The sequence below is a fragment of the Rhizobium mongolense USDA 1844 genome (assembly GCF_000419765.1).
GTDB lineage: Bacteria > Pseudomonadota > Alphaproteobacteria > Rhizobiales > Rhizobiaceae > Rhizobium > Rhizobium mongolense.
This window is the reverse complement of the sequence record NZ_ATTQ01000002.1, coordinates 226,024-337,375: the sequence shown is the minus strand read 5'-3', so window position 1 is coordinate 337,375 and position 111,352 is coordinate 226,024. Positions and strand designations below refer to the sequence as shown.

Below are 111,352 nucleotides of genomic sequence, written 5' to 3'. Positions count from 1 at the left end.
GCCTTCGACCGGATGACGGCCGCCGTCGTCGCTGAAGCCGAGGCGATCAAGGCCGGCGCCCGCGCGCTTGCCATCATCGACGTTGCTGCCGGCCTGGCACTTTTGGCGGAGGAACAGGCCTATTGCCGCCCGCTCGTCGATGCCTCGAAAATGTTTACAATCGAAGGCGGCCGCCATCCGGTTGTCGAACAGGCGCTGCGGCGTCAGTCCTCCGGTCCTTTCGTTGCCAATAATTGCGATCTCTCGCCTGTCGCGGACGGCAAAGATGGGGCGATCTGGCTGCTGACCGGTCCGAATATGGGCGGTAAGTCGACATTCCTGCGCCAGAACGCATTGATCGCTATCCTGGCGCAGATGGGCTCCTTCGTGCCCGCGACCTCCGCCCACATCGGCATCGTCGACCGCCTCTTCTCCCGCGTCGGCGCCTCCGACGACCTGGCGCGGGGCCGCTCGACCTTCATGGTCGAGATGGTCGAGACAGCCGCGATCCTCAACCAGGCGACCGACCGCTCTCTCGTCATCCTCGATGAGATCGGCCGCGGTACTGCGACCTTCGACGGCCTGTCGATTGCGTGGGCGGCCGTGGAACATCTGCATGAGGCAAATCGATGCCGCGGTCTCTTCGCCACGCATTTCCACGAACTGACGGTGCTGTCGGAAAAACTTGCGCGGCTATCGAACGCCACCATGCGCGTCAAGGAATGGGACGGCGACGTCATTTTCCTGCATGAAGTGGGACCGGGTGCGGCGGACCGCTCGTATGGCATCCAGGTGGCAAGGCTCGCCGGCCTGCCAGCCTCTGTCGTCGCGCGCGCCCGCGACGTGCTGACGCGGTTGGAAGATGCCGACCGCAAGAACCCGGCAAGTCAACTGATCGACGATCTGCCACTGTTCCAAGTCGCCGTGCGGCGCGAGGATGCCAATCGTGGGCCGTCCAAGATCGAGGAAGCGTTGAAGGGAATGAGCCTCGACGACATGACGCCGCGCGAGGCGCTCGAGGCACTTTACGGTCTCAAGAAGCAGCTGAAGTAGGAAGCGGTCATGTTCATGCGCAGCCTTATCCGTGAAACACAACGCCTCGCCGATATGTTCACCGTGCTCGAAGCGCTGCGTAACGCCGACGAGCGCGACAATCCGCGCAGCTGGAACTCGCCGGTCAGCCTGCTCGAAATCACTCAATCCTGCGCCATCATCTGCGACCTTGCGACGGCCATTGCCAACGCGGGCTACCGCGAATGCGACAGGCCGACGCTGGAGGAGATTGCCAGCGAGGCGCGCAAGGTCCTTTATTCGGTGAATATGCAAGGCGCGGCTTGAAGCTGTTCCTCTTCGCCTGCGCAAGTGGAAGGCAATCACCTTTTCGCCAAAATTAAGGGTTCTTGCAGTATGAAGACCCGTGTCAAACGCGGGGTAAAGAGGCTATAGCGCATGCACACGAAACGAGACGCGGTCGCACCGCGCGAACAGGAAGCCGCTCCGCGCATGGCGACGATGAGTGACATCGATTTCTCGGAAATTCTCGACACGGCCCTGTTGCAAAGGCTCTGCGACGCCGTTGCCGAAGCCAACAAGACCCGGCCGGACGTCATGCGCTCCGATCTGCTTGCCATGCTCAAAAAAGCAAGCAGCGACGGCCGCCAAAAGGCCCGCGAGCTTCTCTCTGCCGATGGCAGCGGGCTTAGCTGCGCCCGGCGCATCTCCTGGCTGCAGGACCAGATCATTACGGTACTCTACGAGTTCGTCAGCGCACATATGTTCCCGCAGCAGAAGGACAAATTCGCCGTGACTGCGGTCGGCGGCTACGGCCGCGATACGCTGGCGCCGGGCTCCGATATCGACCTGCTCTTCCTCTTTCAGCCAAGACCGGCAGAGGAGACGCACAAGGCTGTCGAGTTCATGCTCTATGTCCTTTGGGATATGGGCTTCAAGGTCGGCCACGCGACAAGGACCATCGAGGAGTGCATGGCGCTCTCCAGGTCCGACATGACGATCCGCACAGCGATCCTCGAGATGCGCTACATCTGCGGCCTGAAATCACTTGCAACGGAGCTTGAGACCCGCTTCGACAAGGAGATCGTGACCGGCACGGGACCGGAATTTATTGCCGCCAAACTTGCCGAACGCGATGAACGCCACCGCAAGGCAGGCGACACACGCTACCTCGTCGAACCCAACGTCAAGGAGGGCAAGGGCGGGCTGCGCGATCTGCACACGCTCTTCTGGATCTCGAAATACTACTATCACGTCCGCGACACGGCGGAACTCGTAGCGCTCGGCGTACTCTCCAAGCACGAGTACCGCGTGTTCGAGAAGGCCGACGATTTCCTCTGGGCGGTGCGCTGTCACATGCACTTTCTGACAGGCAAGGCGGAGGAACGGCTTTCTTTCGACATTCAGCGAGAGATTGCCGAAGCGCTCGGATATCATTCGCGCCCCGGCCTTTCGGCCGTCGAGCGTTTCATGAAGCACTACTTCCTGGTGGCAAAGGACGTCGGCGACCTGACGCGCATCCTCTGCGCGGCTCTCGAAGACCAGCAGGCAAAATCGACGCCGGGGCTCACCGGTGTGATCAGCCGTTTTGCCCATCGCAGCCGCAAGATCGCCGGCAGCACGGAATTCATGGAGGATCGCGGCCGCATCGCGCTCGCCAGCCCGGACGTGTTCAAGCACGATCCCGTCAGCATCATCCGCCTCTTCCACGTTGCCGATATCAATGGCCTCGAGTTCCATCCCGATGCCCTGAAGCGGGTCACGCGATCGCTCAACCTCATCGACAACAACTTGCGCGAAAACGACGAGGCGAACCGCCTCTTCATGTCGATCCTCACCTCCAAGGGCGACCCGGCGCTCATTTTGCGCCGGATGAACGAAGCAGGCGTACTTGGCCGCTTCATTCCGGAATTCGGCAAGATCGTCGCGATGATGCAGTTCAACATGTACCACCACTATACAGTGGATGAGCATCTGATCCGTACCGTCGACGTGCTCTCGGAAATCGACAAGGGCAAGGCCGACGACCTGCATCCGCTCGCCAACAAGCTGATGCCGGGGATCGAAGACCGGGAGGCGCTTTATGTCGCAGTCCTTCTCCACGACATCGCCAAGGGCCGCCAGGAAGACCATTCCATCGCCGGCGCCCGCGTCGCCCGCAAGCTCTGCTCCCGCTTCGGCCTGTCGCAGAAGCAGACGGAACTCGTCGTCTGGCTGATCGAGGAGCATCTGACGATGTCCATGGTTGCCCAGACCCGCGATCTCACCGACCGCAAGACGATCACCGACTTCGCCGATCGCGTTCAATCCCTCGATCGCCTGAAGATGCTGCTGGTCCTGACGATCTGCGACATCCGCGCCGTCGGCCCCGGCGTCTGGAACGGCTGGAAGGGCCAGCTGCTGAGGACGCTCTATTACGAGACCGAACTGCTGCTTGCCGGCGGCTTTTCGGAGGTGTCGCGCAAGGAGCGCGCCAATTCCGCGGCCGAAGCGCTGTTCAACGCGCTTTCCGATTGGAGCCAGAAGGATCGCAAGACCTACAGCAAACTGCACTACCAGCCTTACCTGCTTTCCGTGCCGCTGGAAGATCAAGTCCGTCACGCCGATTTCATCCGCCAGGCGGACAAGAACGGCCAGGCGCTCGCGACAACCGTGCGAACGGACAGTTTCCACGCGATCACCGAAATCACCGTGCTCTCGCCCGACCACCCGCGCCTGCTCGCCGTTATTGCCGGCGCATGTGCTGCAGCAGGAGCCAACATCGTCGATGCACAGATCTTCACGACGTCGGACGGACGCGCGCTGGATACGATCCATGTCAGCCGCGAATTCCAGGATGATGCTGACGAGCTTCGCCGCGCCGGCACGATCGGTCGCATGATCGAAGACGTACTGTCGGGCCGCAAGCGGCTGCCAGAAGTCATCGCTACGCGTACGAAGAACCGCAAGAGGAGCAAGGCCTTCGTCATTCCGCCGTCGGTCAACATCACCAACAACCTATCGAACAAGTTCACTGTCATCGAAGTCGAATGCCTTGACCGCACCGGCCTGCTTTCGGAAATCACCGCGATGCTTTCTGATCTTTCGCTCGACATCCAGTCAGCCCGCATCACCACCTTTGGCGAAAAAGTCATAGACACCTTCTATGTCACAGACCTCGTTGGCCAGAAAATCTCCAGCGACACCAAGCGGGCCAATATCACCGCCCGGCTGAAGGCGGTGATGGCCGGCGAAGAAGACGAGCTTCGCGAGCGCATGCCGTCCGGCATCATCGCGCCCGCCGCCTCCGCGCGGACATCGCAGCCGGGCGAAAAGAAAGCCGGGCCCCCCGCATGAGCCTCGTCAAGAAATTCGCCACCGTCGGCGGCGCAACCCTCGGCAGCCGTATCTTCGGCTTTGCCCGCGAGACGCTGATGGCGGCGGCCCTCGGCACCGGCTCCATGGCTGACGTCTTCTACGCGGCCTTCCGCTTTCCCAACCTCTTCCGCCGGCTGTTTGCCGAAGGCGCCTTCAACGCAGCCTTCGTGCCGCTTTTCGCCAAGGAGATCGAAGCGAACGGCACGGAAGGAGCCAAGCGGTTTTCCGAAGAGGTTTTCGGAGTGCTTTTTTCGGTGCTGCTGCTCATCACCATCGTGATGGAACTTTGCATGCCGCTGCTCGTACGCTTCATCATCGCGCCGGGCTTTGCCGACGATCCGGATAAGTTCTCGATCACCATCCGCATGGCGGCAGTGATGTTCCCCTATCTCATGTGCATGTCGCTGACGGCGATGATGAGCGGCATGCTGAATTCACTGCACCACTTCTTCGCCGCAGCGGTCGCGCCCATTTTCCTCAACGTCGTGATGATCGGTGCGCTCCTCTACGCGCTTTATTCTGGCGCCGAGCCGCTCGCGACCGCCTGGTATCTCTCCTGGGGCGTGCTGGCTGCTGGTGTCCTGCAGCTCGCCGTCGTCTATGTCGGCGTCCTCCACGCAGGCATGAGCATTGGCTTTCGCTTCCCGCGAATGACGCCGAACGTCAAGCGGCTGCTGGTCCTCGCAGTCCCCGCCGCTGTCACAGGCGGCATCACACAGATCAACCAGCTGATCGGCCAGGCGATCGCCTCGTCCCGCGATGGAGCGATCGCCGCCCTGCAATATGCCGATCGCATCTACCAGCTGCCGCTCGGCGTCGTTGGCGTTGCCGTCGGTGTCGTATTGTTGCCGGAGCTTGCCCGTGCACTGAAGGGTGGCAATCTGCGCGAAGCCGGGAACCTGCAGAACCGCTCGATCGAATTCGTGCTGTTCCTGACGATCCCCGCCGCCTTCGCTCTTTGGGTCCTCGCTGACGAGATCATCCGCGTGCTTTACGAGCGTGGCGCCTTCGATCAGGAGAACACAGCGCTTGTCGGCTCGATCCTTGCGATCTACGGCATCGGCCTGCCGGCCTTCGTACTCATCAAGGCGCTGCAGCCGGGCTTTTACGCCCGCGAGGATACCAAGACGCCGATGCGCTTTTCAGCCGTTGCTGTCGGCGTCAACTGCGCCACGGCTCTGACGCTTTTTCCGTATCTTGGCGCACCGGGCATCGCAGTGGCTGAAGCAACCGCCGGCTGGATCAGCACGGTTCTGCTTTTCGCCACGCTGCTTCGCCGCGGCCATCTCGCCTGGGAATGGGCGCTCGCCCGCCGGGCTGCTCTGCTCGTCGTTTCGGCATCCGTAATGAGCGGCGTCATCGTCTACCTGCAGCATCGCTGGGAACCCTGGCTCGCGTCCAGTGCCCATCTGGCGACCAAGGTCGGTACGCTCGGCCTTTTGATCGCCATTTCGATGATCGTCTATTTTGCGACCGCCTTTTTGATCGGCGGCGCCGACCTCGGCATGATCCGGCGAAACCTCAACCGGAAGCCTGCGCCCAAAGCCGAGGGCTGAACCACAGCGTTGGTTATCAGCAATGGCGCCAGCGTCGCTTCGGGCCGATATCGACGTGGACGATGCCGTTGCAGTAGCGCCCGATACCGCCGATACCCGGCGCCGTCTGTGCTGCCGCGACGATCGTCCGTTCCGATAAGCCCGGCACGCGGATGTCGGCTGCGTTGCAATGGCGATGCTGAGAATGCGCACGTCCCGAATGCCGGAGACCGGACGTGACCATCGGTCTTCGGCCGGTCTTGGCGGCGATATGCGCGAGAATGGATCTGAGTTTCGGCGGGAAGCAGCCGACTTTGACGCTGACGGTCTGAACCGTATAGGGCTGTGACGTGGTGTGTTTAAGAAGTCTTACTGGGGGTTTTTTAGCGTTCTGTGCGCCTGCCTCGGCGTAACAGGACAAAGCGAACAAGCCAGCAAGAACGAGTGATAAAATCGTATGCATGACGTCCCCTCCAGGTGGAGCGCGGCGGGCCTCCCGCCGGGCTCGGATTGGCGCCGAGAACGTTCATTCAAAAAATGGCCAATTTGTGAAATTTTATACTTATGTGAAAAGTGAATCATCCTCATATTGCTGGATTCTATATAAAAGTTATAACTCAAATTGAGTATAAAATACTCTCTACCTTTCGATGAAAAACAATGCCTTGCAACAAACTCGTATTAGAAGGGCTGTGAAACTGAAGAACGGCATCCATAATGCGAATTAGCGGCCTTTCAACACTGGAGATTGGGGCAATAAAAAGATGCCAATCCTTTCACACGGCGCTTGCACCTGCCCCCACGACGCCGCGACAGATTAAGAATCCCGGAAACTGGAGGCTTGCAGATGTCCCAATCCCTCTTCCTGGTCACTCTCCTCGTCGACGACTATGATCGTGCAAAAGCCTTCTATTGCGGAGCGCTTGGCTTCGACTGCCTGCAGGACGAAGTGCAGCCGGAAGGCAAGCGCTGGGTGGTGGTCAAACCGAAGGGAGGGGATGGAGCGGCGTTCCTCCTTGCCAAAGCAGTCAACGAGACACAGAAAGCGGCGATCGGAAATCAAACCGGCGGCCGCGTCGGGTTCTTTTTGAAGACCGATGATTTTGCGCGAGATCATGCCGCCATGCTGGCCAGGGGCGTGCGCTTTTTGGAACAGCCCCGGCATGAGGTTTACGGCACCGTGGCCGTATTTTCCGATCCTTACGGCAATACTTTCGACCTGATCCGGCATGCCGCACCAACCGCCTCTTGATTGCAGCACGGAGCGCGTGCATAAGCCGCCGCGTTAGCAACATGGGCGATTTTGCCCTGCGGGCCCTCCACCAGCCTAATCGAGGACAACGTGACCGAATTCAAAGAGCTCGTATTTTCTGGCGTTCAGCCGACCGGCAATCTCCATCTCGGCAACTATCTCGGCGCGATCCGCAAGTTCGTGGCGCTGCAGGAAGGCAACGACTGCATCTATTGCGTCGTCGACCTGCACTCCCTCACGGCGCAGCTCGTGCACGATGACCTGCCGGGCCAGATCCGCTCAATTGCCGCAGCCTTCATCGCCTCAGGCATCGATCCGGAAAAGCATATCGTCTTCAACCAGTCGGCCGTGCCGCAGCATGCCGAGCTCGCCTGGATCTTCAATTGCGTCGCCCGCATCGGCTGGATGAACCGCATGACGCAGTTCAAGGACAAGGCCGGCAAGGACCGCGAAAATGCTTCCCTCGGCCTGCTTGCCTATCCGAGCCTGATGGCGGCCGACATCCTCGTCTATCGCGGCACGCATGTTCCGGTCGGTGACGACCAGAAACAGCATCTTGAACTCGCCCGCGATATCGCGATGAAGTTCAACCTTGATTATCAGGACCACATTCGCCGTGCCGGCCGCGGCATCGACATTACCGTCGGCGACGAGCCGGTGCACGCCTATTTTCCGATGGTCGAACCGTTGATCGAAGGCCCTGCTCCGCGCGTGATGTCGCTGCGCGACGGCACGAAGAAGATGTCGAAATCCGATCCGTCCGATCTCTCGCGCATCAATCTTTTGGACGACGAGGAAGCCATCTCGAAGAAGATCCGCAAGGCGAAGACCGATCCGGACGGCTTGCCGAGCGAGGTCGAGGGCCTGAAGGGCCGCCCGGAAGCCGACAATCTCGTTGGCATCTATGCGGCTCTTGCCGACAAGACGAAGATCGAGGTGCTTGCCGAATTCGGCGGCCAGCAGTTCTCCGTCTTCAAGCCGGCGCTGGTCGATCTCGCCGTTCAGGTACTCTCGCCGATCACCGGCGAAATGCGCCGTCTGATGGACGATACGAGCCATATCGACGCAATCCTCCGCCACGGCGGCGAGCGTGCCCGGGCGCGCGCCGAAGCGACCATGAAGGATGTCCGTGACATCATCGGCTTCCTCTACTAGGCACGCCGCTGACGGCGAGCTCCCGTGCGATGACGGGGGCTTGCAAAATTCCCGGTTAGGGTGTCAGAGTCCGCGCCATGGTATCAAAGCGACTCTCACGGCTCGAAGGGCATCGCCGCAAATTCATGGCGGTGATCGATGGCACACCCGAATGTCAGAGCGCTGTGCATTATGCCGGCCGGCGCGCCAAGAATTCCAATGGCGGGCTGGTGCTTGTCTACGTGATTCCCGAAGGCGATTTTCAGCAATGGCTGGGCGTTGAGGAGATCATGCGGGCCGAAGCCCGTGAGGAGGCCGAGGCCACCGTCGCCAAATCGGCACAGGTGGTTCGCGAAACGATCGGCATCGAGCCGGAAGTCGTTATCCGCGAGGGAAGTGCGGTCGAGGAAATCAATGCGGTGATCGAAGAAGACCGCGACATCGCGATCCTGGTGCTGGCCGCAAGCTCCGCCAAGGAAGGTCCGGGACCGCTGGTGTCGTCCGTTGTAGGAAAAGCCGCAGCTTTCCCGATCCCTGTCACCGTGCTGCCTGACACGCTGACGAACGAAGAACTGGATGCGCTGGCGTAAGGCCCGATGCAGAATGCGGCTATTTCTGGAGTCTCTGTCTCTTGATTAGCGCCGCCAATCGGCTTATTTTCTTTTGAAGAATTCTAAAGACGGCCTGAGCGACGAGCTGGCCCGCATGGAGAGCGAAATGTTCATTCAGACCGAAGCCACACCGAATCCGGCCACACAGAAGTTCCTGCCGGGCAAGGTGGTGATGGAGACCGGCACCGCCGAGTTCCGCAGCGCCGAGGAAGCCCAGGCTTCGCCGCTTGCTGCGCGTCTTTTTGAAATCCCGGGCGTAACCGGTGTCTATTTCGGCTATGACTTCATTTCCGTTTCCAAGGAGAACCAGGAGTGGCAGCACCTGAAGCCCGCCATCCTTGGCTCCATCATGGAACACTTCATGTCCGGAAAGCCGGTCATGGGTGATGCCTCCGTGCTTTCGGAAGAGCTCGATGCCGGCGGTGAATTCTTCGATGAGGCCGACGAAACCATCGTGCTCACCATCAAGGAGCTACTTGAAACCCGCGTTCGCCCGGCGGTTGCCCAGGATGGCGGCGACATCACGTTCCGCGGCTTCAAGGATGGCAAGGTCTACCTTAACATGAAGGGCTCCTGCTCCGGCTGCCCCTCGTCCACGGCAACACTGAAGCATGGCGTCCAGAACCTGCTTCGTCACTTCGTTCCCGAAGTGCAGGAAGTCATCGCCGCCTGACGATTTGTCCAAAATTCGGCCGGCTCAGCATTGCACCGGCTGAATTTGTGGTAGGCTTTTATTCGGAAATTGATGGCATGATTGTTCTGGCGCTCGACACGGCTGGTGTAGATTGCGCTGCCGCTCTCTACGACAGCGGCAGGGATACGGTGCTGGGGGAGGCATCCGACCTGATCGGTAAGGGCCATGCAGAGCATTTGATGGGAATTGTCGACCGCGTGCTCAATCAGGCGGATATGAAACTCGCAATGGTCGAACGCATTGCCGTCACGATCGGTCCTGGCTCCTTTACCGGCATCCGCGTCGGTGTCGCCGCAGCTCGTGGCTTCGGCCTTGCGCTCAACATCCCCACTGTCGGCATCACGACGCTGGAGACTATGGCCGCCGCCCAGCGCGAAAAGACACCCGGCCGCCCCGTTCTTGCCGCCATGGACGCCAAGCGCGGTGAAATCTATCTCCAGAGTTTTTCCGCCGACGGCCCGGCGCTCGATGAACCTCGCGCAGTGACGATCGAGGCGGCGAAAACTATTGCGACGGCCTTTGCCGGCGAGATCACGGGCTCCGCCACGCCGCTGCTGAAGCCGAACGCGACGGGCGAACACGCCAATATGTTTCCAATTTCCATCGTGGCACGCCTTGGTGCAGCCGCCGATCCCGGTTCAGGAAAGCCGAAGCCTCTTTATCTGCGCGGACCCGACGCCAAACCGCAGGCCGGGTTCGCGATCGCGCGAGTGTGACCATGCTGGAATCCTATCTCACTCTGAAGCCCGAATTCGAGATCATCGCAATGGGCAGCGACGATTGCCGCGCGGTCGCTGCGCTGCATGGCGAACGCTTTGCCCGCCCCTGGGGTGACGGCGAATTCCACAGCCTGCTCAGCCAGGACAATGTCTTCGGCTTCGTGGCGCACCAGACCAACGCTTTCTTGAAAAAACCGCTGCCGGGCTTCGTGCTTGCGCGCCAGGTCGCAGGCGAAGCGGAAATCCTGTCGATCGCCGTACAGGCGAAGGTTGCCCGTGCCGGCCTCGGCTGGCGGCTGATGCAGGCTGCAATGCGTGAAGCCAAGCTGCGCGGGGGTGAGAGCATGTTCCTGGAAGTCGACGACGGCAATGCCGCCGCCCTCGGCCTCTACCACAAGCTCGGCTTCGAGAAAATCGGCGAGCGCCGCGGATACTACAAGGATGCGAACGGCGCCGTTTCCACGGCGCTTGTCATGAAGCGCGTTCTTCGCTAGTTCCGTTGAGAATTGGAATCTGGAATGAAGGCCGCCAATGACCGACGCAGCCAAGACCCTTGAGGAGCTTTGCACCGAGCGCGGCATGCGAATGACCGAACAGCGCCGCGTGATCGCCCGCATCCTGGAAGAGTCGGCAGATCACCCGGATGTCGAGGAACTTTATCGCCGTTCCGCGAAGGTCGACGCGAAGATTTCGATTTCCACCGTCTATCGGACCGTCAAGCTTTTTGAGGATGCCGGCATCATCGCCCGCCATGATTTCCGCGACGGCCGTTCGCGCTATGAAACGGTGCCGGAAGAACATCACGACCACCTGATAGACCTGAAGAACGGCGTGGTCATCGAATTCCGCTCGCCGGAGATTGAAGCGCTGCAGGAGCGCATTGCCCGTGAGCATGGCTTCCAGCTTGTCGATCATCGGCTGGAGCTTTACGGCATTCCACTGAAGAAAGACGAACGCTGAGCCGATGACCGCAGCCGCAAGGAGTTCGCGTTGATCGTCTGGCTGCGCATTGCCTACGCCACGGTCGTCGTCGCTGCCGCCAGCATGCTGCTGGTGCCCCTCCAGCTTCTCGGCCTCCATTTCGAATGGAAGCTTCGTCGCATTCTTCCGCGCCTATGGCACCGCGCAGCCTGCCACGCCCTCGGCATTCGCGTGAAGGTCCACGGCAAGCTTGAGGGGCGCCGCCCGCTGATGCTATGCGTTAATCATGCATCGTGGATGGATATCATGGTCATGTCCTCGGTCGCCGATGTCGCTTTCATCGCCAAGATAGAAGTGCGCGACTGGCCCATCTTCGGCCTGCTTGCCCGGCTGCAGAAAAGCGTCTTCATCGTCCGCGAAGAGAAGCGAAAGACTGGCAATCAGGCAAGCGAGATCGCATCCCGCATGGCGGACGGCGAGATCATCGTGCTCTTTCCCGAAGGCACGACCTCGGACGGCAATCGCCTTTTGGAAGTCAAATCCTCGCTCTTCGGAGCGGCCGCCATGGCTGTGCCGCACTCGCCGAACGGTTCCGTCTTCGTCCAGCCGGTTGCGATTGCCTATACAAAGGCGCACGGCGTTGCAATGGGCCGCTATCACCGCCCGCTGGCCGGCTGGCCAGGCGACGTGGAACTCGTGCCGCACCTGATTGACGTCGTGAAATGCGCAGCGCTCGATGCCGAAGTCTCCTTCGGCGAGGCGGTCGAATACCGTTCCGATTCGAACCGGAAGGATGTCAGCGCCACCATTGCACGGCGTATCCGTACAATGCTCAACAGCCGCCTGCGCGGCCGCGAAATCTCTTGAGGGAAGATTTCGATTTTCTAGCGGGCAAAAAACCACTAAATAGCCCGCCATGACCCAAGACAGCGCCCTTCTTTCGGCCCCGGAGACCGTCCCCAGCGAGGACCTTCGCGATGGCAGCAACAGCCGCAAGGTTTTCATCAAGACCTATGGCTGTCAGATGAACGTCTACGACTCGACGCGCATGAGCGATGCACTCGCCCGCGACGGTTACGAGCTGACGGAGAACATGGATGAGGCTGATCTCGTTCTCTTGAATACCTGTCATATCCGTGAAAAGGCGGCCGAAAAGGTTTATTCGGCGCTCGGTCGTTTGCGCGAGATGAAAAAGAAGAAAGCCGCCGACGGGCGCGAGATGATGATCGGCGTGACCGGCTGCGTTGCCCAGGCAGAAGGCGAAGAAATCCTCCGCCGGGCGCCTGCCGTCGATGTCGTCATCGGCCCGCAGACCTATCACCGCCTGCCGGACGCGCTGCGGCGCGCCAAGCAGGGCCATCGCGTCGTCGATACGGAATATGCACTGGAAGATAAATTCGAGCATCTGCCGATTGCCGAAAGCAAGAAGATCCGCTCGCGCGGCGTGACCTCGTTCCTGACGGTGCAGGAAGGCTGCGACAAGTTCTGTACCTTCTGCGTCGTACCTTACACGCGCGGTTCGGAGATCTCCCGGCCGGTCAGCCAGATTGTCGAGGAGGCGCAAAAACTCGTCGAAGGCGGAGTGCGCGAGATCACATTGCTCGGCCAGAACGTCAACGCGTGGCACGGCGCCGGGGTCAACGGCGAAGAATGGAGCCTTGGCGATCTACTCTATCGCCTCGCTGAAATTCCCGGGCTTGCGCGGCTTCGCTACACCACCAGCCATCCGCGCGACATGGACGACCGCCTGATCGAGGCGCATCGTGACCTGCGGGCGCTGATGCCCTACTTGCACCTGCCGGTGCAGGCGGGCTCGGACCGCATCCTGAAAGCCATGAACCGGCGCCATACGGCAGCCGAATACATGGCGCTGATCGCGCGCATCCGTGCAGCGCGCCCCGATATTGCGCTTTCGGGCGATTTCATCGTTGGTTTTCCTGGGGAGACAGACAAGGATTTTGAAGCTACACTGCGTCTGGTGGAGGAGGTTGGCTATGCGCAGGCTTTCTCCTTCAAATATTCGACGCGGCCGGGTACGCCCGGGGCGGAACTGAAGGACCAGGTGCCGGAAGAGATCAAGGCAGAACGGCTCGAGCGCCTGCAAGCGCTTCTCCTCAAGCAGACGCAGGGTTTCAACGAATCCTGCATCGGCAAGGAGATCGATTTGTTGCTTGAAAAGCCCGGCCGCATGCCAGGACAGCTTATCGGCCGTTCTCCCTGGCTTCAGTCGGTGAATGTTGATGCAAAAGCATCGCAAATCGGTGACATTATCAAAGTGCGAATCACCGGAACCGGAACGAACAGCCTGTTTGCCGAGTTTGCAGAGGCTGAGGTTTAACCTAGGGAGCTCGACCGCTTGAACGGACAAGAATTGGTTTCTTCTTCACCGCGCCACCCACGCATTGCGAGCGACGCCAATCACTTCGTCCTGACGTTCGAGAACAACCGGTTCGCCAGCGAGCTATTTGGCCAATTCGATCAGAACCTGAAGCTTCTCGAAGAGCGGCTGCATATCGATGCGCGTGCGCGCGGCAATTCCGTCGTTATCACCGGTGACGTCGTCGCCACCAACCAGGCCCGGCGCACGCTGGACTACCTCTATGAAAAGCTCCAGAAAGGCGGCAGCGTGGAACGATCCGACGTGGAAGGCGCTATCCGCATGGCGGTTGCCGCCGACGATCAGTTGAGCCTGCCGACCATGGAGAAAAAAGCCAAGCTGACCATGGCGCAGATTTCGACACGCAAGAAGACCATCGTTGCGCGCACGCCGACGCAGGATGCCTATATACGCGCGATGGAGCGCGCAGAACTTGTCTTCGGCGTCGGCCCGGCCGGCACGGGCAAGACCTATCTCGCCGTCGCGCACGCGGCCCAGATGCTGGAACGCGGCGCCGTCGAGAAGATCATCCTTTCGCGGCCAGCCGTCGAAGCCGGCGAGCGCCTTGGCTTCCTGCCGGGCGACATGAAGGAAAAGGTCGATCCTTATCTCCGGCCGCTCTATGATGCGCTCTACGACATGATCCCCGGAGACAAGGTTGAGCGCGCGATCACGGCCGGCGTCATTGAGATCGCGCCGCTCGCCTTCATGCGCGGACGCACCCTCTCGAACGCGGCCATCATCCTTGACGAAGCACAGAATACGACATCGATGCAGATGAAGATGTTCCTGACGCGTCTCGGCGAGAATTCGCGCATGATCATCACGGGCGACCCGAGCCAGATCGATTTGCCGCGCGGCGTGAAGTCCGGACTTGTCGAAGCACTGCATCTGCTCGACGGCGTGGAAGGAATCTCGACGATCCGCTTCAAGGATGTCGACGTCGTGCGCCATCCGCTGGTCGGACGGATCGTAAGGGCCTATGACGCCACCTATACGACGCGGCCGGAAGACGCCGGACCGCAGGTCTGATGGCCGAAATCGATATCCAGGTCAGCATCGAGGAGGGCGACTGGCCCTTCGAGAATGAACTTCAGGCCTTGGCCGAACGCGTGCTGGAAGCGGCAGCGAAGGTTCTCGAAAAAGATGAGCGGCAGAGGTTTCCCAAGACGGCGACGGAGCTTTCGCTTGTCTTCACGGATGACGAGGCCATCCGCGCCATCAACGCTAAATGGCGCAAGAAAGACAAGGCAACCAATGTCCTTTCCTTCCCTGCCTTTCCGATAGCGCCGGGACAGATGCCAGGTCCGATGCTTGGTGATATCATCATCGCCAGGGAGACCGTCGAACGGGAAGCGCGAGAGCTCGAAAAATCGTTCGAGGACCATCTGTCGCATCTGATGGTGCATGGTTTCTTGCATCTCTTCGGCTACGACCATATGAATAACGACGAAGCCGAAATTATGGAGGGGTTGGAGACTCGCATTTTGGCAGTACTCGGCCTATCTGACCCATACGAGGGTCAAGACCTTAAAATGGAACCATGAGCGACTTTACAACGAAACCGGCGGCGGAAACCAAGGACGCCGATCAATCCTCCTCCTCAGATGAGGCGGGCAGTAGTAGCAGGCATTCAGGACGATCATTCTGGGCGCGTGCCGCCCGCATTCTCCGGCCCCAGCAAGGTTCGCGCATCCGCGAAGATCTCGCCGACGCGCTTATGACGAACGATACTGGCGACGATGCCTTTTCGCCCGACGAGCGGGCGATGCTCCACAACATCCTGCGTTTCCGCGAAGTGCGTGTCGCCGACGTCATGGTCCCGCGCGCCGACATCGAGGCGGTCGACCAGAATATCACCATCGGCGAATTGATGATCCTGTTCGAGGAATCCGGACGCTCGCGCATGCCCGTATATGCCGATACGCTCGACGATCCGCGCGGCATGGTGCACATCCGCGACCTGCTTTCCTATGTCGCAAAGCAGGCACGCAACAAGCGCCGGGCAGGTTCCAAGACTGCCAAGCCGCTCGTCGAGATCGCTACAGAGAACATTCAAAAGCCGGTGCGCTCCGCAAAGCCGAATTTCGACCTCGCCCGCGTCGACCTGCAAAAGACGCTCGCCGAGGCCGGCATCATTCGTAAGATCCTCTTCGTGCCGCCGTCGATGCTGGCATCCGATCTGCTTCGCCGAATGCAGGTGAACCGCACGCAGATGGCGCTCGTCATCGATGAATATGGCGGTACCGACGGCCTCGCTTCACACGAGGACATCGTCGAGATGGTCGTCGGCGACATCGACGACGAGCATGACGACGAAGAAGTCATGTTCAAGCGCATTTCCGAAGACGTGTTTGTGGCCGATGCCCGCGTCGAACTGGAAGAGATTGCAGAGGCGATCGGCCCGGATTTCGACATCAGCGAGCAGGTGGACGAGGTCGATACGCTAGGCGGTCTCATCTTCTCCGCCCTCGGCCGCATTCCGGTTCGCGGAGAAGTGGTCCAGGCGCTGCCGGATTTCGAATTTCACATTCTCGAGGCCGATCCGCGCCGCATCAAGCGCGTGCGCATCACCCGCAAGCGTCAGGCCATCCGCCGCCGTGTCAAGGCGGATGGCGACAGTACGACCGGTGCTGAGGCAACAGACGACCGGACTGCCGAATCCACGTCGAACTGATTTTCGCATGGCACGACAAAGCGCCGCTTTTTTGAAAGACTGCGGACCGGGTTGATTCGCGGCTTGATTGGAGTGCGCATGGAGCGGCTTGCGGACAGGGTCATCCTGGCCTGGGGTTTCAAACGAGCATTGCTGGCTGTCCTGGCCGGTGCATTTGCCGTTCTGGCACTTCCGCCGATCGGCTTTTTTGCGGCGATGTTCCTCTCATTCACGCTCCTCGTCTGGCTGATCGATGGCGCAGCCGCCTCCCCCGAGGCAAGCGTCCTCGGCCGGCTGTGGCCTTCCTTCGCGATCGGGTGGTTCTTCGGCTTCGGCTATTTCGTCGCAGGCCTCTGGTGGCTTGGCCATGCGCTGATGATCGACTCGGAAGAATTTGCCTGGGCGCTGCCGCTCGCAATCCTCGGCCTGCCGGCAGTGCTGTCGATCTATTATGGCCTTGCGGCGGCTGTCGCCCGCATCTTCTGGTCGGACGGGATGGGCCGCATTGCAGCACTTGCCGCAAGCTTCGGCCTCTTCGAGTGGTTGCGCGGCGTCAGCTTCACGGGTTTTCCATGGAATGCGGTCGGCTACGGCATCATGCCGATGCCGCTGATGATGCAGTCCGCACACGTCGTCGGCACCACGGGCGTGACGGCGCTTGCCGTCTTCGTCTTCGCCGCGCCCGCTCTTCTTGGGACACGGCAGGGTGCGACGGCGGGTGTGGGGCTGGCCGCGCTGCTTTTTGCAGCTCATGTCGGCTACGGCGGTTATGTGCTTTATCTCGCGCCGGAAGCGCCCACGCTGCCGCAGGAGAAACGGCCAGTGGTCCGGCTCGTGCAGCCGATGATCGATCAGGCGGCCAAGCTCGACAGCAACGCCGACCGCTCGGCCATCTTCGAGATGCATTTGAAGCTCTCCGCCGAAGCGCCGCAAGACGGCGGAAAGAAGCCGGACATCATCGTCTGGCCGGAGACCTCGATCCCTTTCATCCTCACCGACAACCAGGATGCTCTTACCCGGATCGCCGATACCCTGGACGACAATCAGATTCTGATTGCAGGCGCCGTGCGCGCCGAAGAGATGGGGCCGGGAAACCCGGTGCGCTATTACAATTCGATCTACGCGTTCGATGGACGCGGCCAGATCGTCGCGGCTTCCGACAAGGTGCATCTCGTTCCATTCGGCGAATATGTGCCGTTCGAGAATATCCTCGACGATTTCGGCATCCGCAATATCGTCGAAATGCCGGGCGGCTTCTCTGCCGCGGCAACGCGCCATCTCCTGGAACTGCCGACGGGGCTGAAGCTCTATCCTCTGGTCTGTTACGAGATCATCTTCGCCGACGAGATGACCGGCGACATCGCCGATGCCGGCGCGATCTTGAACATCACGAACGACGCGTGGTTCGGCAATACGCCCGGTCCTTACCAGCACTTCCAGCAAGCGCGGGTGCGCGCCGTGGAGACCGGTTTGCCGCTGATTCGTGACGCCAACAACGGCATCTCGGCGATCGTGAATGCGCGCGGGCAGATTGTTGCAGGGCTCAGCCTCAATGAGAGAGGGTTCATGGACGCAACCCTTGAGGGATTCGGCAGCGCTTCCGGGAACTTGTTTTCACAGCAAGCTTACTTCTGGTTGACTGAAACGTTGTTGATTTTGATTGCGTCGATTTCCCGCTTTGGTTTTATTTTCAAGCCGAATTGACCGAAAACCCCTAAAATTGCATAGTGGTGGCGATCGGCGTTGTTAACGTATGCTTGATGATGGGGTTTGCGCCGCTTACAACGTGGCGTTACGGATGGGTCTGGGCACTGCCGGTTTAACCAGGTTGAAATTCTTTGCTAGGGCACGACCATGATTGAAAACAAGAAGAAGCCTAACCCGATCGACATACACGTTGGCAGCCGCATTCGGCTTCGCCGTACAATGCTTGGTATGAGCCAGGAGAAGCTAGGCGAGAGCCTCGGCATTACCTTCCAGCAGATCCAGAAATATGAAAAGGGCACGAACCGCGTCGGTGCGAGCCGCCTGCAGAACATCTCGAGTATTCTCAACGTCCCGGTTTCCTTTTTCTTCGAGGACGCCCCGGGCGATCACACCGGCGGATTGACCGGCATGGCAGAAGCGTCGAGCTCAAATTATGTCGTTGATTTCCTCTCTTCCTCGGAGGGACTTCAGCTCAACCGGGCGTTCGTGAAGATTTCCGACCCGAAGGTTCGCCGCAAGGTCGTGGAGCTTGTGAAGGCACTGGCCGCCGAGGCCGACACGGACTGAACGCTTTGATGCCTCCAGTTTTTTTAAAGGTGGTCGAAAGGCCACCTTTTTTGCGTTTTAAGGGCAAGTTTTATTATTTTGTGGTAGATATAAAGATATATTTATGTCCTTCTGTGCTTGTTTTTCGAACGTGAAATGAGTACCAACTAACGGCTTTTGTTCTTTGAGGGGAATCCCGAAATGCGCGCGAATTATCTTTTCACCAGTGAGTCAGTCGCCGAAGGTCACCCGGACAAGGTGTGTGACCGCATCTCGGACGAGATCGTGGATCTGGTCTATCGTGAAGCGGCCAAGACCGGCGTCAACCCCTGGGGCGTGCGCATTGCCTGTGAAACCCTGGCAACGACGAACCGCGTCGTGATCGCCGGTGAAGTCCGTCTGCCGCCAAGCCTGATGAAGAAGGGCAAGGACGGCAAGGACGTCATCAACCCGTCGAAATTCAAGGCTGCCGCCCGCCGCGCTATCAAGGACATCGGCTACGAGCAGGAAGGCTTCCACTGGAAGAAGGCGAAGATCGACGTGTTGCTGCACTCGCAGTCTGCCGATATCGCTCAGGGCGTCGACAACGCCGCCGACCAGCAAGGTGACGAAGGCGCCGGCGACCAGGGCATCATGTTCGGCTACGCCTGCAAGGAAACGCCGGACCTCATGCCGGCGCCGATCTACTATTCCCACAAGATCCTGCAGCTGCTTGCCGCAGCCCGCAAGAAGGGCGACGGCGATGTCGCCAAGCTCGGTCCGGACGCCAAGAGCCAGGTGACCGTGCGCTACATCGACGGCAAGCCGGCCGAGGTGACCTCGATCGTTTTGTCGACCCAGCATCTCGATGAGAGCTGGGATTCCAAAAAGGTTCGCGATGTCGTCGAGCCCTACATCCGCGAAGCGCTGGGCGATCTGCCGATCGCCAAGGATTGCAACTGGTACATCAACCCCACCGGCAAGTTCGTCATCGGCGGTCCGGACGGCGATGCTGGTCTCACCGGCCGCAAGATCATCGTCGATACCTACGGCGGTGCCGCTCCGCACGGCGGCGGTGCGTTTTCCGGCAAGGACACGACCAAGGTCGACCGCTCGGCGGCCTATGCTGCCCGCTATCTTGCGAAGAACGTCGTTGCCGCAGGCCTCGCCGACCGCTGCACGATCCAGCTTTCCTATGCGATCGGCGTTGCTCAGCCGCTGTCGATCTATGTCGACCTGCACGGCACCGGCAAGGGCGTGACGGAAGACCAAGTCGAGGCGGCGATCCGCAAGAACATGGATCTGTCGCCGACCGGCATCCGCCGTCACCTCGACCTCAACAAGCCGATCTACGCCAAGACCTCGGCCTACGGCCACTTCGGCCGGAAGGCTGGCCGTGACGGTTCCTTCTCTTGGGAGCGCACCGACCTCGTCAAGGCGCTGAAGGAAGCCGTGAAGCTCCGGGAAGCAGCATGACGGATATGGAGCGTCGGGGGCGCGCGACCGAGGCATTCTTCGGTCGCCGCAAGGGGAAGGCTCTCCGCGAACATCAGGCGGAAAGACTGAACACCCTGCTCCCGGCATTCCTCATCGACCTTTCGGCGGCTCCACCAGAGCCGCTGAAAAACCTCTTTCCGGTTCCGGCTGAACGGCTGCGCCTGGAAATCGGCTTCGGCGGCGGCGAACATCTGATCCACCGTGCGCTGGAAATGCCCTCGACCGGCTTCATCGGCGTCGAACCCTTCATCAATTCCATGCAGAAACTGCTGGCAAGCATCGAGACGAAGGGTGCAAAGAATATCCGCGTCTATGACGACGATGCAACGCAGCTGCTCGACTGGTTACCAAACGGCTGCCTGGATCACATTGATCTGCTCTATCCAGATCCCTGGCCGAAACGGAAGCATTGGAAACGGCGTTTCGTTTCCAAGACCAATCTCGACCGTTTCCATCGCGTGCTGAAGCCGGGCGGGTTCTTCTGCTTCGCCTCGGACATCGATACCTACGTGAATTGGACGCTGCTGAAGTGCCGCGATCACGGCGGCTTCGACTGGCTTGCGGAAAACGCTGCCGACTGGCTGACGCCCTATGAGGGCTGGCCGAGCACACGCTACGAGGCCAAGGCCCGGCGCGAGGGCAGATCCTCCGCCTATCTGACATTCAAAAGGGTCTAAGCCTGCATCTTTAGTGCAGGCTGACCGTCTTCAATTCGTCTTCAGCCGCCTTGAAGAAGGTGCTGGAGCGATTGTCCGTGAGCAGGATCGGCGTTCCGTCTGCGCCGAAGAGAGCCCAAAGGTCCACGCTCGGATCGATATCCGGTGCTTCGGGGAAGCACTTCGAAACCTCGTCGTTGCGCATTTTGCGGATATAGGCGACCTCGCCGTTGCCGATACCGGCAAGTTCGGACTTGGTCAGGTGAGAATTCGCTTCTTTCATCAACATTCCTGTACCTCCGGGAGAAGGGACCAACAGCCGAATGGGCCGTTGTCCTACTGTGAGACCGAAATGTTAATTTTCTTCACCATGCGCGCCGGTTCCGGACGAACGAGATCGACGGCAAGCAATCCGTTCTTGAGGCTGGCGCCCAGAACCTGCATGCCGTCTGCCAACACGAAGGTTCGCTGGAACTGGCGCGCAGCAATGCCGCGATAGAGATATTCATGTTCGCCATGCTCGACCTGGCGGCCGCGGATCAACAATTGATTCTCTTCCGTCGTCACGTCCAGCTCATCTTCGCTGAACCCGGCGACGGCGACCGTGATGCGCAGGCGCTCAGGCGCTCCTTGGCCGGGGGCGATACGTTCGATATTGTAGGGTGGGTAACCGTCGCTTGCCTTGGAAATGCGTTCAAGCGTCTTTTCCATGGCGTCGAAGCCCAGAAGCAGCGGGCTGGCGAAAGGTGTCATGCGGCTCATCTTTCAAAGTCCTTGATGCAAGCGACCTTCCCGGACCTAAGCGCAGCATCCGGACGCCGTTAATATGGGAAGTCTGTGCGTTTCGCGCAAGACATATGCGGCGCATCGCAGTCACATGAATTTAAGACGGTTGGACTGAGGCCGTTGCTTGACAAAGAGCATGGCGGCTCGCATCACATCGTCGACGCAGCGGCTGCGCCGATCTGCGACGGAAAAATAAACGAATGGTGCCTGCCACGACCACGTGCACCTTGAGACGGAGCAACGCAATGGCGAACCCCAGAAAGATCATCATCGACACCGACCCCGGCCAGGACGATGCAGCGGCCATCATGCTTGCCTTCGGCAGTCCCGAAGAGCTGGAGGTGCTCGGCATCACGACCGTCGCAGGCAATGTGCCGCTCTCCTACACGAGCCGCAACGCGCGCATCGTCTGCGAGCTCTGCGGACGGACCGGCACGAAGGTTTTCGCAGGCGCCGACGCGCCAATCGCGCGCAAGCTGGTCACCGCCGAGCACGTGCACGGAAAGACCGGCCTCGATGGACCGGAGCTCGATGAGCCGACCATGCCTGTGCAGGCACAGCACGCGGTCGACTTCATCATCGAGACGCTTCGCCGTGAGCCGGAAGGCACGGTGACGCTCTGTACGCTGGGACCGCTCACCAATATCGGCATGGCCTTTCAAAAGGCGCCAGACATCATTCCGCGCATCCGTGAACTGGTGATGATGGGAGGCGGCTTCTTCGAGGGCGGCAACATAACGCCCGCCGCCGAATTCAACATTTATGTCGATCCGGAAGCAGCCGACATCGTCTTTCGTTCCGGCATAGCGATCGTGATGATGCCGCTCGACGTGACACATCAGTTGCTGACACGGAAGGATCGCGTGAAGCGCATGGCCGATCTCGGCACGGCACCGGCCAAAGCAATGGTCGAAATGCTGGAATTCTTCGAGCGCTTCGATGTCGAGAAGTATGGCTCGGACGGTGGGCCTCTGCACGATCCGGCGGTCGTCGCCTTCCTACTGAAGCCTGAGCTCTTCAAGGGCCGTGACTGCAATGTCGAGATCGAGGTGAAGTCGGAGCTGACCGTGGGCATGACGGTGGTCGACTGGTGGCATGTGACCGACCGCAAGCGCAATGCCAAGGTGATGCGCTATGTGGATGCGGACGGCTTCTTCGATCTGCTGATCGAGCGCTTCGCCCGCATCTGATTTTCAGACTGATTATGAAAGGCGCCTGACAAGAAGATCAGGCGTCCTTTTCGGTGAACGCCGTGTTGAGGTCTGCATCCGCTGCCTTCGGGCCGCCTTTGGCCACGCCGACCATTGCAGGACGAAGAACACGCTCGCCGATCGTGAAGCCTGCCTGAACGACCTGGACGACCGTGTTATTCGCCACTTCGGCATTGGGAACCTCGAACATCGCCTGGTGGAAGTTCGGATCGAACTTCTGGCCGATCGGATCCAACTTGCGGACGCCGTGGCGCTCTAGCGCTGAGAGCATGGAGCGCTCCGTCATCTCCACACCTTCGATCAAAGTGTTGAGGCCCGTCTCGCCCGCTTCCTTCGCCTCGGCCGGGATGGCATCGAGCGCGCGGCGCAGATTGTCCGAAACGGCAAGCATATCGCGCGCAAAGCCCGCGACTGAGTAGGATTTCGCATCCTTCACGTCGCGCTCCGTGCGGCGGCGCAGATTGTCCATTTCGGCGGCAAGGCGCAGGTAGCGGTCGCGCAGCTCGGCATTTTCAGCCTTGAGCACTTCAAGCGGATCCGGCTGGCGCGGCGCTTCCACGGTGGTTTCGTTCTCGACGTTTGCGGCAACGTCGTCTGCGGCTTCAGCCGCGGCAGCGTCAGATCCGTTTTTCGTCGTTTCGTCAGTCATGACGGTCTCCGGTAGTGGGTTCTCTTGGGATGGGCCCGATATCGAGCTTTGACCGCAAAAAATCAAGTCTGCGTGACAAAGAAGAAAACATTCCGGGTTTTTTACAGCGTGCCGCGCGCAAGCCGGGAAATCAGCTGGGCGGTGTAATCCACCATCGGCACGATGCGTGAATAATTGAGCCGCGTCGGCCCGATGACGCCGACGGCGCCGACAATGCGGTCGTCATCGTCGCGATAGGGCGCAACAATCAGCGAGGAGCCGGAAAGCGAAAAGAGCTTGTTCTCAGAGCCGATGAAGATGCGCACGCCCGGACCGGTTTCGGCAAGGTTCAAGAGCTCGATCAGGCTGTCCTTCTTTTCGAGATCGTCGAAGAGCATGCGCAGACGATCGAGGTCCTCCGCGCCCGCCAGGCCCTCGAGCAGATTGGATCGTCCCCGAATAATAAGCTGCGGCGGCTTGCCTTCATCCGCATCGCCAGACCACACCGCGATACCGCGCTCGACGAGATCCCGGGACAATGCGTCGAGCTCGTGGCGGACGTTCTCCTTTAAGCGACTGAGCTGCTTGCGCAATTCCGGCAATGTCTGGCCGGACATATGGGCATTGAGGAAGTTCGCGGCCTCCGTCAGCTGCGACGACGTAACGCCTGCCGGCAATTCGATAATGCGGTTTTCGACCTGATCGTGATCGCCGACCAGCACTGCCAACGCCTTGGTGGGCTCCAGGCGGATGAATTCGACATGCTTGAGAACCGGATCGCTCTTTGAGGTGATGACGAGCCCTGCGCCGCGCGAAATGCCGGACAGCATCCGGCTTGCCTCGTTCATCATCGATTCAACCGGATTGTCGCGGCTTTCGGGGCGAACCTGGCGGTCGATATTCGCACGGTCCTCGGCGGAAAGGTCGCCGACCTGCATGAAGGCATCGACGAAGAAGCGAAGGCCGCCCTGCGTCGGCAGGCGTCCGGCGCTGACATGCGGCGAGTAGATCAGGCCCAGCTCTTCCAGGTCGCTCATCACGTTGCGCACCGACGCGGGCGACAGCGACATGGGCAGAATGCGGGAGAGATTGCGCGAGCCGAGCGGCTCGCCACTTTCCAGATAGCCTTCAACGATGCGGCGGAAAATTTCCTTGGAGCGTTCATCCAGCGCAGCAACGGCATCCGAAACCGACGTCGACCTGAACCCCATGAACTTCCTTCGACCTGCGCTGCTGATGACGATCCGTAAAATATAGCCGTTCTCGCCCTCGTAGCAAAAGGGAATTTGCAAATGGCTGCGGCCAATCGTAGAAGCGGTCGACACCATTCAAGCATGCATGATGTTTTGCGAGAACCGCTTCACGGTTTTCGGCATCGTGCTTCAGGAGATCACAATGCGGCCCTCAGGCAGAAAAACCGACCAGATGCGCAAAGTCACTTTCGAGCGCAATTTTTCAAAGCATGCGGAAGGTTCCTGCCTCGTCAAATTCGGCGATACGCATGTGCTCTGTACCGCAAGCCTGGAAGACAAGACGCCACCGTGGCTGCGCAACACTGGAAAGGGCTGGGTCACGGCCGAATACGGCATGCTGCCGCGGGCAACCGGCGAGCGCATGAAACGCGAGGCCGCAGCCGGCAAGCAGGGCGGGCGCACACAGGAAATCCAGCGCCTGATCGGCCGCTCTCTTCGGGCCGTCGTCGATCTCAAGGAACTCGGCGAGCGCCAGATCACGCTCGACTGCGACGTCATTCAGGCTGACGGCGGTACGCGCACGGCCTCCATAACGGGCGCCTGGATTGCGCTCTACGACTGCCTGAAGTGGATGGAAACCCGCAACATGATCAAGGTCGAGCGCGTGCTCAAGGATCATGTCGCTGCGATTTCCTGCGGCATCTTCGCCAGCCAGCCGGTGATCGACCTCGATTATCTTGAAGATTCCTCCGCCGAAACCGATGCGAATTTCGTCATGACGGGCGCGGGCGGCATCGTTGAAATTCAGGGGACCGCCGAAGGCACGCCGTTCACGGACGGGGAATTTGCCGCGCTGATGACACTGGCGAAAACCGGCATCGTGGAGCTCGTCGACATGCAGAAACAGGCCATCGCCGGATGACTGCCCTGCTGGAAGGCATGCTGGAGACCGCGCTTTATGCGAAGGATCTCGACAAGGCCGAGGCTTTCTACGAAGGCGTGCTCGGCCTTGCCAAGATCACGCGCGCCGCAAACCGGCATGTATTCTTCCGCTGCGGGCAAGGCGTGCTGTTGATCTTCAACCCCGATGAAACGATGAAACCGCCAGCGGCCGACGCCCTGCAGGTGCCGCCCCACGGCACGAAAGGTCAGGGCCACGCATGTTTCCGGGTGTCTGGTAAGAACATCGATGCCATGGCGGTGAAGCTCAAAGCCGCGGGCATCGAAATCGAATCCGAAGTCCACTGGCCGAACGGCGGCCGCTCGATCTATTTCCGCGATCCCGCGGGAAACAGCCTCGAATGCGCCGAAGCCAGAATCTGGGGCATTGAATAGGACCGACCATGCGTACCCTTGAAACCAAGACGATCGTCGTCGCCAGCCACAACGCCGGCAAGATCCGCGAGATCCAGGATCTGATTGGACCGCTCGGCTTTACCGCCAAATCGGCAGCGGACCTCAACTTCATCGAGCCTGACGAAACTGGCACAACCTTCGAGGAAAACGCGACGATCAAGGCCCTCGCCTCTGCCAAAGCAGCAGGAATGCCGGCGCTTTCCGACGATTCTGGACTGGTGATCGATGCGCTGGGTGGCGATCCGGGCGTCTATACGGCCAACTGGGCCGAGACTGCAGACGGCACGCGCGACTTTGCGATGGGGATGGAAAAGGTGCAGCAGGCGCTGGAGAAAGCCGGAGCCAGCAAGCCGGAGCAACGGCGCGCGCGCTTCGTCAGCGTGCTCTGCCTCGCCTGGCCAGACGGGCATACGGAGCTTTTCCGCGGCGAGGTGGAAGGTAGGGTCGTCTGGCCGCCGCGCGGCACCCAGGGTTTCGGTTACGATCCGGTCTTCCAACCGGAGGGTTACGACATCACCTTCGGCGAGATGAGTGCCGAGGAAAAGCACGGCTGGAACATTGGCAAGCCGCAGGCCCTGTCGCATCGGGCGCGCGCGTTCAAACGCTTTGTCGAAACCTGCCTGGAAGCGTAAGGTCGGTTCGTGGAGATTCTCGATACGCCAAGCTTGACGCGCGATGCGATGCTTCTGCCCGATACCGGCGAGCCCGGTTTCGGCGTCTATGTGCATTGGCCCTTCTGCGCGGCGAAGTGCCCCTATTGCGACTTCAACAGCCATGTCCGTCATCAGCCGGTCGACCAGGAGCGGTTCACCGCCGCGTTCCTGAAGGAGATGGCTGCCGTTCGCCGGATGAGTGGACCGAAGACGGTGACGAGCATCTTCCTTGGCGGCGGCACGCCGTCGCTCATGCACCCAGCAACGGTTTCGGCCATTCTCGACGGTATCTCCAAGCACTGGCATGTGCCGAACGGCATCGAGATCACGATGGAGGCCAATCCTTCGAGCGTGGAGGCCGAGCGCTTCCGCGGCTATCGCGCCGCAGGTGTCAATCGCGTGTCGCTCGGCGTTCAGGCACTGAACGACCGGGATCTGAAATTCCTCGGCCGCCTGCATGACGTCACCGATGCATTGAAGGCCATCAAGCTGGCGCGCGACATCTTCCCGCGCATGTCTTTCGACCTGATCTATGCCCGTCCCGACCAGACCGTCGAAGAATGGGAAAAGGAGTTGAAGGAAGCGATCTCATACGCGGTCGATCACCTCTCGCTCTACCAGCTGACGATCGAGGAGGGCACGCCTTTCTACGGCCTGCACAAGGCCGGCAAACTGATCGTGCCGGATGGGGACCAATCGGCGATCCTCTACGAGGCGACTCAGGAGATCATGGCGCGCGAGGGCATGCCGGCCTATGAGGTTTCCAACCATGCGCGGCCCGGCGCCGAGAGCCGCCATAACCTCACCTACTGGCGCTACGGCGACTATGCCGGGATCGGCCCCGGCGCACATGGCCGCCTGACGCGCGGGCCTGAGAAGATCGCAACGGCGACCGAGCGCAAGCCCGAGACCTGGCTCGAGCTTGTCGAGCGCGACGGGCATGGCATTCTGGAGCAGGAACGGCTCGGCTATGACGAGCAGGCGGACGAATTGCTGCTCATGGGGCTGCGGCTGACAGAAGGCGTCGATCTTGCCCGCTGGCAGCAGCTTTCCGGCCGGGATCCGGATCCGAAGCGCGAAGAATTCCTGCTGGAGCACGGCTTCATCGAGCGGATCGGCAATTCGCGCCTTCGCTGCACGCCGTCGGGCATGCTGATCCTCGATTCGGTGGTCGCCGATCTCGCCTGCTGAGCCTCAGGCTGCCCGCCTTTTGCCAAGCGACATCAACCGCCCGTCGATCGCCGCAAGGCCGACCGCGATCGTCGCCATGCCGATCAGATGTTTTGCCTGCAGCTGCTCGCCCAGGATGATCGTACCCAACAGAATGGCGCTGACAGGAATGAGGAAGGTCACCAGCGCCAGGTTCGTCGCACCCGCCGTTGCGAGAACCCGGAAGAAAAGCACATAGGCGATGGCGGTCGAAAGCAGTGCGAGGCCGAGCAGCGCCAGCCAGGTTTCGATACCAGGAGCGGGCAACGCCCATGGACGGTCGGCAATCAGCGCGACCGGCAGCATCAGGATGGTGGAGGCCGTGACCTGGCCTGCGGCCGGCAGCAGCGGCGGCATGCTCATCGCCCGGAAGCGGCGGCCCCAGATGCCGGCGAAGGAATAGGAGATCGCAGCACCAAGGACCGCGAGCTGCGCCAGCACATTCGAGCCGAGATCGTGAAGCACATCGAAGCCGATCATATAAGCCACGCCAGCAAAGCCGATGAGCACGCCGATCAGGCGATGACCGCTCATCTTCTCGTCGGTGGTCAGGATATGGGCAACAACGACGGTAAAGAGCGGCGTCGTGGCATTCAGGATCGAGGCAAGGCCGCTTGCAATGTGAGTCTGTCCCCAGACGATGAGGCAGAAAGGGATCATATTGTTCAGCACACCCATGCCGAAGAAGGCGACCCAGCTCTTGCCGTCGCGCGGCATCTTATGACCCATGAGCCGCACGATGATATTGAGCGCGAGCGCCGCCAGCAGCACGCGGCCCGTGACGATCGTAAACGGCGGCAGTGCCTTGACGAGAATGCCGTTGAAGAGGAAGGAGCCGCCCCAAAGGAGGGACAGGACCAAAAGCATACTCCATTCGGCCAGGCCCATTTGTTTCTGCATGTCTTTCTCCCTTCATTGTTCGCGGGCTTACGATACGGCGGATGACTTCGCCACCCGTTTCTTGCGCACCAGTTACTGCCGACTACGATTTTTGCTCGATGAATGTCGCTTCACGATTCTGTTTAGTGATCGCTTTCATTCTGATATTATTTCTGTAATCCCACTTCGGCAAACGAGTCTTTTTCGGCGTATGCTTTAGCTGAACTAAAACATGAGCGAATTTCTGCCCTCCCTTTCGGCCCTACGGGCTTTCGAAGCTGCGGCGCGGCATCTCAGCATGACGCTGGCCGCCAAGGAGCTGCATGTGACGCCGGGCGCCGTCAGCCTGCAGATCCGCGATCTGGAAGCCGCACTCGGCGTACGGCTTTTTGAGCGGAAAACGCGGGCGCTCGCCCTCACAGTCGAGGGCGCGGATTACTTCGCCACCCTGCAGACCGCCTTCCGGCTGATGAGAGAGGCGACTGCTGCGATTGCGGCGCGGGCACGCGGCTCTGTGCTGAACGTCACCTGCACGGCAGGCTTTGCGACCTATTGGCTGGTTCCGCGGCTCGGGCGTTTCGAGGAGATCCATCCGGAGATCGACGTGCGCATCAGTGCCTCGCATCGTGTGCTCGACTTTCGACGCGACGGCATCGATCTAGCCATCCGGCACGGGCTCGGCGGCTATGACGGCCTTGTCAGCGAGCGGCTAGTGGATGATGAGCTGGTGCCGGTCTGCATTCCACGGCTGGCGGCCCAGCTTGGAGACCACCCCTCGCCAGACACGCTCGCCGGCTTCCAGTTGATCCATGATGTTTACCGGCACGACTGGAAGCTCTGGCTGGAGGCAGCAGGGGCGACGAAGGTGGACGCCTCGCGCGGCCCAATCTTCATGCATGGCAATGGCGCCTACGAAGCTATGAAGGCTGGCCTCGGTTTTGCACTGATGCGGCGGTCATTTCTGGAGAAGGAACTCGCCGAAGGCTCCGTGGTCGCCCCCATCCCGCTTGGCGTTGCGAGCCGCCTCGCCTTTCATCTCGTCTATCCGGGCGCTGCACTCGAACGCCCGGCCGTCGCGGCCTTCCGACGTTGGCTGCTTTCGGAAGCGAAGAGCTGACGATCCTCCCGGTCGCTTCGCTATCCCAAGAAAGTTGAGAGATTGACTCATAAAAAGGGTTTTCATCCGGCTTCTTGTTGACTATTACACTCATGAATTATGAAGTAAACCGCCAAGAGTTGTAAGCTGATGAAAATACACGTTTTTGCCAGATCGCTGCGGGCATCCGCATTGACGGGCGCCGCCATGGCCCATCTTCTCCTTCCCGCCGCTGCGCAGGACACGGCCGCCGAAAACAAACCGGATGATGGCGCGACAGTGCTGCAGGAGATCGTCGTCAGGGGCGGCAGCGGCGGTGTCATCCAGGCGGACGGCTATGTCGGCAAGAGCAGCGCGACAGGCGCAAAGACAGACACGCCTTTCATCGAAACGCCGCAGTCGATCTCGTCCGTGACGGAACAGCAACTCAAGGACCGCAATCCCCAAACGCTGCTCGACACGCTCGCCTACACGCCTGGCACGCGCGTGGGTGCCTATGGTTTCGATCCACGCTTCGACAGCTTCGCGGTGCGCGGCTTCGACGTCACCTATACAGGTGTTTTTCGCGACAACCTGCGCCAGCCCGGCGCCGGCTCTTCGCTCTTCAAGACCGAACCCTACGGCCTTGAAGGTGTTTCGATCCTGCGCGGCCCCTCGTCGGCCCTCTATGGCGCCTCCGGCGCCGGCGGTCTCTACAACCTGATCACCAAGCGCCCGACGGAAGACCCCTATCATGAACTCCAGTTGCAATACGGCACGGAGCAGCGCTACCAGGGCCAATTTGATTTCTCCGGCCCTGTCAACGACCACGATCCCTTCTATTATCGCCTCACTGGCCTCTATCGTGACGCCAATACCGAGCAGATCAGCGTTCCGGACGACCGCGTCTATATCGCGCCGGCTTTCACATGGAAGCCGGACGAGGACACGAAGCTTACCATCCTCGGCGAATATTCGCGCACGAAGACGGGTGGCACGGCCGCTTACTACAACGACCCGGTCACCGGCGAAGTAACGGATTATTTCGCGGGTAACCCTGCATTCAACGATTCTGTTCAGAACCAGGGCCGCATCGGCTATGAGTTCGAACACAGGCTCAACGACACCTTCGTCTTTCGCCAGAATGCTCGCTTTTCGACATTGAACATCGACACCGATTGGGCCTTTGCCTACGCACCAAATGCGGTCGATCCAACCCTTTTGGATCGCAGCGCCGGCACGTTTGACGAACGCCTGACGGCCTTTGTTATCGACAACCAGCTCGAGGCGAAATTCGATACGGGCGATGTCGACCATACGCTGCTTGCCGGGCTCGACTTGACCCGGCTTCGTTGGCGTTCGCTCGACGGCCGCGGCGTCTCGCCGCCGCTTGATACCAACAATCCGAACGCAGGCGCTTCAGTCCCGCACATCGACTTCCAGACCCGCACCGTCCAGGACCAGTGGCAGGCCGGCACCTACCTGCAGGACCAGATGCGCTATGACGCCTGGCTGCTGACGCTCGGCGGGCGCTACGACTGGGTTTGGACCGATACGGAAAATACCGATCTCGTTGCAGACACCGTGGACACCATCTCTCAGAAGGACAAGGAATTTTCCGGCCGGATCGGTCTGAGCTACGAGACCGACTTCGGCCTCGTGCCCTATATCAGCTACTCGACCGCCTTTGCACCGAATGCCGGTATCAACAGGGAGACCAACGCCCCCTTCAAACCGACCGAGAGTGAACAGGAAGAGATTGGCGTCAAATACCTATTGGCGGAAAGCAATACGATGCTTTCTGCCGCCCTATTCAATATCGATCAGAAAAACAGTCTTTATTACGAGGTTGTGAACCTGCCGAGCGGCCCAGAAAACATTCAGGTCCAGCGTGGCAAGATTCGTTCCCGTGGCCTCGAGATCGAGGCGAACACAAGCCTCGACAACGGCCTGTCGCTGGTCGCGTCCTATACCTATACGGACGCCAAGATCCTCGAAGGCCCGACGGGCACTGTCGGCAACTATGTTTCCTCCGTGCCGAAGCATATGGCATCGCTCTGGGCCAACTACAAATTCCAGGAAAGCAGCCCAGTTTATGGAATGGGCTTCGGCTTCGGCGCCCGCTACATCGGCAAGAGCTACGGCAATGACGAAAACACGAGGGAAAACAGCGCCCGCGTGCTTTTCGATGCAGCAGTCAGCTACGACTTTGCTGCACTCGACAAGAAGTACGACGGTCTAAGCCTGCAGGTGAACGCCGCCAATTTATTCGACCGCCGCGAACCCGTCTGCTCGGCAGGCTTCTGCTACCGCGACCAGGGCCGCTCGGTGATCGGCACCCTGCGCTACGCTTGGTAGGCCGATGGCAAGCACGTCGCATCGAAACATGACAACGGAGGACGGTCCGCTTGGCCTATCGCCCGCCTTTTCCGGCGAGCATGCCTGGTGCCGGGACAAGATGATGATGAGCAAGGAACTTACCGGCGGCGTGCCATTGCCTGCTTTTTTCCGGGACGGAGGCTTTCAGCGCGCGATTGATCGCTATGCGGAAATATCCGGCGGCAGCGACCGGCGCGCCGTCGTTTCGATGTGGTCGCTCTATTATTTTTCCGGGCTTTCAATCCCCTACTTGCTTGCCCGGCGCCTGGGCGGCCAGGCGCTTCCGGTCGGATTCGAAGAGATGACGATCGCATTGGAGGATAACGGCCTGCCGCGCGCCTTCGGCGTTCCGCATGCCGGCACGATCGAAACAGAGGTCGAGACCGAGAGTTTCACGGCCGTAGGTCCCCTGCTTGAAACCCACCTTGGCGAGGCCGTCATGCGGCTGAAGACCTGCGGCATCTCGGCGAAGCTGTGCTGGAACAACGCTGCCGTCTATGTCGACTATGCATTGCGGCTGACTGGAGGAGAGCCATCAGGCGGCCCCGACCTTCAGCTCTTTGTGCGCGGCTACTTGCCGGATGGCGGCGTAAACCCGTTTTGCGGCTGCGTCAGCTATCTGGATGAAGAGGGTGAGCAGGTCGCACGGCGCAAGGTCTGCTGCCTTCGATATATGCTTCCCGGAATTCCAAGCTGCGGCAAGCTCTGCGCATTGCCAAGCCAGAGGAACCCGCAATGACCGAGCTTCTCATGACACGGCGAAATCTGCTCGCCGTGGCTTCCGTCGTTCTTTGTGCTCCGTATGTTGCAAAAGCGCAATCTGCGTGGCCGCTCACCATCACGGATGCGATCGGCCGCAAGGTGACGATCAGGAAAAAGCCGGAAGCCGTAGTCCTTGGGACAGGATTCAACCTTGTCGCGCTGTCGCTGATCCATCCCGATCCCGTCAGCCTGCTCGCCGGCTGGGCAAACGACATGAAGGGGGACAATCCCTTTATCTATGAGGCCTTCCGAAAGAAATTTCCTGCAATCGAGAACGTGCCTTTCGTCGGCAACGGCCGGGCGGATGGGCTGTCCTTCGAGGCGGCGCTCTCGCTCAATGCCGACCTTGCGATCATGGCCATGTGGCAGGCCGACAGCGAACTCGGCCAGCGCGCGATACAGTATCTCGACACCGTCGGCGTGCCGGTCGTTGTTGTCGATTTCAATCGCGACCCGCTGAAGGCCACGCCGCGCGACATGCGCCTTCTCGGCCGGATTTTCGAGCGGAATGAGCAAGCCGAAGATTTTGCGAGGTTCTTCGAGACGCGGCTTGATCGCATCAAAGCCAAGGCGGCGATGGACAGTGGCCCTCTCGTACTGATGGATGCCTTTCCAAGCGATGTCCGCGGAAGCTGGGCAATCGGCCGCACCGGGCTTGGTGAACTGATAACGCTTTCAGGCGGCCGCAACGCCGCCGACAAGAACCTTCCACCCCAGGGCGGACCGGTGACTGCGGAATATATCCTCGCAGCCGATCCAGATGTCTACATTGCGACCGGATCGCCCGGCGGCACCTATACGGCCTTTTCCATCGGTCCCGGCGTCGATCCATCAGAAGCCCAGCGCTCGCTCGGTGAAACGGTGAAGATGCCAAATCTTGCACCGCTGAAGGCGATTCGCGAAGGCAAAGCGCACGGTATGTGGAATTTCTTCAATGCCGTGCCGCTGAACATTCTGGCAGCCGAAGCGGTGGCGACCTGGGTCAGGCCCGAACTTTTCGACGACGTCGATCCGGCAAGCAGTCTTGCCGAGATCAACGAGCGTTTTGCCGCGGTGCCCTTCGAAGGCGCCTATTGGACGAGCCTCAGGGCCTAATGGCGACTTGAGGCGCTCGCCTTGAACAGGCTCCCGGTTGGCGTCTGCAGGAACACATCGAGCGGGATGTGCTCCTGATGCAGGAAGCCCGTTGCCGGCAGCAGGCCGTCGCGGACCATTTCGATGACGGCGACGACGGATGCCGAGGTCGTCCAGGCGATCGCCGTGCGGCGCGCGCCGGCAATCTCGATCGGATGATAAGCGCGCACGAACTCCTTGCGGCGGAGGCTTCCTGCTTGCGTGCCTTCGGCCGCCACATGGACATAGACCACGTCGTCGTCGACGGGCGGCTTGGCATTGGTCAGGATTTCGCCGGCCAGCTGTCGCTGCTCCCGCAGCAGCAGCTCATGGAAGAAGAAATTCATCAGGTCCATATGGCCCGGATAGCGCATCGTCTTGTAGTCGAGATTGTCGACCTTGCCGTGCAGCGTATCGCACATCGTGCCGAGCCCGCCCGACGTGGTGAAGGCTTCAAGCTTGACGCCCTCGACATAGATCGTTTCATGCCATTCCATCGGCGAGACGAACTTGCGCACACCGCCTTCGATGACCTCGCAATCGTTCAGATATTCGTTGACGACGCCTTCCGGCGACCAGTTGAAGGCATAGCCCAACAAGCCCGTCGGGTTCTGCGGCAAAGCACCGACACGCATGCGGATCGAGCGGCAGCGGTCGAACCCATCGGCAAGGCTTGCACCAACGATGCCGACGAAGCCCGGCGCCAGGCCGCATTGCGGCGCCATCAGGCCACGCGACGTCTTCGAGAGTTCGATGATCAAATTGGTGGTCGGAACGTCTTCCGTCAGGTCGAAATAATGGATGCCTGCCACGTGGGCAGCCCGCGCAAGCTCGATATTGAGATGGTATGGCAGGCAGGAGAGCACTGCTTCCGCACCGGCTAGCAGCTCGGTCACAAAGGCCGAGTTGGAAACATCGCCGACGCGGCATGTGAACGGCACTTCGGCCTGCGGCAATTGCGCATCGACGCCCGTCACTTCGAAGCCGCCCTCATGCAAAAGCGTTGCCGCAAGCCGTCCGACCTTACCCAGTCCGAGAACGGCAATCCTCTTAAAACTCATGTTTACCCTCCCATGCGCCGTCGAAGCCGCGGCGCTCACTTCGTGAGGCTGTATGGAAAAAACTCATAAAAGAAAACGGCCGGAATTGCTTCCGGCCGCAAATTTCAGGTGGAGGATCGCCGATTATTCGTTGATCAGGCGCTTCAAAAGCTCGATCTCGTGCGAAAGCTTGGTGTCTCCTGCAATCAGCTCCTCGATCTTGCGTACCGCATGCAGCACTGTCGTATGGTCGCGCCCACCGAAGCGACGGCCGATTTCCGGGAAGGAGCGCGGCGTCAGCGTTTTCGACAGATACATGGCGATCTGCCTCGGCTTGACGATGACGCGCGTGCGGCGGTTCGAAACCAGCTCCTGGCGGGACACATTGTAGTGGCGTGCGACGATGCGCTGGATATCTTCGATGCGCACGCGGCGCGGCTCGCCGGAGCCGACCAGATGGGCAAGCAGTTCGTCGACCCGCTCGATCGACAGGTTCGGCTCGAAAGAGCGCCGGAAGATCAGCTGATTGAAGGCGCCTTCGAGTTCGCGGCCGCTTGCCGTCACGCTGCGGGCAACGTGCGAGAGCAGTTCGGCCGGGATTTCCAAAGATGGATCTTCCAGACGGGCCGCAGCCAGGCGGCGCTTCAGGATCTCGAGGCGCATCTCGTAGTCCGGCGCATCAAGCTCGATCGCTACACCGCCCTGCAGACGGGAACGTACCCGCGGATCAAGCGATTCCAACTCCCAAGGCGCACGGTCGGCGGCAACCACCACCTGCTTGGCGCTGTCGAGCAGCATGTTCAGCAGATGGCAGAACTCGTGCTGGATCATCTTGCCCTGCAGGAACTGCATGTCATCGATGATCAGAAGGTCTATATTGCGCAGCGAGTCCTTCAGCGTCAGTGCATCGTTGTCCCGGATCGCCGTTGCAAAACGCCACATGAAATACTCGGCCGTCAGATAAACGACACGCAGCGCCCGCGGATTCTGAACCGCTGCGTTGGCGATCGCCTGCAGAAGGTGGGACTTGCCGAGACCGACATTCGAATGAATGAAGAGCGGGTTGAAGCGCACAGCGCCCTGCCCTGCTTCCGCAATTGTTTTTGCCGCAGCAAGCGCAACGCGGTTCGAGCTGCCTTCAACAAAGGTGTCGAAGGTGAAGCGCGAGTCGAGCGGCGAACCGAACAGCGGCTGGCCGACCGTCGCGGGGCGGGCGGCAGCGGCGGCCGAAACGGCCTGTTGAACCGCCTGACCAGCAGGCTGAGCAGCAAGGGGGCGACGCATTGGCGTGACCGGCGAGACCGGCTCTTGGGAGGCCGCCTCGTCCATCGGCTTCATGCCGGGACGCGTTGCTGTACGGACGAGAATTTCCACCTTCAGGATTTCAGCATCTTCCTGCCGGAAAAGGCTGGTGATGAGATCAAGATAACGATTGTTGATCCACGACTTGAGAAATGTAGTGGGAACCGAAAGACGCACGACGCTCTTTGAAACCGAATGCAGCTTCAGACGTGCGAACCAGCTTGCATAAACGTCCGGACCAACCTGGGCCTTCAGACGCGCACCAACACGCTCGAAAAGTATGCCATGCTTCATGTCTCCTTTTTCCCCCGCCGCATCCGGGCAAATAGAGCCAAACGCCTGCGGTGCCTTATCCCCATTTTCAAGAGCACCCGTCGTCAATGAATTCATTTGCATCATGCCGCCTTCCAAATTCATTTCACCGGGCGGACATTCGTCAAACAGCCGCCCGATCAATTTTCCCCGTTCTGGCATGCCGGCGGCCCTTTCATGGACCATCATGCATGCCGGTTCACACAAACACTGTCCCGCAAATCGAGACCGACGCAGACAACCGTGGCGGAGACCGCCTTCATGCGGCCTCCGTCATGCTCGCCGCGCCAAGCCGGCTACCGGACCTCGTTTTCCGACCAGCCTGCCCGAACGCAAATTTTACTGTCCCCATCCCCTTCAGCTCCCTTGAACATGGAGCCGCCGAGCGCACAAAGCATCTTCGTTCCGTGACCAGCCACGGTCCCGGCGCAAATAGCTCAAGTGCTTGAAAAAACGGAGAGATAGCTACTCCGTGACAAATGACACAAACTCATCGCCCTGCCGGTGTGGCAGTTTAGACTGAGCCTTTGCAGGTGATGTCCGCGCCCTTTGCTGGAAGTCATTTAGGCAGGATCGGTTGCGGAGATCAATGATGAATTTTACGCAAAATTAACAAGCGACCATTGACTCCGGGGCCCGTTTTTGGGCGTCACGCCAATGTCAAAAAAGAATCGCTGGAGAATCAAGGAGATTCCCGAAGTGGGTATTTTGGACACGCATTGAAAGAAAAAAAATAAAAATCCGCTTGACTCACAACTAAGCCCGCCGGAACGCAGAAGAGTCGCCCAAGCTGGAAACATCCTTGCGCAACTATTTGATTTTAAACAATTTTTCATGTCACCTCAGTGACACGAAACAGTCGCCAAATTAACCAATCCGGAGATGATCGTCGGAATCGAAAAAGCCCGGCTTAATTACCGGGCTAATCATAACGATCAATTTGTTAATGAAAGATTATGCGGTCGCAGTCGCCGAAAGAGCCTTCACACGGGCAGCGAGCCGCGAGACCTTGCGGGATGCCGTGTTGGCGTGAACGACGCCCTTGCTTGCAGCACGCGCGAGTTCCGGCTGCGCTGCGAGGAAGGCTTCCTTTGCCTTGGCAGCATCACCAGCTGCAAGTGCCTCTTCGACCTGGCGAACGAAAGTGCGAACGCGCGAGCGACGAGCCTTGTTGACGTCGGTACGGCGGGCGATCTTGCGGGTCGCTTTTTTCGCCGAAGTTGTATTGGCCATGGATGCCTCTCTCAAGAATTCGAACAAACTCCGCCATCACCGCGGGCCCTGCGGCCACAACTTTCAGCAATGCGGGAGCATAAACGGAAAACCTGATCGGCTTCCCGAACCGTGGGCGGGCATATAACTCTAAAGCCGGCCCGCGTCAACGCGCATTTTCAAGGAAACGCCGCCTTTCTCCGTGGAATGAAGATCAGCGGTGTTTAAAGGCCGGTTTGCGTTTCTCGATGAAGGCCGCCATGCCTTCCTTCTGATCTTCCGTTGCGAAAAGGCTGTGGAACAGACGGCGCTCGAAACGCAGGCCCTCCTCCAGCGTGGTTTCCAGAGCGCGATTGACCGCCTCCTTGGCCATCAGCACCGAAGGCTGCGACAGCGACGCAATCTTGGCGGCCGCCGCCAGCGCTTCGTCGAGCAGCCGCTCGGGCGCGACCACGCGCGAAACGAGGCCAGCACGCTCCGCTTCCGCCGCATCCATCATCCGGCCGGTCAGCACCATGTCCATGGCCTTCGACTTGCCTACCACACGCGTCAAGCGCTGCGAGCCGCCCATGCCGGGGATGACGCCGAGCGTGATTTCAGGCTGACCGAATTTTGCAGTTTCCGACGCTATGATAAAGTCGCACATCATGGCCAGTTCGCAGCCGCCCCCGAGTGCGAAGCCGCTGACGGCAGCGATCACCGGCTTGCGGGCCTTGGCAATCTCGTCCCAGCCACTGATGAATTCGGCCTTATACATATCGGCAAACTGCAGGGGCTGCATTTCCTTGATATCGGCGCCGGCTGCGAAAGCGCGTTCGGATCCGGTCAGAACGATCGCACCGATCGCCTCGTTGGCGTGGAAATCTGCAAAGGCCTGCTGCAATTCCTTGAGTACCGTGGAATTCAGCGCATTCAGTGCCTGCGGCCGGTTCAGCGTAATCAGACCGACATTGTCGCGGGTTTCGACGATCAGCGTTTCATAGGCCATGCTTGTCTCCCTATTTCTGGCAGTCCGGGCAATAAAAGGTGGAACGCCCTGCTTGCACGATGCGCAGGACCGTACCGCCGCAACCGGGTGTGCGGCAAGGCAGACTTTCGCGGTCATAGACCGAGAAGGAATGCTGGAAATAGCCGAGCGAGCCGTCGGTCTGGATATGGTCGCGAAGTGACGAGCCACCGGCCTTGATCGCATCGGCGATGACGCTGCGGATAGACGCGACAAGAAGATCAAGCGGCTCCTTCGGCTTTCCGGTTTTGGTGACCAGAGTTCCCGCAGCGCGTGCCGGCATCAGGTGCGCGCGCCAGAGCGCCTCGCACACATATATATTGCCGAGACCAGCAACGTTTTTCTGGTCGAGAAGGGCGCCCTTCAGGGGCCGTGCCTTTCCCGCAAAGCGTTCTGCCAGATAGGCGGCACTCAGTTCGTTGCCGGTCGGCTCCGGCCCGAGGCCGAAAAGGAAGGGATTGTTCTGAAGCTCGGAGCGATCGGCGATATCCATGAATCCGAAGCGGCGTGGATCGTTATATATGACGCGGCGCTCACCACCCTTGCCTTCCAGATGGAAAATCGCATGGTCATGCTTCTCGTCCTTCGACCGCTCGTGGCGAAAATCGCCTGGCGTTTGGCTGACTGGCCCCTGCTCGATGCGGAAGGAGCCAGACATGCCGAGATGGGAGATGATGGTCTTGCCGCTGTCGAGGTCGATCAGCAGATATTTGGCGCGGCGGCCAAGCCCGATAATGGTGCGGCCACAAACCTGGTCTTCGAAATTTGCCGGAAAGGGAAAGCGCAGATCACCGCGGCGAAGCTCCAGCCTTTCGATGCGCGCGCCCTCCATGGCGGGCGAAAGACCACGCTTCACCGTTTCGACTTCTGGCAATTCCGGCATCTTAACCCATCTGTATTTAAACGTGTTTCAACTGCGGACGATGTGGGTTATAGCGCCAGTAAGCCGCGGGTATTACCCGCCTCCACAGATAGCGTCTCAAGCGGCCTTTCGCTATGGTCGCCGTACCGATTTCGAGTAACGGAGTTGTCCGATGTCAGAAAGCCGTACTTCCGCCAATGGCGGCATGGAAACATCCTACGGCTTCCGCGAGGTGCCGAGTGGCGAGAAGCAGGGTCTCGTCAACGACGTCTTCCATAAGGTCGCCAGACGCTACGATATCATGAACGATGTGATGTCGATGGGCATGCACCGCGCCTGGAAGAATGCGATGGTTGCGGCGCTTAATCCGCGCAAGGAACCGGGCTACAAGGTGCTGGATGTTGCCGGCGGCACGGGCGATATTGCCTTTCGCATCGTCGAAGCATCGAACCGCATGGCGCATGCGACCGTGCTCGACATCAACGGCTCCATGCTCGGCGTCGGCGCCGAGCGGGCGGACAGGAAGAGGTTCTCCGACAATCTCACCTTCATCGAGGCCAATGCCGAGGACCTGCCCTTCGAGGCCGGCACCTTCGATGCCTATACGATCGCCTTCGGCATCCGCAATGTGCCGCACATCGACGTGGCGCTCTCGGAAGCCTATCGCGTGCTGAAGCGCGGCGGCCGGCTGCTCGTGCTGGAATTTTCGGAAGTGGACATGCCGCTTCTGGACAAGGTTTACGAGGCCTGGTCTTTCAACGCCATTCCGAGGTTCGGCAAGGCGATAACCGGCGACGCCGAGCCCTATCAGTACCTTGTCGAATCCATCCGCAAGTTCCCGAACCAGGAAAATTTCGCGGAAATGATCCGTAAAGCCGGCTTTTCGCGCGTGACCTACACCAGCTACACCGGCGGCATCGCGGCCTTGCACTCGGGCTGGAAGCTTTGATCTAAATGAGTGCTTTCGGAGCATATATTCGGCTCGTGCGGGTCGGCTGGATTCTGGTGCGCGAGGGCGTTGTTTCGGCGCTGCCTTCAGAAGGCCTGCCGCCTTCCGTGAGCCTTGCCAAATCCTTTGTCGGCCTGTTTGCGCGCAGCCGCGCAAAAGCCAAGAAACGCAGCGATCGGCTGGCCCAGGCAGTCGAGCGGCTCGGACCTTCCTATGTGAAGATCGGTCAGTTTCTGGCGACCAGGCCGGACGTCGTCGGCGTCGAATTCGCCGACGACCTTTCGCAGCTTCAGGACCGGATGGCCTTCTTCCCGCTTGCGGCAGCAAAGGCGAGTATCGAGGGCTCGCTCGGTCGCCCGATCGAAGAGCTTTATGCGACTTTCGACGATCCGATTGCCGCAGCCTCTATTGCGCAGGTGCATCCTGCAGAGGTGAATACTCCCAATGGCCGCAGGAAGGTCGCCGTCAAGGTGGTGCGCCCCGGTGTGCGGCAGCGTTTCGCCCATGACATCGAGGCAATGTATCTCGTCGCCGGTATGCAGGAGCGCTTCATGGCCTCGAGCCGGCGGCTGAGGCCGGTCGAAGTAACGAAAACGCTCGAGCAGTCGACCAAAGTCGAGATGGACCTCCGGCTTGAGGCGGCTGCACTTTCGGAGATCGCCGAAAACACGGGACAGGATCCAGGCTTTCGCGTTCCGAAGGTGGACTGGGAACGCACCGGCCGCGACGTCATCACCATGGAGTGGATCGACGGCGTCAAGATGTCCGATGTCGAGGGGCTGCGCGCTGCCGGGCACAACCTCAACACGCTTGCCGATGTCCTCATCCAATCGTTCCTGCGCCACACGCTGCGCGACGGCTTCTTCCATGCCGACATGCATCCCGGCAATCTTTTCGTCGATTCAGGCGGCATGATCGTCGCCGTCGACATGGGCATCGTCGGCCGGCTCGGAAAGAAGGAGCGGCGCTTCCTCGCCGAGATCCTCTATGGCTTCATTACGCGCGACTACGTGCGTGTTGCCGAGGTCCATTTCGAGGCGGGCTATGTGCCAGGCCATCACAATGTTGAAAGTTTCGCGCAGGCAATCCGGGCGATCGGCGAGCCGATCCACGGCCAGCCTGCTGAAACGATCTCGATGGGCAAGCTGTTGACGCTGCTCTTCGAGGTGACGGAACTTTTCGACATGCAGACCCGGCCTGAACTGGTCATGCTGCAGAAGACCATGGTGGTCGTCGAAGGCGTATCGCGCATGCTGAACCCGCGTTTCAACATGTGGAAGGCATCGGAGCCGGTCGTCGGCGACTGGATCCGCAACAATCTCGGTCCGAAGCGGGTCGTCACCGACCTCAAAGATGGACTGAAGGCTGCCGTGAAGCTTGCGGAAGCCGTTCCGGAAATCGCTGCACAGACCGAGAAATTCCATCATCAGCTGCTGCATATGAGCGAGCATGGACTGCGCTTTGACGCCGAAACCGCCGACGCGATCGGCAAATCCGAGGCACGCTACAGCCGGTCCGGCCGCCTGGCGCTCTGGATTATCGCGTTGACGCTTCTCTATATAGCCTGGATGCTGAGCTGAGGCTCAGACACAAACAATTACATCCTGTGTTCGGCATTTGGGATATCTCATAATGCGCAGTGCTCGCTTAGTCTCGCATTCAAGGAGACCTGCAGATGAAGCATGAACGCCCTGGCATCGAACTTTCCGGCCAACCACTCGGCTTTGCCGAGATGGTGAGGATAGGCTCCGGCAGGGTGGCGCTTTCTGCTTCGGCGACAGGCATGGCACGCGTGGAGATCGCACGTTCCGTCGTCGAGGAAGCGATCCAGGCTGGCATTCCCGTTTACGGTTCCACCACCGGGGTCGGCGCGATGAAGGATGTCGAATGGTCGGCAGAGGAACTCGACACGTTCAACCTCGGCCTCGTGCGGGCCCATCACTTCGGCACCGGCACACCATTTTCCACCGCTGTCGTGCGAAATGCCATGGCCATCCGCGTCAATACCGCGCTGACGGGCCAAGTCGGGTGTACGCCGGAACTCATAGAAACCTATCTGCGGCTGCTCAGGGCTGACCTCATCCCGCTCGTGCGGCGCACGGGCTCGATCGGTTGCGCCGATATCGGCCTCATGGGACAGATCGGCGCTGTTTTGACCGGCGTCGGCGAAGCCGTCTATCGCGGCAAGCGCATGCAAGCGGCCGATGCCTTCAGGGCAGCGGGGCTGGAACCGGTCACCATGGCGCCGCGCGACAGCCTCGCTTCGCTTAGCATCAATGCCGTGAGCTTTGCAGCCGCCGCCGAGGCAACGCGCAATGCGGCGGCTTCGATCCGCGTCCTGCTCGCAACCGGTATGATGGCGGCCGGCGCGCTTGGCGCTTCCCGCGACCCCTGGAGGGCGGTGCGCCATGTCGGCACCCCGCGCGAAGCGCTGATCGGTTCGTGGCTATGCAATGCCTCCGACGCCTGGGAATGGCCGGTCGCGACCCACGTTCAGGATCCGCTCAGCCTTCGCATGATCGCGCAGGTCTTCGGCGCCGTGATCGAGAACCTGCTCTCGACCGGTCACAAGATCCTTGCTGCCACCGGCCGCTCTGACGACAACCCGGTTGTGGTCGAGGGCCGGGTGATGACGTCCGGCGGTTCGCTGCCCCTCGATGTGACGATCCTGCTGGAATCGGCGGCACTGTGCATGGCGCATGCGGCGCGCAACGCCTTCAACCGCTGTGTCTTGCTCGGCAACGGGCAGCGGCGCGACCTGCCGGTGAACCTCGTGCCGCCAGGCCGAATCGCAACTGGTTTCGGCCCGATCATCAAGCTCGCCGGCGAGATCTTTTCACGCGTGCTTTCCATGTCCAACCCGGTATCTGCCCAGTCGCTGGTGGTTGCGGCGGGGCTTGAGGACGAAGCGGCTTTCCTGCCGCTGGTCATCGAGCGCTTCGAGCGGCAGATGCAGGCGCTGAAGCGTCTTGCTGCCCTCGAGGCTCTGTTGGCAGCACAGGCAGCCGACATTCTGGGCGACCGGCCCGAGGGCGTTGCGGGCATGATCTACGATGTCGTCCGCAAGCACGCCGATTTCTACACCGTAGACCGGCCGCTTTCGACCGAGGTTGAAGCGATTGAGGAAGAGCTCGGATCCGACGAATTCGCTTCGAAGCTGATCGAGCAGGTGCCGATCGCCGCATTCGACGACTTCTTCGCGCTCGGCTCGCTCGAGCGCATCGAACGGAGACTGACGCAGGACACCCTCGTCATCTGAGCTTTTGAACCGGATACGGAGGAACAGCATGGCTGATTTCGACCTCGTTCTGCAGGGCACCGTCGTGCTGCCGGAGCGCATTCTCGAAGAGGGTTATGTTGCAGCCCGCAATGGCAAGATCGCCGAGGTCGGCATCGGCGTGCCGCCTGCGGCCAGGCAGCGGCATCTGCTCGGCAAGGCGCTGGTCCTGCCGGGTGCGATCGATGCGCAAGTGCATTCGCTCTCCCAGAAGGATCAGGAGGACTTCATCTGGTCGACACGTTCGGCGGCGGCCGGCGGCGTAACGACGATCGTCGACATGCCCTATGACGAAGGCAATCTCGTCTGCTCGGCCGAAGCGGTGAAGAAGAAGATCGATCACGCGAGCCCTCAGGCGCGCGTCGATTTCGCGCTCTACGGCACGGTCAATCCGCAAGAAGGTGCGGCCCGAATCCGCGAAATGGCGGATGCCGGCGTTGCCGCGTTCAAATTCTCGACCTTCGGGACCGATCCGAAGCGTTTCCCGCGCATCCCCCCCGCCCTTCTCGACGAATGCTTTGCGGCGATCGCGCCGACCGGGCTGACGGCCGGTGTCCACAATGAAGACGACGAGGCAGTGCGCACCTACATGGAGAAGGTCAAGGCAAGCGGCCTGACGGATTGGCGCGCGCACGGTCTCTCGCGTCCGCCGATCACAGAGCTGCTTGCCATGCACACGATCTTCGAGACCGGGGCCCATACAGGCTGCCCGGCGCATGTCGTTCATTGCTCGCTCGGCCGCGGCTACGACATCGCCCGCGCCTATCGCCGCGACGGGTTCGAGGCGACGGTCGAATGCTGCATTCACTACCTGACGCTTGACGAGGAGAACGATGTGCGGCGCCTCGGCGGCAAAGCAAAGATCAATCCGCCGATCCGGCCACGCGCCGAGGTGGAAACGCTGTGGCGGAAAGTGGCGGAAGGCAACGTCTGGCTGGTTTCGACCGATCATGTGAGCTGGTCGGAAAATCGCAAGACCAATCCGGATATGCTGGCAAATGCCTCCGGCGTGCCCGGGCTCGAGGTTATGGTGCCGTTGTTCGTCAAAGGAGCGCTCGAACGAGGCATCCCGCTCACGTGGGCTGCGAAGCTGATGGCGGAAAATCCGGCGAAACATTTCCGGCTCGATCACATCAAGGGCGCGCTGACGCCCGGCAAGGATGCCGACATCGTCGTGCTTGAACCGCGCGAAACCGTCTATGATGCTGCCGCGAACGGCAACAATGTCGTCGGCTGGAGCCCCTATAACGGCATCCGTCTGCCATGGACGATTTCGGCGGTATATCTGCGCGGCAGCCAGATAACCGATGGCACGAAGGTGGTTGCAGAGCCCGGCACGGGAAAATTCGTCCGCCCTCTGCCGCGTCAGATCATTTCCGGAGAAGCTGCATGAACCGCAACCTGCCCGTCAACGCCGATCGCATCGCCGAGGATATCGATGCGCTGGCGAAGATCACCGAACCCGATCATCCATGGACACGCCGGGCTTTCTCGCCGCTGTTTCTTGAAGGCCGCGCCTATATCGAAGCGCGCATGAAGGCGGCCGGGCTGGAGACGCGGATCGATGCCGCCGGCAATCTGATCGGGCGCAGTGCAGGGACGAAACCAGGTCTTGGCACGATTATGGTCGGCTCGCATTCCGATACGGTGCCGGACGGCGGACGCTTTGATGGTATCGCCGGTGTAATCTCGGCGCTGGAAGTCGCGCGCGCGCTCAAGGACCAGGGGATCACACTGGAGCATGATCTGGAAATCATCGATTTCCTCGCGGAAGAGGTCAGCATCTTCGGCGTTTCATGCGTCGGCAGCCGCGGCATGACCGGGCAACTTCCCGAAGCCTGGCTTGCGCGCAAGAGCGGCGAACGCGATCTGGCACAAGGCATCTTTGGTGTCGGCGGCGATCCGGAGACGCTTCTCGCGCAGCGGCGTCCGGACCTCAAAGGCTTCCTCGAGCTGCATATCGAGCAAGGGCCAGTGCTTCAGAACGAGAAGAAGGATATCGGCATCGTGACGGCGATCGCGGGCATCACCCGGATTGAAGTCATCGTCGAGGGGCGGGCGGACCATGCCGGGACGACGCCGATGGATGCCCGCGCGGATGCGCTGGTGGCGGCCTCGCAACTGGTGCTCGATATCCGCGATGCGGCAGCGGAGCGGGCGAAGACGCCGGGTCATTTCGCTGCGACCGTCGGCGAATTCCGGATCGAGCCGAATGCCGCCAACGTCGTGCCTTCCAAGGTGGTTCTGCTCATCGACGGGCGCGCAGAAATTCGCAGCGACATGGAAGCCTTCTGTAAGTGGCTCGATGCACATGTCATCAAGCTTGCAATCGCCCACGGCGTCATGATCAATTCACCCAATCGCGTATCCGACAACTATCCGACGCCCGGTAATCCAAGCCTGCTGAAGACGCTGGAAAACGCCTGTGAAACCGTCGGTGCCAAACATCGACGCATGGCGTCGGGCGCAGGGCACGATACGGCATGGATCGCGAAGGTCGCGCCGGCCGCGATGATCTTCGTGCCATGCAAGGACGGACGCAGCCACTCGGCCGACGAATGGGCAAAGAATGACGACATCGCACTCGGCGCTGCCGTGCTTTTTGCGGCTGTGCGCGAGATGGACCAGACGTTGGAAAGGGAGGCTGAGGATGGGGCGCATACTCGTTGAGAAAGACGTCGAGGCGGCGGTCAAGGGCGGCTCGGTCTATGCAGCGGGCGGCGGCGGCTGGGCCGATCACGGCCGGATGCTGGGCTATGCTGCGGTCAGCATCGGCAAGCCGGAGCTCGTTTCCGTCGATGAATTGCAGGACGACGACTGGATCGCGACAGCAGCGGCAATCGGCGCGCCGGCTTCCACGACACTCTGGGAAATGCAAGGCATCGACTATGTGAAGGCCGTGCAGCTTTTGCAGGACGAACTTGGCGAAAGGCTTTCTGGACTTATCATCGGGCAGAACGGCAAATCCTCGACGCTGAACGGCTGGCTGCCCTCGGCAATTCTCGGCACCAAGGTTGTCGATGCCGTCGGTGATATCCGAGCCCATCCGACCGGCGACATGGGCTCGATCGGCATGGCGGGCTCACCGGAGCAGATGATTCAGACGGCGGTCGGCGGAAACCGCGCGCAGAACCGCTACATCGAGCTTGTGGTGAAGGGTGCGACCGCGAAGATTTCGCCGATCCTCCGCGCTGCCTCCGACCAATCGGGCGGCTTCATTGCCAGCTGCCGCAATCCGGTGCGGACATCCTATGTGCGCAAGCATGCAGCTCTCGGCGGCATCTCGATGGCGCTTGCCCTCGGCGAAGCGATCATTGCGGCGGAAAAGAAGGGCGGACCCGCCGTCATCGATGCAATCTGCAAGACAACCGGCGGCAGCATCCTCGCAGAAGGCGTGATTGCCAAGAAGGACGTCGTCTACACCAAGGAAGCCTTCGATATCGGCACGATCGTCGTCGGCTCCCGCGCCAAAGCCGTGACGATGCATGTGATGAACGAGTACATGGCTGTCGACGACGCCGACGGAGCGCGCATGGCAACGTTCCCCTCGGTCATCACGACGCTTTCGCCGGACGGTGAGCCGCTCAGCGTCGGCCAGCTCAAGGAGGGTATGCATGTGTTCATCCTGCATGTGCCGATGGAGATCATACCGCTTTCAGCAAGCGTGCTCGATCCGACCGTTTATCCGCCCGTGGAAAAGGCGATGGGTATCGAGATTGCGCGCTACGCCCTGGCGGCAAGGGCCTGACGCGATGGCGCGAGATGCTGGCCTTGAGGAACTGCTGAGGGAAGAGCTCGGCGGCCTGCCCGGTCTCTACGAAAAGCCGATGTTCGGCGGCTGGGCCTTTCTGTTGAACGGCAACCTTCTTTGTGGTGCGCGAGAAGATGGCATGCTGGTCCGGCTCGGCAAAGGCAATGACGGCTCAGCGCTGGAGCTGCCAGGCGTCGTCCAGATGATCCTAGGTGAACGGGCGATGCAGGGCTGGGTTCGCGCGGACGCCCGCGTCTATGGCGACAATGCGCTGCGCAAGCGTCTTCTCGATGCCGCACTCGGCTATGTGCAAACGCTGCAGGTAAAATAACAAGACAGGACTTGAGGAAGGACATCCCATGCCGAAGCCCAATCCACGTCATCCGAAATTTCCGATTCCTGGCGGGCCGGAGTTGCGGGCCAAGGGGTGGCGGCAAGAGGCGCTGCTGCGCCTCCTCGAAAACGTGCTTGCCGTCGGCGAAGACCCGGACAATCTCGTCGTTTATGCCGCGCTCGGCAAGGCGGCGCGCAACTGGGCGGCGCACAAGGGCATCGTCAAGGCTCTAAGCGAGATGGAAGAGGACCAGACGCTGCTGATCCAGTCCGGCAAGCCGATCGGCCTGGTAAAGACTCACGCCAAGGCACCGCTCGTCATCATGGCGAACTGCAATATCGTCGGACAGTGGGCGAAGCCCGAAGTCTTCTACGAATTGCAGCGCAAGGGGCTGATCTGCTGGGGCGGGCTGACGGCAGGCGCCTGGCAGTATATCGGCAGCCAGGGCGTCATCCAGGGAACGTACGAAATCTTCATGCGCATTGCCGAGCGGCGTTTCGGCGGCGACCTCTTCGGCCGCTTCGTGCTCACCGCCGGTCTTGGCGGCATGGGAGGGGCTCAACCGCTTGCTGGACGCATGGCGGGAGCTGCAATCCTCTGCATCGATATCGATCCGGAGCGGGCAAAGAAACGTCAGCAGATCGGCTATTTGCAGGAGATTGCACCTGATCTCGATGCCGCACTCCAAATGATCGACACGGCCGTGAAGGAAAAGCGGGCACTGTCCGTCGGCCTCGTCGGCAATGCGGCCGAGATTTACCCAGAGATCGCCCGGCGCGGCATCATGCCGGATATCGTGACGGATCAGACCTCGGCACACGATCTTGTCTACGGCTATGTTCCGAAGGGCATGAGCCTTGCCCAGGTCAAGGCACTTCGCGACGACGGCCAGGGCCAGTTGATGGCGGCAAGCCGCGCCTCGATCGTTCAACATGTGACGGCGATGCTGGAGTTCCAGAAGAAGGGCTCCGAGGTCTTCGACAACGGCAACCTGATCCGCACACAGGCCAGAGATGGCGGCGTTGCCAATGCCTTCGACATTCCGATCTTCACCGAAGCCTATTTGCGCCCGCTTTTCGCGCGCGCTATCGGTCCCTTCCGCTGGATGGCGCTGTCAGGAGAAGCAAGCGACATTGCAAGGATCGACGATCTGCTGCTCGAAATGTTCCCGGATAACAAGATCATCACCAACTGGATCCGGCTTGCCCGCGAGCATGTGCCTTTCGAGGGCCTGCCGGCGCGGATTGCCTGGCTGGGCCATGGCGAGCGCACCGCGCTTGCCCGCCGCGTCAACGAATTGGTCGCAAGCGGAGAGCTGAAAGGCGCTGTCGCCTTCTCCCGCGACCATCTCGATGCCGGCGCCATGGCGCATCCAAACATCATGACCGAGCGCATGAAGGATGGCTCCGATGCCATTGCCGACTGGCCGCTGATCGATGCGATGATGCTCTGCTCCTCGATGGCTGACCTCGTCGTCGTCCATTCCGGCGGAGGCGGCTATGCCGGCTACATGACCAGCTGCGGCGTGACTGTCGTTGCCGACGGCACCGAGGCCGCCGACGAGCGGCTCGATCGTGCGCTTACCAACGACACGGCGCTCGGCGTCATGCGCTATGCGGATGCCGGATACGAGGAAGCGCTGGACGAAGTGCAAAAGAAGGATGTGCCGTATATCCGATTGAGTTAGCACGTAGGACCAAGCGCCTCGACCTAGGGATCCCTCAGATGGGATTGGATACCTCGATGAGATTGGCGTCCGGATCGCGGAAATAGATGGAGCGGATAGTCCCGGTGGCGCCGGCGCGTTCGACGGGTCCTTCCTCGATTGCAACATCTGCTGCTTGGAGATGCGCGATGACATCGGCGAGGGCTGTTTCGGCGATAAAGCAGAGATCCGCCGAACCCGGTACCGGTTGGTTGGCTTTGGGATCGAACTCGCGCCCGGCCTGGTGAAGGTTGATCTTCTGATTGCCGAATTTCAGCGCCTTGCGGCCTTTTGCGAATGTTTCCACGGACATGCCGAGGGTTCGGCGGTAAAACTCGCACGTCGCCTCGATATCGGCGACGGTCAGGACAAGGTGATCGAGGTGGCTGATGCGGATCAAAATTTTCTCCTCGAAAGGCTGCGTGCGGCGCAGGCCGCCGCAAAGGCGAGGGCCAGCATGCCGAGCGTGAAGAAGACGACCGCCGTCCAGCCTTCGATGGCGAAGAACCAGCCACCTGCCGAGCCCATGACGCTCGAACCGACGTAATAGCCAAGCATATAGAGCGACGAGGCGTGTCCCTTCGTGCCTCGGGCAAGCTTCCCGACGAGGCCGCTTGCGATCGAATGGCTCATGAAGAAGCCGCTGGTGAGCACGATAATGCCGAAAATGATGACCGGCAGGAAGGCGGAAAGCGTCAGGGCGCTGCCAACGGCGGTAATTGCAATTCCCGTCAGCAGGACAGCGAAGTGGCCGAAGCGATCACCCAGTATGCCACCGACCGAAGAGGCACCGATGCCGAAGAGATAGACGGTGAAGATCAAGCCGAGTGCGGTCTGCGTCAGGTCATAGGGTGCTGCGACAAGCCGGAAGCCGGCATAGTTGTAGATGGTGACGAAGGAGCCCATCGCCAGAAAGGCAATGGCGAAAATGAACGGCAGTGCCGGATTGCGCATATGCGCGAGCCAGGCTTTCAGATGAAATTTCGGATCGAAGCCCGGGCGGCGGATAAAGTTGCGCGAGGCGGGCAGCAGTGCAATGAAGCCGGCTGCCGCAGCCAAGCCGATCGCGCCGATCAGAAACATCGCCGGCCGCCAGGTGAGGTATTCCGCGAAAATCCCGGTCAGCACCCGGCCGGACATGCCGCCGAAGGCCGTGCCGCCGACATAAAGTCCCATCGTAGCGCCAAGGCCGCGCGGGTCGATTTCTTCCGCGAGATATGCCATCGCAACGGCCGGAACGCCGCCAAGGACAAAGCCCTGGAGGGCGCGGATGACAAGCAGCAGGTGCCAGTCCGGCACAAAGGCCGCTGCAATCGTCAGTGCCGCCGCACCGACGAGCGAGATTGACATCAGGCTGCGGCGGCCAAGACCTTCCGAAATGGCGGCTGCGCATATAATGGCAATGGCGAGGAAGCCCGTCGACAGCGAAAGCGAAAGCGAGCTTTGCGCTGGGCTGACAGAGAATTCGTCCGCAAAGATCGGCAACAGCGGCTGGACACAATAGAGCAGCGAGAAGGTGGAAAAGCCCGAGAGGAAGAGTGCAAGACTGGCTCGGCGGTAGGAAGCCGTGCCACGCTGCAGGTATTCTTTCGCGGGGGACGCCGCCGGTGTTTCGATCGGGGAAATGTCGCTCATTCTGGCTGCGGTCTTGTGCATGGCTCAAGCCTTTCTCCATTCATCTAGTCAAAAGGGCATAAGCTGTCCAATATATGGAACTGACGTTTCCGATAGGTTTTGGAGATACCGCATGGAGCTTCGGCATATCCGCTATTTTCTTGCGGTCGCGGAGGAAGGCAATTTTACGCGGGCCGCGGGGAAACTCGGCATCGGCCAGCCGCCGCTCAGCCAGCAGATCCGCGATCTCGAAGCGGAAATCGGCGCGGCCTTGTTTCACCGCGTGCCGCATGGCGCGGAATTGACGGCGGCGGGCGAGGCGTTTTTCGGCGAAGCCAAGGCGTCACTTGCTTCTGCCGAGAAGGCGAAACTTGCCGCCCAGCGTGCCAATCGCGGCGAGACGGGCAAGCTGGCGCTCGGCTTTACGGCCTCCTCCGCGTTCAATCCGGTTGTCAGCGCGACGATCAGGCGGTTTCGAGCGCAGTGGCCGGAAGTCCGGCTGTCTCTGACGGAGATGAATACGTTGGCACTGATGGAGAAACTCAATCGCGGCGAGTTGGATGCGACCTTCATGCGCCCGAGCCTCGACGATCCGCCGGGCGTGCGCCTGAAACGCCTCGATGACGAGCCGATGGTGGTTGCCCTGCCCGCAAACCATCCGCTGGCGAAGTACGAGCGCCTGTCCCTGGCACTGCTGTCAAATGAGCCGTTCATTCTCTTCCCGCGGCTGGTTGGCCTCAGCCTCTTCGACGATGTCGTGCTCGCCTGCAGGAAGGCGGGTTTCGAACTGACGGTGGCACAGGAAGCGCCGCAGATTTCCTCTGTCGTCAATCTGGTTGCGGCAGAGCTCGGAGTGTCGATCGTTCCGGCATCGATCGCACAGATCAGGCTCGATGGCGTCGCCTACCGGCCGATCGACGGGCCGCCGGCGGTCGCGCGGCTGGCCCTCGCGGTGCTGAAGACGCAGCGCTCGCCGGTGACGGAAAATCTGATGAGCCTGCTTTGACTTAGCCTGCAGGATCCCAATAGGGCGGATCGCCGAAGGCAGTTTTCAGGTGATCGGCCAGGGCGCGGAGTTTGGCGGAAGGGTTGCGGCCTTGCGGATGTGCCATGTAGATGGACTCGGCTTCGGGCCGGTAGCCGACATCGATCTCGACGAGCTTGCCGTCGCGGATTGCCGGACCTGCAATGAAGGTCGGCAGCAGCGCGATCCCGAGACCAGCAATTGCCGCATCGCGGAGCATGTCGCCATTGTTGATGCCCATCGCCAGCTTCGCACGCACGACGATTGCACCCGTCGGCGTCTGGAAGCGCCAGTCCGCGATGCCACGATTGGTGTAGAACAGGCCTCGATGAGCATCGAGATCGGCCAACGTCGCCGGCGTCCCGTAGCGGTCGAGATAGGCTGGCGAAGCCGTCAGCAGACGGCGGCTGCGCGAGAGCTTCCAGGCCACCAGGCGGGAATCGGCGATCGGCCCATGGCGGATAATGGCGTCGTAGCCTTCCGACGAAGCGTCCACACGGCGGTCATCAATGTCGAGCGTCAGCGCGATTTCGGGGTGCGCTGCCAAAAACGGATAGAGGGCTGGACCAAGATGCATGCGACCGAAGGTGACAGGTGCTGCAATACGCAAGGGACCGGCGAGCGTACCGCGGCGCTCGGCCATATCGGCTGCGGCTCCTTCTATCTCATGCACGATCCGAAGTGCACGCTCCATAAAGGCCGTGCCGTCCTCCGTCAGCGTCAACTTTCGTGTCGTGCGGTGAAGCAGCATGCCGCCGAGTGTCTTTTCCAGGTCCGCCAGTCTTTCGCTGACAACGGATTTCGACATGCGCAGGCGCCTCGCAGCCTCGCTCACGGAACCTGATTCCACCACTGCGACGAAAGCCACTATGCCTTCGATCTTGATCATCGTTCGGCATTTCCGAATTCGAGTTCCATCATATGAAGACTAATCCGAACGCATGGAAAATGCCATCTTCAACGCATCGAACGGGGGCGGCAGGAGCTGTCCCTCCCACCAGGAGATGGAACAATGAATCGCTTGAACAACAAAGTCGCAATCGTCACCGGCGCAAGCTCCGGCATCGGCCGCTCGACGGCAAAGCTTTTCGCCGCTGAAGGCGCCAAGGTCGTCGTCGGCGCCCGCCGCCAGGCAGAACTCGACAGCCTCGCCGCGGATATCAAGGGGGCCGGCGGCGAAGCCGTTGCAGTCATTGGCGACGTGCGCTCGGAAGACTATCAGAAGGCACTCGTCGCTGCCGCGATCGAAAATTACGGCAAGCTTGACATCGCCTTCAACAATGCCGGTATGCTCGGCGAAGCTGGTCCGAGCACGGGCGTTTCCGAGGCAGGCTTCAGCGAAGCTCTGGCGGTCAACCTCACCGCCTCTTTCCTCGCCGCCAAACACCAGATCGCGGAAATGGCGAAACACGGCGGCGGTTCGGTGATCTTCACGTCCACCTTCGTCGGCTACAGCTTCGCTTTCCCGGGCGTCGCAGCCTATGCCGCCAGCAAGTCCGGCCTGATCGGCCTGACGCAGGCGCTTGCCGCCGAGTTCGGCCCGCAGAATGTCCGCGTCAATGCCATCCTGCCCGGTGCAGTCGATACCGACATGTATCGCGAGATGAACGATACGCCGGACAAACAGGGCTTCATCACCAACCTGCACGCACTGAGGCGCGTCGCAACGCCGGAAGAGATCGCCCGCTCCGTCCTCTACCTCGCCTCCGACGACGCGAGCTTCGTAACAGGCACGGCTTCGCTGCTCGACGGCGGCGCTTCAATCACGCGCACGTAGCCGCAACGAGATCATCTTCGCCAACTTCGCCGACCACTCCGTCGCCTGGTGGCTGCTCGCCATACCGCTGATCTTGATCGGCGTCGGCATCGGTTGGGTGAATGTCTCGATCTTTTCCGACGCCTTCTCTGGCCGCCAGTGATGGGCCTTGCGGGCGCTTGACTTGCGACGCTGCTCTGGATGATCGCTTCCAAACGGCTGCCGCTTGCGCTTGCCGCACAGTTGATCGTTCGCAGAAACGGTCTTTGGCCTGGTCTTCGGCCTATTTTTCGAGAAACGCCTGCCGACGGTCGCGGAAGCAGGCGGCTCCATTTTCCAACTCGGCGGCGTCGGGCTTGCGATCGCGATCTTCACTGCGAATGGTCGGAGAGCTTAGGAGCGCTGCGGTGATTGCATGTTATCCGCCAAAGGCTTAGGGTCGGTAGTGGTCAACAAGGCGACGGATAGAAGGCCATGGCTCTCAACGGTAAACGCATCCTGCTCATCATTTCCGGCGGCATCGCGGCCTACAAGAGCCTCGACCTGATCCGGCGCCTGCGCGAGTGCGGTGCTTCGGTGCGTCCGGTGATGACGAAGGGCGCGCAGGAATTCGTGACGCCGCTTGCTGTCGGCGCTCTTGCCGCAGACCACGTCTTCACCGATCTCTTTTCGCGGCAGGACGAACAGGATGTGGGCCATATCCGGCTTGCTCGCGACTGCGACCTCATTCTGATCGCGCCAGCAACGGCCGATCTGATGGCCAAGATGGCAAACGGTTTCGCGGATGATCTGGCCTCGACCATTTTGCTCGCGACGGACAGGCCGGTTCTTGCCGCGCCAGCGATGAACCCGAAGATGTGGTCGCACGCGGCGACGGAACGGAATTTCGCCATCCTGAAAGGCGACGGTATCCGTTTCGTCGGCCCGATGGCAGGCGAGATGGCGGAGAGCAAGGAGGCAGGCATCGGCCGCATGGCCGAGCCGCTGGAGATCGTTGCCGCCGCCGAAGCGTTACTTGACGACGGGCCGAAGCCACTTGCCGGACGCAAGGCGATCGTCACCTCGGGACCGACCCACGAACCAATCGACCCCGTGCGCTACATCGCCAACCGTTCTTCCGGCAGGCAGGGGCATGCGATTGCCGCAGCACTTGCGAAGCTCGGTGCGGATGTCGCACTCATCTCCGGACCGGTGGCAATTGCCGATCCCGTCGGCATCAGGACGATCCATGTCGAGCGCGCCGAAGAAATGCGCGATGCGGTGCTCGCTGCGCTGCCGGCCGATATTGCCGTGATGGTGGCAGCCGTAGCCGACTGGCGCGTCGCCTCTGCCGCCGATCAGAAGATCAAGAAGCATCCAGGCGAATCCATCCCGACGCTGGCGCTGACCGAAAACCCGGACATCCTGAAGGCAGTCGGCCACCACACGATGCGGCCGAGGCTGGTGATCGGCTTTGCGGCCGAGACGCAGGATGTCGAAAACAACGCCAAGGCGAAGCTCGAGCGCAAGGGCGCCGACCTGATCGTTGCGAACGACGTCTCGCCGGCGACGGGCGTCATGGGCGGCACGCGCAACAGCGTGAAGCTGATCAGCCGAAGCGGCGTCGAGCAATGGCCCGATCTCGGCAAGGAAGAGGTGGCGGAAAAGCTGGCGGCGCTGATCGCCGAACGCTTCAGGCAGGGATAGCGATACCCGCCGCTACGCTGATACGCTTTTCCGGCTTGAAGGCGGCGACCTCGATGCCGTTCTCGCCAATCGTGACGGCGCTGCCGTCCGGTATCTCGGCCCAGGCATCGATGTCGTCGTTCAACGGCTCAGAAACAAGGCAATGTCCCTGGCGCATCGGTGAGGCATAAAGTGTCGGCGCCTTTCGATCTGTCGCATAACGAATGCCGTAGAGCGAGCGACCGTCGGAAAACGCGGCGGTGAAACGCACATGGACGTGGCCCAGGATGTTTTCAGCAAGCCCTTCGACGAAGCTCACCATCTGCGCCATCGCAGTAAGCGGCGCCCGGCACAGACCGAATTGCAGGGCGAGCAGGAACATCAGCTCGGAATCGGTCGTGCCACTGCGGACATTGAAGAGCTCGTCATCGAGCATTGCCTCCATGGAACGGCGCAGGCGCTCGAAGCCGCCGATCTGGCCGTTGTGCATGAAAGACCAATTCCCATGCGTAAACGGATGGCAATTGTCGCGCCGTGTGCCGCCGCCGGTGGCTGCGCGCACATGGACCAGGAAAAGCGGCGAGCGGATTTGGCGTGCCAGGCTCTTCAGATTGCAGTCGGACCATGCCGGAAGGATATCGCGGTAGCGGCCCGGCTCCGGCCGGTCGCCGTACCAGGCAATACCGATGCCATCGCCGTTCGTCGCGGTCTTGGCGCGGGTGGCGCAATGGGATTGTTCGATGAGCGAGTGGGCGGGCGAGGAAACCAGCTCCTCGAGATAGAGGGGGTCTCCACGATAGGCTGCCCAGCGACACATGCTTTTCTCACTCCGTAACCCGCCGTCCTGGCGAGGGACTGGTTGGAAATGCCCGATCGATTGTCGAGCGCGATGGTGAATAAAAACTTAACGATTGCAAATTTTGCAAGGCGGCATGCGGGTTGGAAACACTTCAGCCGATCACATTCGTTGAGCACGCATCTTCTTTTGTGAACATTGCCTCTTGGCTGTGTCCCAGCAATCATCGCAAGGATTTCTCTTGCATCATCGAAATTTTTCCTTACCTTTTAAGCATCAGCAACAGAACGAAAGGAAGGTGATCCAATGTCTAATGAGATTTCGGACCTCGTAACGGGCATGGGAGAGGTGACGAAAGCGAGGCAGCCCTCGCTCTAATCCCCGCCTTCCTGGGGCCGCTTTGACGGTCCAGGCCAGCTACAGGCCAAACTCATGGAAAGGGTCGCTGAGGCGGCCCTTTTTGATTTTGCAGAATTTCTTTGACGGCAACCGAGCCATGTCATATTCATAAAGTCATCTGATGACTTTATGAATATGACAATGCAGCCACTCAACAAGACAAATCTGGCCGAGACGGCGATTGAAGCGATCCGCGGCGAAATCCTCGCGAAGCGATGGAGTGTCGGCGACAAGCTCCCGAACGAAGCCGATCTTTCCGCCGCGCTGGCAGTCAGCCGGGGCACGATCCGCGAGGCCGTGCGCGTGCTTGTCTCTCAGGGCCTGCTCGAAACGCGACAAGGCTCCGGAACCTACGTCCTTTCGACGAGGGATGCCAGTCGACCACTGACGATGGCCCGGCGGGCAAGTCTGCGCGACCAGTTCGAAGCGCGCTGCGCCCTGGACGTCGAGGCAGCCCGCCTCGCCTCGCTGCGGCAGACGCCGGAAATTATAACTCAGCTGCGCGACCTTCTGGCCAAGCGCGGCAACTACGAAGGGGGCGACAAGGGGGCCTTCGTCGAGCGCGATCTTGCCTTTCACAAAGCGATCATCGCTGCCTCCGGCAACCGGGCGATGATCGAGATCTATGACTTCTTCTCGGCCTCGATTGCCGAAACCATCGAGGCAACGCTCGGGCAGGATATTCCCGAGCCCGACATGAAAGCGCACGCCGATATCATCGATGCCATCGAGACCGGTCACCCCGCGAAAGCGGATGCCGCCGTACGCCGCTTCATGAAGCCGGTGATTGCCGCCCTTGAACGGATGATTCTCTCGTGACCACCCCCATTTCTGATGCAGCCGAGGCTCTCGAGGCCATCGACGAGCAGTTGATCGATGCCGAGGCAGACAGTATTCCCGCACCGCAAGCTCCGGCACAGTCGACAGTGGCAAGCCGTATCATTCTCGGTGTCAGCCTCGTACTCATCGCCTTCAACCTTCGCCCCGTGTTCTCCAGCGCATCCGCGCTGCTGCCGGAAATTCGCGCGGGGCTTGGCCTTTCAGCCCTCGGCGCGAGCCTGCTGACCACGCTTCCCGTCGTTTGCCTGGGCGCATTTTCGCCGCTCGCGCCAAAGCTGGCACAGCGATTGGGTGCCGAGCGAACGCTGCTGGGCGTGCTCGTGCTGCTGGCACTCGGCACGGCCATGCGCGGGCTATCCTCGGTTCCGCTTCTCTTTCTTGGAACCGCGCTTGCTGGCGCTTGTATCGCCGTCGGAAACGTCCTGCTTCCTGGCCTGGTCAAGCGCGACTTCGCCGATCGCACAGCGCTGATGACCGGATGTTATACGATGGCGCTCTGCGCCGGCGCAGCGAGCGCTGCCGGTTTCACGCTGCCGATCGAGCACTCGCTCGACGGATCGCTGGAAGGCGCTCTTGCCGCCTGGGCATTGCCCGCCTTCGTCGTCGCCTTGATCTGGCTTCCGCAGGTTCTTAGAATTCCGGCTCAGACGCGGCGAAGCGGCTTCAGGGTCGAGGGCCTCTGGCGGGACCGGCTTGCCTGGCAGGTCACCCTTTTCATGGGCCTTCAATCAGCGCTCGCCTATTGCGTCTTCGGCTGGCTCGTGCCGATCCTGCGCGAGCGCGGCCTCGACGGTGTGACTGCCGGCGCCATCGTATCGGTATCAGTCATGGTGCAGGCCGCCGCCTGCCTCGTGGCACCGCAGATTGCCGTACGCGGCAAAGACCAGCGGCTGATCAACGCTGTGCTGTGCGTCATTGCCGTGGTGGCCCTGCTTGGCCTGCTCTTCGCGCCGCTTTCGACGGTCTGGCTTTGGGCGGTGCTGCAGGGAATAGGACAAGGCGGCCTGATTGCAGTGGCAATGACAACGATCGTGCTGCGCTCGCGCGATCCGCATGTCGCAGCTCACCTATCCGGCATGGCGCAATGCGTCGGCTATCTGCTGGCCGCTGTCGGCCCGCTGATCGTCGGGCTCATTCGCGGCACAACCGGAAGCTTTGCCTGGTCCGCAGCACTCTTCGTTCTGCTCGGATTTGGAGCCGCGATCAACGGCTGGAATGCAGGACGTGCGCTGCACGTCAATGCGCGCACGACCCAGAAGACGTAAGCGCCTCGCCTCACCTGCGCATCACCATCTCTTGATACCTCTGCGAGATGGCAGATGTTACGCTATCTATGATCGCGTTCCATCGCCCAGGAGGAAAGAGTGTCGTTCCGATCTGCCGCCATCCTGTTCGCGCTGCTGGCTCTCGCCGCACCTGTCGTCTCGAATGCCCAGGAGCGGCCCGGCGTGTTGAAGCTGTTGCCGTCCGATTCCGTGACCCAGCATGAGCAGAATATCGGCGGCCGCAGGCTTGCCTATACGGCGACGGCGGGCACGCTCGATCTCTTCGGGCAGGACGGCGCTCGCACCGGCGCGATATTCTACACCGCCTATACCGCCAAGGGGGGTGCGGAAAACCGGCCCATTACCTTCGCTTTCAACGGCGGTCCGGGCGCAGCTTCCGCATTTTTGCACCTTGGGCTCGTCGGGCCGCGCATATTGGATTTCGGTCCGCAGGCCCGGGACGGCGCAAATGTAAAGCTCGTCGACAATCCGCAGAGCTGGCTCGATTTCACCGATCTCGTGCTGATCGATCCGATCGGCACAGGATGGAGCCGCACGGCGAAGGCCGACGACGCTTCGAACTACTACAACGTCAACGCCGATGCGCAGAGCATTGCAAAGGCGATCGCGCTTTATGTCGCGCACAAGAATCGCTCTGGCTCACAAAAATATCTTCTCGGCGAAAGCTATGGCGGTTTCCGCGCCGCGAAGGTCGCCGCTGCCCTGCGGCAAAGCCAAGGCATCATCATCGCCGGCGCGGTCATGCTCTCGCCGTTGCTTGAGGGCCAGCTGATGTTCAATGCAGACCGGTTTGCGCTTGGGGCTGCTCTCGAGTTTCCGTCCCTCGCCGCCGCTGAAGCCGAGCGCCGCAAGACCTTCGACGAAAAAGCGCAACGAGACGCGGAGAAGTTCGCGCTCGGCGAATATCTGACGACCTTGGCCGGACCAGCACCGGCGGGGGACGCTGCGAAGGCATTCTATGGCAAGGTCTCGACGATGACCGGCATTCCCGAAGACGTCGTCACCCGAAACCGCGGCTTCCTGGGCAATGCCTTTGCCAAGAATTCCGCCAAGCAGCAGGGCGAGGTGATGAGCCCCTACGATGCCTCGTTCGCAACGCCCGATCCTTATCCGGAGTCAGACTCCGATCGTGGCGATGATGCGGTCCTCGACGGCTTTACCCGTGCTTATGGCGGCGCTTTTGCCGATTACGCACGCAACGAACTCGGCTTCAGGACCGAGATGACCTATACGCTGCTCGAAAGCGACGTCAGCCGACAGTGGGAATGGGGCGGTGGACACGGCAGCGGATCACGGCTGCAGGCGAGCATAACGGACGACATCCGCGAATTGCTGGGTTCCAATCCAAGCTTTCATTTGCTGATCGCACACGGCTACAGCGATATCGTTACGCCCTATGGGGTCAGCCGCTATGTCGTGGACCATCTGCCTGAAAGCCTGACACGAGGCCGTGTAAGCCTGGACGTCTATCGCGGCGGCCATATGTTCTACACCAATGCGCAGGCGCGGGCCGCTTTTACCGCTGATGCCAAGGCCTTCTATGGTCAGCATCCGGCCGCACAGATAGCCGAATGAGGAGCAGATGCACGTTACCGGTGGATGCCATTGCGGCGCGATTGCCTATGAGGCCGAGATCGATCCGGAGCGCGTCAGCATCTGTCATTGCACGGATTGCCAACGGCTGACGGGGACGGCCTACCGCGTCAGCACGGTTGCGCGACAGGACGATTTCCGGCTTCTTCGCGGCACGCCGAAAACCTATGTCAAGCATGGCGAAAGCGGAGCATACAGCCGGCAATTCTTCTGTCCGGATTGCGGCTCGCATCTCTATCGCATGGGAGAGGACAACGCCTTCGTCGGCATCCGCGTCGGCACGATCAATGAGCGGGCCGAACTGTCGCCGCGCAAGCAGATCTGGTGCCGCTCTGCGCTGCCCTGGACCGGCAATATCGAAGCCCTGCCGCGCTTCGAAACGGAAAGTTAGGGTTGCCTGAAGCGGGGCCTGACATAGATAGAGCCTCATGTCATACCAGAAGCAGTCTCTCAGCGCCTCGAAACCGGATGCGGTTTCAGGGGAAGACTCTATTCTCGCTGTTCTCTCCGCCGAGCCGGAAAATTGGGCCCTCTTCATGGATATCGACGGGACCTTGCTCGAGTTAGCCGAGACGCCGGACGACATCGTCGTTCCACCGTCGCTGCCTGCAAATCTCGACGTCTTGGCGACAAGGCTCGCAGGTGCGCTGGCCCTCGTGACCGGCCGGGGGCTCGACTATGCCGACCAGCTTTTTTCGCCGTTCCACTTTCCGATCGCCGGACTTCACGGTGCCGAGCGGCGCGACCCGGACGGACGCCTGCGCAAAGCCGAAGTCACAGCGGAATTCGAGCGGCTGAAGGCGGATCTCGCCGCCGAGACTGCAGGTTGGGCGGGGGTTCTGATCGAGGATAAGGGAGCAGCGGTCGCCGCACATTATCGGCTTGCCCCGGACAGGGAGCTCGAGCTCGAACCATTGATGGAACGGGCGCTTAGTCGAGCCGGACCGAACTGGACGATCCAGCACGGCAAGATGGTGATCGAAATTCGTCCGGCCAGCGCAGACAAGGGCAACGCGGTCGAAGCCTTTCTCGCACATCCGGTCTTTGCCGGAAGACGCGCCATTGCGATCGGGGACGATGTGACCGACGAAGCGATGTTTCGCACGGTCAACCGGCTTGGCGGCCATTCGATCCGCGTCGGGCCGCTTTCGCCTGCGAGCGAAGCGCGCGGCTCCATCCCCTCTGCCGAAGCTCTGCGCGGCATCATTGAGACATTGGCCTCGTGAAGATTTGAGCACCCGACGTATTTTATTGCATGAAAGGAACTGGCATGAGCCGTCTCGTCATTGTTTCCAATCGCGTGCCCGTTCCCGACAAGGGCGGCATTGCGCCCGCCGGCGGGCTGGCGGTCGCCCTGAAGGCAGCCCTTGAGGAGCGCGGCGGGATATGGATGGGCTGGTCGGGAAAATCGAGCGGCGAGCATGAGCCGCAGCCGCTTGCACGGCTGCAGCAAGGCAACATCACCTATGCACTGACGGATCTGACCGATACCGATGTGGAAGAATACTATCACGGCTTTGCCAACCGCGTTCTCTGGCCGATCTGCCACTACCGTCTGGATCTTGCGGAATACGGCCGCAAGGAGATGGCCGGCTATTTCCGCGTCAACCGTTTTTTTGCTCATCGGCTGGCGCCGCTGATCGAACCCGATGACCTCATCTGGGTGCACGACTACCACCTGATCCCGCTCGCCGCGGAACTGCGTCAAATGGGCCTGAAGAACCGCATCGGCTTCTTCCTCCATATTCCATGGCCGCCAGCGGACGTGCTCTTCACAATGCCGGTTCACGAGCAGATCATGCGCGGCCTCTCGCACTACGATGTTGTCGGCTTTCAGACGGATCACGACCTTGAGAATTTCGCCGGATGTCTCAGACGGGAAGGCATCGGCGACGAACTCGGCGAAGGCCGCTACAGCTCCCATGGCCGGACTTTCAAGGGCGGTGCCTATGCGATCAGCATCGAGACTGCGGCCTTTGCCGAATTCGCCCAAAGGGCCGCGAGCAACAGCATGGTCAAAAAAGCGCGTCTAAGCATCGAAGGCCGCAGCCTGATCATCGGCGTCGACCGCCTAGATTATTCCAAGGGAATCACGCAGCGCATCGACGCTTTCGAGCGCTTCATCCTGGCCAATCCGGCACAGCAGGGGCGCGTCACCTATCTGCAGATCACCCCGAAGTCCCGCTCCGAAGTGCCTGAATACGAAGCCATGCAACGCACCGTGGCAGAGCAGGCCGGCAGGGTGAACGGCGCTCTCAGCGCCGTCGATTGGGTGCCGATACGCTATATCAACCGATCCGTGGGACGCCACATTCTCGCTGGGCTCTACCGGCTCGGCAAAGTCGGCTTGGTGACCCCGCTGCGGGACGGGATGAACCTTGTCGCCAAGGAATATGTAGCCGCACAAAACCCGGACGATCCGGGCGTGCTCGTGCTTTCGCGCTTCGCCGGTGCTGCCCGCGAGCTGAAAGGCTCCCTGCTGGTCAACCCCTACGATATCGAGGGTACGGCAAACGCGATGGCGAGGGCGCTCAGCATGCCCCTGGAAGAGCGGAAAGAGCGCTGGCAGATGATGATGGACCATTTGCTGGAACACGATGTGTCGCGCTGGTGCCGGGATTTTCTCAAAGATCTTGCGCCTTGAGCGCGTCTATGCCGGCCTCGGAGATCAGCCAGGCGGCAAGCCGATCAGTCTCCGCGCTCTGCGCTTTCGGCGGCAAAAGCCAGTAGCCGCGGTCCGTGGCCTCCAACATCGGGCCGGCTGTAACCAGCATACGTGACGAGAGCAGCGAATCGACCAGACCCATCCAGCCGATCGCCAGCCCCTGCTCGCCGATCGCCGCCTGCACGACAAGCGAATATGTGTTGAAACTGAGCTCGCCCTGCCCTACGGCCGCATCACGATTGATGCCGAGCTCGGCGAGGTAGCTCTTCCAATCGAACCACGGCGACGGTGCGCGCGTATCGAGATGCAGAAGACGCGCGCTGGCAATCTCGAACGGATCGAAGAAGGGGCCGTTTCGATCCAGGAAGCCTTGGGTGCAAATCGGGACGACCTTTTCTGGCAGAAGTAGCGTCGCGTTGCTGCCGAATTCCTGCCGCGTTCCGAAGACGACGGCAATGTCGCCATCCGGCGGGCCGTGCTCCATGCGCTGCGTCGCGACGATCTGGATGTCCATTTCGGGATAAAGCAGGCGGAAGGTATGCATACGTGGGATCAGCCAGAGCGATGAGAAGGCGTAATCCGTCCTCAGCCTGATCGCCGGACGTTCGGATTGGCTGCGAAAACTGCGCACCAGCATGTCGATATCGTCAACCGTGCGAGAGGTGACGTCGAAAAGCCTGCGGCCTTCCGATGTCAATTCGACACCGCGGTGCTGCCGCTGAAGGAGGCTGACGCCCATGTGCTCCTCCAGGCGGCGGATCTGATAGCTGACAGCAGGCTGGGTCAGGCCGAGCGTTCCGGCCGCAGACGAGAGACTGCCCATTTTCCCCACCGCGGCAAATACGCGAACCCATCCAAGGTCAATTGGTCGCTCTGCCATAAAAAATCCTTTGATCGCCCATTGAAAAAAGCCAGCTTCACAACGGGAACTAACCTGATGTTCAATAAATTGCTCGAATAACAGAGGAACTGCAATGGAAAGAATTCGCCCATGAACCGGTTCGCTGCCAGCCTCCTCTTCTCTCTCCTTCCCGGTGCCGCTCCAGCGGCATGGCTGAAGGCAAACCCAAAGGCCATCGATCCGTGGCTCTTTGGCGTCACCACGCTCGAGGGGAAGCCCGCTGCTGATGCGGTGAAAAGCTCGCTCGGCCTCTAATTTCCAAGGACAAACACCACATGGCGCGCCCGAATATCCTCATCCTCATGGTCGACCAGTTCAACGGAACGCTGTTTCCGGACGGACCGGCCGAATTTCTTCACGCGCCGCATCTGAAGGCATTGGCGGAGCGTTCCGTGCGTTTCGCCAACACCTATACGGCAAGCCCGCTCTGCGCTCCGGCGCGAGCCTCCTTCATGTCGGGCCAGCTCCCCAGCCGGACACGCGTCTATGACAATGCCGCAGAATTTGCCTCCGACATCCCGACTTACGCGCACCATCTGCGGGCCGTCGGATATCAGACAGCGCTTTCCGGCAAGATGCATTTCGTCGGGCCAGATCAACTTCACGGCTTCGAGGAGCGGCTGACGACCGATATCTATCCCGCCGATTTCGGCTGGACGCCCGACTATACGAAACCCGGCGAGCGCATCGACTGGTGGTATCACAACCTCGGTTCGGTCACCGGCGCCGGCGTCGCCGAAATCACCAACCAGATGGAATATGACGACGAGGTCGCCTACCACGCGACCCGCAAACTCTACGATCTTTCGCGCCGGCAGGACGAGCGTCCATGGTGTCTGACCGTCAGCTTCACGCATCCGCACGACCCTTACGTGGCACGGCGGAAATTCTTTGATCTCTACGAAGACTGCCCGGCGCTCGACCCCGAGATCGGACCAATCCCGTTCGATGAGCTCGATCCGCATTCGCAGCGCCTGCTCGAGGCCTGCGACTACAAGGCTTTCGACATTACGCCCGAACACATCCGCCGCGCGCGAAGGGGCTACTTCGCCAGTATCTCCTATGTGGACGAGAAAATCGGTGAGATCCTCGACGTGCTCGAGCGCGGACGGATGGCGGAAAACACCATCATCCTGTTTGTCTCCGACCACGGTGACATGCTCGGCGAACGCGGGCTGTGGTTCAAGATGTGCTTCTTCGACGGTTCGGCGCGGGTACCGCTGATGATTGCCGCACCCGGCTGGAAGGCAGCGCGAATCGATCAGCCGGTTTCAACGCTGGACGTGACGCCGACGCTGGCGGGACTTGCCGGTCTCGACATAAGCTCGCTCAAGAAATGGACCGACGGCGAGGACCTGGCCCCCCTCGCCACGGGCACCGGCAGTCGCGGCGCGGTGCCGATGGAATATGCTGCGGAGGGCTCGATCGCGCCGCTCGTCTGCCTGCGCGACAGGCGCTACAAGCTGTCGCTCTGCGAAAAAGACCCGCCGATGCTCTTCGACCTCGATGCCGATCCGCACGAGCTCAAAAACCTAGCTACGGACCCGGCCCATACCGCGACGCTCACGGCATTGACCGAACAGGCAAATAAACGCTGGGACCTCGCACACTACGACCAATCCGTGCGGGAAAGCCAGGCACGCCGCTGGGTCGTTTATGCAGCGCTGCGCAATGGCGCCTATTATCCCTGGGACTACCAGCCGCTGCAGAAGGCCTCGGAGCGCTATATGCGCAACCACATGGACCTTAACGTTCTGGAAGAGAACCAGCGATATCCGCGCGGGGAATGACCCGCGCGGATAATGTTGCAAGGCATCAGGCTGCGTTCTGCAGATAGCCGAGCGCGTCCTCCAGCGTGACATGGCCACGAAAGCCACCTGTGCTTTCGGCCGGTTCTTCGTGTTCGATCGCCAGGGCAAAGCGCACTGCTGGATTTTCCTGCAGCCTTTCATAGAGGCTGTTCAGTGCGGAGAATTGCTTGCGATCCACGACATTATGGAAGTCGTTCCAGCGTGCGATGCCGGCGAAATAGGCGTCGGCAAGGCTCGGTCCTTTGCCAAGCAGCCACTTGCGCCCGCCAAGAAGTTGCTCGAGTTCCCTATGGACCTTCTCGACCTTGGCAACGCCATAAGCGGTCAGCGCCTTCCTGGCATCCGGCTCCAGCTCGTGTTCGATCGTGTACCAGAGCGAGCTGAATGCATTGAAAAAGCTGGTGTTGAGATAGGCGAGCATCTGGTTCAGCCTATCAAACTCGGCGCTGCCCTGTGCAAAGCCGAGACCCTTGCGGATGTGGCCGGAAGCGATGTGGTTGAGGATTGCCATGCTCTCGCTCATGACACGGCCATCGCCAAGCATGAGCGAAGGTGTTTCGCCGATCGCGTTGATCCGCCCATAGTCTTCGCTCGAGACGACTTCCGGCATCTCGATCCGGCAGAGATGATAGGGCTCGCCTGACCATTCGAGTGCGACGATGGAGGCAAAAGAGCAGCCTTCCGGCACGCCGTAAAACAAAATCGGAGACATTCGTCGTTCCTTTCGGGATTGAACTGATTTCACGATCAGAATATCGTTTTGTGGACGATTGCCGAACAGCGGCTCAAAATGCACAATCAAAGTCTATGAATATGGAAGATTGAATTGAGCTCCTTTAATCTCAACGATCTCAACCTTTTCGTTCACGCAGTCGAAGGCGGCAGCTTCACGGCCGCTGGACGGCGCCTCGGCGTTCCCAAATCGACGGTGAGCAAGCGGGTTGCAGAACTGGAAGCGAAGCTGGGCGCGCGACTGATCCAGCGCACCTCGCGCAGCTTTTCACTCACGGATCTCGGACGCGATTTCTTCGAGCACGCGCAGGCATCAGTCATCGAAGCGGAGATGGCGGAAAGCATTGTCCGGTCGCGTCTCGGCGAGCCGAACGGCACCGTGCGCATCACCGCCTCGGTGCCGGCTTCGCAGTTCATGCTGGCCGAGCATCTACCGGACCTGGCGGTCCGATATCCGAAGCTTAAAGTCTTTCTGCATGTTACCGATCGCTTGGTCGATATCGTACAAGAGGGCTTCGATATCGCAGTACGCAGCCATCAGCTGCCGCTTGCCGATTCAAGCCTCGTGCAGCGTAAATTGGCAGAGCATGAATTTCTTCTCGTCGCCGCGCCATCCTATGTCGACAGGCACGGGGCTCCACAAAGGCCGGAGGATCTCGTGGCACATGCTGCCGTCATGCCCAGCCTCACCGAGGCGGCATGGCGGCTTTTCTCCGCCACAGGGGACGAAACGCTGGTCAAGCCAGCGCCGGTGATGGCGGCCGACGAACCTTTCGTCCTGCTGAGGGCCGCGGCGGCGGGAATGGGAATCACCATTCTTCCGACTTCCGTCTGCCGAGAGGCCATAGAGCAAGGGCGAATAATCCGTATCCTGCCAGAATGGACGGCGGGCAACATCACGACAACGGCGCTCCTCCCGCATCGGCGCGGCCAACTGCCATCGGTGCGGGCCGTGGTGGATTTCATAAGCGAGCGGCTGGGGCAGCCGTGACCCCTTCGATCATATGTGTGCGAAAAGCCCCTGCTTCAGCGCCGCGATGCGGTCTTCATTGCGCCGATAGAAGATCCATTGCTTTATACGTTTTGCGTGTACCAGCTCCGCCTGCACCAATATACGCATATGTTCGCTCAGCGTTGCCGGAGTTATGCCCAGCTTTTCGGCGACGAGCACGGCGCAGACACCGTCGTCCTCTAGGTCGCCATCCACCTGAGGCGAAAAATGCTTCCGCGGCTCTTTCAACCATTCGAGAATGACGAGGCGTCGTTCATTGGCGAGGGCTTTCAGAATATCTACATCTTGCATTTCGTCATTTTGCCAAGTAACGAAATATTGTCAATCCGTGGAGAGCCTGCATGCCGATCGCCCTTTCTGCCGAACGCATTGCCGAAATCGAAGGGCTGATCCGCCCCCATATCCGTCGCACACCCGTGATGTGCGTCGACATGCAGGATTTCGGCGGAGCGGCGCTCAAGGTCGATCTCAAGCTCGAATGCCTGCAGCATTCCGGCTCCTTCAAGGCACGCGGCGCCTTTTCCCACCTCCTTACGCGGCAGGTGCCTGAAGCCGGCATCGTGGCAGCCTCCGGCGGCAACCACGGCGCGGCCGTTGCCTATGCCGCATCGCGGCTTGGCGTGCCGGCCACCATCTTCGTGCCGAGCGTCACCTCGCCTGCCAAGGCGGAGAAAATCCGCGCCTACGGTGCCAATCTGGTCATCGGCGGAGAGCGTTACGCCGATGCGCTCGCGGCGAGCGAGACCCATGAGCGGGCAAGCGGCGCGCTTGCCATACATGCTTATGACCAGGTGGAGACGCTGCTCGGTCAGGGAACCCTCGGCAAGGAGATCGAGGAGGACATGCCGGACATCACCACGTTGCTGGTCGCGGTCGGCGGCGGCGGATTGGTCGGCGGCATCGCCGCCTGGTTTCGCGGCCGGGTGAAGATCGTGGCCGTGGAATCCGATGGAGCGCCGACCCTCTACGAAGCCTTCAGGGCGGGTAAACCAATGGATGCTCCGGCAGGTGGAATTGCGGCAGATTCGCTTGCCCCGAAACGGGTTGGTGAACTGATGTTTCCTCTCGCGCAGCAGTTCGTGCAGCCGCCCATCCTGGTAACGGACGATGAAATCCGTGCTGCTCAGAAAGCGCTATGGGAAGGGGCAAGGGTCGTTGCCGAGCCCGGAGGCGCGGCGGCATTTGCAGCCGTGCTTTCCGGCAAATATGTTCCGGTACTGAATGAACGCGTCTGCGTCTTGGTCTGCGGCGCCAACACGGCTGCCGTGAAATTCGACTGACTATTCCGGCGGCAACGGCACAGAGGGCCACTCGGCCGTGACTTGCGCCTGTACCGGCCGCTCGAGATACGTGGAAAGCGCGACATAGCTGCGCGTGCCGCTGACGCCCGGCACGGAATGAATCTGGCCGAGGAGAAATTCGAGCGCCTGCGGATTTTCCAACCGCACCTTGAGGATCATGCTGGCATCCCCGGCGACCGAGTGCATCTCCTCCACCTCCGGAAACCGGCTGATCTGCATCAGCCGTTCGCTCTTGCCCCAACCCGCCGCCTCCACATGCACGAAGGCCAACAGCGGCTTGCCGACTGCTGTGCCATCAAGCCGGGCGACCACATCCCGGATGACACCGGACCGTTTCAGCCGCTTGACCCGTTCGTGCACCGACGGCGGAGAAAGCCCTACCCTCTCTCCCAGCACGGCATAGCTCTGACCCGCATCGGCGGCGAGAGCCGCTAATATCTTTCGGTCGAACAGATCGAGGGCGGCCCTGTCCCGCCGCTTTTGCCGAATGCCTTCTGTATTTTCCATCCGTTCCTACTCCTGCGCTTTCCAGCCGAATTTTATTCGGCAAAATAGCCGAAAGGCCATATGAACTTCCAGAGGAGCAGAAATGGAAATGATCGTTCGCAATCCACACGACGGCATCTACACAGCCACGTCTGATTACGTGCACGCCCTGGAGGTGCGCCAGCCTGACCGTCTTGTCTTCGTTAGCGGAACGATGGGCCTTGATGAGGCTGGCGCAGCCGGCGTCGATCTAGACTCCCAACTCCAACTGATCTGGTCGAATCTCAGACGAATTCTGGCAGAGGCACAAATGACCGCAGACAACATCGTGCGACTGACCAGCTACCTGCGCGATGCATCCTTTGCCGAGGCAAACCAGATTGCGCGGGTGGCGGCGCTCGGAGCGCGTCGGGTGCCCACAACAGCCATCGTCGTCGAAACGCTGCGGGAGGACTGGCTGGTCGAAATCGAGATCATTGCCGCCGCGTAAATGGAAATCACGCCGCTTTGGCGACGTGATACTCCTTGATTGCGACCATCTTGATTGCCGGATAGCGCTCCGCCTCGTAGCGCAGCGAGAAGCTGTCCTGGGCCAAGAACACCGGGTCGCCATCGAGATCGCGGGCGATATCGCCGCGTTTGACAGTCAGGAACTTTTCGAGTTCCGCCGGCTGATCGGACGATACCCAGCGGCAGACTGAGAAGCGCGACATTTCGAAGGAGACCGGCAGGCCGTATTCCGCCTGCAGGCGCTCCTTCAACACATCGAGCTGCAGTGCCCCGACAACGCCGACGATCGCCGGCGAACCGTCTTCCGGGGAAAAGAGCTGCACGACCCCTTCTTCGGCCATCTGCTGCAGTGCCTCCTTCAGCTTCTTCGCCTTCATCGCGTCTTCCAGACGGACACGACGGAGAATTTCCGGCGAGAAGTTAGGCACGCCCTGGAACACCAGCGCTTCGCCTTCCGTCAGCGTATCGCCGATGCGCAGCGTGCCATGGTTCGGAATACCGACGACGTCGCCCGCATAGGCGGTATCGGCGAGCTGTCTTTGCGAGGCAAAGAAGAACTGCGGCGCTGTGAGACCCAGTTGCTTGCCCGTGCGCGCGAGGCGTGCCTTCATGCCGCGTTCCAGCTTGCCGGAGCAGATGCGGGCGAAGGCGATGCGGTCGCGATGGTTGGGGTCCATATTGGCCTGGATCTTGAAGACGAAGGCCGTCATCTTGTCTTCGCTTGCATGCACCTTGCGGGTATCGGCTATCTGGTCGCGCGGCGGCGGGGCGAATTCACCGAGCGCGTTGATGAGATCGCGGACACCGTAGTTGCGGAGCGCCGAGCCGAAGAAGACCGGCGTCATGTGACCCTCGAGGAAAGCCTTGCGGTCGAAGGGACGGCAAGCCTCCATCGCCAGTTCCGTCTCGTCGATGAAGGCAACCCGCTCGTTTTCCGGCAACCGATCAGCGACGCTCTGAGGTCCGTTGACCGGCGTTGCTTCCACTTCCGTATCTGAACCGCGCACAGTGTTTGTGGCCAGGTGATATGAGCCACAGAACGTTTTGGAGCGGCCGATTGGCCAGGTGATCGGCGCGGTGTCGAGCGCCAGTTTCTCCTCCACCTCATCGAGGATTTCGAACGGATCTCGGCTTTCGCGGTCCATCTTGTTGATGAAGGTGATGATCGGGATATCGCGCATGCGGCAGACTTCAAAGAGCTTCAGCGTACGCGGCTCGATGCCTTTGGCGGCGTCGATCACCATGACGGCGGCGTCGACAGCTGTCAGCGTGCGATAGGTATCGTCCGCGAAGTCTTCGTGGCCGGGCGTGTCGAGAATGTTGAAGACGTTGTCGTCATATTCGAAGGTCATGACGGAGGTCACCACAGAGATGCCGCGCTCGCGCTCGATCTTCATCCAGTCCGACCGGGTCTGGATGCGATCCTTCTTCGCCTTGACTTCACCGGCGAGCTGAATTGCGCCCCCGAACAGAAGCAGCTTTTCGGTCAGCGTGGTTTTGCCCGCGTCCGGGTGCGCGATAATAGCGAATGTGCGGCGGCGAGAAACCGCCTCGGCGAGACTTTCGGCCATGATGTGAATCCTGTGGAATTGCGGCGTATCTAGCGATTAAAGCCCGCCATTGCAATTGACCTTGGGCGTCCCGGCGCAAAGTAATGTCGCATGACCATTCACAACGACATCCGTCCGCAGCTCAACCTTGTCCGTTTGCCCAATGGCGAAGGCCTCGACCTGCCCTCCTATGAGACGAGCGGTGCTGCGGGCATGGACCTTCGGGCGGCCGTTGCCGTTAACGAGCCGATGACGCTCGCGCCCGGCAAGCGCGCGCTGGTGCCGACCGGCTTCATCTTCGAAATTCCGGATGGCTACGAAGCGCAAGTTCGGCCCCGTTCCGGCCTGGCTTTCAAGCACGGCATCACCTGCCTCAACACTCCCGGCACGATCGACAGCGACTACCGCGGCGAAGTGAAGGTGCTGCTCGTCAATCTCGGCGATGAGCCGTTCGAAATCACGCGCGGCATGCGCATCGCGCAGATGGTGATCGCGCCGGTCACTCAGGTGCGCGTTGCAGAGATCAGCGAAAGCAGCAGCACGGCACGCGGCGCCGGCGGCTTCGGCTCGACCGGCGCGTGAGCAAGTCGTTCGATAGTGCCGGGCTGACCTATCGTCAGGACTATTTCGACGATCGGGCAGCATGGGCAGCGCTCGTCTCTCTCCTCGACGATACATTCGGCATCGATATCGGGCCGCTGCAAGAGCTCGGTGGCCCGGATCCGACAAGCATGCCTTTCGGCTGGTTTGCCGCCGACGACACGCTTGCCGCCAATCTGTCCGCCTTTGGCATGCCACTCGTCCTCAACGGCCGGCAGATCAACGCGGCCGCCTTCCAATCCGGCGCCGTTCGCCCGCCATGGCGCGGACGCGGGCTTTACCGCGACGTGACGTGTAAGGCGCTTGAATGGTGCGACAGGCGGCAGTTCGAGGCTATCGTGCTCTATACCGACAAGCCTTTGCTCTACGAGCCTTACGGCTTCCGCAGCCTGCCGATGCACCGTTACTGCGGGGCAGCACCGAAACCACATTCCGCGACAAAACCTGCCCGAAAGCTCGATCCATGGAATAAGGCCGATCTCGCGTTGCTGCAGGAGGCGCTGAAGACGCGGGCACCGGTCTCGGATGTGCTGGCCGTTTCGGGCAATGCGGCGATGTTTATCGTAAATACCCAACTCGATACCGAGGTTCGTTTGAGCTGGCTCGATGCGGAGAAAGCCGTCATCGCGTGGAAAGCCGGAGAGGCTGGCCGCTTCAGCCTGCTCGACGTCGTCGCTACGGAAATTCCGCCGCTTGCCGTCATCCTTGGCAGACTCGGCGAAGGGCCTGAACACGTCGACGTCTTCTTTTCGCCGGACAAGCTTGACTGGCGCGCAGAGGCTCTCGCCTTCGACGGCGGTACGGCCTTCATGGTCCGCAGTACGACCGATCTCGCGCCTGCGTCGCCCGCGATGCTCTCGCCGATGGCGGACTTCTAGACAGAACGGTTCGCGAGGCATCCATTCAGCGGCTCGAAAGCGGCGGCAGGCGGCGTTTGACGGGGGAAGCCTTGATCATCGAGGTGTTGGTCTCAGCCTTTTCGGCCACCTTGTCCAGAATACCGTCGAGTTCTCCCATCGAGCGGACGACGAGGCGGGCGATGAAGCAATCGTCGCCGGTCACCTTGTCGCATTCGATAAATTCCGGCGTCTCCTGGATGATGCGCTCGACGACGTGCAACTGTCCCGGTAGCGGCCGGACGCGGACGATTGCCTGTAGCGGATAGCCGAGGGCAGCCGGATCGATATCGATCGTGAAAGCCTTGACGATGCCGCGCTCCTCCAGCCTGCGCAGCCGTTCCGCCGCGCTTGGCGACGAGAGGTTGGCCACTTGCGCCAGCTCCTTTAGCGAAATACGCGCGTTTTGCGCCAGTGCATCGAGGAGCCGCTGGTCGATGCTGTCCAGGCGAGATGCTTCGTTAGCCGCCAATGCGAGTTTACCTTTCATTATTAGGAGAAATTCGACTATCGCGCATTGCAGATTATAGAGATTGGTATCCAAACACAATAATCTCCAAGACACAAAAGGAGATCGCGATGCAGAACGATATAGGTAAAGGCACGGTTGAGATGACGGCAGCAATGGTGATTTCGGGGACGATCGGCTGGTTCGTGGTCATGTCCGGCCAGCCTGTGAGCGGAGTTGTTTTCTGGCGTTGCCTGTTTGGTGCTGCGAGCCTTCTTGTCATTTGCGGCGCCCTCGGATTCCTGAAGCCCGGCATCCTCTCGCCGAGAAGCTTTGGCATCGCCGTGCTCGGCGGGATCGCCATCGTGGCGAACTGGCTGCTGCTTTTCGCCTCCTATTCGCACGCATCCATCTCGATCGCGACCACCGTCTACAATACCCAACCCTTCATGCTGCTGGCGCTTGGCGCCGCATTCCTCCGCGAGAAGATCACTTTGGCGAAACTCTTTTGGCTGGCGCTCGCCTTTGCCGGCATGGTGGCGATTGTCGAAGCCAAACCTGAGGCCGGCGGCATTTCAGGCAGCTACGGGCTGGGTATTGCGCTGGCACTTGGAGCGGCCTTCTTCTATGCGCTGGCGGCTCTTGCTGCAAAGTGGCTGAAGGGCACGCCGCCGCACCTGATCGCGCTCATTCAGGTTTCGACCGGCATTCTCATGCTGGCGCCCGTGACCGACTTTTCGGACCTGCCTACAACAGCCGGATCGTGGGGCATCCTTGTGGCTATGGGCGTCGTCCATACCGGCCTGATGTATGTACTGCTCTACGGCGCAATCCAGAAGCTGCCGACACATCTCACCGGCGCACTTTCCTTCATTTACCCGATCGTTGCTATCGCAGTGGACGGCCTCGCTTTTGGCCGCGCACTGCAGCCATTGCAGGTCCTCGGTGCGGCAATCATCCTCGTTGCGGCAGCGGGAATGAATCTCGGCTGGACGCCTGGGCGTTGGCTGCGACCTATCCGAAATTGATCGCCGCTGCCTCTGCAAGCCGGATTTCGTGGCTGCCGGCATCGAACTCGTCGAGCACGGCATTGTGGTGGGCAATGATCTGTTCGAAGCGGAGTTCGCCCATGTCGGCCGTCATATGTCCGTCGGACATCAGCGTGACATCGTAGCCGAGCGAAACAGCGCGCCGCGCGGTGGTATCGACGCAGAACTGGGTCATGCAGCCGCCGACCACCAGCCTGGTGATGCCGTTCTCCTTGAGGCGCGCTTGAAGATCGGTTTCGAAAAACGAGTCGCAGCTGCGCTTGTGAACGACGATCTCGCGATCTTGAGGCGCAATCTCGTCGCGCAACTGCCAGCCTTCGCTGCCTTCCGCAAGGCGGTGGGATGCGTGTCCGTCATGCTGGACGATGACGACCGGTGCATTCACCGCGCGGGCCCTTTGGAGAACCTCTGCAAGACGCGCCACCGTTTCGTCTAGCGTCTTGTCGATCAAAGGCTGGCGCGCGGTGCTTCCAAGGCCTTTCAAGATGGCATTCTGAACATCGATCAGCAGCAGTCCGGTTGTCATCGGCTTTCTCCCCTTTCGGCGCACTTCTATCTGATTCGAGCGTGTGACTTCATCTTGAAAGCGGACCGTAGCATCAGTAAGAGAAGCTGCCTGAGGAGAGCACAGATGACCGTTGCAGCCCTGCTTGCCTATAGCGGCGCCCTTTTTATCGCTGCGATCATTCCCGGACCCGGTATCACCGCGATCGTCGCCCGCGCGCTCGGCTCGAATTTTCGCGAGACCTTCTTCATGGGTCTCGGCCTTGTTCTTGGCGACATCACGTACCTGACGGCGGTGATCCTCGGCCTCGCATTCGTGGCGCAGGCCTTTACCGGAATATTCCTCATCATCAAATTCGCCGGCGTGCTTTACCTCTGCTACGTTGCCTACAAGCTCTGGACGGCAGGTCTTTTACCGCAGGATATTGCCGCGCGCAGATCGAGCAGCATCGGCATATCCTTCCTGTCCGGCCTACTGGTGACGCTCGGCAACCCGAAGACGATGCTCTTTTACGTCGCCCTCGTGCCGACGCTCATCGACATCAACCAGATCGGCCTTCGAGAATATGGCATACTTCTGGTCGCAACCTTCGTTGTGCTGCTTTTGGTTTTGATCCCTTACATGCTGCTTGCGTCGCGCGCCCGCACGATGCTGAAACAGCCGCGCGCGCTGCAAGCGCTCAACCGGGTTGCGGCGAGCATCCTGGCCGGAACCGCAGCCTTTATCGCTGCGCGCGCAGCCTGAAAAAATCATTCGGCAAAGCATCGTTTCCAAACGATTTTTTCTCTCGGACGACGCTTCCGTGGATCAAGCCCCACTGGCCTGCTGCGGCCTTTGACCCTATTCTCTCGCGCAACAATCATTAAGGGAGCGCACCATGTCGAGAAAACCGGGCCGCGGCCGCATCTACTCGTCGATCACGGAAACCATCGGCGATACGCCGATCGTCCGCCTCGACAAGCTGGCCAAGGAAAAGGGCGTGAAGGCCAATCTGCTCGCCAAGCTCGAATTCTTCAATCCGATTGCTTCCGTCAAGGACCGCATCGGCGTCGCCATGATCGAGAGCCTCGAAGCGCAAGGCAAAATTACGCCTGGCAGGACGACGCTCATCGAGCCGACCTCCGGCAATACCGGCATCGCGCTCGCCTTTGCCGCCGCCGCCAAGGGCTACAAACTCATTCTCACCATGCCGGAAACCATGTCGGTCGAGCGCCGCAAGATGTTGGCGCTGCTCGGCGCCGAACTTGTATTGACCGAGGGGCCGCGGGGGATGAAGGGCGCAATCGCCAAGGCGGAGGAACTTGCCGCAACGCTTCCCGACGCCATCATCCCGCAACAGTTCGAGAATCCGGCAAACCCGGAAATCCACCGCAAGACGACGGCCGAGGAAATCTGGAACGATACGGAGGGTGCCGTCGACATCCTCGTTTCCGGCATCGGCACCGGCGGCACGATCACCGGTGCGGGTCAGGTTCTGAAGTCGAAGAAGCCGGGCATCAGGGTAATCGCCGTGGAGCCCGAGGAATCTCCGGTTCTTTCCGGCGGTCAGCCGGGGCCGCACAAGATCCAGGGCATCGGCGCCGGCTTTGCCCCGGCGATCCTCGATACGAAGATTTATGACGAAGTCGTCACCATCAATAGCGCCCAGGCGATGGAAACGGCCCGCCTGGTCGCCAGGCTTGAGGGCGTTCCGGTCGGCATTTCCTCAGGCGCAGCACTGGCGGCGGCAATCAAGATCGGCAGCCGCGAGGAAAATGACGGCAAGAACATCGTCGTCATCATCCCATCCTTCGCCGAGCGCTATCTTTCGACTGCCCTCTTCGAGGGTCTCGGAAACTGAACTTCGGTAAAAATCGGGGCGCCTCGGCGCCCCTTTTTCCGTCCGGCCGCCGACGTCAGGCGTTCGCCGGCAATACGATAGGAAATGATTCCGCGCCACCTTGAGTGCGCTGTGGGCTGAAAACCGCATCTTCTCCGCGGCGTGGCGCAGCAGATTCCTGTTATAGCAGCTATTCAGGGGCCGCCTCAGGGACGACTAAACGGTTTGCCTTGCTCATCCCGGTTCAGCCGCTCGACTAACTCCTCGGCATCCTCTTCGGTGAGCATATCCATGACCACCCCATCGATAACGACCGCCTGACCGGTGACTGCATCCACTACCGTCCAGTATATGTTTAGGTTCTTGCGATGGCTATACCGCGCGGTTGCCATGAGGTGTTCCTTTGGGTGCTGTGGCGAGGCCTTAGCCGTCCTCTTCCCCCTCCGCTTCTCCATTCCCTTGTCTTGTGCGTTAAGGATAAATTCAAGGTTGCTGGCGGTATCGTGGGGTAACCGATCGAGAACCGCTCCGTCCGTTTCCGCGGCCTTTCCTTCGCGGTAGTCTATGACACGCCAAGTGCCGTCGGAGTTTTCCTCTAAGCCGTACCGCTTGTAGGGCATTGGTTCGCCTTCGGTTACCTTATTTCCACTAAACGCCGACCCCGGAGTGTTTGTTGCAGGTACTCGAGATACTCGAGACCCATCGGATATACAGCACGCGCGGCGCCCCCGGCACCGCTTCGATATAACTCAATATAACCGTTTGAAAAATATCAACAAACTTCAGAACTGCGAATGATGCTTGGTAGTTTGCATCGCCCGCCACATCCGCGCCTCCCGACAAGTGATTAAGGTCTCGACCTCCTGCGCGTAATGAAAATCGATGATCCACCCCGTCTCGCACCTAATCACCTGATCGATAGTCTTCGCGCCGAGAAAAATAGAGGCTCCAGCGTTAGTGTCTGTTGTTCACATCAAGAGAAGATCATGTCTCTCCTGCCCTTGATGTCGGCAAGATCGGGCAAATTAACCACATTGGCGCTGATAGAGGGCTCCGGCCGCAAAGCACTTCGCCGAGCACGATAAAATCGGCAAGCGCATCCGCCGGTATGGAGCCGAGCGCCGTCAGGCCGCCACGACCAATGGCAGGTCGAAGTGCGAGCGTCCTTCGGGAGATCGGCAACAACAATAAAGGAACAGATTCACGTCTCAGCTGCAGTCAGGTTGCAGCCGGTTGTAGGGCGTGAACGAAGGGGAACAGAAGCCGGAACGCTCTATGGGCGCTTGCGCTCGATCGCATCCCAGAGAAGGCTTGCGATATCAGCGCCGCCGAACTTGCGGACCTCGCGAATTCCGGTCGGCGACGTGACGTTGATTTCGGTCATATAGTCGCCGATGACATCGATGCCGACGAGCAGGAAGCCGCGTTCCCTGAGCGCCGGGCCGATGCGCTGGCAGATTTCCTTTTCACGCGCCGTAAGCTCGGTCGCTTCCGCGCGGCCGCCGACATGCATGTTGGAGCGGCTGTCGTGGTCGGCAGGAACCCGGTTGATCGCGCCTGCCGGCTCGCCGTCAACAAGGATGATGCGCTTGTCGCCCTTGCGGACATCGGGAAGATACTGCTGGGCGATAAAGGGTTCGCGGAAGAGCTGGCCGAACATTTCGAGCAGCGAGGACAGGTTGCGGTCGTCCCTCGTCGAGTGGAAGACGCCGGCACCGCCGTTTCCGTAAAGCGGCTTCAAAATGATATCGCCCATCTCGTCGCGGAAGCGGCGTATCTCGGCCGCATCCTTGGTGATCAGCGTCTTTGGCATGAGATCGGCAAATTCGGTAACGAAGATCTTCTCCGGCGAATTGCGCACCCAGGCCGGATCATTGACAACGAGCGTCTTCGGGTGAATTCGCTCCAAGAGATGCGTGGAGGTGATGTAGGCCATGTCGAAGGGCGGATCCTGGCGGAGCAGCACGACATCCATGGTCGAGAGATCGACCCGTTCGGGCGCACCGAGCTCGAAATGATCGCCCTTCACGTCGCGCAGCAGCATCGGTTCGACGGAAGCGTAAAGCTTGCCGTCGCGGAGGCTCAGCCGTTCAGGCGTATAGTGGAAAAGCTTGTAGCCTCTGGCCTGGGCCTCAAGACTCATGGCGAAGGTAGAATCGCCTGCAATGTTGATGCCTGCGACATGGTCCATCTGGACCGCTACGTTCTTGATCTTGGCCATTTCCGTCCCTCAGTGAGTGCCGGACAGATGTAGGTCGCAAGCAAAGCAAACGCAACGGCCAATCAAGGACTTCCAGGTGCGGGCATCAAGGATTTTCAGGCCGCGAGGCCCTGCTGGCCGCTGCTGCGCAACAGGTTGCGAAGCCGGTAGAGGATTGCCACAGGCTTGGGGAAGGGCTTGCGCAGAAAAGCGACCTTCCGGACGTAGTTGTCCACCCGCCAGTTTGCCCATGTGCCGCCCGCGAAGAACGCAACGTCACCGGCGCGCAGCGTGCGTTCCGTTCCGTCTTCGGCGGTGACGTGCACCTCGCCTTCGAGGATCATCACCGTCTCGTCCCAGCCGAAGAACCAGCGGAATTCGCCGGCTGTGCAATCCCAGATCGCCGTGAGCGATGCGTCGTCATGACCACGGGAATGTTCGGCCGTGCGCGCCTGCGGGTTGCCATCGACGATCCAGTCAGGATTGATCGGCGTCGATTTCATCGGCAGGTGGTCGCTGGAGTGTGCCACGAAATTCCTGCCGCGTGCTGGCGCGACCGCGTACGGCAGCGAACGCGCGGCCATTGCGACTGCGCTTGCGAGCATGAGCTTCATGGCCATGGACCCCCCAGATTTGCTACCCCAATCATTGCGGAATAGCAGAGAGTCGTAACGGAGGCGTTCAAGCGGCCGCTAAAATTTTAGCAGTCCATTTCAAACCTGTACGATACGCCGTCTGCGACTGTCGGATGATGAGCAGTGTTCGCAGCACCGGCACCGATGCGCTTACAATGCGCGAAGAACTGTGCGGCGTGATCACGAAACGCAGTTCCAATGCCAGCGCCGTTACCGGAGACGACCGCCGTCAGCGGCTGATCGCCCAAAAGAACCATGCACGCGCCGCTTTGAGCCGAGTTCTTCGACATATTCCCCCATCAATGACATCGCATATTCATTTGAACGCCAGCCGCAGATCCTCTGCACGAATGCCGACGGTCACGGCCGGAAAGACATGGCCCGATCTATCTTTCGCCGGCTAATGGTCATCGCTACCGCCCTTCCTTGGCCTTCATATCAAGCAAGCGCTGGTAGAGTTCCTTGCGCGGCAATCCGGTGACGCGTGCGGCTTCGGCGGCTGCCTTTGCCGTCGGCATGGAAGTCGCAAGGTCGGCAAGGATGGCTTCCACATCCGCTTCATCCGCCGGCCGCTCTTCCGGTGGGCCGACGACGAGCACTATCTCACCCTTCACATTGTGGTTTTCAGCATAATGCGCGGCAAGCTCGCCGAGCGTGCCGCGGCGAAACTCCTCATATGTCTTCGTCAGTTCGCGGCAAACGGACGCCCTACGGGTGAGCCCGAGCACGTCGGCAGCAGCAGCCAGAGTTGCGCCGATCCGGTGCGGCGATTCAAAGAAGAGGAGCGTCGCTGGAGCGGCGACAAATTCCGCCAGCCGGTCGCGCCGCGCTTTGTCCTTCGCCGGGAGGAACCCCGCAAACAAAAAGGCGTCGTTCGGCAGGCCCGAGCCGACAAGCGCGGCAAGCGGCGCCGATGCTCCCGGAATTGGAACGACACGGTAACCTGCTTCGATCGCCGACTGTGCAAGGCGATAACCGGGGTCAGAGACAAGCGGTGTCCCGGCATCGGAGACAAGTGCAACTGACCTGCCCGCCTCCAGAGCCTGCAGCAATCGCGGACCCGCCTCATCGGCATTGTGCTCGTGATAGGCAAAGGGCCGGTTCTGAATGCCGTATCGGTCGAGCAGAACGCGGGTCACGCGCGTATCCTCGCAGGCGAGCACATCGGCACCCGCCAGCGTTTCCAGGGCCCGCAACGTGATATCGCCCAGGTTGCCGATCGGCGTAGCGACAAGATAAAGCGCCGCTTCCAGCGGGCGCGCCGGGATGGCGACATTGTGCAGGCGATAGCCGCGCTGCCTGCCGCCCTCGCCCGCTGTTTCCTCATTATTCAATTTCGATGGCTCCTTTGGCTCTCTGCCTTTATGCGCGGGCGTTTGGCGCGCAGCAAGTGTTCGGATTTCTGTGAGCATTGTCCCGGAAAACGGCAATTGCAGCGCTGCTGCGTCTCGCACCCCTTGCATTCGTCAGCAAAGTTCTGCCATTTTGCCTGTCCACTCCTCCGGCCCGGAGCCGGACAGCATCTTCCGGCGCGTTTTGCGCGCTGGGGCAGTAACGGTCGAAAGCGGTAGCATCCCATGCGTATAACTATTGAGCGGTCAAACCTTTTGAAGTCGCTGAACCACGTTCACCGCGTGGTCGAACGTCGCAACACGATCCCGATCCTGTCCAATATCATGCTGCGCGCCGATGGCCAGAACCTCGACATGAAGGCGACGGACCTCGATCTCGAAGTGACTGAAGCCACGCCCGCCAATGTCGAGCAGGGCGGCGCCACAACGGTTCCGGCGCATCTCCTTTACGACATTGTGCGCAAACTGCCGGACGGTTCGGAAGTTCTTTTGGCAACGTCGACGGATGGCGGCTCGATGGCCGTCCAGTCCGGCCGCTCGAAATTCTCGCTGCAGTGCCTGCCCGAATCCGATTTCCCGGATCTGACCGCCGGCACGTTCACGCATTCCTTCAAGCTGAAAGCAGCCGATCTCAAGATGCTGATCGACCGCACGCAGTTTGCGATCTCGACCGAAGAAACGCGCTACTATCTGAACGGCATATTCTTCCACACGATCGAAAGCGACGGCGACTTGAAGCTGCGCGCGGTAGCGACCGACGGCCACCGCCTCGCGCGTGCCGACGTGAAGGCGCCTTCCGGCTCCGAAGGCATGCCTGGCATCATCATTCCGCGCAAGACGGTCGGTGAACTGCAGAAGCTCGTCGACAATCCCGATGCGGTGGTCACCGTCGAAGTCTCAGATGCCAAAATCCGCCTCGCCATCGACTCGATCGTCATGACCTCCAAGCTCATCGATGGCACCTTTCCGGATTACCAGCGTGTCATCCCCACCGGCAACGACAAGGAAATGCGCGTCGATTGCACGACATTCGCCCAGGCTGTCGACCGCGTTTCGACGATTTCTTCCGAGCGCGGTCGCGCCGTGAAGCTCGCACTTTCAGATGGCCAGCTTCTGCTCACCGTCAACAATCCGGATTCCGGCAGCGCGACGGAAGAAGTCGCCGTCGGTTACGACACGGATTCCATGGAAATCGGTTTCAATGCCAAATATCTGCTCGACATCACGGCGCAGCTTTCCGGCGATCAGGCGATTTTTCTGCTTGCCGATGCAGGCTCGCCGACGCTCATTCGCGATACCGCCGGCGATGATGCGCTTTACGTTCTGATGCCGATGCGCGTGTAAACGCACGTCGCATTTGCCGCGGTAAAGTTTGCCGATTGCGACGTTTGGTCTTGTTTTTGCGCCAGAGGATGGCAAATAGATACCTAGCGGTTTTGGTACATTATTCGTGGAGGACGGCATGGCGTTGCGGCTGAAAGAACGGCTCGGCAAGAAGTTCGATGAAGAAATCCGTTTCTTCAAGGGCATGATGCAGGGGCCGAAAACTGTCGGCTCCATCGTTCCCACCTCCTCCATTACCGCCCGCAAGATGGCAAGCGTCATCAACCTGAATTCCGGCCTCCCGGTTCTTGAACTCGGTCCCGGCACGGGCGCGATCACCAAGGCGATCCTCGGACGCGGCGTGAAGCCGGAAAATCTCGTCGCCATCGAATATTCGACGGATTTCTACGAGCATCTCGTCCGCCTCTACCCCCGTGTCCGCTTCATCAATGGCGACGCCTTCGACCTCGACAAGACGCTCGGTGACCTCAAGGATCAGACGTTCGATTCCGTCGTTTCGGCTGTGCCGCTGCTGAACTTCCCGATGCAGGCGCGAATTGCGCTTCTCGAAAGCCTGCTCGACCGTATTCCGGCAGGCAGGCCCGTCGTGCAGATTTCCTATGGTCCGGTCTCGCCGATCATCGCACGGCCGGAGCGCTACCACATCCAGCATTTCGATTTCATCGTCCGCAATATCCCGCCGGCCCAGCTCTGGATCTATCGACGCACCTGATATGTACGGGCTGTACATCACCCACCCGCAAGTGAAAATCGATCCGAACGTCGCGGTGCCCAAATGGGGTTTATCCGAGATCGGCGAGGCTCGCGCGCGCAAGGCGGCTGAAAGCAGCTGGGCGAGGCGACTGCGCCGTATTATTTCCAGCGACGAGACGAAAGCCATCGAGACCGCGGAAATACTGGCTGCGACAGCAGGCGTGGCCATCGAAATCCGACATGGCATGCATGAGAACGACCGGTCCGCAACCGGGTTCCTGCCCCCACCGGAATTCGAGAAAGCTGCCGACTGGTTCTTCGCGCATCCGCAAGATAGTTTCAAAGGGTGGGAGCGTGCCGCCGATGCGCAGCAACGCATCGTTTCGGCCCTCGAAGCTGTTCTCGCCGATCACGATCCGAACGAGCCGATCGCCTTTGTCGGGCATGGCGGGGTCGGCACCCTGCTGAAATGTAATCTTGAGAGCCGCGCCATCGCGCGCGACCGCGATCAGCCGCCCGGCGGCGGCAATCTCTATTGTTTCAGCCTTGCAGACCGGCGCTTATCATGCGACTGGACGCCCATGGAAAACTGGGATGGATGGATGTGAGATGAACGCACGCGAGCGGCTGATCGTCGGGCTGGATGTTCCGACACTAGGCGAGGCGGAACAGATCGTCTCGACGCTCGGCGACGACATTCTCTTCTTCAAGATCGGCTATCAGCTCGTCTTCGCCGGCGGTCTGGAATTCGCACGCGATCTCGCACAGAGCGGCAAGAAGATCTTCCTCGACATGAAGCTGCTCGATATCGACAACACGGTCGCTTCCGGCGTCGAGAATATCGTGAAGATGGGTATGTCCATGCTGACGCTGCATGCCTATCCCAAGGCGATGAAGGCTGCCGTCGACGCGGCGAAGGGTTCCGATCTCTGCCTGCTCGGCGTGACTGTCCTTACCTCGATGGACGAACAGGATCTGATCGCCGCCGGTTACGAATACGACCCGCATACACTGGTGCTGCGCCGCGCCGAACAGGCGCTGCTCGCCGGGATGGGCGGCGTCGTCTGCTCCGCGGAAGAATCCGCGGCCGTTCGGAAAATCGTCGGACCTGGAATGGCGATCGTCACCCCGGGCATCCGCCCGGCAGGTAGCGAAAAAGGTGATCAGAAGCGTGTCATGACGCCCGCCGATGCGCTAAAGGCCGGCTCGAGCCACCTCGTCGTCGCCCGCCCGATCGTCAAGGCGCCCGATCCGAAGGAAGCGGCACGCGCCATTCTTGCCGAGATGGAAGCCGCGCTCTGACGCTTGGCGAAGGACGCGGCTGATACTAACCATATCAGCGATTTGGATGACGTGGGCAACCGTCAACAGGAGGAAAAAACCATGGCAAAAGGATACTGGATTGCACGCGTCGATGTTCGCGATCCCGAGCGCTACAAGGACTACGTCGCGGCAGCTAAGCCGGCCTTTGAAAAATACGGTGCAAACTTCCTCGCCCGCGGCGGTGCAAACACCGAACTTGAAGGTAAATCGCGAGCCCGAAACGTCGTCATCGAGTTCCCGTCCATGCAGGCCGCGGTCGATTGCTACAACTCCCCGGAATACCAAATTGCCGCCAAGATCCGCCAGGAAGTCGCCGACGCGGAAATGGTGGTTGTAGAAGGCATCTGAGCACTCTTTGCATCTGCGAAGCTGAGGCAAGATGGACCTTTCCGTCGCGCCGGGTTTCGGCTAATACGATGCCGATCGCGTCCATCCAAGCCTTTCGAGGAGCCTGCCATGACCCTTGCCAACCTGCCGCCGCTCGTGACCGTGTTTGGGGGTTCTGGCTTTCTCGGCAGGCATATCGTGCGCGCCCTCGCAAAGCGCGGCTATCGCATCCGCGTCGCGGTGCGCCGCCCGGATCTCGCAGGTTTTCTGCAGCCGCTCGGCAATGTCGGCCAGATTTCCTTTGTCCAGGCGAACCTGCGCTACCGCAATTCCGTCGATCGCGCCGTCGAGGGCGCCGACTTCGTCATCAACTGTGTCGGCGTGCTCTTTGAAACCGGCCGCAACACCTTTGATGCGGTGCAGGAATTCGGTGCGCGCGCCGTGGCGGAAGCCGCCCGGGCATCCGGCGCGAAGCTCATTCATATTTCGGCAATCGGGGCCGACGCCAATTCGGATTCCAGCTATGCCCGCACCAAGGGCCGCGCGGAGGCGGCAATCCTTTCGACCAAGAAGGACGCCATAATCTTCCGTCCGTCGATCGTTTTCGGGCCGGAAGACGGCTTCTTCAACAAATTTGCGGAGATGGCTCGCCTCTCGCCAGTGCTTCCCCTCATCGGTGGCGGCAAGACGAAGCTGCAGCCGGTCTACGTAGAGGACGTGGCAGAAGCCGTGGCCCGCGCCGTCGAGGGCAAGGCTGCGAGCGGGACGATCTATGAACTCGGCGGTCCGGAAGTGCTCACCTTCCGCGAATGTCTTCAGGTCATGTTGAAGATCACCGCCCGCAAGAACCGGCTGGTTTCCATTCCCTTCACCATCGCTTCGCTGATCGGCAGCGTCGCTTCGCTCATTCCCTTCGTTAAGCCCCCGATCACGGCCGACCAGGTTCGCCTGCTGAAACGCGACAATGTCGTTTCAACGAAGGCCGAAACGGATGGTCTCACGTTGAAGGCCCTCGGCGTCACGCCGACAATGCTAACCTCCGTACTGCCGTCGTATCTGGTGCATTACCGCCCGCATGGTCAGTACACGGGTTCGGGAAAAGCAGCCTGAGAAATTATCGCATCAGTTGAACGCCGCTGTGTTTGCTCACAGACGGCGTTTTTTCTTTTGCTGCTTTCAGGCAACCGGTGCAAGTTTCGCGTGCTTTCTATAGTGCCGAGCCGGTACGGCGTTGCATAAAAGACGCATTAAAAATTTAGTGAAATTAACGCCACATTTAGCAGCAACCTTTATTGCTATTTGCCATTCCACTGACTACACACCCCGCGCGTCCTGAAACGGACTCAGCGCCATTTGCGGCGCGCTAAATCGACTTGAAAGGCTTTACTCGATGGGCAAGTCAATCGCGCTTCTTTTTGCGTGTGCGGCACTGGTTATCCTCGCAGGTTCCTTCATTGCGCCCGGCTCGGTCGCAGCGGTGAAGGGTGGCTGCGCGCCGGCGTATGGCATCGATCCCTGCTCCACAGCCTCCCTCAACCACTAAGGCAAAGGCCGGCTCTTTCCGGAGCCGCCCCGATGTCAAATATCTGAAAATCAGCCGAACAGCGTCAAGCCGATCAGGCCTGCCGCGCCAATGAAGATTCGCCACCAGGCGAAGGGCGCATAGCCCCGGATCGAGACGAAATCGAGCAGCGCGCGGACAACGAAGAGCGCCGAGACGAAAGCCGCCACGAAGCCGATGACGATGAGCATTCCGTCATCGAAGCTCAGCATATTGCGGTTCTCGTATAAATCCAAGGCAAAGGCGCCGACCATCGTCGGCATGGCGAGAAAGAACGAGAATTCGGCTGCAGAGCGCTTGTCGGCACCCATCAGCAACGCGCCCACGATCGTGGCGCCCGAGCGTGATGTTCCCGGGATCATGGCAAGGCACTGGAAGAAGCCTATCTTCAGCGCCATCGGCAGGGAAAACTCTGTCACATCGTGATATTTCGGCTTGAACTGGATCTTGTCGACGGCAAGGAGGACGAGGCCGCCAAGAATGAGGACGACGCAGATCAGCATCGGCGTTTCGAAGAGCACGTTCTTGATGAAGTCGTGCGCAATCGCGCCGATAACGGCTGCAGGCAGAAAGCCAAAGAGTACGGCAAGGACGAAATGCCGCGCCCGCTCGCTGCGCGGCAACGCAAGCGCCAGGCTTAGCAGCCGCTTGAAATAGACGAGAAGAATCGCAAGGATCGCGCCGAGCTGAATGAGAACGACAAATGTATTGCCCGGCGACCGAAAGCCCAGGAAATGCCCTGCCAGCAGGACATGGGCCGTCGAGGAAACCGGTATGAATTCAGTAAGGCCTTCAATAAGGCCTAGAACGAGTGCACTAAAGATATCAGCCATGTTTTATCCCTTGTGAGGCGGGGCCAGGCCCGATTTGCTTGTATTGAAGGGGCCAAGCTCCTATAGCTGCAACGAATGAGTCATGACTAGGGCGCTATGAATATGAGTGCACCAGAGCATGCCGCGAGAAATCAACAAATCGGGTATCGATGCCGACGCTTTATCATCATCCTATGTCATCCGCTTCTCGCTTCGTCCGGCTGATTCTGAGCGAGTATGGCTTTCAGGCAGATCTCATTGAAGAGCAGACCTGGGAAAAGCGGCGCGACTTTCTGGCGCTCAACCCTGCCGGTACCTTGCCGGTCTATGTGGACGACAGCATGCGCGCTCTTTGCGGCGCGACTGTCATTTCGGAATATCTCGATGAAACGCATGGCGTGCTGAAGCGTGACCGGCGTCTTCTTGCGGAAGATCCCTTCCAACGCGCGGAAATCCGCCGCCTCGGTGAGTGGTTCATGCAGAAGATGGAGACGGATGTAACTCGGCCCCTGGCACGCGAGCGCGTGTATAAGCTGCAGATGAGTGCAGATCAGGGCGGCGGAGCACCGGATTCGAAGATCCTGCGCACGGCACGCGCCAACATCCGCCAGCATATGAAATACCTGACCTGGCTTGCCGGTTCGCGGCAGTGGCTGGCAGGAGATCGCATGAGCTATGCCGACCTTGCCGCGGCCGCTTCGCTATCGATCCTCGACTATCTCGGCGAGATCGACTGGACGGAATCGCCGATCGCCAAGGATTGGTATCAGCGCATGAAATCACGGCCGTCCTTCCGCCCGCTGCTGACGGAGCGGGTGCGTGGACTGACACCGGTCTCTCACTACGCAGACCTGGATTTCTGACGAGGGCTTTCGATGCCCCAACGGATAGCAGACGATAAAGAACGCAAGCGCCGCGACAATTTGACCGCCTTTGTTCGCGCCGAGGCGGCAACGCTCGGCTTTGAGCTCTGTCGCATCACGCGGCCGGATTCGATACCCGAAGCGAAGGAACGGCTTGGCGAGTTCATCGATGCCGGACGTCACGGCACGATGGAATGGATGGCTGAAACGCGCGATCGCCGCGGCGATCCTCGCACGCTGTGGAGCGATGTGAAATCCATCGTCGTCTTCGGCCTCAATTACGGCCCCGAAGAAGACCCACGCCGTATTCTTGAAAAGCCGGACAAGGCGGCAATCTCCGTCTATGCGCGCAATCGCGACTATCATGACGTCGTCAAGGGACGGCTCAAGGAGATCGCCACGCGCTTTGCAGCACGGGCCGGGGCCGACGTCAAAGTCTTTGTCGACACTGCACCGGTGATGGAAAAGCCGCTCGCCGCGGCAGCAGGTCTCGGCTGGCAGGGCAAGCATACCAATCTGGTCAGCCGCAGCCACGGCTCCTGGCTCTTCCTCGGCTCGATGTTCACGACAGCCGATCTCAATACAGACGACGCTGAGATCGATCACTGCGGCTCCTGCCGCGCTTGCCTCGATGCCTGTCCGACCAACGCATTCCCGGCGCCCTATCAGATCGACGCACGGCGTTGCATCTCGTACCTGACGATCGAGCACAAAGGTCCGATCGATCTCGAATTCCGGCCGCTGATCGGCAACCGGATCTATGGTTGCGACGACTGCCTTGCCGCCTGTCCGTGGAACAAGTTTGCCGTCTCGGCATCCGAAATGAAGTTGCAGGCGCGCGGCGACCTGAAAGAGCCGTCGATTGCCTTTCTCCTGACGCTCGACGACGCGGCTTTCCGGTCTTTTTTCAGCGGCTCGCCGGTCAAGCGCATCGGCAGAGCCCGCTTTATCCGCAATGTGTTGATCGCCGCCGGCAATTCCGGTGACCACAGCCTTGCCGATCAATGCCGATCGCTGGCCACTGACGCTTCTCCGGTTGTTCGCGGCATGGCAATATGGGCGCTTTCGCGATTGGTAAAGCCCGGCGAATTTGCCGTCTTTGCGGCACAAAGGCCGGATGAGACTGATGCCGGCGTACTTGCGGAATGGCAATTGGCGGGAGTGGTGTGATGCATGTGATGATTTTCGGCTGCGGTTATTCGGGCACGGCGATTGCCAAGGCTTTCTCAGCCGCAAGCGTCCGCATTTCCGGCACGACCAGATCGGCCGACAAGGCTGAGCTCCTCCGCAGCCAAGGTATCGAAGCCTTCATTTTCGATGGCGAGACAATCAGCGACGCTTTGCTTGACGCCATGGAAAGCGTCACACACCTCGTCCAATCGATCGCTCCGCGGGAAGCCGGAGACCCGTTGATCAATCTCGCAGGCGGCCAGCTCGGCAAGATGATGCCGGCGCTCCAGTGGGTCGGCTATCTTTCCACCGTTGGCGTTTACGGCGACCACCAAGGTGAGTGGGTTAGCGAAGAGACCGTCTGCGTTCCTGTTTCCGGGCGATCGAAGGAAAGGCTCGAGGCAGAGGATGCGTGGCTGGCGCTCGGCAAGGATCTCGGTATTCCGGCCGCCGTACTGCGGCTGGCGGGCATCTACGGCCCGGGACGGAATGCGTTCGTCAATCTAAACAGGGGCACGGCCCGCCGCCTGATCAAGAAGAATCAGGTTTTCAATCGCATCCGCGTTGAGGATATCGGCGCGTCGGCGCGCTACCTCTCAGATCGGTCCCTTGGCGGCATATATAACGTGACGGATGACCTGCCCGGCCCGCCGCAGGATGTCATTGTCGAAGCAGCGGGCTTGATGGGTGTTGAGCCGCCTCCGGAACAGCCCTTCGAAACCGCCGAGCTGACGCCGATGGCGCGCTCCTTTTACGGCGAGAACAAGCGTGTTTCGAACGCCAAATTGAAAGCCGCGGGCTACACCTTTTCCTTCCCGAATTACCCGATGTCGCTTGCGCAATTGTGGCGAAGCGGACGGTGGCGCGGTTAACTCGAACAGGCGATTCCGGCATATTCGAAATGAGTAGAAAATTCCTACTTTGGCATTCTCACGATCTGAATTTCGCTCTGCATTATGGTTAACGGCCTCTAAATTTGCGCAAATGAGGCATCAATTGTGGCGGGATCGGAAAATTATTTTTGTTACTTTTGCAACATAGCGTGACAGTGCGCCGCAGCAGAAAAAATTGTTCTAATTTTACCTGATTTTCTTATATTTTTTCCACTTTTTCGGCAGCGGCACTTTTTCAACTCGAATCCCGCGAGACTCACAAATATTACAGCCTGTAACATTCCGTGATAATCAGCGGCACTTTTTCGCCACTTTTCGCCGGATTTAAGCCCCGCCGCCCGTAAAGGCGCAAGTTCAATAGTTGAGGGATAATCCGTTTTGAAGAATATCAGCCGTTCTATAGTCACTGCCGTAGCTATTGCAGCTAGTTCTTTCATCCTTCCCGCCGAAGGATTTGCTGCAGCCGGATGTGGTGGTGCTTCGTGGTACGCACTGCATTCCAAAACAGCCTCTGGCGAACGTATGAATCCTGCCATTTTGACTGCCGCTCACCGTTCGCTCCGCTTCGGCACCAAGCTTAGAGTGACCAACCGCAACAATGGCCGCAGCGTTATTGTTCGCGTCAATGACCGTGGCCCGTTCATCCGCGGCCGTGTTCTCGACCTTTCGCGCGCGGCCGCCCAGAACATCGGCATGGTCCGCTCCGGTACCGCCAAGGTTTGCTACGAAGTCGTCACCGCCAGCTAAGGCGTCCGATACCAGCGCCGGACGGCGCTTGCTCTTGCCGTCAATCGCGGTTACCACGCGGTTGAGACTTGTGAAACGATCCGCAGCGTCAGTCACGCTTCCCGCGGATTGTGCACCCGTCCGTGGCAACAGGAGTTTGTGAATGCGTTTGGGCGGCCGCCTCGAGGGGGCGATTTCGGTTCTTGCTGATATCGATCAGCGCAAGAGACCTGTCGCCGATGCGCTGAAGGATTGGGGCCTTGCGCATCGTTTCGCCGGCTCCGGCGATCGCGCTGCAATCGGCAACATCGTTTATGATGCGCTGCGCATGCGGCTTTCACACGGGTTCTTCATGGACGACGACAGCCCCCTGGCGATCGCCTATGCCGTCATGTTCCGCCAGTGGGGTTTCACCCCGGAGGCGCTTGCCGCTGAACTCTCCGACGATAGGTTTGCGCCGCCTTCTCTGCCCGATGCTGCGCTTACAGCCTTCCAGAGCCGGGCTCTTTCCTCCGCGCCTGTCCACGTCCAAGGTGATATTCCCGAGTGGGTGCAAAGCTCCTTCGAGACGGCATTCGGCGATAGCTGGCTTGCCGAAGCACAGGCGCTCGCCTCCCGCCCGACACTCGACCTGCGCGCCAATATTTTGAAGGCCAGCCGTGAAAAGGCGGTCAAAGCGCTTGAAAGAGCCGGTGCTCATGAAGCGAAGATCGCACGATATGGCATCCGGATTCCCGCCGGCGAGGGCGCCTCACGGCTTCCGAACGTCACAGCCGAGCTTTCCTTTCAAAAAGGCTGGTTCGAAGTTCAGGACGAGGGATCGCAGATCGTTGCCGATCTGGTGCTGCCGAAGGATGGAGAGCAGGTGCTCGACTATTGCGCCGGAGGCGGCGGCAAGACGCTTGCCATGGCGGCAGCGATGCACAATAAAGGCCAGATCCATGCCTATGACGCCGATCGCAAACGCCTTGCGCCGATCATCGAACGCCTGAAGCGCGCCGGTACGCGCAATGTTCAAGTGCATGACGATGCAAAGGCGCTTTCGAGCCTGCGCGCTCGCTGCGACAAGGTGCTAGTCGACGCCCCCTGCACGGGCACCGGCACCTGGCGCCGACGCCCCGATACCAAATGGCGGCTGACGGCGAAGAACCTCGACGAGCGTACGAGCCAGCAACAGGATGCCTTGAAGCAGGCGAGCGCCTTCGTGCGCCCCGGCGGCGAGCTGATCTACGTCACCTGTTCCGTGCTGCCGCAGGAGAACGAACAACAGGTCCGACGCTTCGCCGCGGAAAATCCGGCATTCTCCATCGAAAGCGCCCTGGCTGCCTGGGGCGAGCTATTCGGCAAGGATGCACCGCGCCCCCGTTCGTCGGATGGTGAAACGGTTACGCTGACGCCGGCATCGACTGATACGGACGGCTTCTTCTTCTGCCGGATGCAGCGTAAAGCTTAAGGCGCCTGATGTGATGGCGCTCGCGCGGGAGACCCAGATCAGAAATTGAACAATTGCGCTAATAGGTCAATTTTCCGCCCTTTTCCAAGTAAAGTCCTTTCTGAACAAGCGCTTTTAAAACAACTTCCATTCTTAAAATCATTCCAAACTAGAGTGTTTGACACTGGTTTTCTTTTGCGCGAAGAGATTCGGGCGATTTCAGACGGATATCCGTCATAGGAGAGGACCATGAAGCTCAACAAGAAATTCTGCGCAGCATTGGCGCTGGCGATAGCACCCCTATCCAGCCCGGCTCTCGCGGACACCGATGCTGCGGCCGTCGTGAAGCATTATGCCGAAGTGGCGCATGCCAAATTCGAGGACTCGCTGATCACCGCAAAGGCGCTCGACAAGGCGATTGACGCCTTCTTGAAGACGCCGAACGACGAGACGCTGAAGGCTGCCAAGGATGCGTGGCTTGCGGCCCGTGTTCCTTATCAGCAGACAGAAGTCTACCGCTTCGGCAATCCAATCGTCGATGACTGGGAAGGCAAGGTCAACGCTTGGCCGCTCGATGAAGGCCTGATCGATTATGTCGATACCTCCTACGGCGCGGAGAGCGACGAGAACGCGCTCTATGTTGCAAACGTCATCGCCAACAAGACGATAAAGATCGACGGCAAGGATATCGACGCATCCAAGCTGACGCCTGAGTTCCTGTCCGGCACGCTGCAGGAAGCAGGCGGCGTCGAGGCCAATGTCGCGACCGGCTACCATGCCATCGAATTCCTGCTCTGGGGCCAGGACCTGAACGGCACCGGCCCGGGGGCGGGCAGCCGCCCGGCAACCGATTACGACCTCAAGAATTGCACGCATGGCAATTGCGATCGCCGCGCCGAATACCTGAAGTCGGCATCCACGCTGCTGGTCTCCGACCTGCAGGAAATGACCGATAATTGGGTGGCTGACGGTGCTGCGACGAAGAATGTCGAAACCGATCCGAAGGCGGGTCTCGTCGCGATCCTGACCGGCATGGGCTCGCTCTCCTACGGCGAACTCGCCGGCGAGCGCATGAAGCTCGGCTTGTTGCTGCACGATCCGGAAGAGGAGCATGATTGCTTCTCCGACAACACCTATAACTCGCACCTCAACGATGCGATCGGCATCGCCGCCGCTTACACCGGGGAATATACCCGCGTCGACGGAACGAAGCTGTCCGGCCCGTCGCTGCACGATCTCGTTGCCGCGAAAGACAAGGCTCTCGATACCGAAGTCGCAGGCAAGCTGAAGACGACGCTTGATGCAATGCATGCCATGGCAAAACGCGGCGAGACAGTCGAGAAATACGACCAGATGATCGCCGAAGGCAACAAGGACGGCAACGCCGCCGTTCAAGCCGCCGTCGACGGTCTCGTTGACCAAACGAAGTCGATCCAGCGTGTTATTGCCGCACTCGATCTTGGTACGGTTCAGCTTGAAGGTTCCGACAGCTTGGATAAGCCTGACGCTGTCTTCCAATAAGCAAAAGGCGGGCCGCTTCCAAACCCAAGCGGCCCGAACTCTGAAATGCCGCATAATCCGGTTCGTCGCGTTTTTCTCTGCGCTGCTTTCTGCGCCACGCTTGCCGGGCTTCCGGTGGCTCTTGCCGCCGGTTTTAATCTTCCGACGAAGCGTACCGATCTTTCCGATGCCGACTTGAAGCGCGTCGAGGCCGTGACGCGCCCGGCGAGTGATTTTTCCAAAGCCGAACCATATGAGGCGATGCAGGCGGGTGCCGCCACATCGGTCGATCCGGTTAGGCAGGATTCCTTTTCGCATATCTCGGCAAACATCCCCTTCGAGGAAGAGCAGAACTTCAAGCTCGGTAACGCACTCTTCAAGAAGGTCTGGGTTTCCTCGCCATCCTCGACACAGGCATCGGATGGCCTCGGACCGCTCTTCAATGCGCGCTCCTGCATGAGCTGCCACGTCAACGACGGACGCGGCAGGCCACCGGAAGGCGGCGTCAGCGCCACATCGATGTTCTTTCGCCTTGGACGAGCAGCGGCGACGCCGGAAGAAGGAGAGGCGATCGCAAATGCTAGCGCCGCCAATTTCCCGGACGCGACTTATGGTCATCAGCTGCAGGATCTTGCCGTGCCCGGTCTCGCCGCCGAAGGCAAGATGGCCATTCGCTATACGGAAAAGACCGTTACGCTTGCCGGCGGAGAAACTGTCTCATTGCGCGCGCCGACCTACGAAGTGAAGGATCTTGCCTACGGCCCGCTCGATCCGGCGACGACGATATCGCCGCGCGTCGCCCCGGCGATGATCGGGCTGGGCCTCATCGAAGCCATTCCAGCAGCCGACATCCTCGCGCATGCCGATCCGGACGACAAGGATGGTAACCGCATTTCAGGCAAGGCTGCCATCGTGCGTGATCATCGCACAGGCGCGGTCAGCCTTGGCCGCTTCGGGTGGAAGGCACAGAATGCAACTGTGCGCGACCAGAGCGGTGCCGCTTTCTCCAGCGACATCGGCATATCGACGCCCGATCGGCCGGATGCACACGGGGATTGCACGCGGGCCGAGATAAAATGCCAAAAAATGCCGACCGGTGTTCAAAAGCGCCTGGGCAATGAAGAGGCGCCCGGGCCAATCCTCGATCTCGTGACCTTCTATTCCGCGAATCTAGCCGTACCGGCGCGGCGAAAGGCAAGCTTTGCCGGCACCCTGAGGGGCAAGGAACTTTTTTATCAGTCCGGCTGCATATCCTGCCACGTGCCCAAATTCGTCACACGTCGGGATGCCGCCGAAAAAGCACAGTCCTTTCAGCTTATCTGGCCTTATTCGGATTTCCTGCTGCACGATATGGGCGAAAGTCTTGCCGATGGCCAGCAAGTTGGCCACGCAAGCGGACGTGAATGGCGTACGCCCCCGCTATGGGGTATAGGACTGACCCGCACTGTCAGCGGACACAGCTTTTTCCTCCACGACGGCCGCGCCAGAAATCTCACCGAAGCGATCCTCTGGCACGGCGGCGAAGCCGAGAAAGCCCGCGATGCATTCTCCTCTCTGCCGAAGGACGATAGAGAGGCCCTGATCAGATTCCTGGAGTCCCTGTAATGCGCCTTTGGCAACCTCTCCTGCTTTCATTCATGCTTGCGGCATCGGCAACTGCACAGACTGCGTCGACGCCGACGGGGCTGAACGAGGAAGCGGTGCCGGGCGTGATGGCGCGCGCCGTCGACGAGGTGATCCGTCCCGGCTATCGCAACATGCAGCAGTCTACGGCACGCTTGACGACGGCGATGAAGGACCTCTGCGACGGTGGCACACAGCAGACTTTGGACAAGGCCAAATCTGCTTTCGACGATACGATCCGCTATTGGTCGATCATCGAGATCGTGCAAACCGGCCCGGTGATGCACGACAATCTCTTCGAACACATCCTCTTCTTCCCTGACCGAAAGGGCGTCGGCCTTAGACAGGTACAGGCACTGCTCTCCAAGGCCGACCCGAAGGATGCAACGGTCGACGCGATCGGGGAAAAGAGTGTCGCCTTGCAAGGTCTGACGGCGCTTGAATACGTGCTTTACGGCAACGGCTCAGACGAGCTCCTCAAACAAAAGAACGGGTTCCGCTGCCGATATGGCGCTGCTGTCGCGGGCAATATCCAGCGCGAGGCAGGCGAAGTCGTTGCGGCTTGGGAAAAGCCGGACGGCGTGCAGGCAAGCTGGAAACGTCCCGGTCCTCAAAGCGAAGATTTCCTGGATAACAAGGAAGCGGTGACCGCGCTTCTCGGCATTCTTGTCCACGGCGTCGAAACCGTCCGCGATCAGCGGCTGGAGCTGTTTTACAAGGGCCGGGACACGGCACCGCGCCCGCGCATGGCTATCTATTGGCGCTCGAAAAATACCTGGAAATCGATGACGGCAAACCTCGAGGGACTGCGAACGCTCTGGCAGAAGGCCGGAATGGCGGAACTTCTGCCTGCCGACAACAAACCCGTTGCTGATGCAATCGAGGAAAACTTCAAGACCCTGCTTGATACCGCCCCGAAGCTCAATCCAGATATCGACGTGGCAACCAGCGATGCGGAGAAAGCCAAGCTCGACGCATTTCTGGCGACGAGCCGTGAATTGATCACCCGCATCAGCGACGAATATGGCGGCGCGATCGGCCTTTCGGCCGGCTTCTCCTTCTCCGACGGGGACTGAGCCGATGTGGCGAAGCGCTGCGATCGACCGGCGCAGTTTCGTCAAGGCGGCAGGACTGAGCTTTCTCGCCGCATTGCAGCCGCGCGGGCTCCTGGCACTTGAGCGCGCGGATGCGGTTTATGCCTCGGGCATCCGCGCCGCCGACGGCTCCTTCGCGGTCGCGACCGTGACCGAACGCGGCGAGATCGTCGATCGGATTGCCCTCCCCGCACGTGCCCATGGCATGGCTTTCAGCCCAACCACCGGCAAGACCGTCGCCTTCGCTCGCCGTCCCGGCACCTACGCAATGATCTTCGATCCCTGGAACAGGGGTGAGCCGGTCGTTATCACGTCCTCCGAAGGCCGCCACTTCTACGGACACGGTACCTTTTCGCCGGACGGCCGGTTGCTTTATGCCAGCGAGAACGATTTTGACGGCAATCGCGGCATGGTCGGTCTCTACAACGCGACAAACCGCTTCGCCCGCATCGGCGAGTTCCAGACCTATGGAGTCGGCCCGCACGATATGACCGTCTCCGATGACGGCCGCTGGCTTGTCATCGCCAATGGTGGCATCGAGACCCATCCGGATTTCGGCCGCACGAAGCTCAACCTCGGCAACATGCAGCCATCGCTGACGCTGATCGATGCGTCCAATGGCACGCTCGTCGAAAAACATGTGCTGCCGCGGCAATGGTCGCAGGTCTCGACCCGTCACGTCGATATCGACGCCAATGGCCGCGTGTGGTTCGCATGCCAGTACGAGGGCCACCGCAACGACCTGCCGCCGCTCGTCGGCCACTTCGCCAAAGGCGAGGAACTGACCTTCGTCGATCTGCCGGAAACAACGACCCGCCAGCTCGGCAACTATGTCGGCGCCATTGCCGTCAACCGCAAAGACGCCCTCGTCGGCGTGACGTCACCGAAGGGTGCATTGGCGATCATCGACGCCAACTCCGGCAAGGTAATGGCCGAAGACATCATCCCCGACGCTGCCGGCATCGCGCCCGGCCGGCATGGATTTGCGGTCTCGTCCTATGACGGCGAGTTCCTTGCGACGCGCAGCAATGTGGCATGGGATCAGCATATCGTCAGGATTGCCCGCGAGCGCGCTTGATCTTCAGCCAGTACTTATGCTGCGGACCGTCTTTGCGGCGCTCCGGCTGGATCGCATATCGGAACTGCTTGGCTTTCATCCTTGTCGAAACCGGCGCGCCGTGCCACTTTCGCGGTCGCAAGGGGACAAATGCATGAGCGTTAGGAACAACGGCGACTTCCGCGAACGGATCCGTCAGAATTTTACCCGCCAGGCGGCGATGGAAACGATCGGCGCCGAGCTGACGCGCGTCGAGCACGGCATGGTGGAGATCGAACTTCCCTTCGACGTCAAGCTCACGCAACAGCATGGCATTCTTCATGCCGGCATCATCTCGGCAGCTCTCGACAGCGCCTGCGGCTTTGCCGCCTACAGTGTCATCGAGGCCGATGCCTCGATCCTGACGATCGAATTCAAGGTCAACCTGATGTCACCTGGGCGCGGCGAGCGCTTCCTGTTTCGCGGCGAGATCACCAAACCAGGCTCCAATATCATCGTCGCCGACGGGCGCGGCTATGCGATCGGTGACGGACCGGCCAAGCTGATCGCCTCCATGACGGGAACGATGATGGTCGTTCGCGGCAGAGAGGGAATTACGGGATGAAATTTGAACTGAAGCCGGTCGCCGGCAAGTCCATCCTTTTCGTCATGGCGGCGGAAGCCGAATATGGCCCCTTCCTGCGCTCCCGTTTCGAACCGCTGATGACGGGCGTCGGTCCGGTCGAGGCGGCGGTGGCGATGACGAAGACGCTTTCCCGGCTCGATCAGGCCGACGACCTGCCGGAGCTTGTCGTCTCGCTCGGCTCGGCAGGTTCCGCGACGCTGGAGCAGACAGAAGTCTATCAGGTTTCTTCCGTTTCCTATCGCGACATGGATGCATCGCCGCTCGGTTTCGAGAAGGGCCACACACCCTTCCTCGATCTTCCAGCGGTCATCGACCTGCCGCTCCGCATTCCCGGTATTCCTGAGGCCAGCCTTTCCACCGGTGGCAACGTCATTTCGGGGTCGGCCTACAGGAATATCGCTGCCGACATGGTGGACATGGAAACATTCGCGATTCTGCGGGCCTGCCAAGGCTATAAGCTGCCGCTGATCGGTCTTCGCGGGATCTCCGACGGCGCTGAAGAACTACAGCATATTTCCGGCTGGACGGAATATCTGCACGTGATCGACCGCAAGCTCTCCTATGCCGTCGATAGCCTATTCACAGCGCTCGAGGACGGTGTTTTCTGGTTCTGAACCCCTCTAAAGCAGGGACAATCAGGACAATAAAATCCCGGCTCGGCCGATTTCCTGGATTGCCAGGACGGGTGCTTTTCATTAAAGGCTCGCCATGACCCAGACAGCACATCCCGACAGCGTTCTCATCGTCGATTTCGGCAGCCAGGTGACCCAGCTGATCGCACGCCGCGTGCGCGAGGCGGGTGTGTACTGCGAGATCGTTCCCTTCCAGTCCGCCGAAGAGGGCTTCAAGCGCCTTCAGCCGAAGGCCGTAATCCTGTCCGGCAGCCCGGCTTCGACGGTCGATCAAGGTTCGCCCCGCGCGCCGCAGATCATCTTCGACAGCGGCCTGCCGGTCTTCGGTATCTGCTACGGCCAACAGACGATGTGCATGCAGCTCGGCGGCAAGGTCGAGAGCGGCCATCACCGCGAATTCGGCCGCGCTTTCCTGGACGTCGACAAGGACTGCCCGCTGTTCGAAGGACTATGGTCGAAGGGTTCGCGCCATCAGGTCTGGATGAGTCACGGCGACCGCGTCACGGCGCTGCCGGAAGGCTTCGAGGTCGTCGCGACCTCCTCCAACGCGCCATACGCCTTCATCGCCGACGAAAAGCGCAAATATTACGGCGTACAGTTCCATCCGGAAGTCGTGCATACCCCGGATGGCGCGAAGCTTATCGGCAACTTCATTCACAACATCGCCGGTATCAAAGGCGACTGGTCGATGTCGGCCTATCGTCAGAAGGCGGTCGAGCAAATCCGCCAGCAGGTCGGCGACAAGCGCGTCATTTGCGCGCTTTCCGGCGGCGTCGACAGCTCGGTCGCAGCTCTCCTAATTCATGAAGCGGTCGGCGACCAACTCACCTGCATCCTGGTCGATCATGGCCTGATGCGCAAAGACGAGGCAGCGAGCGTCGTCGCAATGTTCCGCGAGCATTACAATCTACATTTGCTGCATGTCGATGCCTCGGACAGGTTCATCGGCGAGCTAGAAGGCGTCAGCGATCCGGAGATCAAGCGAAAGATCATCGGGCGCTTGTTCATCGAGACCTTCGAGGAAGAAGCCAAGAAGCTCGGCGGCGCCGATTTCCTGGGCCAGGGCACTCTCTATCCCGATGTGATCGAAAGCGTATCCTTCACCGGTGGCCCATCGGTTACCATCAAGTCGCACCACAATGTCGGCGGTTTGCCGGAGCGCATGAACATGCAGCTCGTCGAGCCACTGCGTGAACTCTTCAAGGACGAAGTGCGCGCACTCGGCAAGGAGATCGGCCTGCCCGATAGCTTCATCGGCCGCCATCCCTTCCCGGGCCCAGGGCTTGCAATTCGCTGCCCAGGCGGCATCACTCGCGAGAAGCTCGACATCCTGCGCGAAGCCGATGCCATCTATCTCGACGAAATTCGTAAAGCAGGTCTCTATGATGCGATCTGGCAGGCCTTCGCGGTCCTGCTTCCGGTACAGACCGTCGGCGTCATGGGCGACGGGCGCACCTACGAATTCGTCTGCGCGCTTCGCGCCGTCACCTCGGTCGACGGCATGACGGCGGATTTCTATCACTATGACATGGAATTCCTCGGCCGCGCCGCCACCCGCATTATCAACGAAGTGCGCGGCATCAACCGTGTGGTTTACGACGTGACTTCGAAGCCGCCTGGCACGATCGAGTGGGAATGATTCAGGCCCATCCGAACGCCGCTGAAATCACGCCACTGTTCGACATAACCATCTGAAAAAAATAAATTTCTCTACGGACAACCGGTTTCATGTGACGATCATGCCGGCGTGGCGGGCGATCTTCGCGTAGGTGATGAGCCGGTGTTCGGCCTTCAAATACAGATCGCGTTCGACCGGCAGGACAAGCTTGCCGCGCACATCCTCGATCTCGCTGAGCATGGCATCGCCGAGTTCGGTACTGCCGGTCCCAAGGTCACACAATCCGAACAGTCTTACGTCAGGGCCTTCGGGGAAGGTCCCGGTCGGCAGCCACGTCGCCGCGTCGGGCATGAACAACTTCACGGCGGGGAACGGATCGAAGTCGTCCTGAACCTCGGGGGTGTGGCCGAGGCGATCGCGCAGATCGTCGGGGATCAGGGTTTCGGTGCGGGAAATCGCCGTATCATGACGCCGCCTCCCGCTCGGGCTCGTTGATCCTGTAGCGGACGCAGTGTGGATGGCCCTGCGGACCAAGGAGCCGCGCGGATGACCGCACCTCACGTCCAGAGGAAGTTGCTTTGGAAGCCGTGTCACTGCTTCGCAGCAGACTTGTTAAATCCACATAGTCATATATGACGTGAAATGACGTGTTAGGAAGCGTATATGAATAATTGCTATGGGATCGCCGTATATCCTGCGGCATGGTGGAGAATATGATCTGAGTTGGTCCTGATTATTGCGCATCTCACATGCGCAACAATTTCCCCCTAATCCTCCTGATCTTCCTCAAACAACAACCCTACGGCGCTGGTCCATTCCAGTGGTGAGCACGCTGTGGCCAACTCCATTTCGTTATCGATCAACCAAGTTGAAGGTTGATGGGAGGCGAATAGGGAGCTGACCAGGGCGTTGATCTGCTTCAGGGCGCTGACGGATCCAAGTCGCCATCGCGCTCTCACAGAATTTTCTCTGATCGGCATACCCTAAAAAACCCAGTAAAATCAAAATGCTCGATTTTTGACGGTCCCGTACAGGGTGCTAAGGGCGGAAAAGGGCAGAAAAAATAATAGAGTGGGAATGATTCATCCCCACTGACTAAAATCCCATGGATTGCTGCGCCGGCTGCGGCGGCGCAAGTCGGACGCCTTCCAGTTCCAGCATCCTGAGCTTGGAATTCGAGCCGCCCGGCGCCGAAAACCCGCCGATCTTGCCACCTGCGGCGAGCACCCGGTGGCACGGGATGATGAGGGCAACGGGGTTCTTTGCCATCGCCTGACCCACGTCCTTCGCCGCTTCCGGGCCGGCGCCAAGTTCCTTCGCCAACGCGCCGTAGGTGGTCGTTCGGCCCCAGCCGACGCGGCGCGCAGCAGCATAGACGCTCTTGAAGAATGCATCCTGCCCCTCAAGATCGACCTTTACGCCTGAAAAATCTGTTTCTTTGCCGTTGAAGTAACGCCTTACCGCAGCCATCGCCTCGGCAACCTCAGGCGTCGGTGTACCCGATTCGGCCGCCGGAAGGCGGCGCAGCAGAAGTCGCTCCGTCGCGTCCGCGGCTTTTGTCGGCAGCTGGAACCGTGTGATGCCGATCTCGTTCCAGGCAATTCCGCAGAAACCACCAGCCGTTTCGAAGATCAGATATTGGTGCGCTTTCCCGGCCATGACGTCGCCTCCGTGCTTCACTTACACCCTAAAATCGTGCGGCCGGACCTCGAGTTCAACCCGTTTCTTGCAACAGTTTGCCATTTCGCACAGCCTTGGCCAAGATAAGATGTTCCAATTTTGTTCGTGCGTTTTAGCTTCGGTTCGCTAAACTTGGAACCCTGCGGGAGAGAATGGAGGCGATCGCGACACCGTTGAATGGCCCTGCCCAGCACGGAAAAAATTCGAACTTGCTTTCAACCATTCAGGAGCCGGTCGACCACCATCGACTGGCAGCGGTTTCCGTAGTGGGAAATCCAATCGGTATTTTGCAATTTTGCCTGACCGCCAGCCGGCGCGAGCGAACATGAGCATATCGGCCAGTGGCCACTCATCGGATAGCAGGAAAATAGCGCAATGCTTCTTGCTGCAAACGAAGGGCATCATCTGCCGCCTTGCACTTGCCCGCCGGACTCGCATAAAGCTCGGTTAAGCAGAATTTGCGGAGTGACGTAGCGTGGGTATTTCCGAAATCATCATTCCGGGCGACACACCCGGCATCGAGTGGCGTCTGCCGGTTTTTCGGTTCAAGGGCAACGACCCGGCCGCACCGAAGGTCTATATCCAGGCGGCGCTCCATGCCGACGAACTCCCGGGCACAGCACTTCTGCATTTTCTCTGCGGAAGGCTGCGTGATGCAGAAAGCGCCGACAGCATTGCAGGCGACATCACAATCGTGCCCCAGGCCAATCCGATTGGTGCAGCACAGTCGCATTTCGGCGAGCTTCAGGGCCGTTTCGATCTCGGCTCGCGGGCCAATTTCAACCGGGATTTCCCGCTGATTTGTCTGCGGGACCGAGACAACCTGATCGACGGTCTCGATCGTTACCCGGCAATCGACCGGCTCAAGCGGCAGCTGATGCATATGGCGCTTGGCGCCGATCTCGTGCTCGATCTGCATTGCGACGATGAATCCCTGCAATATGCCTATATCGACGAGGCGTTCTGGCCGGAGGCGAGCGACCTTGCCGCCGCCTTGGCGATGGACGCGGTGCTCCTTTCCGATGGCGAGAGCTCGGCCTTCGAGGAGGCGATCAGCTTTGCCTGGAAATATGAAGTGCCTGGCGAGAAGCGCACCCGTCTGCCCGGCAAGCTTTCCGTCACGTTGGAACTTCGCGGCAAACGCGATGTCTACCCGGATGTGGCCAAAGCGGATGCAGAAGGGCTATGGCGCTTCCTCACAGCACGCGAGGTCATCAGAGACGAGAGCATATTGCCAAGCATGTTCGCCGGTCCGGCCGTACCGCTGGACAATATCGAGATGATCCGCTCGCCGGAATCCGGCACGGTCCTCTTTCATCGCACCATCGGTGAAGTGGTTGCCGAAGGCGACCTGCTGGCAACGATCATCACGCGTCCCGGCATGGCGGACGGCAGCATCCAAGTTCATGCGCCGCAAGCCGGCCTTGTCGTCACCCGCGTTTCCGACCGCCTAGTACGCCGGCGCGCGGACCTGATGAAGATCGCCTGCAGCCAGCCCAGCAGCGTGGCGCGCAAAGCCGGAACCCTCGAGGATTAAAATGACTGCCATCATTTACGGTATCAAGAACTGCGACACGATGAAGAAGGCGCGTGCCTGGCTGGAAGAGCATGGCGTTGCCTATGATTTTCACGACTACAAGGCCGTGGGTATCGATCGCGCCCATCTGGAGCAATGGGTCGACAGAGCCGGATGGGAAACCGTGCTCAACCGCGCCGGAACGACCTTCCGCAAACTGCCGCAAGCTGACCGCGATGACCTCACGCGGGAAAAGGCGATCGCCCTGATGCTCGACCAGCCGTCGATGATCAAGCGGCCGGTTCTGGACGCAAGCGGCAAGCTGTTGATCGGCTTCAAGCCTGAGAGCTACGGGGCGGAATTCGAAAAGTAAAATGTCCAAGACGACGCGCGCCACGCAGGTTCTTGCCAAAGCCGGTGTCAGTTTCACGGTGCATAGCTACGAGTATGATCCGAATGCGGAACGCGTCGGCCTCCAAGCCGCCGGAGCGCTCGGCGAGGAGCCGCATCGCGTGCTGAAGACGCTGATGGCGGAAGTGGACGGCAAGCCAGTCTGTGTCGTCGTGCCCTCCGATCGCGAAGTCAGCATGAAGAAACTTGCCAGCGCCTTCGGCGGCAAGTCGGCAAACATGATGAAGCCTGCCGATGCCGAGCGGCTGACCGGATATCATGTCGGCGGCATCAGCCCGTTCGGCCAGAAAAAGCTGGTTCCGACGGCGCTGGAGGAGGCCACGCTCACTGAGCCTCTGGTATACATGAACGGAGGTCAACGCGGACTGCAGGTGCGCCTTGCTCCGAAGGAGGCGCTCACGACGCTGAATGCAAAAGCTGCCTCGCTCATCGCTTAGGCGGAAAATCGCGCCAGCAGATTCACGAGCGCCGTGGCGGCTGGTTCGTCCAGCTTCGAGCCGACGTGGACCTCGATTGCCTTGGAATAAACGGTCCACATGCGTTCGCGAAGCGCCCGGCCGGTCTCAGTAATGACAACCCATCGGCCGCGCCCGTCTTCGGCAAACGTCTTGCGGCTGACGAGCTCCTCGCGTTCGAGCCGGTCGATCAGCCGCGAGAGATTGTATTGCGCAAGCAGCGTCCGCTCTTCGATTTCGAAGGGGCGCAGTTTGCCTTCCTCCGCGCGCGCCAACTCCCAGAGCACGTCATACCAGCCAAGCGGCGGCAGGCCGGCCTTCTTGAGGTCGCTCTCGATGGCCCGCAGCAGGCGCTGCTGAGCACGCATGATGGCGATCCAGGCTTGCGTAGTTGTGTCTGATCGAGGTTCTTTGGCCATATAGATGCAATTACATTTACCTTGACGAAGGAGCAAGATAAATTATATGCATTTACATCTAACATCGGGAAATCGACGAATATGAACACAGATAAATCCATTCTCTATGCAACCGCCCTGCTGCGGATCAGCCTCGGCACGATGTACCTCGCCCACAGCGTGGTCCTGAAACTGATGACCTTCGGACTGATGGGGACGGCCGGATATTTTACGTCGATCGGCTTGCCGGGCTGGCTGGCCTACCTCACCTTTGCCGCCGAAGCGGTCGGCGGGGCGCTCTTGGTTCTCGGCATTCAGAGCCGCATCGCCGCCTTGGCGCTCGTACCGGCCCTTGCCGGCGCGATCATCTGGGCGCATGGCGCGAACGGCTGGGTCTTTACTGCGCCCGGCGGCGGCTGGGAATATCCGCTCTATCTGATCGTGCTTTCGATCGCCCAGGCCATGCTCGGAGATGGCGCCTTCGCGCTTCGCCCTTCACAACCGCTTGCACCTGCAAAAGCCAATTAAGGGAATATGTCATGCAAAAGCTTACCCTCATCTCGCACCACCTGTGCCCTTATGTGCAGCGCGCTGCGATTGCGCTTGGTGAGAAGGGTGCGGCCTTCGAGCGCGTTTTCATCGATCTCGATGACAAGCCGGACTGGTTTTTGAAGATTTCTCCGCTCGGCAAGGTTCCGCTTCTGCTGATCGAGGAAGACGGGCGGCAAGTCGTCCTCTTCGAAAGTGCGGCAATATGCGAATACATCGACGAAACGCAACCCGGGCCGAGGCTTCATCCGCAAGATGCCCTGACACGTGCCCGGCATCGCGGATGGATGGAGTTCGGCTCGTCCATCCTGGCCGATCTGTGGATGTATGAAACCACTAGCGACCGACAGGTGCTGGAGACCAAACGAACGGTCCTTGCATCGAAATTCCTTATCATCGAAACCGAGCTTTCCGGCGGACCACTTTTCGTCGGGAAGAGCTTCAGCCTCGTGGATGCCGTCTTCGCACCGATCTTCCGATATTTCGATGTCTTCGACACAATCAGCGACAGCCACATCTTTGATGGCCTGGAAAAGGTGAAGCGTTGGCGAAGCACGCTTGTGCAGCGGCCGAGTGTTAGGCAAGCCGCCGCTACCGATTATCACGAGCGTCTCATCGCGTTCCTTCAGAAACATCAGTCGGCATTGCTTGAACAGGCGGCTGCTTAAGATCGGGCAGTCTCTTGCCGCCCTGCATTTTCACGCCGGCGAGCTTCATTTTCGCCGTAAAGGGGTCTAAGTCTGGCATCTTCAGAGAGAAGATTTCAGGACGTAGCCGGCCATGACGTTCATGCCCCAGAGTCAGAATTCCGTCGATCCGATCAAGCTGGAAAAGCTCGCCGAGGTCGCCGTCAGGGTCGGCCTGCAGCTTCAAAGGGGTCAGGATCTGGTGATGACCGCGCCGATTGTCGCAATGCCGCTGGTTCGCTTGATCACCAATCACGCCTACATGGCCGGCGCGGGGCTTGTTACGACTTTCTACTCCGACGAAGAAACGACGCTTGCCCGCTATCAATACGGCAGCGACGAGGGCTTCGACCGTGCCTCCGGCTGGCTCTACGAAGGTATGGCAAAGGCATATCAAAACGGTGCGGCACGTCTTGCAATTGCCGGGGACAATCCGATGCTGCTTTCCGAACAGGATCCCGGCAAGGTCGGCCGCGCGAACCGGGCGAATTCCACTGCCTACAAACCAGCGCTCGAAAAGATCTCGAACTTCGACATTAATTGGAACATCGTTGCCTATCCGAATCCCTCCTGGGCGAAGGTCGTGTTTGCCGACGATCCAGAGCCGATTGCGGTCGCGAAACTGGCAAAGGCAATCTTTGCCGCCTCGCGCGTCGATCTCGACGATCCGGTCTCAGCCTGGAGGGAGCACAATACGAACCTTGCCGCGCGCTCATCCTGGCTGAATGGTCAGCGCTTCGCAGCACTGCATTTCAAGGGACCGGGTACCGACCTGACCGTTGGCCTTGCCGACGGTCATGAGTGGCATGGCGGCGCCTCCGTCGCCAAGAACGGCGTTACCTGCAACCCGAATATCCCGACGGAAGAGGTCTTCACGACGCCGCACGCGCTGCGCGTCGAGGGCCATGTCTCAAGCACCAAGCCGCTCTCCCATCAGGGCACGCTGATAGACAACATCCAGGTTCGTTTCGAAGAAGGCCGGATTGTCGAGGCCAAGGCTTCGCGTGGCGCGGAGGTATTGAACAAGGTGCTCGATACCGACGACGGCGCGCGCCGCCTCGGCGAAGTGGCGCTCGTGCCGCATTCCTCACCGATCTCGGCGAGCGGTATCCTGTTCTACAATACGCTTTTTGATGAAAACGCCTCGTGCCATATCGCGCTCGGACAATGCTACTCGAAGTGCTTCCTCGACGGCGCAAAGCTCAGCCAGGACCAGATCAAGGCGCAGGGCGGAAATTCCAGCCTTATCCATATCGATTGGATGATCGGTTCCGACAAAGTGGATATCGACGGCATCAAGCCGGACGGCTCGCGGGTTCCGGTGATGCGGCAGGGAGAATGGGCCTGACGGGCGCCATTGCTCTCTGGCTGATCCAGACGCTCGCCAACACAAGCAGGAAACCGAAGAGCTGCACGGGCGTCAAGCTCTGGCCAAGCGCCAGCCAACCGAGAAACGTCGCCACGAGCGGGCTCAAAAAGCCAAGCGACGCGGCCGCCGCTGGCTCGATCTTCGACAGGCCGCGGAGCCATACGACATAGGTGAATGCCGCGCCAATCAGTCCGAGATAGGCCATGCCCAGCACGTTTGCGGTTGTCGGCATAGGAAGAACCGGCTCGAACATCAGCGCGACTGGCACGAGCAAAAGCCCACCAGCCGTCAGTTGCCATGCCGTGAAGGCGAGGTTCGAAACCGGCGGCGTCCAACGGCGCGTCAGCACCGTGCCGAAAGCCATTGATACGGCGCCCGCGAGACCGGCCGCAACGCCAACCGGATCGAGCGCAGCCTTGGGTGTTAACACCAGCAGGGCGACGCCAGCCATTCCGGCCAAACCGGCAAAGACGGCGAGAAGCTTGATCGGCCGACCAAGAAAGAGGCGCGATAAAGCGATAACGATCAGAGGCTGAATAGCCCCGACCGTCGCGGCGACACCGCCTGGAAGTCGGTAAGCCGAAACGAAAAGCATTGCCCAGAAGAACGAAAAATTCAGCGCGCCGAGGATGAAGACCCTGCCCCACCAGATACCAAACGGCAAGCGACGGATCGTGGCGAGCAAGAGGAGACCGGCAGGCAAAGAGCGCAGCATTGCAACAGTCAGCGGATAGCCGGCAGGCAGGAATGCGGTCGTCACGAAATAGGTGCTGCCCCAGATGGCGGGCGCAATTGCCGTCGTCAGGACATCGGCTGCATATGTGCTATTTTTCTTCATATCAAGAATCTCTATTTCAAGATAAATTCAACATAGGAGCATTTATCTTGACGTCAAGACATATCGTGCTATCGCTTGTCTATCGTTGGATGAGGAAACAATGGACCGCGTCGATAAAATCATGTCCCAATGGCAACGCGAGCGGCCGGACCTCGATATCGAAGCCATGGGTATCCTGGGGCGCCTGAAACGGCTGACGACACATCTCGGACGCGAGGTAGAGCAAGTCCTGCTGCAGCACGGGCTCTCGTCATCCGCCTTCGACGTGCTGGCAACGCTTCGGCGTTCCGGAGAACCCTATCGCCTCTCGCCTGGAGATCTGCTGGCGATGACGATGGTGAGCTCCGGTACGATGACCAACCGCATCGACCAGCTCGAGAAAGCAGGTTTCGTCGAACGCGTACTCAACCCCGACGACCGGCGAAGCGTGCTGATCGCATTGACAGAGAATGGTTTTGCGGCCGTCGAGACCGCGGTCGGTGCCCATGTCGCCAACCAGCAGCGGCTTATCGAAAACCTCAGCGATGAAGACAAGGCAGCGCTCGATGCGCTGCTGCGCAAGTTCCTCGCGAAATTCGAATAGTCAGATCGCGCTCAGCGCCTTGCGCACGCGATCAAGATGAGCTTGGCGTTTGGCGGCGGTCGCGCGGTCCATGTCGTGCAGGCTGAGCATTCGAAAATTGAGGCCCTTGGAGCAGAAATTCGCAATGCCGCGCTTCAGTAGCCGGCGCACCGGATCGCCCATGTAGAGATGAACCAGCCACCACGGCGAGCCCGTCGTCGTCAGAGCCCAAAGCAGTTTGATATTTGTCAGCTGCGGAACGATCCGCCCGCCGGCCGTATCATGCGAGAAGGCGACACCGGGCGCGAAGACCCGATCGAAGAACCCCTTGAGGATCGCCGGAAAATTGAACCACCATTGCGGAAAAACGAGGATCAAGCCATCGGCCGCCTTCAACCGCTCCACAATCTTTGAGACGCCGGAGGTATCATAGGGAATGTCGAAGTAGCCGCCGCGCTCGGCCTTCGTGAGGCGAGGCTCGAAATCCTCGGCGTAGAGATCGAGCAGATCAACCGCATGACCAGCTTCTGCCAGAGCTTCACGCGCAGTCTTTGCAACAGAGGCGGCAAAACTCTCGTTAAGCGGATGGGCGAGCACGAGCAGGATACGCATCGGTCCTCCTAGAACAGGCTACCCTGCTTCGGCGGCATGGTCGGCTCGTCAGGCCTCGCCAACCGTTTCCTCGGTGGCGCACCGCCTTCCGTTGTCACGGCGCCGACGCGGCCGTCGGCAAACTCGATCGAAATGCCCACGCCGGCCGAAAGGGCCGCGGCCTGCGATACCGGCCGGTTCTCATCGTCGCGGATGACTGCATAACCGCGGTTCAGAACGTTCTTGTAGGAGAGCGACTGCAATACGCGGTCCTGTGCCGAAAGCTCGCCCCTTGCCCGTGTCAACTGATGGCGGACAGCGGTATCGGCGTGACGGGACAGGTTTGCCAGATGGTCGCCCATGCGTGCCGTCTGCGTCTCCAGTCGCGTCGGCAAGGACGCAAAGACGGCATCGGCCCTCCCGACACGGGACCTGGAGCGATCGATCAGTCGCTCCACCGTGCGCTCGGCGCGCGTCATCCGCTCGGCAAGCATCTGGCGGCGCTCGGCAATGCGGTTCGAAAGAACGTCCGGCCTCAGATGCGATGCGGTGCGCTCGAAACTCCGACGCTTGTTGATGGTGTTGAGCTCCAGCCCGCGGCCGAGGCCTGCGGCCGCTTCATCAAAGCGCCGGCGCGGCAGTGCCAGCAACTGATCGAGCGACGGAAGCGCTCGCATCAACGCCCGAACGGACTGCCGCCTGTGATCCATCTGCCGGCTCATACAGCCTTGCAGACGGGCCGAAAGCGCAGAGACCTGGGCGTCCAGTTCGGCTTTGACGGGAACGGCCATTTCCGCAGCCCCCGTCGGCGTCGGCGCGCGCACATCGGCCGCATAGTCGATCAGCGTCCAGTCAGTTTCGTGGCCAACCGCCGAGATAAGCGGAACTTCACTTTCAGCAGCGGCGCGCACGACAATCTCGTCATTGAAGCTCCACAGATCTTCCAGGCTGCCGCCGCCGCGCGCGACGATCAGCACATCAGGCCTCGGCATTTCGCCGCCGGGCTGGAAGCCGTTGAAACCGCGAATGGCATTGGCCACCTCCTCGCCGGAACCATCGCCCTGCACCTTGACGGGCCAGACGATGACATGGACTGGAAAACGATCGGAAATGCGGTGCAGGATATCGCGAATAACGGCGCCCGTTGGCGACGTGACGACGCCGATGACCCTCGGCATGAACGGCAGCCGCCTCTTGCGCGCCGCGTCAAAAAGACCCTCAGCACCAAGCCTGCGCTTGCGCTCCTCGATCAATGCCATCAGCGCGCCCGCACCCGCGGGCTCCAGCGTTTCAATGACGATCTGGTACTTCGACGAGCCAGGGAAGGTCGTCACCTTGCCGGTGGCGATCACCTCCATGCCTTCTTCCGGCCGGAACCTTAGCCGCGAGAACGTGCCTTTCCAGATGACGGCGTCGATACGCGCGCGATCGTCCTTCAGCGAGAAATAGGCATGCCCCGATGAATGCGGGCCGCGATAGCCGGAAATTTCGCCACGCACCCGGACCTGGTCGAAAGCGGTTTCGACCGTGCGCTTGATCGATCCCGAAAGTTCGGAGACCGAATATTCAGTCAGGTTGGTGGGCGAATCGGTGTCGAAGACATTGCTCATCTTTCCTTTCTAGCGAAAGCGGAGGGAAAGATCAGTAGAGCATCGGGTTAGCGCTCAATTTTCCGGTTTGAAGACAAAGAACTGCACCCCAACGCCCGCAGCCTTGGGAAGCGGTTGGAGGTAGGACGGCACATTGCCCTTCGCCAATTGAGAATAAAGACCCTCCGGCTTCAGTTTTGCGAACTGCATCGTCGGATAGTCGTCGGGACAGAAAGCCAAAACATGAACGTCCGCCCCCCTCAGGAAGGCCTCTGCATCCTTCGGTTCCGAGAGGCCGATATGCATTTCGGTCAGCATACCCCGGGGATTGCGATGATAAGGTGC

Annotated in this window: 118 protein-coding genes and 1 pseudogene (2 of these 119 running past the window's edge); 82 read left to right on the top strand and 37 right to left on the bottom strand. The window is 60.3% G+C overall.

The genetic code is table 11. From position 1 onward, the window contains the following. The 4 genes from mutS to murJ all read left to right on the top strand — a co-directional run. Window positions 1–1,032, top strand: partial view of a DNA mismatch repair protein MutS gene (mutS, locus tag A3C3_RS0104810; protein WP_022713485.1) — the final stretch only. Its footprint begins 1,695 nt before the window's first position; only the last 1,032 of its 2,727 coding nucleotides appear in the window; its start codon lies off the left edge, out of view; it ends in the stop codon at window positions 1,030–1,032. 9 nt (window positions 1,033–1,041) lie between these two features. Beyond that, window positions 1,042–1,317 (top strand): hypothetical protein, encoded by a 276-nt coding sequence (locus A3C3_RS0104805; protein WP_022713484.1) that lies wholly within the window; start codon window positions 1,042–1,044, stop codon window positions 1,315–1,317. Between the two features lie 111 nt (window positions 1,318–1,428). Then, the gene (locus tag A3C3_RS0104800; RefSeq protein WP_022713483.1) at window positions 1,429–4,326 is read left to right on the top strand and encodes a [protein-PII] uridylyltransferase; all 2,898 of its coding nucleotides are present in this window, start codon (window positions 1,429–1,431) and stop codon (window positions 4,324–4,326) included. Further along, window positions 4,323–5,903 (top strand): murein biosynthesis integral membrane protein MurJ, encoded by a 1,581-nt coding sequence (murJ, locus tag A3C3_RS0104795; RefSeq protein ID WP_022713482.1) that lies wholly within the window; start codon window positions 4,323–4,325, stop codon window positions 5,901–5,903. Before A3C3_RS0104800 ends, murJ begins: the two co-directional genes overlap by 4 nt. 16 nt (window positions 5,904–5,919) lie before the next feature. Here the strand turns inward: murJ and A3C3_RS0104790 are convergent, their stop codons facing one another. After that, window positions 5,920–6,345 (bottom strand): YcbK family protein, encoded by a 426-nt coding sequence (locus A3C3_RS0104790; protein ID WP_022713481.1) that lies wholly within the window; start codon window positions 6,343–6,345, stop codon window positions 5,920–5,922. Window positions 6,346–6,729: 384 nt separating this feature from the next. Between A3C3_RS0104790 and A3C3_RS0104785 the strand changes: the two genes are divergently transcribed. The 16 genes from A3C3_RS0104785 (at window position 6,730) to trmB (ending at window position 20,652) form a co-directional block, all read left to right on the top strand. Beyond that, window positions 6,730–7,134, top strand: a complete 405-nt coding sequence (locus A3C3_RS0104785; protein ID WP_022713480.1) for a VOC family protein — start codon at window positions 6,730–6,732, stop codon at window positions 7,132–7,134. 90 nt (window positions 7,135–7,224) lie between these two features. Further along, entirely contained in the window at window positions 7,225–8,289 is a 1,065-nt protein-coding gene (gene trpS, locus A3C3_RS0104780) for a tryptophan--tRNA ligase (protein ID WP_022713479.1), read from the top strand. A 77-nt stretch (window positions 8,290–8,366) separates the two neighbouring features. Next, window positions 8,367–8,858 (top strand): universal stress protein, encoded by a 492-nt coding sequence (locus tag A3C3_RS0104775; protein WP_022713478.1) that lies wholly within the window; start codon window positions 8,367–8,369, stop codon window positions 8,856–8,858. A 127-nt stretch (window positions 8,859–8,985) separates the two neighbouring features. Beyond that, the gene (locus A3C3_RS0104770) at window positions 8,986–9,552 is read left to right on the top strand and encodes a NifU family protein (RefSeq protein WP_022713477.1); all 567 of its coding nucleotides are present in this window, start codon (window positions 8,986–8,988) and stop codon (window positions 9,550–9,552) included. A gap of 77 nt (window positions 9,553–9,629) precedes the next feature. After that, on the top strand, window positions 9,630–10,289 hold the full coding sequence (gene tsaB / locus A3C3_RS0104765) for a tRNA (adenosine(37)-N6)-threonylcarbamoyltransferase complex dimerization subunit type 1 TsaB (RefSeq protein ID WP_022713476.1): 660 nt from the start codon (window positions 9,630–9,632) through the stop codon (window positions 10,287–10,289). Window positions 10,290–10,291: 2 nt separating this feature from the next. Then, the gene (locus tag A3C3_RS0104760) at window positions 10,292–10,786 is read left to right on the top strand and encodes a GNAT family N-acetyltransferase (RefSeq protein WP_028739411.1); all 495 of its coding nucleotides are present in this window, start codon (window positions 10,292–10,294) and stop codon (window positions 10,784–10,786) included. A gap of 37 nt (window positions 10,787–10,823) precedes the next feature. Next, window positions 10,824–11,252, top strand: coding sequence for a Fur family transcriptional regulator (locus A3C3_RS0104755; RefSeq protein ID WP_022713474.1), 429 nt, complete (start codon window positions 10,824–10,826; stop codon window positions 11,250–11,252). 30 nt (window positions 11,253–11,282) lie between these two features. Further along, on the top strand, window positions 11,283–12,080 hold the full coding sequence (gene olsA, locus A3C3_RS0104750; protein WP_022713473.1) for a lyso-ornithine lipid O-acyltransferase: 798 nt from the start codon (window positions 11,283–11,285) through the stop codon (window positions 12,078–12,080). A gap of 49 nt (window positions 12,081–12,129) precedes the next feature. Further along, window positions 12,130–13,551 (top strand): tRNA (N6-isopentenyl adenosine(37)-C2)-methylthiotransferase MiaB, encoded by a 1,422-nt coding sequence (gene miaB / locus A3C3_RS0104745; RefSeq protein WP_022713472.1) that lies wholly within the window; start codon window positions 12,130–12,132, stop codon window positions 13,549–13,551. 18 nt (window positions 13,552–13,569) lie between these two features. Continuing rightward, window positions 13,570–14,622 carry a PhoH family protein gene (locus tag A3C3_RS0104740; RefSeq protein ID WP_022713471.1) on the top strand — a complete coding sequence of 351 codons (1,053 nt, stop codon included), beginning with the start codon at window positions 13,570–13,572 and terminating at the stop codon, window positions 14,620–14,622. Beyond that, complete coding sequence (gene ybeY / locus A3C3_RS0104735; RefSeq protein ID WP_022713470.1) at window positions 14,622–15,137, top strand: rRNA maturation RNase YbeY; 516 nt, start codon at window positions 14,622–14,624, stop codon at window positions 15,135–15,137. The genes A3C3_RS0104740 and ybeY overlap by 1 nt, the downstream gene beginning before the upstream one ends. Beyond that, window positions 15,134–16,267 (top strand): hemolysin family protein, encoded by a 1,134-nt coding sequence (locus A3C3_RS0104730; protein WP_022713469.1) that lies wholly within the window; start codon window positions 15,134–15,136, stop codon window positions 16,265–16,267. Before ybeY ends, A3C3_RS0104730 begins: the two co-directional genes overlap by 4 nt. A 78-nt stretch (window positions 16,268–16,345) precedes the next feature. Beyond that, the gene (gene lnt, locus A3C3_RS0104725) at window positions 16,346–17,950 is read left to right on the top strand and encodes an apolipoprotein N-acyltransferase (RefSeq protein WP_028739410.1); all 1,605 of its coding nucleotides are present in this window, start codon (window positions 16,346–16,348) and stop codon (window positions 17,948–17,950) included. 150 nt (window positions 17,951–18,100) lie between these two features. Next, window positions 18,101–18,520 carry a helix-turn-helix domain-containing protein gene (locus tag A3C3_RS0104720; protein WP_022713467.1) on the top strand — a complete coding sequence of 140 codons (420 nt, stop codon included), beginning with the start codon at window positions 18,101–18,103 and terminating at the stop codon, window positions 18,518–18,520. Window positions 18,521–18,700: 180 nt separating this feature from the next. After that, window positions 18,701–19,954, top strand: a complete 1,254-nt coding sequence (gene metK, locus A3C3_RS0104715) for a methionine adenosyltransferase (RefSeq protein ID WP_022713466.1) — start codon at window positions 18,701–18,703, stop codon at window positions 19,952–19,954. Beyond that, entirely contained in the window at window positions 19,951–20,652 is a 702-nt protein-coding gene (gene trmB, locus A3C3_RS0104710) for a tRNA (guanine(46)-N(7))-methyltransferase TrmB (protein WP_022713465.1), read from the top strand. The genes metK and trmB overlap by 4 nt, the downstream gene beginning before the upstream one ends. 10 nt (window positions 20,653–20,662) lie before the next feature. Here the strand turns inward: trmB and A3C3_RS0104705 are convergent, their stop codons facing one another. Both A3C3_RS0104705 and A3C3_RS0104700 read right to left on the bottom strand, forming a co-directional pair. Next, a complete protein-coding gene (locus A3C3_RS0104705; protein ID WP_022713464.1) occupies window positions 20,663–20,920 on the bottom strand; it encodes a BQ00720 family protein in 258 nt (85 codons plus the stop codon). Between the two features lie 47 nt (window positions 20,921–20,967). Then, the gene (locus tag A3C3_RS0104700) at window positions 20,968–21,393 is read right to left on the bottom strand and encodes an Hsp20 family protein (RefSeq protein WP_022713463.1); all 426 of its coding nucleotides are present in this window, start codon (window positions 21,391–21,393) and stop codon (window positions 20,968–20,970) included. A 269-nt stretch (window positions 21,394–21,662) separates the two neighbouring features. On the opposite strand from A3C3_RS0104700, the gene A3C3_RS0104695 reads away from it, so the two are divergent. Next, a complete protein-coding gene (locus tag A3C3_RS0104695; RefSeq protein WP_022713462.1) occupies window positions 21,663–22,607 on the top strand; it encodes a nucleoside hydrolase in 945 nt (314 codons plus the stop codon). Window positions 22,608–22,644: 37 nt separating this feature from the next. Here the strand turns inward: A3C3_RS0104695 and grpE are convergent, their stop codons facing one another. Continuing rightward, on the bottom strand, window positions 22,645–23,277 hold the full coding sequence (grpE, locus tag A3C3_RS0104690; protein WP_022713461.1) for a nucleotide exchange factor GrpE: 633 nt from the start codon (window positions 23,275–23,277) through the stop codon (window positions 22,645–22,647). Window positions 23,278–23,378: 101 nt separating this feature from the next. After that, window positions 23,379–24,467, bottom strand: a complete 1,089-nt coding sequence (gene hrcA, locus A3C3_RS0104685; RefSeq protein ID WP_028739409.1) for a heat-inducible transcriptional repressor HrcA — start codon at window positions 24,465–24,467, stop codon at window positions 23,379–23,381. A 184-nt stretch (window positions 24,468–24,651) separates the two neighbouring features. Here hrcA and rph point away from each other — a divergent pair, with 184 nt between their 5' ends. Genes rph through hemW form a run of 4 tightly spaced genes read left to right on the top strand, consistent with a single transcriptional unit; the run spans window position 24,652 to window position 27,649 of the window. After that, on the top strand, window positions 24,652–25,371 hold the full coding sequence (gene rph / locus A3C3_RS0104680) for a ribonuclease PH (RefSeq protein ID WP_028739408.1): 720 nt from the start codon (window positions 24,652–24,654) through the stop codon (window positions 25,369–25,371). Next, window positions 25,368–25,784 carry a VOC family protein gene (locus A3C3_RS0104675; protein ID WP_022713458.1) on the top strand — a complete coding sequence of 139 codons (417 nt, stop codon included), beginning with the start codon at window positions 25,368–25,370 and terminating at the stop codon, window positions 25,782–25,784. Before rph ends, A3C3_RS0104675 begins: the two co-directional genes overlap by 4 nt. Before the next feature lie 8 nt (window positions 25,785–25,792). Further along, a complete protein-coding gene (rdgB, locus tag A3C3_RS0104670) occupies window positions 25,793–26,437 on the top strand; it encodes an RdgB/HAM1 family non-canonical purine NTP pyrophosphatase (protein ID WP_022713457.1) in 645 nt (214 codons plus the stop codon). Window positions 26,438–26,485: 48 nt separating this feature from the next. Next, window positions 26,486–27,649, top strand: a complete 1,164-nt coding sequence (gene hemW / locus A3C3_RS0104665) for a radical SAM family heme chaperone HemW (protein ID WP_210309244.1) — start codon at window positions 26,486–26,488, stop codon at window positions 27,647–27,649. Window positions 27,650–27,652: 3 nt separating this feature from the next. Here hemW and A3C3_RS0104660 read toward each other — a convergent pair whose 3' ends face one another. Continuing rightward, entirely contained in the window at window positions 27,653–28,567 is a 915-nt protein-coding gene (locus tag A3C3_RS0104660; protein ID WP_022713455.1) for a DMT family transporter, read from the bottom strand. Between the two features lie 211 nt (window positions 28,568–28,778). Here A3C3_RS0104660 and gcvA point away from each other — a divergent pair, with 211 nt between their 5' ends. The 4 genes from gcvA to A3C3_RS0104640 all read left to right on the top strand — a co-directional run bounded on the left by gcvA (window position 28,779) and on the right by A3C3_RS0104640 (window position 33,857). Continuing rightward, entirely contained in the window at window positions 28,779–29,663 is an 885-nt protein-coding gene (gene gcvA / locus A3C3_RS0104655; protein WP_022713454.1) for a transcriptional regulator GcvA, read from the top strand. A gap of 129 nt (window positions 29,664–29,792) precedes the next feature. Next, window positions 29,793–31,979 (top strand): TonB-dependent siderophore receptor, encoded by a 2,187-nt coding sequence (locus tag A3C3_RS0104650; protein WP_022713453.1) that lies wholly within the window; start codon window positions 29,793–29,795, stop codon window positions 31,977–31,979. Between the two features lie 28 nt (window positions 31,980–32,007). After that, complete coding sequence (gene fhuF, locus A3C3_RS0104645) at window positions 32,008–32,739, top strand: siderophore-iron reductase FhuF (protein WP_028739406.1); 732 nt, start codon at window positions 32,008–32,010, stop codon at window positions 32,737–32,739. Then, window positions 32,736–33,857, top strand: a complete 1,122-nt coding sequence (locus tag A3C3_RS0104640) for an ABC transporter substrate-binding protein (protein WP_022713451.1) — start codon at window positions 32,736–32,738, stop codon at window positions 33,855–33,857. Before fhuF ends, A3C3_RS0104640 begins: the two co-directional genes overlap by 4 nt. Here the strand turns inward: A3C3_RS0104640 and A3C3_RS0104635 are convergent. The 5 genes from A3C3_RS0104635 to mutM form a co-directional block, all read right to left on the bottom strand. Continuing rightward, window positions 33,854–34,936 carry a saccharopine dehydrogenase family protein gene (locus A3C3_RS0104635; RefSeq protein WP_022713450.1) on the bottom strand — a complete coding sequence of 361 codons (1,083 nt, stop codon included), beginning with the start codon at window positions 34,934–34,936 and terminating at the stop codon, window positions 33,854–33,856. The two genes, A3C3_RS0104640 and A3C3_RS0104635, sit on opposite strands and share 4 nt — an antisense overlap. A 123-nt stretch (window positions 34,937–35,059) precedes the next feature. Beyond that, window positions 35,060–36,613 (bottom strand): chromosomal replication initiator protein DnaA, encoded by a 1,554-nt coding sequence (gene dnaA, locus A3C3_RS0104630; protein WP_028739405.1) that lies wholly within the window; start codon window positions 36,611–36,613, stop codon window positions 35,060–35,062. Window positions 36,614–37,483: 870 nt separating this feature from the next. Beyond that, a complete protein-coding gene (gene rpsT, locus A3C3_RS0104625; RefSeq protein WP_022713448.1) occupies window positions 37,484–37,762 on the bottom strand; it encodes a 30S ribosomal protein S20 in 279 nt (92 codons plus the stop codon). Window positions 37,763–37,955: 193 nt separating this feature from the next. Further along, a complete protein-coding gene (locus tag A3C3_RS0104620; RefSeq protein WP_022713447.1) occupies window positions 37,956–38,729 on the bottom strand; it encodes an enoyl-CoA hydratase in 774 nt (257 codons plus the stop codon). Between the two features lie 10 nt (window positions 38,730–38,739). Further along, the gene (gene mutM / locus A3C3_RS0104615) at window positions 38,740–39,630 is read right to left on the bottom strand and encodes a bifunctional DNA-formamidopyrimidine glycosylase/DNA-(apurinic or apyrimidinic site) lyase (RefSeq protein ID WP_022713446.1); all 891 of its coding nucleotides are present in this window, start codon (window positions 39,628–39,630) and stop codon (window positions 38,740–38,742) included. Window positions 39,631–39,781: 151 nt separating this feature from the next. Between mutM and ubiE the strand changes: the two genes are divergently transcribed. The 8 genes from ubiE (at window position 39,782) to A3C3_RS0104575 (ending at window position 49,607) form a co-directional block, all read left to right on the top strand. Then, window positions 39,782–40,558 carry a bifunctional demethylmenaquinone methyltransferase/2-methoxy-6-polyprenyl-1,4-benzoquinol methylase UbiE gene (ubiE, locus tag A3C3_RS0104610; protein ID WP_022713445.1) on the top strand — a complete coding sequence of 259 codons (777 nt, stop codon included), beginning with the start codon at window positions 39,782–39,784 and terminating at the stop codon, window positions 40,556–40,558. A 5-nt stretch (window positions 40,559–40,563) separates the two neighbouring features. After that, entirely contained in the window at window positions 40,564–42,138 is a 1,575-nt protein-coding gene (ubiB, locus tag A3C3_RS0104605; RefSeq protein ID WP_022713444.1) for a 2-polyprenylphenol 6-hydroxylase, read from the top strand. Between the two features lie 95 nt (window positions 42,139–42,233). Continuing rightward, window positions 42,234–43,817 (top strand): aromatic amino acid lyase, encoded by a 1,584-nt coding sequence (locus A3C3_RS0104600; protein ID WP_022713443.1) that lies wholly within the window; start codon window positions 42,234–42,236, stop codon window positions 43,815–43,817. A 28-nt stretch (window positions 43,818–43,845) separates the two neighbouring features. Next, window positions 43,846–45,228, top strand: coding sequence for a dihydroorotase (locus A3C3_RS0104595; protein ID WP_022713442.1), 1,383 nt, complete (start codon window positions 43,846–43,848; stop codon window positions 45,226–45,228). Then, window positions 45,225–46,505: a Zn-dependent hydrolase gene (locus A3C3_RS0104590; protein ID WP_022713441.1), complete on the top strand. Its 1,281-nt coding sequence runs from the start codon at window positions 45,225–45,227 to the stop codon at window positions 46,503–46,505. The genes A3C3_RS0104595 and A3C3_RS0104590 overlap by 4 nt, the downstream gene beginning before the upstream one ends. Beyond that, the gene (locus tag A3C3_RS0104585) at window positions 46,486–47,583 is read left to right on the top strand and encodes a thiohydantoin desulfurase (RefSeq protein WP_022713440.1); all 1,098 of its coding nucleotides are present in this window, start codon (window positions 46,486–46,488) and stop codon (window positions 47,581–47,583) included. Before A3C3_RS0104590 ends, A3C3_RS0104585 begins: the two co-directional genes overlap by 20 nt. 4 nt (window positions 47,584–47,587) lie before the next feature. Further along, complete coding sequence (locus A3C3_RS0104580; protein WP_022713439.1) at window positions 47,588–47,917, top strand: TfoX/Sxy family protein; 330 nt, start codon at window positions 47,588–47,590, stop codon at window positions 47,915–47,917. 28 nt (window positions 47,918–47,945) lie between these two features. Then, window positions 47,946–49,607: a thiourocanate hydratase gene (locus A3C3_RS0104575; protein ID WP_022713438.1), complete on the top strand. Its 1,662-nt coding sequence runs from the start codon at window positions 47,946–47,948 to the stop codon at window positions 49,605–49,607. A 34-nt stretch (window positions 49,608–49,641) separates the two neighbouring features. On the opposite strand, the gene A3C3_RS0104570 is transcribed toward A3C3_RS0104575, so the two are convergent. Further along, complete coding sequence (locus tag A3C3_RS0104570) at window positions 49,642–50,025, bottom strand: VOC family protein (protein ID WP_022713437.1); 384 nt, start codon at window positions 50,023–50,025, stop codon at window positions 49,642–49,644. Then, entirely contained in the window at window positions 50,022–51,260 is a 1,239-nt protein-coding gene (locus A3C3_RS0104565) for an MFS transporter (RefSeq protein WP_051154435.1), read from the bottom strand. Before A3C3_RS0104565 ends, A3C3_RS0104570 begins: the two co-directional genes overlap by 4 nt. 112 nt (window positions 51,261–51,372) lie before the next feature. On the opposite strand from A3C3_RS0104565, the gene A3C3_RS0104560 reads away from it, so the two are divergent. Continuing rightward, window positions 51,373–52,245: a LysR family transcriptional regulator gene (locus A3C3_RS0104560; RefSeq protein WP_022713435.1), complete on the top strand. Its 873-nt coding sequence runs from the start codon at window positions 51,373–51,375 to the stop codon at window positions 52,243–52,245. A gap of 1 nt (window position 52,246) precedes the next feature. On the opposite strand, the gene A3C3_RS0104555 is transcribed toward A3C3_RS0104560, so the two are convergent. Next, on the bottom strand, window positions 52,247–53,152 hold the full coding sequence (locus A3C3_RS0104555) for a LysR family transcriptional regulator (RefSeq protein ID WP_022713434.1): 906 nt from the start codon (window positions 53,150–53,152) through the stop codon (window positions 52,247–52,249). A 123-nt stretch (window positions 53,153–53,275) separates the two neighbouring features. On the opposite strand from A3C3_RS0104555, the gene A3C3_RS0104550 reads away from it, so the two are divergent. Further along, entirely contained in the window at window positions 53,276–54,040 is a 765-nt protein-coding gene (locus tag A3C3_RS0104550; protein WP_022713433.1) for an SDR family oxidoreductase, read from the top strand. Here A3C3_RS0104550 and A3C3_RS44990 read toward each other — a convergent pair. Continuing rightward, entirely contained in the window at window positions 54,023–54,394 is a 372-nt protein-coding gene (locus A3C3_RS44990) for a hypothetical protein (protein ID WP_022713432.1), read from the bottom strand. The two genes, A3C3_RS0104550 and A3C3_RS44990, sit on opposite strands and share 18 nt — an antisense overlap. Window positions 54,395–54,493: 99 nt before the next feature. Here A3C3_RS44990 and coaBC point away from each other — a divergent pair, with 99 nt between their 5' ends. Then, window positions 54,494–55,705 (top strand): bifunctional phosphopantothenoylcysteine decarboxylase/phosphopantothenate--cysteine ligase CoaBC, encoded by a 1,212-nt coding sequence (gene coaBC, locus A3C3_RS0104540; RefSeq protein ID WP_022713431.1) that lies wholly within the window; start codon window positions 54,494–54,496, stop codon window positions 55,703–55,705. Here the strand turns inward: coaBC and A3C3_RS0104535 are convergent. Beyond that, window positions 55,692–56,501: a class II glutamine amidotransferase gene (locus A3C3_RS0104535; protein ID WP_022713430.1), complete on the bottom strand. Its 810-nt coding sequence runs from the start codon at window positions 56,499–56,501 to the stop codon at window positions 55,692–55,694. The genes coaBC and A3C3_RS0104535 overlap by 14 nt on opposite strands. 519 nt (window positions 56,502–57,020) lie before the next feature. Between A3C3_RS0104535 and A3C3_RS0104530 the strand changes: the two genes are divergently transcribed. The 6 genes from A3C3_RS0104530 to otsA all read left to right on the top strand — a co-directional run bounded on the left by A3C3_RS0104530 (window position 57,021) and on the right by otsA (window position 63,242). Beyond that, window positions 57,021–57,698 (top strand): FadR/GntR family transcriptional regulator, encoded by a 678-nt coding sequence (locus A3C3_RS0104530; RefSeq protein WP_028739403.1) that lies wholly within the window; start codon window positions 57,021–57,023, stop codon window positions 57,696–57,698. Continuing rightward, entirely contained in the window at window positions 57,695–58,984 is a 1,290-nt protein-coding gene (locus A3C3_RS0104525) for a CynX/NimT family MFS transporter (RefSeq protein ID WP_022713428.1), read from the top strand. Before A3C3_RS0104530 ends, A3C3_RS0104525 begins: the two co-directional genes overlap by 4 nt. Window positions 58,985–59,083: 99 nt before the next feature. Continuing rightward, window positions 59,084–60,580: a S10 family peptidase gene (locus A3C3_RS0104520; protein ID WP_022713427.1), complete on the top strand. Its 1,497-nt coding sequence runs from the start codon at window positions 59,084–59,086 to the stop codon at window positions 60,578–60,580. A 7-nt stretch (window positions 60,581–60,587) separates the two neighbouring features. After that, window positions 60,588–60,989 (top strand): GFA family protein, encoded by a 402-nt coding sequence (locus tag A3C3_RS0104515; RefSeq protein ID WP_022713426.1) that lies wholly within the window; start codon window positions 60,588–60,590, stop codon window positions 60,987–60,989. 37 nt (window positions 60,990–61,026) lie between these two features. Next, window positions 61,027–61,824 carry a trehalose-phosphatase gene (gene otsB, locus A3C3_RS0104510; protein ID WP_022713425.1) on the top strand — a complete coding sequence of 266 codons (798 nt, stop codon included), beginning with the start codon at window positions 61,027–61,029 and terminating at the stop codon, window positions 61,822–61,824. 44 nt (window positions 61,825–61,868) lie between these two features. Continuing rightward, a complete protein-coding gene (otsA, locus tag A3C3_RS0104505; protein WP_022713424.1) occupies window positions 61,869–63,242 on the top strand; it encodes an alpha,alpha-trehalose-phosphate synthase (UDP-forming) in 1,374 nt (457 codons plus the stop codon). Here the strand turns inward: otsA and A3C3_RS0104500 are convergent. Then, window positions 63,223–64,143, bottom strand: a complete 921-nt coding sequence (locus A3C3_RS0104500; RefSeq protein WP_022713423.1) for a choline sulfate utilization transcriptional regulator — start codon at window positions 64,141–64,143, stop codon at window positions 63,223–63,225. The two genes, otsA and A3C3_RS0104500, sit on opposite strands and share 20 nt — an antisense overlap. A 111-nt stretch (window positions 64,144–64,254) precedes the next feature. On the opposite strand from A3C3_RS0104500, the gene A3C3_RS44985 reads away from it, so the two are divergent. Then, window positions 64,255–64,419, top strand: a complete 165-nt coding sequence (locus tag A3C3_RS44985; RefSeq protein WP_022713422.1) for a hypothetical protein — start codon at window positions 64,255–64,257, stop codon at window positions 64,417–64,419. Between the two features lie 20 nt (window positions 64,420–64,439). Then, entirely contained in the window at window positions 64,440–65,954 is a 1,515-nt protein-coding gene (gene betC, locus A3C3_RS0104490) for a choline-sulfatase (RefSeq protein WP_022713421.1), read from the top strand. Between the two features lie 25 nt (window positions 65,955–65,979). Here betC and A3C3_RS0104485 read toward each other — a convergent pair whose 3' ends face one another. Then, window positions 65,980–66,687 carry a glutathione S-transferase family protein gene (locus A3C3_RS0104485; RefSeq protein WP_022713420.1) on the bottom strand — a complete coding sequence of 236 codons (708 nt, stop codon included), beginning with the start codon at window positions 66,685–66,687 and terminating at the stop codon, window positions 65,980–65,982. A 114-nt stretch (window positions 66,688–66,801) separates the two neighbouring features. Between A3C3_RS0104485 and A3C3_RS0104480 the strand changes: the two genes are divergently transcribed. Then, a complete protein-coding gene (locus tag A3C3_RS0104480) occupies window positions 66,802–67,698 on the top strand; it encodes a LysR substrate-binding domain-containing protein (RefSeq protein ID WP_022713419.1) in 897 nt (298 codons plus the stop codon). Window positions 67,699–67,707: 9 nt separating this feature from the next. Here the strand turns inward: A3C3_RS0104480 and A3C3_RS0104475 are convergent, their stop codons facing one another. Beyond that, on the bottom strand, window positions 67,708–68,010 hold the full coding sequence (locus A3C3_RS0104475; RefSeq protein ID WP_022713418.1) for an ArsR/SmtB family transcription factor: 303 nt from the start codon (window positions 68,008–68,010) through the stop codon (window positions 67,708–67,710). A 50-nt stretch (window positions 68,011–68,060) separates the two neighbouring features. Here A3C3_RS0104475 and A3C3_RS0104470 point away from each other — a divergent pair, with 50 nt between their 5' ends. Beyond that, a complete protein-coding gene (locus A3C3_RS0104470; RefSeq protein WP_022713417.1) occupies window positions 68,061–68,999 on the top strand; it encodes a threonine/serine dehydratase in 939 nt (312 codons plus the stop codon). Here A3C3_RS0104470 and A3C3_RS0104465 read toward each other — a convergent pair whose 3' ends face one another. Continuing rightward, the gene (locus A3C3_RS0104465; RefSeq protein WP_022713416.1) at window positions 69,000–69,527 is read right to left on the bottom strand and encodes an Lrp/AsnC family transcriptional regulator; all 528 of its coding nucleotides are present in this window, start codon (window positions 69,525–69,527) and stop codon (window positions 69,000–69,002) included. An 82-nt stretch (window positions 69,528–69,609) separates the two neighbouring features. Between A3C3_RS0104465 and A3C3_RS0104460 the strand changes: the two genes are divergently transcribed. Next, a complete protein-coding gene (locus A3C3_RS0104460) occupies window positions 69,610–69,996 on the top strand; it encodes a RidA family protein (RefSeq protein ID WP_022713415.1) in 387 nt (128 codons plus the stop codon). Window positions 69,997–70,003: 7 nt separating this feature from the next. On the opposite strand, the gene A3C3_RS0104455 is transcribed toward A3C3_RS0104460, so the two are convergent. After that, window positions 70,004–71,587: a peptide chain release factor 3 gene (locus tag A3C3_RS0104455; protein ID WP_022713414.1), complete on the bottom strand. Its 1,584-nt coding sequence runs from the start codon at window positions 71,585–71,587 to the stop codon at window positions 70,004–70,006. Between the two features lie 90 nt (window positions 71,588–71,677). Here A3C3_RS0104455 and dut point away from each other — a divergent pair, with 90 nt between their 5' ends. Both dut and A3C3_RS0104445 read left to right on the top strand, forming a co-directional pair. After that, on the top strand, window positions 71,678–72,148 hold the full coding sequence (gene dut / locus A3C3_RS0104450; protein WP_022713413.1) for a dUTP diphosphatase: 471 nt from the start codon (window positions 71,678–71,680) through the stop codon (window positions 72,146–72,148). Further along, the gene (locus A3C3_RS0104445) at window positions 72,145–73,044 is read left to right on the top strand and encodes a GNAT family N-acetyltransferase (protein WP_022713412.1); all 900 of its coding nucleotides are present in this window, start codon (window positions 72,145–72,147) and stop codon (window positions 73,042–73,044) included. The genes dut and A3C3_RS0104445 overlap by 4 nt, the downstream gene beginning before the upstream one ends. A 25-nt stretch (window positions 73,045–73,069) precedes the next feature. Here the strand turns inward: A3C3_RS0104445 and A3C3_RS0104440 are convergent, their stop codons facing one another. Further along, window positions 73,070–73,534 (bottom strand): Lrp/AsnC family transcriptional regulator, encoded by a 465-nt coding sequence (locus A3C3_RS0104440; RefSeq protein ID WP_028739402.1) that lies wholly within the window; start codon window positions 73,532–73,534, stop codon window positions 73,070–73,072. Window positions 73,535–73,641: 107 nt separating this feature from the next. Here A3C3_RS0104440 and A3C3_RS0104435 point away from each other — a divergent pair, with 107 nt between their 5' ends. Continuing rightward, window positions 73,642–74,538 carry a DMT family transporter gene (locus A3C3_RS0104435; protein ID WP_022713410.1) on the top strand — a complete coding sequence of 299 codons (897 nt, stop codon included), beginning with the start codon at window positions 73,642–73,644 and terminating at the stop codon, window positions 74,536–74,538. On the opposite strand, the gene A3C3_RS0104430 is transcribed toward A3C3_RS0104435, so the two are convergent. Then, window positions 74,525–75,085 carry a cysteine hydrolase family protein gene (locus A3C3_RS0104430; RefSeq protein WP_022713409.1) on the bottom strand — a complete coding sequence of 187 codons (561 nt, stop codon included), beginning with the start codon at window positions 75,083–75,085 and terminating at the stop codon, window positions 74,525–74,527. The genes A3C3_RS0104435 and A3C3_RS0104430 overlap by 14 nt on opposite strands. 105 nt (window positions 75,086–75,190) lie before the next feature. On the opposite strand from A3C3_RS0104430, the gene A3C3_RS0104425 reads away from it, so the two are divergent. After that, window positions 75,191–75,808, top strand: coding sequence for a LysE family translocator (locus A3C3_RS0104425; protein WP_022713408.1), 618 nt, complete (start codon window positions 75,191–75,193; stop codon window positions 75,806–75,808). Window positions 75,809–75,941: 133 nt separating this feature from the next. After that, window positions 75,942–76,904 carry a cysteine synthase A gene (cysK, locus tag A3C3_RS0104420; RefSeq protein ID WP_022713407.1) on the top strand — a complete coding sequence of 321 codons (963 nt, stop codon included), beginning with the start codon at window positions 75,942–75,944 and terminating at the stop codon, window positions 76,902–76,904. Between the two features lie 185 nt (window positions 76,905–77,089). On the opposite strand, the gene A3C3_RS48430 is transcribed toward cysK, so the two are convergent. The 5 genes and pseudogenes from A3C3_RS48430 to rsmI all read right to left on the bottom strand — a co-directional run bounded on the left by A3C3_RS48430 (window position 77,090) and on the right by rsmI (window position 81,052). After that, window positions 77,090–77,503 (bottom strand): hypothetical protein, encoded by a 414-nt coding sequence (locus A3C3_RS48430; protein ID WP_376774916.1) that lies wholly within the window; start codon window positions 77,501–77,503, stop codon window positions 77,090–77,092. Window positions 77,504–77,948: 445 nt separating this feature from the next. Beyond that, window positions 77,949–78,063: pseudogene (locus A3C3_RS48425) on the bottom strand (ATP-binding protein); the annotation flags it as partial. Between the two features lie 93 nt (window positions 78,064–78,156). Then, complete coding sequence (gene gshB / locus A3C3_RS0104410) at window positions 78,157–79,104, bottom strand: glutathione synthase (protein ID WP_022713406.1); 948 nt, start codon at window positions 79,102–79,104, stop codon at window positions 78,157–78,159. Window positions 79,105–79,199: 95 nt separating this feature from the next. Beyond that, window positions 79,200–79,703, bottom strand: coding sequence for a cupin domain-containing protein (locus tag A3C3_RS0104405; RefSeq protein WP_022713405.1), 504 nt, complete (start codon window positions 79,701–79,703; stop codon window positions 79,200–79,202). A gap of 428 nt (window positions 79,704–80,131) precedes the next feature. Continuing rightward, the gene (gene rsmI / locus A3C3_RS0104395; RefSeq protein WP_028739400.1) at window positions 80,132–81,052 is read right to left on the bottom strand and encodes a 16S rRNA (cytidine(1402)-2'-O)-methyltransferase; all 921 of its coding nucleotides are present in this window, start codon (window positions 81,050–81,052) and stop codon (window positions 80,132–80,134) included. Window positions 81,053–81,295: 243 nt separating this feature from the next. On the opposite strand from rsmI, the gene dnaN reads away from it, so the two are divergent. From dnaN to A3C3_RS45910, 7 genes are all read left to right on the top strand, one after another. Next, window positions 81,296–82,414 carry a DNA polymerase III subunit beta gene (dnaN, locus tag A3C3_RS0104390; protein WP_022713402.1) on the top strand — a complete coding sequence of 373 codons (1,119 nt, stop codon included), beginning with the start codon at window positions 81,296–81,298 and terminating at the stop codon, window positions 82,412–82,414. 118 nt (window positions 82,415–82,532) lie between these two features. Beyond that, a complete protein-coding gene (gene pmtA, locus A3C3_RS0104385; protein WP_022713401.1) occupies window positions 82,533–83,126 on the top strand; it encodes a phospholipid N-methyltransferase PmtA in 594 nt (197 codons plus the stop codon). Between the two features lies 1 nt (window position 83,127). Then, the gene (locus tag A3C3_RS0104380; RefSeq protein ID WP_022713400.1) at window positions 83,128–83,715 is read left to right on the top strand and encodes a histidine phosphatase family protein; all 588 of its coding nucleotides are present in this window, start codon (window positions 83,128–83,130) and stop codon (window positions 83,713–83,715) included. A 1-nt stretch (window position 83,716) separates the two neighbouring features. Next, window positions 83,717–84,409, top strand: a complete 693-nt coding sequence (pyrF, locus tag A3C3_RS0104375) for an orotidine-5'-phosphate decarboxylase (RefSeq protein WP_028739399.1) — start codon at window positions 83,717–83,719, stop codon at window positions 84,407–84,409. Window positions 84,410–84,490: 81 nt separating this feature from the next. Further along, on the top strand, window positions 84,491–84,778 hold the full coding sequence (locus A3C3_RS0104370) for a DUF1330 domain-containing protein (protein WP_022713398.1): 288 nt from the start codon (window positions 84,491–84,493) through the stop codon (window positions 84,776–84,778). A 108-nt stretch (window positions 84,779–84,886) separates the two neighbouring features. Then, a complete protein-coding gene (locus A3C3_RS0104365) occupies window positions 84,887–85,867 on the top strand; it encodes a complex I NDUFA9 subunit family protein (RefSeq protein ID WP_022713397.1) in 981 nt (326 codons plus the stop codon). A 280-nt stretch (window positions 85,868–86,147) separates the two neighbouring features. Further along, window positions 86,148–86,300: a hypothetical protein gene (locus A3C3_RS45910; RefSeq protein WP_027510599.1), complete on the top strand. Its 153-nt coding sequence runs from the start codon at window positions 86,148–86,150 to the stop codon at window positions 86,298–86,300. A 50-nt stretch (window positions 86,301–86,350) separates the two neighbouring features. Here the strand turns inward: A3C3_RS45910 and A3C3_RS0104355 are convergent, their stop codons facing one another. Continuing rightward, window positions 86,351–87,151 carry an undecaprenyl-diphosphate phosphatase gene (locus tag A3C3_RS0104355; protein WP_022713396.1) on the bottom strand — a complete coding sequence of 267 codons (801 nt, stop codon included), beginning with the start codon at window positions 87,149–87,151 and terminating at the stop codon, window positions 86,351–86,353. A 149-nt stretch (window positions 87,152–87,300) separates the two neighbouring features. On the opposite strand from A3C3_RS0104355, the gene A3C3_RS0104350 reads away from it, so the two are divergent. From A3C3_RS0104350 to A3C3_RS0104340, 3 genes are read left to right on the top strand one after another with little or no spacing between them, the layout of a single operon-like run. After that, window positions 87,301–87,993, top strand: a complete 693-nt coding sequence (locus A3C3_RS0104350) for a glutathione S-transferase family protein (RefSeq protein ID WP_022713395.1) — start codon at window positions 87,301–87,303, stop codon at window positions 87,991–87,993. A gap of 12 nt (window positions 87,994–88,005) precedes the next feature. Further along, complete coding sequence (gene queG, locus A3C3_RS0104345; protein WP_022713394.1) at window positions 88,006–89,163, top strand: tRNA epoxyqueuosine(34) reductase QueG; 1,158 nt, start codon at window positions 88,006–88,008, stop codon at window positions 89,161–89,163. Next, window positions 89,163–90,035 (top strand): SDR family oxidoreductase, encoded by an 873-nt coding sequence (locus A3C3_RS0104340; protein ID WP_022713393.1) that lies wholly within the window; start codon window positions 89,163–89,165, stop codon window positions 90,033–90,035. The genes queG and A3C3_RS0104340 overlap by 1 nt, the downstream gene beginning before the upstream one ends. Before the next feature lie 152 nt (window positions 90,036–90,187). On the opposite strand, the gene A3C3_RS45905 is transcribed toward A3C3_RS0104340, so the two are convergent. Then, the gene (locus tag A3C3_RS45905) at window positions 90,188–90,493 is read right to left on the bottom strand and encodes a hypothetical protein (RefSeq protein ID WP_167521936.1); all 306 of its coding nucleotides are present in this window, start codon (window positions 90,491–90,493) and stop codon (window positions 90,188–90,190) included. Here A3C3_RS45905 and A3C3_RS0104335 point away from each other — a divergent pair. From A3C3_RS0104335 to guaA, 9 genes are all read left to right on the top strand, one after another. After that, on the top strand, window positions 90,435–90,803 hold the full coding sequence (locus A3C3_RS0104335) for a septal ring lytic transglycosylase RlpA family protein (RefSeq protein WP_022713392.1): 369 nt from the start codon (window positions 90,435–90,437) through the stop codon (window positions 90,801–90,803). The genes A3C3_RS45905 and A3C3_RS0104335 overlap by 59 nt on opposite strands. Window positions 90,804–90,945: 142 nt before the next feature. After that, a complete protein-coding gene (locus tag A3C3_RS0104330) occupies window positions 90,946–92,235 on the top strand; it encodes an RsmB/NOP family class I SAM-dependent RNA methyltransferase (RefSeq protein WP_022713391.1) in 1,290 nt (429 codons plus the stop codon). 228 nt (window positions 92,236–92,463) lie between these two features. After that, window positions 92,464–93,735, top strand: coding sequence for an imelysin family protein (locus A3C3_RS0104325; protein ID WP_022713390.1), 1,272 nt, complete (start codon window positions 92,464–92,466; stop codon window positions 93,733–93,735). A 45-nt stretch (window positions 93,736–93,780) separates the two neighbouring features. Beyond that, a complete protein-coding gene (locus A3C3_RS0104320) occupies window positions 93,781–95,319 on the top strand; it encodes a di-heme oxidoreductase family protein (protein WP_022713389.1) in 1,539 nt (512 codons plus the stop codon). Next, on the top strand, window positions 95,319–96,413 hold the full coding sequence (locus tag A3C3_RS0104315) for an imelysin family protein (RefSeq protein ID WP_022713388.1): 1,095 nt from the start codon (window positions 95,319–95,321) through the stop codon (window positions 96,411–96,413). The genes A3C3_RS0104320 and A3C3_RS0104315 overlap by 1 nt, the downstream gene beginning before the upstream one ends. Window positions 96,414–96,417: 4 nt before the next feature. Then, window positions 96,418–97,509: a DUF1513 domain-containing protein gene (locus A3C3_RS0104310; RefSeq protein WP_022713387.1), complete on the top strand. Its 1,092-nt coding sequence runs from the start codon at window positions 96,418–96,420 to the stop codon at window positions 97,507–97,509. Window positions 97,510–97,642: 133 nt separating this feature from the next. Beyond that, window positions 97,643–98,092, top strand: a complete 450-nt coding sequence (locus tag A3C3_RS0104305) for a PaaI family thioesterase (RefSeq protein ID WP_028739398.1) — start codon at window positions 97,643–97,645, stop codon at window positions 98,090–98,092. Beyond that, complete coding sequence (locus tag A3C3_RS0104300) at window positions 98,089–98,727, top strand: 5'-methylthioadenosine/S-adenosylhomocysteine nucleosidase (RefSeq protein ID WP_022713385.1); 639 nt, start codon at window positions 98,089–98,091, stop codon at window positions 98,725–98,727. The genes A3C3_RS0104305 and A3C3_RS0104300 overlap by 4 nt, the downstream gene beginning before the upstream one ends. A 94-nt stretch (window positions 98,728–98,821) precedes the next feature. Further along, a complete protein-coding gene (gene guaA / locus A3C3_RS0104295) occupies window positions 98,822–100,384 on the top strand; it encodes a glutamine-hydrolyzing GMP synthase (protein ID WP_022713384.1) in 1,563 nt (520 codons plus the stop codon). 87 nt (window positions 100,385–100,471) lie between these two features. Here the strand turns inward: guaA and A3C3_RS0104290 are convergent, their stop codons facing one another. Both A3C3_RS0104290 and A3C3_RS0104285 read right to left on the bottom strand, forming a co-directional pair. Beyond that, window positions 100,472–100,897 carry a DUF2958 domain-containing protein gene (locus A3C3_RS0104290; RefSeq protein WP_022713383.1) on the bottom strand — a complete coding sequence of 142 codons (426 nt, stop codon included), beginning with the start codon at window positions 100,895–100,897 and terminating at the stop codon, window positions 100,472–100,474. Window positions 100,898–101,458: 561 nt separating this feature from the next. Then, entirely contained in the window at window positions 101,459–102,022 is a 564-nt protein-coding gene (locus tag A3C3_RS0104285; RefSeq protein ID WP_022713382.1) for a methylated-DNA--[protein]-cysteine S-methyltransferase, read from the bottom strand. 496 nt (window positions 102,023–102,518) lie between these two features. On the opposite strand from A3C3_RS0104285, the gene A3C3_RS0104280 reads away from it, so the two are divergent. From A3C3_RS0104280 to ybaK, 3 genes are read left to right on the top strand one after another with little or no spacing between them, the layout of a single operon-like run. After that, window positions 102,519–103,580, top strand: coding sequence for a M14 family metallopeptidase (locus tag A3C3_RS0104280; protein WP_022713381.1), 1,062 nt, complete (start codon window positions 102,519–102,521; stop codon window positions 103,578–103,580). 1 nt (window position 103,581) lies between these two features. Next, on the top strand, window positions 103,582–103,932 hold the full coding sequence (locus A3C3_RS0104275) for an ArsC family reductase (protein ID WP_022713380.1): 351 nt from the start codon (window positions 103,582–103,584) through the stop codon (window positions 103,930–103,932). Window position 103,933: 1 nt separating this feature from the next. Continuing rightward, on the top strand, window positions 103,934–104,407 hold the full coding sequence (gene ybaK, locus A3C3_RS0104270; protein ID WP_022713379.1) for a Cys-tRNA(Pro) deacylase: 474 nt from the start codon (window positions 103,934–103,936) through the stop codon (window positions 104,405–104,407). Here ybaK and A3C3_RS0104265 read toward each other — a convergent pair. Beyond that, window positions 104,404–104,844, bottom strand: a complete 441-nt coding sequence (locus tag A3C3_RS0104265) for a MarR family winged helix-turn-helix transcriptional regulator (protein WP_022713378.1) — start codon at window positions 104,842–104,844, stop codon at window positions 104,404–104,406. The two genes, ybaK and A3C3_RS0104265, sit on opposite strands and share 4 nt — an antisense overlap. An 81-nt stretch (window positions 104,845–104,925) precedes the next feature. Between A3C3_RS0104265 and A3C3_RS0104260 the strand changes: the two genes are divergently transcribed. The 3 genes from A3C3_RS0104260 (at window position 104,926) to A3C3_RS0104250 (ending at window position 107,406) form a co-directional block, all read left to right on the top strand. Continuing rightward, a complete protein-coding gene (locus A3C3_RS0104260; protein WP_022713377.1) occupies window positions 104,926–105,351 on the top strand; it encodes a DoxX family protein in 426 nt (141 codons plus the stop codon). Between the two features lie 11 nt (window positions 105,352–105,362). Then, window positions 105,363–106,040 carry a glutathione S-transferase family protein gene (locus A3C3_RS0104255; RefSeq protein WP_022713376.1) on the top strand — a complete coding sequence of 226 codons (678 nt, stop codon included), beginning with the start codon at window positions 105,363–105,365 and terminating at the stop codon, window positions 106,038–106,040. 112 nt (window positions 106,041–106,152) lie between these two features. Continuing rightward, a complete protein-coding gene (locus A3C3_RS0104250; RefSeq protein WP_022713375.1) occupies window positions 106,153–107,406 on the top strand; it encodes an aminopeptidase in 1,254 nt (417 codons plus the stop codon). Here the strand turns inward: A3C3_RS0104250 and A3C3_RS0104245 are convergent. After that, window positions 107,354–108,265 (bottom strand): EamA family transporter, encoded by a 912-nt coding sequence (locus A3C3_RS0104245; RefSeq protein ID WP_022713374.1) that lies wholly within the window; start codon window positions 108,263–108,265, stop codon window positions 107,354–107,356. The two genes, A3C3_RS0104250 and A3C3_RS0104245, sit on opposite strands and share 53 nt — an antisense overlap. A gap of 100 nt (window positions 108,266–108,365) precedes the next feature. Between A3C3_RS0104245 and A3C3_RS0104240 the strand changes: the two genes are divergently transcribed. Next, window positions 108,366–108,848, top strand: a complete 483-nt coding sequence (locus A3C3_RS0104240; protein WP_022713373.1) for a MarR family winged helix-turn-helix transcriptional regulator — start codon at window positions 108,366–108,368, stop codon at window positions 108,846–108,848. On the opposite strand, the gene A3C3_RS0104235 is transcribed toward A3C3_RS0104240, so the two are convergent. The 3 genes in view from A3C3_RS0104235 to A3C3_RS0104225 are tightly spaced (at most 54 nt apart) and all read right to left on the bottom strand, a layout consistent with a single transcriptional unit that may run on beyond the window. After that, on the bottom strand, window positions 108,849–109,439 hold the full coding sequence (locus A3C3_RS0104235; RefSeq protein WP_022713372.1) for an NAD(P)H-dependent oxidoreductase: 591 nt from the start codon (window positions 109,437–109,439) through the stop codon (window positions 108,849–108,851). Between the two features lie 8 nt (window positions 109,440–109,447). Further along, entirely contained in the window at window positions 109,448–111,028 is a 1,581-nt protein-coding gene (xseA, locus tag A3C3_RS0104230; protein ID WP_022713371.1) for an exodeoxyribonuclease VII large subunit, read from the bottom strand. Window positions 111,029–111,082: 54 nt separating this feature from the next. Then, window positions 111,083–111,352 carry the 3' end of a hypothetical protein gene (locus tag A3C3_RS0104225; RefSeq protein WP_233450703.1) on the bottom strand. Its footprint extends 1,509 nt past the window's final position, so 270 of the gene's 1,779 nt are visible here — the last part of the coding sequence; its start codon lies off the right edge, out of view; its stop codon occupies window positions 111,083–111,085.

Coding starts and splice junctions, on each gene's coding strand:
- A3C3_RS0104805 (WP_022713484.1), top strand. CDS start 1,042: ATGTTCATGCGCAGCCTTATCCGTGAAACACAACGCCTCGCCGATATG.
- A3C3_RS0104800 (WP_022713483.1), top strand. CDS start 1,429: ATGCACACGAAACGAGACGCGGTCGCACCGCGCGAACAGGAAGCCGCT.
- murJ (WP_022713482.1), top strand. CDS start 4,323: ATGAGCCTCGTCAAGAAATTCGCCACCGTCGGCGGCGCAACCCTCGGC.
- A3C3_RS0104790 (WP_022713481.1), bottom strand. CDS start 6,345: ATGCATACGATTTTATCACTCGTTCTTGCTGGCTTGTTCGCTTTGTCC.
- A3C3_RS0104785 (WP_022713480.1), top strand. CDS start 6,730: ATGTCCCAATCCCTCTTCCTGGTCACTCTCCTCGTCGACGACTATGAT.
- A3C3_RS0104775 (WP_022713478.1), top strand. CDS start 8,367: ATGGTATCAAAGCGACTCTCACGGCTCGAAGGGCATCGCCGCAAATTC.
- A3C3_RS0104770 (WP_022713477.1), top strand. CDS start 8,986: ATGTTCATTCAGACCGAAGCCACACCGAATCCGGCCACACAGAAGTTC.
- tsaB (WP_022713476.1), top strand. CDS start 9,630: ATGATTGTTCTGGCGCTCGACACGGCTGGTGTAGATTGCGCTGCCGCT.
- A3C3_RS0104760 (WP_028739411.1), top strand. CDS start 10,292: ATGCTGGAATCCTATCTCACTCTGAAGCCCGAATTCGAGATCATCGCA.
- A3C3_RS0104755 (WP_022713474.1), top strand. CDS start 10,824: ATGACCGACGCAGCCAAGACCCTTGAGGAGCTTTGCACCGAGCGCGGC.
- miaB (WP_022713472.1), top strand. CDS start 12,130: ATGACCCAAGACAGCGCCCTTCTTTCGGCCCCGGAGACCGTCCCCAGC.
- ybeY (WP_022713470.1), top strand. CDS start 14,622: ATGGCCGAAATCGATATCCAGGTCAGCATCGAGGAGGGCGACTGGCCC.
- A3C3_RS0104730 (WP_022713469.1), top strand. CDS start 15,134: ATGAGCGACTTTACAACGAAACCGGCGGCGGAAACCAAGGACGCCGAT.
- lnt (WP_028739410.1), top strand. CDS start 16,346: ATGGAGCGGCTTGCGGACAGGGTCATCCTGGCCTGGGGTTTCAAACGA.
- A3C3_RS0104720 (WP_022713467.1), top strand. CDS start 18,101: ATGATTGAAAACAAGAAGAAGCCTAACCCGATCGACATACACGTTGGC.
- metK (WP_022713466.1), top strand. CDS start 18,701: ATGCGCGCGAATTATCTTTTCACCAGTGAGTCAGTCGCCGAAGGTCAC.
- trmB (WP_022713465.1), top strand. CDS start 19,951: ATGACGGATATGGAGCGTCGGGGGCGCGCGACCGAGGCATTCTTCGGT.
- A3C3_RS0104705 (WP_022713464.1), bottom strand. CDS start 20,920: ATGTTGATGAAAGAAGCGAATTCTCACCTGACCAAGTCCGAACTTGCC.
- A3C3_RS0104700 (WP_022713463.1), bottom strand. CDS start 21,393: ATGAGCCGCATGACACCTTTCGCCAGCCCGCTGCTTCTGGGCTTCGAC.
- A3C3_RS0104695 (WP_022713462.1), top strand. CDS start 21,663: ATGGCGAACCCCAGAAAGATCATCATCGACACCGACCCCGGCCAGGAC.
- grpE (WP_022713461.1), bottom strand. CDS start 23,277: ATGACTGACGAAACGACGAAAAACGGATCTGACGCTGCCGCGGCTGAA.
- hrcA (WP_028739409.1), bottom strand. CDS start 24,467: ATGGGGTTCAGGTCGACGTCGGTTTCGGATGCCGTTGCTGCGCTGGAT.
- rph (WP_028739408.1), top strand. CDS start 24,652: ATGCGGCCCTCAGGCAGAAAAACCGACCAGATGCGCAAAGTCACTTTC.
- A3C3_RS0104675 (WP_022713458.1), top strand. CDS start 25,368: ATGACTGCCCTGCTGGAAGGCATGCTGGAGACCGCGCTTTATGCGAAG.
- rdgB (WP_022713457.1), top strand. CDS start 25,793: ATGCGTACCCTTGAAACCAAGACGATCGTCGTCGCCAGCCACAACGCC.
- hemW (WP_210309244.1), top strand. CDS start 26,486: ATGCTTCTGCCCGATACCGGCGAGCCCGGTTTCGGCGTCTATGTGCAT.
- A3C3_RS0104660 (WP_022713455.1), bottom strand. CDS start 28,567: ATGCAGAAACAAATGGGCCTGGCCGAATGGAGTATGCTTTTGGTCCTG.
- gcvA (WP_022713454.1), top strand. CDS start 28,779: ATGAGCGAATTTCTGCCCTCCCTTTCGGCCCTACGGGCTTTCGAAGCT.
- A3C3_RS0104650 (WP_022713453.1), top strand. CDS start 29,793: ATGAAAATACACGTTTTTGCCAGATCGCTGCGGGCATCCGCATTGACG.
- fhuF (WP_028739406.1), top strand. CDS start 32,008: ATGACAACGGAGGACGGTCCGCTTGGCCTATCGCCCGCCTTTTCCGGC.
- A3C3_RS0104640 (WP_022713451.1), top strand. CDS start 32,736: ATGACCGAGCTTCTCATGACACGGCGAAATCTGCTCGCCGTGGCTTCC.
- A3C3_RS0104635 (WP_022713450.1), bottom strand. CDS start 34,936: ATGAGTTTTAAGAGGATTGCCGTTCTCGGACTGGGTAAGGTCGGACGG.
- dnaA (WP_028739405.1), bottom strand. CDS start 36,613: ATGCAAATGAATTCATTGACGACGGGTGCTCTTGAAAATGGGGATAAG.
- rpsT (WP_022713448.1), bottom strand. CDS start 37,762: ATGGCCAATACAACTTCGGCGAAAAAAGCGACCCGCAAGATCGCCCGC.
- A3C3_RS0104620 (WP_022713447.1), bottom strand. CDS start 38,729: ATGGCCTATGAAACGCTGATCGTCGAAACCCGCGACAATGTCGGTCTG.
- mutM (WP_022713446.1), bottom strand. CDS start 39,630: ATGCCGGAATTGCCAGAAGTCGAAACGGTGAAGCGTGGTCTTTCGCCC.
- ubiE (WP_022713445.1), top strand. CDS start 39,782: ATGTCAGAAAGCCGTACTTCCGCCAATGGCGGCATGGAAACATCCTAC.
- ubiB (WP_022713444.1), top strand. CDS start 40,564: ATGAGTGCTTTCGGAGCATATATTCGGCTCGTGCGGGTCGGCTGGATT.
- A3C3_RS0104600 (WP_022713443.1), top strand. CDS start 42,234: ATGAAGCATGAACGCCCTGGCATCGAACTTTCCGGCCAACCACTCGGC.
- A3C3_RS0104595 (WP_022713442.1), top strand. CDS start 43,846: ATGGCTGATTTCGACCTCGTTCTGCAGGGCACCGTCGTGCTGCCGGAG.
- A3C3_RS0104590 (WP_022713441.1), top strand. CDS start 45,225: ATGAACCGCAACCTGCCCGTCAACGCCGATCGCATCGCCGAGGATATC.
- A3C3_RS0104585 (WP_022713440.1), top strand. CDS start 46,486: ATGGGGCGCATACTCGTTGAGAAAGACGTCGAGGCGGCGGTCAAGGGC.
- A3C3_RS0104580 (WP_022713439.1), top strand. CDS start 47,588: ATGGCGCGAGATGCTGGCCTTGAGGAACTGCTGAGGGAAGAGCTCGGC.
- A3C3_RS0104575 (WP_022713438.1), top strand. CDS start 47,946: ATGCCGAAGCCCAATCCACGTCATCCGAAATTTCCGATTCCTGGCGGG.
- A3C3_RS0104565 (WP_051154435.1), bottom strand. CDS start 51,260: ATGAGCGACATTTCCCCGATCGAAACACCGGCGGCGTCCCCCGCGAAA.
- A3C3_RS0104560 (WP_022713435.1), top strand. CDS start 51,373: ATGGAGCTTCGGCATATCCGCTATTTTCTTGCGGTCGCGGAGGAAGGC.
- A3C3_RS0104555 (WP_022713434.1), bottom strand. CDS start 53,152: ATGATCAAGATCGAAGGCATAGTGGCTTTCGTCGCAGTGGTGGAATCA.
- A3C3_RS0104550 (WP_022713433.1), top strand. CDS start 53,276: ATGAATCGCTTGAACAACAAAGTCGCAATCGTCACCGGCGCAAGCTCC.
- coaBC (WP_022713431.1), top strand. CDS start 54,494: ATGGCTCTCAACGGTAAACGCATCCTGCTCATCATTTCCGGCGGCATC.
- A3C3_RS0104535 (WP_022713430.1), bottom strand. CDS start 56,501: ATGTGTCGCTGGGCAGCCTATCGTGGAGACCCCCTCTATCTCGAGGAG.
- A3C3_RS0104530 (WP_028739403.1), top strand. CDS start 57,021: ATGCAGCCACTCAACAAGACAAATCTGGCCGAGACGGCGATTGAAGCG.
- A3C3_RS0104515 (WP_022713426.1), top strand. CDS start 60,588: ATGCACGTTACCGGTGGATGCCATTGCGGCGCGATTGCCTATGAGGCC.
- otsB (WP_022713425.1), top strand. CDS start 61,027: ATGTCATACCAGAAGCAGTCTCTCAGCGCCTCGAAACCGGATGCGGTT.
- otsA (WP_022713424.1), top strand. CDS start 61,869: ATGAGCCGTCTCGTCATTGTTTCCAATCGCGTGCCCGTTCCCGACAAG.
- A3C3_RS0104500 (WP_022713423.1), bottom strand. CDS start 64,143: ATGGCAGAGCGACCAATTGACCTTGGATGGGTTCGCGTATTTGCCGCG.
- A3C3_RS44985 (WP_022713422.1), top strand. CDS start 64,255: ATGAACCGGTTCGCTGCCAGCCTCCTCTTCTCTCTCCTTCCCGGTGCC.
- betC (WP_022713421.1), top strand. CDS start 64,440: ATGGCGCGCCCGAATATCCTCATCCTCATGGTCGACCAGTTCAACGGA.
- A3C3_RS0104485 (WP_022713420.1), bottom strand. CDS start 66,687: ATGTCTCCGATTTTGTTTTACGGCGTGCCGGAAGGCTGCTCTTTTGCC.
- A3C3_RS0104475 (WP_022713418.1), bottom strand. CDS start 68,010: ATGCAAGATGTAGATATTCTGAAAGCCCTCGCCAATGAACGACGCCTC.
- A3C3_RS0104470 (WP_022713417.1), top strand. CDS start 68,061: ATGCCGATCGCCCTTTCTGCCGAACGCATTGCCGAAATCGAAGGGCTG.
- A3C3_RS0104465 (WP_022713416.1), bottom strand. CDS start 69,527: ATGGAAAATACAGAAGGCATTCGGCAAAAGCGGCGGGACAGGGCCGCC.
- A3C3_RS0104460 (WP_022713415.1), top strand. CDS start 69,610: ATGGAAATGATCGTTCGCAATCCACACGACGGCATCTACACAGCCACG.
- A3C3_RS0104455 (WP_022713414.1), bottom strand. CDS start 71,587: ATGGCCGAAAGTCTCGCCGAGGCGGTTTCTCGCCGCCGCACATTCGCT.
- dut (WP_022713413.1), top strand. CDS start 71,678: ATGACCATTCACAACGACATCCGTCCGCAGCTCAACCTTGTCCGTTTG.
- A3C3_RS0104435 (WP_022713410.1), top strand. CDS start 73,642: ATGCAGAACGATATAGGTAAAGGCACGGTTGAGATGACGGCAGCAATG.
- A3C3_RS0104430 (WP_022713409.1), bottom strand. CDS start 75,085: ATGACAACCGGACTGCTGCTGATCGATGTTCAGAATGCCATCTTGAAA.
- A3C3_RS0104425 (WP_022713408.1), top strand. CDS start 75,191: ATGACCGTTGCAGCCCTGCTTGCCTATAGCGGCGCCCTTTTTATCGCT.
- cysK (WP_022713407.1), top strand. CDS start 75,942: ATGTCGAGAAAACCGGGCCGCGGCCGCATCTACTCGTCGATCACGGAA.
- A3C3_RS48430 (WP_376774916.1), bottom strand. CDS start 77,503: ATGCCCTACAAGCGGTACGGCTTAGAGGAAAACTCCGACGGCACTTGG.
- gshB (WP_022713406.1), bottom strand. CDS start 79,104: ATGGCCAAGATCAAGAACGTAGCGGTCCAGATGGACCATGTCGCAGGC.
- A3C3_RS0104405 (WP_022713405.1), bottom strand. CDS start 79,703: ATGGCCATGAAGCTCATGCTCGCAAGCGCAGTCGCAATGGCCGCGCGT.
- dnaN (WP_022713402.1), top strand. CDS start 81,296: ATGCGTATAACTATTGAGCGGTCAAACCTTTTGAAGTCGCTGAACCAC.
- pmtA (WP_022713401.1), top strand. CDS start 82,533: ATGGCGTTGCGGCTGAAAGAACGGCTCGGCAAGAAGTTCGATGAAGAA.
- A3C3_RS0104380 (WP_022713400.1), top strand. CDS start 83,128: ATGTACGGGCTGTACATCACCCACCCGCAAGTGAAAATCGATCCGAAC.
- pyrF (WP_028739399.1), top strand. CDS start 83,717: ATGAACGCACGCGAGCGGCTGATCGTCGGGCTGGATGTTCCGACACTA.
- A3C3_RS0104370 (WP_022713398.1), top strand. CDS start 84,491: ATGGCAAAAGGATACTGGATTGCACGCGTCGATGTTCGCGATCCCGAG.
- A3C3_RS0104365 (WP_022713397.1), top strand. CDS start 84,887: ATGACCCTTGCCAACCTGCCGCCGCTCGTGACCGTGTTTGGGGGTTCT.
- A3C3_RS45910 (WP_027510599.1), top strand. CDS start 86,148: ATGGGCAAGTCAATCGCGCTTCTTTTTGCGTGTGCGGCACTGGTTATC.
- A3C3_RS0104355 (WP_022713396.1), bottom strand. CDS start 87,151: ATGGCTGATATCTTTAGTGCACTCGTTCTAGGCCTTATTGAAGGCCTT.
- A3C3_RS0104350 (WP_022713395.1), top strand. CDS start 87,301: ATGCCGACGCTTTATCATCATCCTATGTCATCCGCTTCTCGCTTCGTC.
- queG (WP_022713394.1), top strand. CDS start 88,006: ATGCCCCAACGGATAGCAGACGATAAAGAACGCAAGCGCCGCGACAAT.
- A3C3_RS0104340 (WP_022713393.1), top strand. CDS start 89,163: ATGCATGTGATGATTTTCGGCTGCGGTTATTCGGGCACGGCGATTGCC.
- A3C3_RS45905 (WP_167521936.1), bottom strand. CDS start 90,493: ATGAAAGAACTAGCTGCAATAGCTACGGCAGTGACTATAGAACGGCTG.
- A3C3_RS0104330 (WP_022713391.1), top strand. CDS start 90,946: ATGCGTTTGGGCGGCCGCCTCGAGGGGGCGATTTCGGTTCTTGCTGAT.
- A3C3_RS0104325 (WP_022713390.1), top strand. CDS start 92,464: ATGAAGCTCAACAAGAAATTCTGCGCAGCATTGGCGCTGGCGATAGCA.
- A3C3_RS0104320 (WP_022713389.1), top strand. CDS start 93,781: ATGCCGCATAATCCGGTTCGTCGCGTTTTTCTCTGCGCTGCTTTCTGC.
- A3C3_RS0104315 (WP_022713388.1), top strand. CDS start 95,319: ATGCGCCTTTGGCAACCTCTCCTGCTTTCATTCATGCTTGCGGCATCG.
- A3C3_RS0104310 (WP_022713387.1), top strand. CDS start 96,418: ATGTGGCGAAGCGCTGCGATCGACCGGCGCAGTTTCGTCAAGGCGGCA.
- A3C3_RS0104305 (WP_028739398.1), top strand. CDS start 97,643: ATGAGCGTTAGGAACAACGGCGACTTCCGCGAACGGATCCGTCAGAAT.
- A3C3_RS0104300 (WP_022713385.1), top strand. CDS start 98,089: ATGAAATTTGAACTGAAGCCGGTCGCCGGCAAGTCCATCCTTTTCGTC.
- guaA (WP_022713384.1), top strand. CDS start 98,822: ATGACCCAGACAGCACATCCCGACAGCGTTCTCATCGTCGATTTCGGC.
- A3C3_RS0104285 (WP_022713382.1), bottom strand. CDS start 102,022: ATGGCCGGGAAAGCGCACCAATATCTGATCTTCGAAACGGCTGGTGGT.
- A3C3_RS0104275 (WP_022713380.1), top strand. CDS start 103,582: ATGACTGCCATCATTTACGGTATCAAGAACTGCGACACGATGAAGAAG.
- ybaK (WP_022713379.1), top strand. CDS start 103,934: ATGTCCAAGACGACGCGCGCCACGCAGGTTCTTGCCAAAGCCGGTGTC.
- A3C3_RS0104265 (WP_022713378.1), bottom strand. CDS start 104,844: ATGGCCAAAGAACCTCGATCAGACACAACTACGCAAGCCTGGATCGCC.
- A3C3_RS0104260 (WP_022713377.1), top strand. CDS start 104,926: ATGAACACAGATAAATCCATTCTCTATGCAACCGCCCTGCTGCGGATC.
- A3C3_RS0104255 (WP_022713376.1), top strand. CDS start 105,363: ATGCAAAAGCTTACCCTCATCTCGCACCACCTGTGCCCTTATGTGCAG.
- A3C3_RS0104250 (WP_022713375.1), top strand. CDS start 106,153: ATGACGTTCATGCCCCAGAGTCAGAATTCCGTCGATCCGATCAAGCTG.
- A3C3_RS0104245 (WP_022713374.1), bottom strand. CDS start 108,265: ATGAAGAAAAATAGCACATATGCAGCCGATGTCCTGACGACGGCAATT.
- A3C3_RS0104240 (WP_022713373.1), top strand. CDS start 108,366: ATGGACCGCGTCGATAAAATCATGTCCCAATGGCAACGCGAGCGGCCG.
- A3C3_RS0104235 (WP_022713372.1), bottom strand. CDS start 109,439: ATGCGTATCCTGCTCGTGCTCGCCCATCCGCTTAACGAGAGTTTTGCC.
- xseA (WP_022713371.1), bottom strand. CDS start 111,028: ATGAGCAATGTCTTCGACACCGATTCGCCCACCAACCTGACTGAATAT.